This window comes from Sorangium sp. So ce426, from assembly GCF_051475585.1.
Lineage (GTDB): Bacteria > Myxococcota_A > Polyangia > Polyangiales > Polyangiaceae > Sorangium > Sorangium cellulosum_B.
Genome location: NZ_CP150341.1, coordinates 6,075,857 through 6,191,199, shown reverse-complemented (window position 1 = coordinate 6,191,199; position 115,343 = coordinate 6,075,857). Strand labels below are relative to the sequence as shown.

Genomic DNA, 115,343 nt, shown 5'->3' with positions numbered 1-115,343 from the left:
CGCCCGCGCGACGTCCTCCTCGGCCGGCGCCGCGCGGAGCTCGCGCCCGCCGAGGAGGAGGGCGCTCGCGCCGGAGCAGCGGGCTGCCCGCGCGCGGGCGCCGCGCTCGATGCCGGCGGCGAGCGCGGGCGCCCCGTACACGACGGCGTGCTCGCCGAGCAGGATGACCTTGCCGGACGCCTCGCCGAGCGCCTCGGTCATGCGCCGGTCCACCGGAGCGCGCTCGCGGCCCCGCACAGGATCTGCCGGGCCGGCGCGCTCACGGGCAGCGAGCGCGCGAGGACCTCGGCCTCGCCGCACAGGGCGGAGAGCCGCTCCTCGACCGCGCGCCGCGCGCCGCACGCCTCGAGCGCGAGCGTCGCGGCCGCCACGGCGTCGCCGCTCGCTTCCTTGCGGCCGAGCGCGCGCTCGACGGCGCTCCGGCCGGCGGCGTCGAGGCGGCCCTCGGCCGCGGCCAGCACGGCGGTGCGCTTGCCGGCGCGCAGATCGTTGCCGACCGGCTTGCCTGTCGCGGCGGCGCTCCCGAAGGTGCCGAGGAGGTCGTCGCGCAGCTGGAAGGCGACGCCCACGGGCGCCGCGAACCGCTCGAGCGCCGCCACGGTCTCGGCCGGCGCGCCGGCCAGCGTGGCGCCGAGCGCGAGCGGGCCGCGCACCGTGTAGCTGCCGGTCTTGAGCGCGTGCATCTGCTCGACGTCCTCGGCCCGGCCGACGACGTCGAGGTGCTGCCCGAGCACGACGTCCTCGTGCATCTTGCAGAACAGCACGACGGCCGCGAGCGTCGTCGCCGGCGGCGCGTCCGCGCCCGCGAGCGTGCTCAGCGCGAAGCTCCAGGTGAGGTCGCCAGCGAGGATCGCGGACGAGGCCCCGAGGTGCGGATCGCCGAGCGTCTCGGTCAGCGCGACGTGGACGGTGCGGTCTCCGCGCCGGACGGTGTCGCCGTCGATCCAGTCGTCCTGGATGAGCAGGTACGTCTGGAGCAGCTCGAGCGCGACGCCGGCGTCGATCGCGGGGCCGAGCGGCGCGTCCGGCGCGACGCCCTGGTAGGCGGCGACGAGCAGCCCCGCGCGGAACCGCTTGCCGCCGCGCAGGGTGAGGCTCCGCGCCTCGGAGACCATGGCCTCGACCTCGCGGCCGTAGCGCTGCACGGAGGCCGCCTTGTCGCGCCAGCGCTGATCGAGCGCGGCGTCGACGCGGGGGCGGATCGAGGAGAGAAAGTCGAGGAACAGGCGCGCGCCGGGATCCGCTGTCCCTTCGAGCGTCCGATCGCCGGCGCCGGGCGCGCTCTCTCCGTCCTTCGTGTGCGCTGTCATGGAATGCGCGGCAGCCTAGGAGCCGGACGCGAGGCGGTCAATCTCGGCCGAGAGCGCGGGGAGTCGCGCCGCGGAGCGGCGCGGCCGAGGTGGCTTGGGTCGTGCAATGCGTGGTGCTCGCGTCGCGGGCCGCGAGCGCCGCGCGGAGGCTCCCTGCGAGATCGCTCGTGCGGAGTTGCGCGCCGAGCCTCGCCGTGGCCGCAGGGAAAGGGGGATTTTGATGAAGAGATCACCGGATGGGGTGCTGGGCGTCTTTCTCCTCGTGACCCTCGGCGTCGCCGGGTGCGGTGGCCGCGACGCCCGCGAGGATCTCCCGGAGAGCGCCGATCGCGGCGTGGTCCGCGCGGGGTCGCCTGCCGCGGCGTCGCCTGCCGCGGCGTCGCCTGCCGCGGGGTCGCCTGGCAGGGAGGCGCGATCCCTGCCCGCATACCGCGTGATCGGCGGCGGCGCCGACGTCGCGCGGGCGTCGGCGCTCGCCGGCGCGCTCGGGCTCGCGGAGGATCCCGCGCGGGGGGGCGCCGCCGCGCTCGTGGCCGACGGCGCGATCCGCTACCTCGACGGCGCGCGATTCCAGCGCTTGCCCACGAGGAAGGCCGACGCGCCGCCCGCGCCCGGGTTCCGCGACGAGCGCGGCTTCGAGACGTCGGCGGGCGATGACGCCCTGGATTTCGAGGCGCTCGCGGCGCTGCGCGTCCTGCCGGAGCCGGACGCGGCGGTGCGGGCGTGGGCCGCGCTGGACGCCGCGGGCCTGCCGGCCGGGAGCGACATCGCCGTCGGCCACGCGCTGCTCGAGGCGGTCGACGCGGAGGGGCGTTATGTGGCGCGGGCCGAGCTCGACACGCAGGTGAGCTTTCGCGACGAGCTCGAGGGGATCCGGCTGATCGGCCCCGGGGCCAAGGTCCGGGTGACGTTCGACGGCGAGGGCGCCGTGACGCACCTGATCTACGCGCGGCGCGAGCTCGCGCGAGGGGAGGACGTCGCGATCGTCCCCGCCTCCGAGGCCCCCGCGCTGTGCGCCGGCGCGCTGGGCGTCGGCGCGGTGATCGCGGCCGAGCCGGAGCTCGTCTATTACGCGCCGCCGCTCTCCCGCGACGTACGGCGGATCCTGCCCCATTATGTGTGCAGCGCACGGCGGACGGTCGGCGGGGAGGTGGTGGACGTCCGCAGGCGGATCGTGCCGGCCGTCATAGACGCTCCGAGGGCCGAGATCTCGGTGCGTGTGGACGGCGCGACCGCGGTCGCGGAGGCGAGCGTCACCGGAGGTACTGCTCCCTACACGTACAGGTGGGTATCGTCGGCGCGCTCGCTCGACGCGGTCGGCGAAGGGCGCGACGGGCGCGAAGGGCGCGAAGGCGGCGCGCGGGTGATGGTGTCTGGCGTCTCTGGCCTTCGCGGGGAGACGGAGACGCTCTCGCTCTATGTCACGGACGCCGACGGTCTGGTCGCGACGGCGGCGCAGCGGCTCTCGTTCGTCCGCGCGTCGGCGGGGCTCGGCGCGGCGCGCCCGCCGCTCCCGCCGCCGGTCGACGACGGCCGCGCGGTGGTCGGCGCCGAGTGGGTCGGGCTCTGCGGCGGCCTGGATCACTCGGCGGCGAACGTCGACGGGCTGCTGAAGAGCTTCCGGGAGGGGGGCATCGACTCTCGTTTCAACTGGGGCGATCAGCGCGCGTGGGAGGTCGATTTCAAGGATCCGGCGCTGGGCGGCCAGGACGCGTCGTTCGCGGATTCGGTGGATCTCACGTTCTACACGGGGCACGCGAACGGCGTCGGGTTCATGTTCTGCAGCGCGATGAACGACAGGGTCCTCCATTTCAGCGACGCCCGCTGGGGCAACGCCAACCTGGAGTGGATGGTGGTGGCCGCCTGCGGCCCGCTCCAGGACGACGGCGGCGCGTGGCGTTACCGGTGGGCGGGCGCGTTCGATGGGCTGCACCTCTTGCTCGGCTATGCGACGGAGTCGTTCGACGACACGACCGAAGGATCGATGTTCGCGCGCTACCTGCTCGACGACGCGAGCCCGGCGCCGGTGCGGCAGGCGTGGGTGACGACGGCGATCGAGGTCCAGCCGGACGACGAGGTGATCTACGCGGTGATGGGGGCGTACGGGCAGGGGTGGACGGTGCCCAACTACGATGACCATTTCTGGGGGAAGGGGCCGGTCGGGCCGGATCTGGCGGGGGCCGCGAGGATCGGGTTCTGGCGGATCTCCGGGCCGACCTAGCACACTTGCGGGAGGTTGGTCGCGCAAAGAGAGGAACCGCCAAGGACGCCAAATTCAGGGGGAAAGGACCACGCGCCTGACGCCCGTACGGAGGACGGCCACGTTGAAGGTGATCACGAGGCCAAGCCGAAGTCTCGTTGCTTTGAGATATGTCAGCAACTGTGCGAGGTGGACCGGGGAGATGCACTCGGTGGCCTTGAGCTCGACGACGAGCCGACCATCCACCACGAGATCCATACGAGCCTGCCCCAGCAGATTCCCCTTGTACTCCACGTCGACGCATATTTGCCGGGCGAACGGGATGTGGCGCAAGGATAGCTCGACGCAGAGTGCTTCCTCGTAGATAGCTTCGAGGAAACCAGGGCCGAGCGTTCGGTGCACTTCGAGCGCGGCGCTGACGACGCCCTGGGCGAGGCGATCCAACTCCGCGTCGGGCTCGCACCTCGCGCCTTCCTTGACGTCTTTGGTGTATTGGCGGTTCATCTCGCATCTATCGACACGGTCCCGCCCTCGGTTGCGTCCTCCGCCGCAAAAAAGCGTTTGGTGCTTTGGATAGCATGGGATGCCTTGACGGCGACGCGGAAGGCACGGAGCGAGCCACGCGATGAGGGCGTGCGCGATGGCGAGGCGGAGAGTGGCGAAGTGGCACTCAGCTCTCGGCACGGAGCTCGTAGCCAGGTAGTGAGGTACCTTGGTTGAAGGTGGGGCTTTTAAAATCGCCAAGGCGCCATAGGACGCCATAAGACGCCAAGAGGCGCCATAAGACGCCAATTTTCATTATTTCTTGGCGTCTCATGGCGCCTCTTGGCGTCTTATGGCGTCCTCGCGGTGCCATCATTCCGGCAGGCTAAGAGCTCCCCTCAGTACCCGAGCCACTTCGCGTCGAGCTCGATCGAGCAGTGATCGACGAACCGAAACCCGACCCCGCCCCCGTCCGCGGCCCCGATCGTGTACACCGACTCGTTCGCCTGCGGCCGATGGTCTGTCGCGCTGAACGAGATCGGCCCCGCCGTCATCCCGTCGAGCACCACGTTCTGGAAGCCCTCGAGCGCGGCCTTCAGGTCCTCTCCGGTCGGGTGCGTGCGGCCAGCGTCGACGGCCCGCTCGACGGCCTTGCGCCACATGAGCGCCGCGGCGTGGCCCTGGACGTAGGGCTGGTCCTGGTACAGCTCCAGCGGGTGGCCGTCCTTCTCCCGGTAGGTCCTGTGGATCCGCAGCATCTCCGCCATCCCGCTCGAGTGCTGGGTGTCGCCATAAACGGGCACCGGGAACAGCCCATAGAAGATCCCCGCGCAGTCGGCGCCGCAGATCGCCAGGGTCCTCTCGCCGATGCCCCAGTTGTTCGCCATCACGCGCAGCTGCCAGCGGCTCTTCTCCGGCCCCGGGAACGCCTGCTGGATGAGCTTCTGCGCCGCGGCCGCGCCCTTCCCGACGAAGGACGAGGAGAGCACGCTGTTGCCGGCCCAGAACCAGCTCGCCGGCACATACGACGGGTCCGCCCGCTTCTTCTCGATCTCCCGCTTCACATAGCCGATCACCGCGTCGACGATGCGCCCCTCGTCCTCGAGGGACGACGTCTGCGGGACGATCAGATCCTCGCCGAGCAGCATCCCGGGCAGCTCCTCCACGTACGCTTTGCCCGCGGCGAGCGGATCGACGCAGTAAAGACACTTGTCTATCGTGTCGTGCACCATCGCGATGCGCCCGGGCGCGATCTTCCAGGCGGCCTTGATGCCGATGCGGATCGCTGTCGAGTAGTCCGTGGCCGGAAAGAAGATGTAGGGATATCCAGGGCTCGTCTTGTGCTCTGTCGCGGAGGCGCTCTGGCCCAGGGCGTTGAACTCGGCGTGGGACACGTCCGCCGAGATCGGCACCGGCGTGGCGAGCGAGCCGGCGTAGGAGCCGGGAATGATGAGCTTCTTCTCCTCCGTGAGCCTCGGGGCCACGCGGGTCGTCGGCCCGGTGCCGAACACGAACAGCGTGGAGACCTCGCTCCACCCGGGCTGCCGCCGCCACGACTCGATGACCTCCTCCGTCCTGGCGGGGTCGTACTGCGCGTCCTTCATGTCGACGTCGATGGGACAGCCCCGGAGCCCTCCCTGACTGTCGTTGAGGTGGCGCAGGTAGTCGTAGACCCCGTGGTTGTACGGCGGCGCGATGTCGGTGGCCGTCCCCGTGTCGTCCGTCGTGATCCGGACGCGGAGCACCCCGGTGCAGCGAGCGCCGGCGTCCGGCTCGACGAGCACGGCCGCGGCGGAGCCGGCCGCCGGCGCCTGCCCACCAGGGCGGCGCGTCGAGAACGCCGCCGCCGCGACAAGCACGGCCGCGCCGAGCGCCCCGATCCAGTAGCTGCGCTGCTGAGGCCCGGCGGCCGTGCGGAGGTTCGACCTCAGGCTCGTCGAGTCCGAGGCGGAGCGCCCGGGGCCCGGCGTCCCGGAGGCCCTCTGCCCGAGCTCGTCGTCGAGGGTGATCACGGGCTGGATGCGCCTTCCTTCCGCGCCCTCGAAATGGCTCACGCGAGAGGGGCGGGGCTCGACGGGCACGCTCGGGCGGTCCGCGCCCTGCGCGCTCTGCTCGAGGTACGCCTTGACCTGCCGCTGCATGCTCGCCCGGCGCTCCGCGAACACCCCCAGCATGCTCGCGCCGATCTCGTCGGACCCGACGTCCTCGCCCGCCGCGCGCAGGTGGTCCTCGAGCGCCGCGCGCATCTCCTGCGCGGTCGCGAACCGCTTCGCCGGATCGCGGTCGAGCGCGCGCGCCACGATGGCGTCGAGGGCCGCGGGGACGTCCGGCCGGAGGAGCGAGGGCCGCGGGATCTCGTCCACGGCCGCCAGCTTCCAGAGCGCGCTCACGGCGTCGCCCTCGAAGAGCCGCTCCCGCGTGAGGAGCTCCCAGAGCACGATCCCCGCGACGAAGATGTCGGCCCGCCGATCGGTCGACCCGCTGCCGACGGCCTGCTCCGGCGCCATGTACGAGGTCTTGCCCTTCAGCTTCCCGGTCTCGGTGAGGTCGGCGTTGATGGACGCCTTGGCGATGCCGAAATCGAGCAGCTTCACCGCGCCGTCGTACGTGACGAAGATGTTGTGCGGGGAGACGTCGCGGTGGACGATGCCGAGCGGCGCGCCGTCGTAATCGCGGAGCTCGTGCGCGTAGTGGAGGCCGCTCAGGAGGTCGGCCACGATCCTCACCAAGACGCCGCGCGTGAAGCCCGCCGCGCCAGGCTCCCCCTCGGCCACCGCCCGCATGACCGCGCTGAGCGGCTGGCCCTCCAGGTACTCCATCACGGTGAAGTAGCCGGCGTCGTCGTGATCGACCTCGTAGGTCTGGACGATGTTGGGGTGGTTGAGGCGGGCGGACAGCTTCGCCTCGTCCAAGAACATGGCGACGACCCTCTCGCCGTCCCGGCCCGCTCCGCCCACGCCGCGGTGGCGCTTGACAACGACGAGCTTGTTGAACGACCCCGGCCCGCGCGCGATCGCCAGGAACACGTCGCCCATCCCGCCCCGGCCGAGCCTCGCGATCAGCCGGTACTTGCCCATGATCGCCGCCTGGGTCGGCTCCGCGTCCGAGGTGTCTTGACCCGTGCCCACCATGTTACCGGCCGTCCTCAGGGGCGCGCGATGCTCCGAGCGGATTGGGTAGTTGAGCAAAGCCGGTTATCCTTGTCAACGCCCCTCGCGGGCTGGACCACGGCAGGCCGCCGGCGTCGTCCGCGTGTCCTCGCGTGTCCTCGCGTGTCCTCGCGTGTCCTCGCGTTTCCTCGCGTGTCTTCACCCGTGTCACCTGTGTCTTCACCCGCGTCCGGCCCGACGTATCCGCCCGAGATAGGTGCTGAGGAGGATGCTGTTCCTCTTGGAGAAGGGGCGTCTTGGAGAAGGGGCGTCGCGCCCGGGCGGCGTTCGCGCGGGAGCCGCTGTACGTCGCGTGGCCATGGTGAGCACCGGCGCGTAGCCACCGGGGGCATCGGCGGGCGGCGCGGCTGGCCGCGAGGCAGCCCTCGGGGCCAACCTCGGGACGGATCTCGGGCGGGTTTCGGGCGGATCGACGACCCAGCGCGCGGCGCAGGGCTCGCCCCCCGGGCGCACCTGGTGCATGCAGCCCTGCTGTAGCGATCGGACTCAGAAAGAATCAGGGCAGCCTTCCGGCCGCATTTCGGCCAGAATTGGCGTCGAGGGCGGGCAGGGCCTGCGCTTTGCAGAGCGCGTTCGACCCAGAGAGCCAGGAGGGTACGCAAGTGTCCGTAGCAGCCAGCCAGAACAGCCAGAGCTCGTTCCACTCGGAGCCGCCGCCGCCGGTGTCGATCCCCGGCCTGCGGGCGAAGATCGCGAACGAGAAGCTCAGGCAATGGATCGCCGAGGTCGTCGCGTTGTGCCAGCCGGACAGCGTGCACGTGTGCGACGGCTCGAAGGAGGAGTACGACGCGCTGTGCGACCAGATGGTCAAGGCGGGCACGCTCATCCGCCTGAACCCGGAGAAGCGCCCGGACAGCTACCTCGCGCGCTCGGACCCGAGCGACGTCGCGCGGGTCGAAGACCGCACGTTCATCTGTAGCCGGCGAAAGCAGGACGCCGGCCCCACGAACAACTGGGCCGAGCCGCAGGAGATGAAGGCCACGCTGCGCCGGCTCTTCGCCGGGTCGATGCGGGGCCGCACGCTCTACGTCATCCCGTTCAGCATGGGCCCGATCGGCTCGCCTTATTCGCACATCGGCGTGGAGCTCAGCGACTCGCCGTACGTCGCCGCGAGCATGCGCATCATGACGCGCATGGGGCGCAAGGTGCTCGAGGCGCTCGGAGACGGCGATTTCGTCCCCTGCCTGCATTCGGTCGGCATGCCCCTCGCCCCGGGGCAGGCCGACGTGCCGTGGCCGTGCAACGCGGAGCACAAGTACATCGTCCACTTCCCGGGAGAGCGGCTGATCTGGTCGTACGGGAGCGGCTATGGCGGCAATGCGCTGCTCGGCAAGAAGTGCTTCGCGCTGCGCATCGCCTCGGTCCTCGGCAGGGAGCAGGGGTGGCTCGCGGAGCACATGCTGATCCTCGGGGTCGAGTCGCCGAAGGGAGAGAAGACGTACGTGGCCGCGGCCTTCCCGAGCGCGTGTGGCAAGACGAACTTCGCCATGCTCATCCCGCCGAAGGCGTTCGCGGGCTGGAAGATCACGACCGTCGGCGACGACATCGCCTGGATGAAGCCCGGGCGGGACGGGCAGCTCTATGGGATCAACCCCGAGGCGGGCTATTTCGGCGTGGCCCCGGGGACGTCGGTCAAGTCGAACGCGAACGCGATGGCGACCATCCGGAAGGGGACGATCTTCACCAACGTGGGGCTCACGCCCGACGGCGACGTCTGGTGGGAAGGAATGACCGACGAGCCGCCGCCGGAGCTCATCGACTGGCAGGGGAAGCCCTGGACCCCGGACTGCGGCCGCAAGGCGGCGCACCCGAACGCGCGCTTCACGACGCCTGCGTCGCAGTGTCCCTCGATCGATCCGCGCTGGGACGACCCGAACGGGGTGCCCATCAGCGCGATCGTCTTCGGCGGGCGGCGCGCGACGACGGTTCCCCTCGTGGTCCAGTCGTTCAACTGGAGCTTCGGCGTCTACACGGCCGCGACGATCGGCTCGGAGATGACGGCGGCGGCCGCCGGCAACATCGGCCAGGTGCGCCGCGACCCGATGGCGATGCTGCCCTTCTGCGGCTACCACATGGGCGATTACTTCAACCACTGGCTGCAGATGGGGCGCCAGATCGTCAATCCGCCCCGCATCTTCTCGGTGAACTGGTTCCGCAAGGACGACCAGGGCAACTTCCTGTGGCCGGGCTTCGGGGAGAACATGCGCGTCCTCAAGTGGATCGTCGACCGCGTGCACGGCCGCGGCTTCGCGGAGGAGAGCCCGCTCGGCTGGATGCCGCGCTACGAAGACATCGAGTGGCGGGGCATGGACCGCTTCTCGAAGGAGCAGTTCTACCAGCTGATGGCGGTCGACCGCGAGGCGTGGAAGGTCGAGTTCGGCTCGCACGGGGAGCTCTTCGAGCGGCTCTACGACCGGCTGCCCAAGGAGATCCTGCTGATGCGCGAGCTGCTCCTGTCGCAGCTCTGGCGCTCGCCGGAGCGGTGGGAGCTCGCGCCCGAGCGCTACCTCGAGGAGCACGAAGACGACGACGTCGACGAGCCCGGCGCGTAGAGGCCTGCCCGGGTGAGGGCGCCCGCGCGGCCATGGCGCGGGCGCTCCCCCGCGTCGGCGCCGAACGAACGCGAGGCTGACGGCCGCTCACCCACCGAGAGGTGCGCCCTGGAAATGACCGGCCTCCCTCGTGGTAGTCTATCGATGGAGGGGGCGCGGGGTGGCACGACCGTCGGAGACGGTGACCGGGAACGCGGCGCCCGGCGGGCGCCACGCGCTCACGCCGCCGGTAAGGGTGGATCGTCTCGGCGAGGCGCGCGGCCTCGACAGCGCCCGGGTCGACGGCTGCCCCCATGTCCTGCCGGACAGCCAGACTCTGACGCTTCGTGGCGCGTCTTCCGCATGGGGCTCCCCATGGACGTGAGCGCTCCCTCGTACCTTGTCACCGAGACCCTGCACGAGGGCCAGCGGGGCAGCCTGCTGCGCGCGGTCCGGAGCGCGGACGGCCTCCCGGTGGTCCTGAAGGTCCTCGACCCGAGGCGCAGCCGCCCGCAGGACGTCGACCGCTTGAAGCACGAGTACGCGATCGGCAAGCTGCTGGGCCACGAGGCCGTCGTGGCGCCGCTCGCCCTCGAGACGCACGACGGGCTGCCGGCGCTCGTCCTGGAGGACTTCGGCGGCGAGCCGCTCGACCACCTCATCGGCGCGCCCATGAATCCTGCGCGGTTCCTCGAGCTCGCGGTCCGCATCGCGGCCTGCGTGGCGGCGATCCACGAGCGGGACATCCTGCACAAGGATCTCAAGCCGCAGAACATCCTCGTCAACACGGCCACCGGCCAGGTGAAGCTCGCCGACCTCGGCCTCGCGTCGCGCTTCTCCGGCGAGCAGCCGCCGGCAGGGCCTCCGCGGCTCATCGAGGGTTCATTGCCGTACCTGGCTCCTGAGCAGACGGGGCGAATGAACCGGGGGATCGACAGCCGCGCCGACCTCTATGCGCTCGGCGTGACGTTCTACGAGATGCTCACCGGGCGCCTGCCGTTCGAGGCGCAGGATCCGCTGGAGTGGGTGCATTGCCACGTCGCGCGCCTCCCGCCGGCGCCCTCGGCGCTGGTGCCCGAGCTGCCCGAGGTGCTCTCGGCGCTCGTCCTGAAGCTCCTGGCCAAGATGGCGGAGGATCGCTACCAGACCGCCCGCGGCCTCCAGCACGACCTCGAGCGGTGCCTCTCCCAGGTCCGGGCCACCGGCCGGATCGAGCCGTTTCCCCTGGCCGAGCGCGACGTCTCAGGCCGCTTCCAGATCCCTCGGAAGCTCTACGGCCGCGAGGGCGACGTGGCCGCGCTGCTCTGCGCGTTCGACCGCGTGGTGGCCACGGGCTCTCCCGAGCTCGTGTTGATCTCCGGCTATTCGGGCATCGGCAAGTCGTCGCTGGTGCACGAGCTCTACAGGCCGATCGTCCGGGAGCGCGCCCTGTTCCTCTCGGGGAAGTTCGACCAGTACAAGCGCGACATCCCTTATTCCACGCTGGTCCAGGCGTTCCGTGAGCTCGTGCTCGAGATCCTCGTCGAGAGCGAGGACCGGATCGCGGCCTTCCGGCAGCGGCTGCTCGGAGCGCTCGGGAGCAACGGGCAGCTCATCGTGGACGTGATCCCCCACGTCGAGCTCATCATCGGCCGGCAGCCGCCTGTCCCCGAGCTCCCGCCGATCGAGGCGCAGAGCCGGTTTCGCGTCGTGTTCCGGCGCTTCATCGGGCTGTTCGCCCGGAAAGAGCACCCCCTCGCGCTCTTCGTCGACGATCTCCAGTGGGCCGACTCGGCGAGCCTGGGCCTGCTCTGTGAGCTGGTGACGCACCCGGAGACGCGCCATCTCCTCGTCATCGGTGCATACCGCGCCAACGAGGTGACCCCCACGCACTCGCTCCTGTTGGCGCTCGACCAGGCGCGCAAGGAAGGCGCGCGCGTCTCGGACATCGTGCTCGGCCCGCTCTCCCGAGAGCACCTCGGCGCGCTCGTCAGCGGCGCGCTTCACTGCAGCCGCGAGGCCGCCGCGCCGCTCTCCGACCTCGTCCACGAGAAGACGGCCGGCAACCCCTTCTTCGCCATCCAGTTTCTCATCGCGCTTCACGAGGAGCGCCTGATCGAGTTCGACGTCCACGCGGAGGCCTGGCGGTGGGACGTCACGAAGATCCGCGAGAAGGGCTTCACCGACAACGTGGTCGACCTGATGGTCGGCAAGCTCGCGCGGCTCCCTCCGAGCACCCAGCGCGCGCTGAAGCAGCTCGCCTGCCTGGGAAACAGCGCGGAAGTCGCCCTCCTGGCGATGGTCCAGGGCGGCTTGGAGGAGGACATGCACGCGGATCTCCGGGACGCAGCGCACGAGGGGCTCGTCTTCCGCCTGGACGGTGCGTACAAGTTCCTTCACGACCGGGTCCAGGAGGCGGCCTATTCGCTCATCCCAGAAGGCGAGCGCGCGGCGGCGCACCTCGAGATAGGCAGGCTGCTCGCGTCGCGGGCGGCGCCGGAGGAGCTGGAGGAGAGGATCTTCGAGATCGTCAACCAGCTCGACCGAGGGGCCGCGCTGATCTCATCGCGCGAGGAGCGCGAGCGGGCGGCCGAGCTCAACCTCATCGCGGGCAAGCGCGCGAAGGCATCGACGGCCTATGCGTCGGCGCTGAAGTATCTCGCCGCGGGCGCGGCGTTCCTGGAACTGGAAGACGACAGCTGGGAGCGGCGGTACGAGCTCGCCTTTGCGCTCGGGTTCCACCGGGCCGGATGCGAGTTTGTGACCGGCGAGCTCGGGGCGGCGGACGAGCGGCTCTCCGAGCTCGCGGGCCGCGCCAGGAGCTTTGCCGACCTCGCCGCCGTCACGTGCGCCCGCGTGGAGCTCTACACGATGCTGGATCGAAGCGAGCGCGCCGTCGAGATCTGCCTCGAGTCGTTGCGGCGCGTCGGCGTCGCGTGGTCGCCGCACCCGACCGACGAGGAGGTCCGGCAGGAGTACGAGCGGATGTGGCGAACGCTAGGGAGCCGCCCGATCGAGGCGCTCGTCGACTTGCCACCGATGACGGATCCGGATTGCCGCACGCTCATCGACGTCCTCATGTCGGGCGAGCCGCCGGCGTCGCTCACCGACGAGAACTTGTTCTGCCTCATGGTCGGCCGCATCGCGAACCTCAGCCTCGCGCATGGCCACAGCGACGGAGCCTGCATGGCCTACGTCTGGGTCGGGACGGCCCTTGGCGCGTATTTCGGCGACTACCGCGCGGGCTACCGCTTCGGCGAGCTCGGCCTGGAGCTGGCCGAGAAGCGCGGGCCGCTCCGCTTCAAGGCCCGCGTCGACCTGGTCTTCTGGTTCATGATCAACCCCTGGAGCAGGGACATGCGCACCAGCGTCGATCCGCTGCGGCGGACCTTCCTCGCGGCGCAGGAGACCGGCGATCTCGCCTATGCGTCCTATGCCCTCAACGGCTCGATCGCGCTCCTGCTCACCGGGGGAGCGCCGCTCGACGAGGTGAATCGAGAGGCCGAGAGCTCGCTCGAGTTCGCGCGGAAGGCGAAGTTCGGTCTCATCGTCGATCTCATCACCGCACAGCTGCTGTTCATCCGGGCGCTCCGAGGCTCGACGCCGGCTCTCCCCTCCGACGATGACGATCTCGACGAGGGGCAATTCGAGCGGCACCTCGATCGCGATCGACGCCTCTCGGCGGCCACGTGCTGGTACTGGATCGGCAAGCTACAAGCGCGCCTCTTTGCGGGCGACCACGCCTCTGCCGTCGATGCCGCCGCGAGAGCGCAGCGGCTCCTCTGGACGTCGCGGTCGTTCCTCGTGGTCGCCGAGTGCCACTTCTATGGTGCGCTCGCGCGGGCGGGTCGCCATGACGCTGCGCCCGCCGATGAGCGGCCCCCGCTCCTCAGCGCGCTCGCCGCCCACCGCGAGCAACTCGAGGTCTGGGCCGACAACTGCCCCGAGAACTTCCGCGCCCGCGCCGCGCTGGTCGGCGCCGAGATCGCGCGCATCGGCGGCGAATGGGACGAGGCGGCGCAGCTGTACGAGCAGGCGATCCGCGCCGCGCGCGAGAGCGGCTTTGTCCACGTCGAGGCGCTGGCGTACGAGGTGGCGTCGAGGTTCTACCGGACACGAGGGTTCGATCTGATCGCGGACACGTATCTCCGCGAGGCCCGCGCCTGTTACGCTCGCTGGGGCGCGGACGGGAAGGTCAGGCAGATCGACCAGCAGAACCCGCGGCTCTCGGACCGGAGGCCGCTCGCGCCGAGCGCGTCGTTCGCGGCGCGCTCCGACGAGCTCGAGCTGCTCTCGGTGATCAAGGCGTCGCAGACCATCTCGAGCGAGATCGTCCTCGACCAGCTCCTGCGGACGCTGCTCACGGTCGTCCTCGAGCAGGGGGGCGCGCAGAGGGCTTGCCTGTTCCTGTGCCAGGACGAGCGCGTCACCATGGAGGCCGAGGCGACCCTCGAAGGGAAAGGCGCGGCGACGATCCTCCTCGCGCCCTCGCTGGACGACGCGTCGTGGCAGCGCGTCCCCGGCTCGCTCGTTCATTATGTCCAGCGGACGAAGGAGCGCGTCATCCTGCACGACGCGGCCGCGGACGCGGGCAAGTTCTCCGGAGACGACTACTTCACGCGGTATCGGTGCCGATCGGTCCTGTGCGTGCCCATCCTGAGGCAGGCCGGGGTCGCGGGTCTGCTCTACCTCGAGAACAACCTCCTTGCCGGCGCCTTCACGTCGGACCGGCTCACCTCGCTCTCGCTCCTCGCTTCGCAGGCGGCGATCTCGCTGGAGAACGCGCGGCTCCTCTCCCAGGAGCGGGCCGCGCGGACCTCGGCCGAGTCGGCGGAGCGGCGCGCGGCCTTCCTGGCCGAGGCGGGGGAGATCCTCGCCGCGTCTCTCGATTACGGAGAGACGGTGTCGCGCCTCGCGCGGCTGTCGGTGCTGACGCTCTGCGACTGGTGCCTCATCGACATCGTGGAAGGTGGAGGGATCCGGCGGCTGTCCTGGGCGCACAAGGACCCCGCGAAGGAGCCGTTGATGGAGGAGCTGGAGCGGCGGTATCCCTCTCGCTGGGAATCGCGCCGCCTGGCGTTCCGGGTCCTCCGGACCGGCGAGCCGCTCCTGCTCTCCGAGATCCGCGACGAGGTCATCCGGCAGTACTGCGAGGACGACGATCACGAGAGGCTCATCCGCGAGCTCGGGACGCGCAGCGTCATCGTCGTGCCGCTCGTGGCGCGCGGGCAGCCGATCGGGGTGCTGACCGTCGTCTCGTCCGCGCCAGGGCGCCGCTACGGGGACGCCGACCTGGAGCTCGTCCAGGAGGTGGCGCGCCTGGCCGCGATAGCGATCGACAATTCGCGGCTCTACAGCGCTGCGAACGAGGCGGTGCGGATGCGCGACGAGTTCCTGACGGTCGCGACGCACGAGCTCAACACGCCGATGACATCGCTCCTGCTCACGCTCGAGGCCATGGATCGGGGGGTCCGCTCGGATCGGCCCTGGGATCGGCAGGCCGTGGGACGGCAGGTCGACCGCGCGCTGCGGCAGGCGGCGCGCCTGACCCGCCTGAACAGCGAGCTGCTGGACGTCTCGCGGATCAACGCGGCTCGGTTGAGGCTCGATGTGGCGGAGGTCGACCTCGGGGAGGTCGTCCGCGACGTGCTCGCGCGGTTCAAGCTGGATCTGGCGCGCGCGGGGTGTGCGGTCTCGCTGCGGGAAAGCGGCCGGGTCGTGGGCCTCTGGGATCGCTCCCGCGTGGACCAGATCGTCTCGAACCTGCTCGCCAACGCGATCAAGTTCGGGGCGGGCAAGCCCCTCGAGATCTCCGTCGGTGAGGAGGCGGGGACGGCGCGGCTCTCGGTGCGGGATCATGGAATCGGGATCGACCCGGCGCGCCAGGGGCAGATCTTCGAGCGGTTCGAGCGCGCGGTGTCGGACAGGCACTACGGCGGGCTGGGGCTCGGCCTGTACATCAGCCGCAGGATCGCGGAGGCGCACGGCGGCTCGATCGGCGTCGAGAGCGCGCTCGGCGCCGGGGCGACGTTCGTCGTCGAGCTGCCGCGGGCCGGGCCGCCGCGCGAGGCCGAGCCGCGCGCCCAGCCGGGCTGAGCGGCGCTGCCGGGTGCCCTCACGCCGGCTCGTCGCGCTCGGGGTCGATGTGCACGAGCACCTCCGCGTCGGGCTCGATGGCGAGGATGGCGTCGCGCGCGCGGTCGCCGGTCGCGTGCGCGCGCGAGAGGGGGAGGTCGCCCGGGAGCTCGATGTGCACCTCGACGAACAGCGTGCGCCCGGCGATCCGCGTGCGCAGCCTGTGGTGGCCGAGGAGCTCGCCGCGCGCGCGCATGGCGTCGAGCGCGGCCGCGATGGCGCCGACGCGCTCCTCCGGGGCGCTCGTGTCGATGAGGTCGCGCACGCCGAGCCGGAGGAGGGTCCCCGCGGACGTGAGGATGTAGACGGCGACCGCGACCGAGAGGACGCCGTCGATGCGGGAGAAGCCCGTCGCGTACGTGAGGGCGACGCCGACGAGGACCGCGAGGTTTGCGGCGATGTCGGTGCGGTAGTGGACGGCGTCGGCCTGGATGGCGCTCGAGCCGGTGCGCGCGGCGACCCGGCCGAGGTAGGCCACGAGCGCCGCGGTGATGAGCGCGGCGGCGGCCATCGCGCCGAGCGTGACGGCGGCGAGGCGGAGCGGCTCGGGCGAGAGCAGCCGCCGGATCCCCTCGATGAGCAGGTAGACCCCCGAGCCGCCGATGAGCAGGCCCTGACCGGCGGTCGCGAGGGTCTCGATCTTGGCGTGGCCGAACGGGTGCGAGCGGTCGGGCGCGGCGTGGGCCAGCTGGATGGCGAGGGCGTTCGCGGAGGAGGCGAAGAGATCCGTGAGCGAGTCGACGGCGCTCGCGGTCACGGCCATCGACTGGCCGAGCTGGCCGGCGACGAGCTTGCCGAGGGCGAGGCCGCCGGCGGTCAGCGCCGCGATGCGCCCGGCGCGCAGGGCGGCGCGGGCGCGGTCGGCAGGGTCGTGGCGGCGCTCGGCGGAGGGCGCGGCGCCGCGGTCGACGGGGCGGGCGGCGGGCGCAACGCCGGGGTCGGGGTCGGGGCGGGCGGCGAGGCGGGCGGCAGGACGTGGTCCGCTCATCGCCGGGAGGCTACCCCGCGACACCCTTGCCCGTCATGCGCGTGGTGGTCAGGACCACCCGAGTGGGCGCACTGCCGCGTCGCACGCGCCCCGACCGCGAGATCGTCGAACGGATGGCGCCGCAGCTCTCGGCGGCCGGCTGCTCGACAGAGATCGAGATGGACGAGCGGGTGGTGGGGTACTCGGGTAAGTCCCGCCTGGAGCAGGTCCTGCTCAACCGCGTGTCGAACGCGATGAAGTACGGCATGCGTCAGCCCATTCACGCGAGCGCGCGCAAGCAGGCCGTCTCGGCATGGATCACCGTCCGAGATCAGGAAATCCCGATAGCAGAGGAAGCGTTCATCGTGGAACTCCCCTTGCGTCCCCCGGCGAACCGCAGGTCTCCGATCAACCACGGGACGGCCCTGGCCGAGATGGCGGAGTACAAGCTGCTGAACGAGCTCATCGGCTGCCTCGCTCATGCGCTGTCTCACAAAACACCGGCAGCTCGCGCGCGCCCGGGGCCTGAAGACGCTTGCGATGGCGAGGTCGCTCTCGATAGGTATCTCCAGACGCCCCCTGCGGCGCTCCGGGGGACCTGGGTGGCAGGGGGGTGGGGGAGATCCGATGACCAAGACGCTCAAGAGGCCCATCGAGACCCGGACCGGGATCCGCGTCGTGCAGGACGGCGACGTCGTGGAGACCTTCAACGTCGTTGGCGAGCGCATCCACCGCATCGAGAAGCCTGGCCGCATCCCCGGGGTCTTCGTGGCGCGCTGGTATGGCACGCCGCTCGACGAGGAGATGAAGGAGATCATCGGCGGTCATTTCTACGATGTGTTCCTGGAGTGCGGGGGCCCGCTGTGCCTCATCGACATACGCGACTGCAAGGCGAGCTGGGACGGCATCAACGACTGGCAGCGAGACGAGATCATGCCGAAGGCCTACGCGGCCGGGCTGAAGCGGGTCGCCACGCTCCTGCCCAGGGAGGCCGCGGAAGGGGCGGAGCAGGTCGTCGAGAACCACGAGTTCGCCGCCAGCCGGTTCGCGGAGGACGACGCCCACATCGCCGCGTTCTTCTCCGAGGAGGAGGCGCTGGCCTGGCTGCGCGGGGCCCACCCGCCGGGGGCGGCGTGAGCGCGGAGCCCGCGCGCGAGGCATCGGCATGACCGAGCGCGACACGCCGCGGGAGGGCGCGGCGCTCGAGGCGCTGCGGGGCGTGCTCGACGCGATCCGCGACGGCGTCCTCGTTTACAGCGGAACGGGCGATGTCGCGTTCGCGAGCGCCCGGATCCGGGAGCTGCTCGGGGACGGCCTCGCCGGGCGGGAGGCGCTGGCGATGCGCGGAGGGGCGCTGGCGAGCGGGCACCCGCTCGAGCCGCTCGGGCGGGCGTGGCCGGACGTGCTCGGCGGCGCGCGCAAGCGGTTCACCTGCCGCGCCGCGCGCGAGGACGGCCGCGCGGTCGACCTCGAGGTGCTCGCGCGCAAGGTGAGCGCCGCGGGCGAGGAGCTGATCCTCGTCGAGCTGCGCGATGTGACGCGAGAGAAGCAGGCCGAGCGGGCGCTCCTCGAGAGCAAGCGGCAGGCCGAGGGCGCGGTCCTCGTGCGCACCGAGGAGCTGCGGAGGAAGATTCGCCTCGTCGAGGAGCAGGAGCGGGCGCTGCTCGAGCTCTCCACGCCGGTGATCCAGGTCTGGGAAGGCGTGCTCGTCCTGCCGCTCGTCGGCGCCATCGACCAGCGTCGATCGTCGCTCATCCTGGAGAGCCTGCTCGGCAGCGTCGTGGAGACCTCGTCGGACCGCGTGATCCTCGACGTGACGGGCGTGTCGGTCGCGGACGAGGTCGTCTCGGGCTACCTGCTCAAGGCCGTCCGGGCGGCGCGGCTGCTCGGCGCGGCGTGCTCGTTCGTGGGCATCTCGCCGGCCATGGCGCAGGCGCTCACGCGGCTCGGGCTCGACTGGTCGGGCGTGGAGACCTTCCGGGACCTGCGGGCGGGCCTGAAGGCCGCGATCGCCGGCCGGCAGCGTGACCCGGCCGCAGCGCGACGCGCAGCGAAGCCCGCCTGATCGCCGCGGCGAGCGCTCGCGAAGGCAGCGGCCAGCATGGAGGTCCCTGCTCGTCGGGGCCCGCGACGTGCACCGCGGAACTGCCGGGCCTGACCCGTGGTACCTTTCGATCGAGGGGGTGCTGGGGTGACACGATCGTGGGAGGCCGTGACAGAGAATGCGGTCCCCGGCGGGCGTCATGTGCTCACGCCGGTCGTGTGGCTGCGTCGTCTCGGCGAGGCGCGCGGACTCGAGCGCACCGGCGCCGACGGCAGCCCCCAGGGGCCGCCAGGCCGCCGGGCGCCGGCGCTTCACGGAGTGCCTTCCCCATGGGGATGAGCACCGCCTCGCCATACACGATCATCGAGACCCTCCACGAGGGCCTGAGGACCAGCGTGCACCGCGCGGTCCGGCGCTCCGATGGCCGCTCGGTGATCTTGAAGATCATCGACCCGAAGCGCAGCCGCCCGCAGGACGTCGAGCGCCTGAAGAACGAGTACGCGATCGGCAAGATGCTGAATCACGAGGCCGTCGTGACGCCGCTCGCCCTCGAGACGTATGAGGGGCTGCCGGCGCTCGTCATGGAGGATTTCGGCGGCGAGTCGCTCGATCACTTCATCGGCGCGCCGATGCCAACCGAGCGGTTCCTCGACCTCGCGGTCCGTATCGTGGCCGGCGTGGCGGCGCTCCACGCGCAAGGCATCCTCCACAAGGATCTCAAGCCCCAGAACCTCCTCGTCAACGCGGCCACCGGCCAGGTCAAGCTCACCGACTTCGGCCTCGCGTCCCGCCTCTCCCGCGAGCAGCCGCCGGCGGGGTCTCCCGGGCTCATCGAGGGCTCGTTGCCGTACCTGTCTCCGGAGCAGACAGGCCGCATGAACCGGGCGATCGACAGCCGCGCCGACCTCTATGCGCTCGGCGTCACCTTCTATGAGATGCTCACCGGGCGCCTGCCGTTCGAGGCGCGGGACCCACCCGAGTGGGTGCACTGCCATGTCGCCCGCGAGCCGCAGCCGCCGTCCGCGTTCGTCCCGGAGTTGCCCGAGATCCTCTCCGCGATCGTCCTGAAGCTCCTCGCCAAGATGGCGGAGGATCGCTACCAGACCGCGAGCAGCCTGCAGCATGACCTCGAGCGGTGCCTGGCCGAGCTCCGGGCCACCGGCAGGCTCGACCCGTTCCCCCTGGCCGAGCGCGACGCCTCCGGTCGCTTCCAGATCCCTCAGAAGCTGTATGGCCGCGAGGACGAGGCCGCCGCGCTGCTGTCCGCGTTCGAGCGCGTGGTCGGCACCGGAGCCCCGGAGATCGTCCTGGTCTCGGGCTATTCCGGGATCGGCAAGTCTGCGCTGGTCAGCGAGCTGCACAAGCCGATCGTCCTCGAGCGAGGATTCTTCCTCTCGGGGAAGTTCGACCAGCACAAGCGCGATATCCCGTACTCGACGATCGTCCAGGCCTTCCGGGAGCTGGTGCTCGAGCTCCTCGCCGAGAGCGAGGAGCGGCTCGCGGTCGTCCGGGAGCGGCTGCTCGCCGCCCTCGGGGTCAACGGACAGCTCATCGTGGACGTGATCCCGCAGGTCGAGCTCGTCATCGGGCGGCAACCGCCGGTCGCCGCGCTGCCGCCGGTCGAGGCGCAGAGCCGGTTCCGCGTCGTGTTCCGGCGCTTCATCGGGGTATTCACCCGGAAGGAGCACCCCCTCGCGCTCTTCCTCGACGATCTCCAGTGGGCCGATCCCGCGAGCCTCCGGCTCCTCGAGGACCTGATGACGCACCCCGAGACGCGGTGTCTGCTCGTCATCGGTGCGTACCGCGACAACGAGGTGACCCGCTCCCACCCGCTGATGCTGGCGCTCGAGCAGATGCGGAAGGGGGGCGCGAGCGTCCGGGAGATCGTGCTTGGCCCGCTCTCCCGCGAGCAGCTCGCCGCGCTCGTCAGCGACACGCTCCACTGCCGCCGCGAGGACGCCGCGCCGCTCTCGGATCTCGTCCACGAGAAGACGGCCGGCAATCCCTTCTTTGCGATCCAGTTTCTCATGGCGCTCCACGAGGAGCGCCTGCTCGAGTTCGACGTCTACGCAGAGGCCTGGCGGTGGGACATCACGAAGATCCGCGCCAAGGGCTTCACCGACAACGTGGTGGCCCTGATGGTCGAGAAGCTCATGCGGCTCCCTGCCAGCACCCAGGAAGCAGTGAAGCAGCTCGCCTGTCTGGGAAACACCGCAGAGGCCGCGTTCCTGGCGATCGTCCATGGCCGCTCGGAGGGGGCGTTGCACGCGGTCCTCTGGGAGGCCGTCCGCGCAGGGCTCGTCGTCCGCACGGACGGCGCGTACAAGTTTCTCCACGACCGTGTCCAGGAGGCGGCCTATTCGCTCCTCCCCGAGGACGAGCGCGCGGCGATGCACCTCGGGATCGGCCGTCTGCTCTCGTCGCGGACGCCGCCCGAGGAGATCGAGGAGACGATCTTCGAGATCGTGAACCAGCTCAACCGCGGCGCCGCGCTGATCACGGCGCGGGAAGAGCGCGAGCGCGTGGCCGAGCTCAACCTCGTCGCGGGCGAGCGCGCCAGGAGAGCCACGGCCTACGCCTCGGCGCTGAGCTATCTCACGGTCGCCGCCGAGCTTCTCCGGGGTGAGGGCTGGGACACGCGGTACGAGCTCGCCTTCGCGATCGAGCTCCACCTGGCCGAGTGCGAGATCGTCACCGGCGCCCCGGCGGCGGAGGAGCGGCTCTCCGCGCTCTGGCGCCGCGCGCGGGACCTCGTCGAGGCGGCCGCCGTCGCGCGCAAGCGCGTCGAGCTCTTCACGACCCTGAACTGGAGCGACCGCGCTGTCGGCGCGTGCCTCGAGTACCTCCGACGCGTCGGCGTCGCGTGGTCGCCGCGCCCGACGGACGAGGAGGTCCAGCGGGAATACGAGGGGCTATGGGAGCGGCTCGGGAGCCGCTCCATCGAGGAGCTCATCGACCTGCCCCCGATGACCGATCCGGTCCCGCGGGCGACCGTGGACGTCCTCACGTCGACCATAGCGCCAGCGCTCTTCACCGATGCCAACCTGCTCGCCCTCATCCTGGGTCGCGCCGTGAACCTCAGCATCGCGCATGGCAACAGCGACGCCTCGTCCTTCGCCTACGTCTACCTCAGCACGTGCCTCGGCCCGCGCTTCGGCGACTACCAGGCGGCGTACCGCTTCGGCAAGCTGGGCTTCGATCTGGTGGAGAAGCACGGGCTGCTCCGCTTCAAGGCCCGCGTCTACGCGACCTTCGCGTTCATGGTCCTGCCCTGGACGAGGCACCTGCACGCCAGCGTCGAGCTCATGCGGCGCGCCCGCGACGTGGCGCAGGAGACCGGCGACCTCGCTTATGTGGCGTATACCGGCAGCTCCCTGGTCTCGCTGCTGCTCTCGGACGGCGATCCGCTCGACGAAGCGCAGCGCGAAGCCGAGAGAGAGCTCGAGTTCGCGCGGAGGGCGAGGTTCCATCTCATCGTCGACGTCTACACCGGAAACCGGCGGCTCATCCGGACGCTCCGGGGCCTCTCGTCGGACTTCTCCACCTTCAACGACGCGGAGTTCGACGAGGGCCGGTTCGAGCAGCACGTCATGAGCGATCCCACCCTGACGGTCGCCGCCTGCTGGTACTGGATCCGCAAGCTGCAAGCGCGCTTCTACGCGGGCGACCACGCCTCCGCCATTGAGGCGGCGTCGAGGGCAGAGCAGCTCCTCCCGTCGTCGGCGGCGTTCTTCGAGGCGGCGGAGTACCATTTCTATGGCGCGCTCGCGCGGGCGGCTCACCACGACGCGGCGACCGGCGACGAGCGGCCCCGGCACCTGGATACCATCGTCGCTCACCACCAGCAGCTCGAGCGATGGGCGACGAACTGCCCCGAGAACTTCGGGAACCGAGCGGCGCTGGTCGCCGCCGAGATCGCGCGCATCGAGGGCCGGCTCCTCGACGCCGAGCGCCTCTACGAAGAGGCTATCCGCTCGGCGCGCCATAGCGGCTTCGTCCACAACGAGGCGGTCGCCTGCGAGGTCGCGTCTCGGTTCTACCGATCACATGGGTTCGACAGGTTCGCCGACACCTACCTCGGCGACGCGCGGACCTGCTACGCCCGCTGGGGCGCCCGCGGCAAGGTGACGCAGATCGACGGGCAGAACCCGCGCCTCCGCGAGCCGGGGCCCAGCCCGTTCACGGCCACCTTCGCGGCTCGGCCCGAGCAGATCGACCTGCTCTCGGTGACCAAGGCTTCACAGGCCATCTCGGGCGAGATCATCCTCGACAGGCTCCTGCGCACGCTGCTCGAGGTCGTGCTCGAGCAGGGCGGCGCGCAGAGGGCCTGCATCCTCCTGAGTCAGGACGGAAGGCTCTCGATCGAAGCGGAGGCCGCGATCGAGGAAGGCGGGGCGGTGGTGAGCGCCCTCGAGTCGAGGCCGGTGGATCCCTCGCAGCGCCTCCCCTCGTCGCTCGTCGACTACGTGTGGCGGACCGAGGAGCGCGTCATCCTGCACGACGCGGCCGCCGATGCGGGCAGGTTCTCCGGCGACGCCTACATCGCGCGGAATCGGCCCAAATCGCTCCTCTGCGTGCCCATCCTGAGGCGGGCCGAGGTGGTGGGCCTGCTCTTCCTCGAGAACCACCTCCTCGCGGGCGCGTTCACGCCGGAACGTCTCACGGCCCTCTCGCTCCTCGCCTCCCAGGCGGCGATCTCCCTGGAGAACGCGCGGCTCCTCTCGAAGGAGCAGTCCGCGCGGACCGCGGCAGAGATGGCCGTGCGGCGCGCGGCCTTCCTGGCCGAAGCCGGGGAGATCCTCTCCGGGTCGCTCGATGATCGGGAGACGCTGTCGCGGCTCGCGCGGCTGTCGGTGCGATCGTTCTGCGACTGGTGCATCATCGACGTCGTGGAAGGTGGAGCGACCCGGCCCGCGGCCTGGGCCCACAGAGATCCCGCGAAGGAGCCTTTGCTCGCGGAGTTACGGCGGCGATACCCTCCTGGCCGGGACTCGCCCCACCCGGCGGCCAGCGTCCTCAGGAGCTGTGAGCCGCTCCTGCTCCCCGAGATCTCCGACGAAGTCATCCGGCGACACGCCGAGGACGACGGGCACGCGAGGCTCATCCGCGAGCTCGGGGCACGTAGCTCCGTCGCCGTGCCGCTCGTGGCGCGGGGACAACCGCTCGGGGTGCTGAACGTCGTCTCGTCCGCGCCGGGGCGCCGCTACGGGGACGCCGATCTCGAGTTCGTCCAGGAAGTGGCGCGCCGGGCGGCGATGGCCATCGACAATTCGCGGCTCTACCGTGCTGCCCAGGAGGCCGTCCGGATGCGGGACGAGTTCCTGACCATGGCGACGCACGAGCTCAACACGCCGATGACGTCGCTCACGCTCACGCTCGAGGCGATGGATCGGGGCATCCGGTCGGGTCGGCTCTGCGACCCGCAGGCCATGGGCAGGCAGGTCGACCGCGCGCTGCGGCAGGGAGCGCGCCTGACCCGCCTGAACAGCGAGCTCCTCGATGTCTCGCAGATCGACGCGGCTCGGCTGAGGCTCAGCGTCGCCGAGGTCGACCTCAGGGAGGTCACCCGCGACGTGCTCGCGCGATTCAGGCTGGATCTGGAGCGCGCCGGGTGCTGGGTCTCGCTCCGGGACGGCGGCCGGATCGTGGGCCGCTGGGATCGCTCCCGCGTCGATCAGATCGTGACGAACCTGCTCGCCAATGCGATCAAGTTCGGCGCGGGCAAGCCCATCGAGGTCGTCCTCGGCGAGGAGGCCGGGATAGCGTGGCTCTCGGTCAGGGATCACGGGATCGGCGTCGATCCGGCGCGCCAGGAGTGGATCTTCGAGCGCTTCGAGCGCGCGGTGTCCCACCGGCACTACGGCGGGCTGGGGCTCGGCCTGTATATCAGCCGCAGGATCGCGGAGGCGCATGGCGGCTCGATCCGCGTCCAGAGCGCGACCGGCGCCGGCGCCACGTTCATCGTGGAGCTGCCGCGCGCTGGGCCGCCGTGCACCGTCGATCCGAGCGCTCTGCCGAGCTGAGCGCCGCGTCCAGGGGGATGCGGCGCCGCCTCGAGCGCGCGGCGCCGGGCTACGCGACGGCGCGGTCCAGGCGGGCCGGCGCCCCCGCCCGCGACGGGCGGAGCTCGACCTTCACCCACCCGGCGTCTCGCCGGTCGAAGGCCTTGTAGGCGTCGATCGCCGACTCCAGGGGCGCTTTCCTCGTGAGGATCGTGGTGGGATCCACCTGGCCGGTCTGCACGAGGTCCACGAGCTTCGGGATGTACTTCCTGTGATTGCAGTTGCCCATCTGGAGGGTGAGGTTCTTGTTCATGGCCTCTCCGATGGGGAACGTGCGCGACGTCTGCGGATAGACGCCGATGAGCGCGATGGTCCCCGCCTTGGCCACGCACCGGACGGCCCACTGCAGCACCTGCGACGGCCCGTCGCCGGCGCGGAAGGCGTCGCCCGTGGTCCGCGCGTCGGGGGCGATCTGCTTGACCTCGAGGTCGAACGCCTTGGCCTGCTGCTTCGCCTCCTTGTGGGCGGGGCCCTCGTGCGGGCGCTCGGCGTCGACGCCCACGGCGTCGATCGCCCGGTCCACGCCGATGCCGCCGGTGAGGCGCAGGATGGCCTCGATCGGGTCCTCGGCGGAGAAGTCGACGGTCTCGGCGCCCTGCTCGCGCGCCATCTCGAGCCGGTCGGGCACGCGATCGACGGCGACGATGCGCCCCGCGCCCATGAGCTTGGCGCTCGCGATCGTGAACAGGCCGACGGGGCCGCAGCCGAAGATCGCGACCGTGTCGCCGGGCTTGATCTCGGCGAGCTCGGCGCCGAAGTACGCCGTCGGGAAGATGTCGGAGAGCAGGATGGCCTGGTCGTCGCTGACGCCGTTCGGCAGCTTGACGAGGCCGACGCCCGCGAAGGGGATGCGCGCGAGCTCGGCCTGCAGCCCGTCGAACGGGCCCGACATGGCGGGGCCGCCGAAGAACGCCGTGCCCGCGTGCTTGCCGTTCGGGTTCGCGTTGTCGCACTGCGCGTAGTACGCGGCGCGACAGTACGAGCAATAGCCGCACGCGATCGTCGAGGGCACGACGACGCGATCGCCCTTCTTCAGGTTCCGCACGTCGGCGCCGAGCTCCTCCACGACGCCGACCGCCTCGTGGCCGAGGACCGTGCCCGGCACCATCCCCGGCATCGTGCCGCGGACGAAGTGGAGATCGGTCCCGCAGATGGCGCTCGCCGTGATCCGGAGGATCGCGTCGGTCGGCTCCTTGATCTTCGGCTCCTTGACGTCGTCCATCCGGATGTCGCCGACGCCGTGAAACACTACCGCCTTCATGGGTTCTCGCTTTCTCCCTCGGGGGGCGGCGCGCCGGACTGTCACGGAAGGCGCAGGCCGGCGCGCGCTGCTGAGATGGCTGAGGGTTCGGACGTGGCTGGACGTGCTGATCCCGTGCCAGGGCGAGGGGGAACGGGCCGGCGCGGGGCGGAGGTGGAGGCGATTGACGGACGAGCGACGGGCGCGGCGATGGGGGGCAGGGGACGCCGGGGGTGCCGCCGAGATGGGTGAGGCGAGGTGCTCCTCTGGGGGGAGGTCGTGGCGATTTGTCCCGGCGGGGACAATGGGGCGCGGAAAGTGCAGCTGAGCTATCTCTGGAGCACCGTCGGCGGTTCGGGAGGCAAGCTGAGCTAGCCCAGGGAAACCGTCGGCGATGCCGGAGGGCAAGCTGAGCTAGCCCAGGGAAACCGTCGGCGATGCCGGAGGGCAAGCTGAGCTAGCCCAGGGAAACCGTCGGCGATGCCGGAGGGCAAGCTCAGCTACCCCGGGAAGACCGTCGGCGGTTCGGGAGGCAAGCTGAGCTGGCCCAGGGAAACCGTCGGCGATGCCGGAGGGCAAGCTGAGCTAGCCCAGGGAAACCATCGGCGGTTCGGGAGGCAAGCTGAGCTGGCCCAGGGAAACCGTCGGCGGTGCCGGAGGGCAGCTCAGCTGCCCCGGAAGACCGCTGGCGGTTGGGGTAGGGTAGCCGAAGCTGGATCTGCCTTGCGCCTCGCGCCAGCGCGCCCCGAGCGACTCCGGCTCCACTGGAGCAAGAGCAGCAATCCGAAGGCTACCCACGGGGCCTTGGATGTCGAAGTCATGCCCGGCCCCACCTTGCATCCGCTACCAGCGCTCGGATCCGTGCCTCCGCTCGCGTCGCCGCCTCCGCCCCCGTCCCCCCCTCCACCGCTCGTGTACCCGCCGCCGTCCGCGCCGCCGGCGCCGGCTCCGCTGCTGACGTCCGCGCCGCCGGCGCCGGCTCCGCTGCTGACGTCCGCGCCGCCGGCGCCGGCTCCGCTGCTGACGTCCGCGCCGCCGGCGCCGGCTCCGCCGGTACCAGCTGGACTGCACGCGCCGTTCGTGCACGTGCCGCCGGAGCAAACCGTGCCATCGGGCTTGAGCGGAGAGGTGCACATCCCGGTCGCTGGGTCGCACGTGCCCGGTTCATGACAATCGTCCAGCGCCGGGCAGCCCACCGGGTCGGCGCCCGTGCAGACGCCTGCCTGGCACGTGTCGCTCTGGGTGCAGCCGTTGCCATCGTCGCAGGAGCTCCCCGTCAACAAGGCGCAGGTGCCGTCCGAAGCGGCGCCCGCCGCCACGGAGCAGGCGTCGCAGGGGCCGGCGTCGCAGGCGGTGTCGCAGCAGACACCATCGGCGCAGAAGCCGCTCTGGCAATCGGGGCCAGAAGCGCAGGCGCTACCCTGCGGCGACGCCGGAGGAGGCGTGTACAGCTCTGCGCCTGTCAGGCTTTCAAGGGCCCGCTCGTCGCCGCCCGTCACCAGCACCTCGCCGCTCCCGAGCAGCGTCGCGGCATGCCAGGAGCGGCTCTGGCGCATGGCGCCCGCCGACGACCAGGCGTTCATCGCTGGGTTATAGAGCTCCGCGCTCAGCAGGATGCCCTCATAACCGCCGCCGCCTGCCACGAGGACCTTCCCGCTGCGAAGCAACGTCGCGGTGTGTCCGCCGCGTGGCTGGGCCATCGGGGCGGCCGGAGACCAGGTGTTGGTCGCCGGGTCGTACAGTTCCGCGCTCGCAGGAGCGCCGTCCATTGCGCCGGCTCCGCCAGCTACGAGGACCTTGCCGTTGCCGAGCAGCGTCGCGGTGTGCTCGGTGCGGGGCTGGGCCATCGGGGCGGCCGGAGACCAGGTGTTGGTCGCCGGGTCGTACAGCTCCGCGCTCGACAGTCGACCTCTGAAGTCGCCGCCTGCCACGAGGACCTTGCCGTTGCCGAGCAGCGTCGCCGTGTGGCCAACGCGCCCCTCGCTCGTCGCGCCGGCCGAGGACCAGGTGCTGGTCGCCGGGTCGTACAGCTCCGCGCTCAGGGGATCATCGGAGCTACCGCCGACGACCAGGACCATGCCGCTGCCGAGCAGCGTCGCGGTGTGCCCCTCGCGGCTTTCGCTCATCGACGCGGCCGGAGACCAGGTGTTGGTCGCCGGGTCGTACAGCTCCGCGCTCGACAGTGTACCTATGAGATAACCGCCGGCGACCAGGACCTTGCCGCTGCTGAGCAGCGTCGCGGTGTGATAGGAGCGGGACTCTTTCATCCGGCTGGCCAGGGACCATGTTCTCGTCGCCGGGTCGTACAGCTCCGCGCTGATGGCGGTGGCGCTAGAATCGTCCTCCCCGCCCGCCACCAGCACGCTGCCGCTCCCGAGCAGCGTCGCGGTGTGGTCGGCGCGACGCTCGCTCATCGCGCCGGCCGAGGACCACGTGCTTATCGCCGGGTCGTACAGCTCGACGCCTGCCGACTCGTACGCTCCGCCGCCTATCACCAAGATTTCACCGCTCCCGAGCAGCGTCGCGGTGTGATCGGCGCGGGGCTGACTCATGGCATCGACCAGCGACCACCTCCCGGTCTCCGGGTCGTACAGCTCCTGGCTCGCCGTGGCGCCCTCATCGCCTCTGCCGCCCGCCACCAGGACCTTGCCGCTGCCGAGCAGCGTCGCCGTGTGCCCGCTGCGGGGGCGCATCGAGCGGGCCGAAGACCACGTATTCGTCGCCGGGTCGTACAGCTCCGCGCTCCCCGCGTAGCCCCAGATCCCGTAGCCCCCCGCCACCAGCACCTTGCCGCTGCCGAGCAGCGTCGCGCTGGGCCAATCACGGCCCTCGCGCATCGAGCCGGTCGGAGACCAGGTGTCGGTCGCCGGGTCGTACAGCTCCGCGCTCTGCGAGTCATTGGATCCACCGCCGGCGACCAGCACCTTGCCGCTGCCGAGCAGCGTCGCGGCATGAGAGCTGCGGGCATCCAGCATGGAAGCGGCCGGAGACCAGGTGTTGGTCGCCGGGTCGTACAGCTCCGCGTTCGCCTGGATGGCCGTGGTCGTGTCGGTATTGTCCAGGCCGCCCGCCACCAGGACCTTGCCGTCGCCGAGCAGCGTCGCCGTGTGCCAGTGGTGCGCGTGGCTCATCGCGCCGGCCGGAGACCAGGTATTCGTCTCCGGGTCGTAGAGCTCCGCGCTCGCCAGATAGCGGTAACCGCCACCATCGCCGCCCGCCACCAGGACCTTGCCGCTCCCGAGCAGCGTCGCCGTGTGATCGTGGCGCCCCTGGACCATCGTGCCGGCCGGGGACCAGGTGTTGGTCGCCGGGTCGTACAGCTCCGCGCTTGCCAGAGCACCCGTGCCGTCGCTCCCGCCCGCCACGAGCACCTTGCCGTCCTGGAGCAACGTCGCGGTGTGAAGAGAGCGACCCTGGATCATCGGGGCGGCGCTCACCCACAGCGGATCGATCAGCACCGCCTCGCCGTCCGCATCGACATGAAGCTCGATCTTCACCCCGCTTCCCACGAGCCGCGCCCTCACCTCGCGGCCCCCTTCGGCGTACGCCGCAGGCGCGGTCACCGAGAGCCGGACCACCCCGCGCGCGTCGGCCACCTCGATGGCCTCGCCCCGCTGCCGCACGTCCCCCTCCTCGATCTCCCACGAGGCAACCGCCGCTCCGGCGCGCACCGCGCTCGCCTCGAGGTGCAACCACTCCTCCACGCCGCCCGGGGCCGCTGTCCAGAACGAGGTGCCCCCCACACGCGGATACGCCACCGCCCGCTCGGCCAGCGCGCCCTCGCCCTGGGCGCCGATCTCCCGCACCCGCACCTCGACGCCGCCGAACCCGCGCAGGCGGATCACCTCCCGGCCGTCGCGGGGCAAGGCGACCTCCACCCCGTGCCGGGCAGTCCGCCCCTCCGGCGCCTGCAACGCAAAGCCCGCCCCGGTGGCGACGAAGCCGTCGCCTCGCTCCAGCGCCAGGGCCGCCTGCGCCGGAAAGCGCTGCTGCAGCACGCTCGCCCGCTCCCATGCCGGCGCCTCGGGAGCGCCGCCGCAGCCGACGGCAACGCCGGGCCCCAGGGCGATGACGAGGGCAAAAATGAGGAGCAACAAGCGGCATCGCGAGCGGCTGGAGTCGCTCTTCGGGCCGGAGCCGCCGCCATCCTGCGATCCCTCAGCGCCCCTGTGGCTCCCTTGTCGCGCCATCACCACGCCTCGCGTCCCCCTGTGGGGTCGCGCTGCGCTGCTGCAGCGACCCGCGGCAAGCCATCCTTTGATCGAAACCCCGGTCAACAGCACACTGGTCTTCGCCGCCCCCACGCCCTGCCCGCTTTTGGTGTTCATCAAAGATGCCCTCGCACTCTATCCATACAGCGTTACAGCCGCTGCGGCATCGCGTTTGACGCGCTGACGTCGGATGGATTCCCCGAAGCGATCGGCCTGGAGCACGAGAAGGCACCCACCACGGAGACTGCCCAGCATACCTAGAACACATTGGAACATCCTTCGGTGCCCCACTCCTGGGCGATCCGCGGCGCGAGGATGTCGTACCCGCGGATTGGGTGTGCGCCAGCGCTCCCTCGGCGCTCAGGCGCTCCGGGAGAGCGCCGCTCCAGCGTTTGGCGTGCGCGACGGCTGCATGATCGTGGTCATCGCCCGGCCTGGTGCGGCAGCAAATTGTCCGGCCCTTGAAGAATCCGCGGGCGCTGCGCGCTTATCCCGGCGCTTCCGCTCGCACCCGGACGACCTTCCCATCGAACGCGACCGCCAGCGCATGGACCGGCGCAGCCCCGCTCGCGCGCAGCTCGGCGGCGTAGTCGCGCGCCCGGATCTGCGCCAGCGCCTCGTCGAGCGCCTGCTCGAGGCTGACCCGCGGCGCGCGGGCGACCTTGAGCTCGAGCACGACGCCAGGCCGGCCCGGCTGCGCCGGCCGGATCATCACGTCGGGCCGCCCTTGCCCGGATTCGCGGTTGGAACGCACCTGATGGCCCGGCTCGAGCGCCGCGAGCAGGCCGGCGACGAAGCCGTGATAGACCGCCTCCGGATCGACCCTCGTCGCGTCGTGGTACGAGAGCACGCCGGCGACGAACGCCTGGAGCTCCGCTTCGAACCCCGCGGCGTCGCCCGAGAGGAGCGCGGCGAGGAGCCGTTGCATGCTGCTGCCTTGCCGCCTGAGCCGCGCCTCCGCCCAGCGGCGGAACGTGCCCGTGTAGAGCAGCCGCACCTCGCGGTTCGGGATCTTCAAAGCGTGCGCTGGCTGCTCCCCGTGGCCGCGCGAGCGCTTCTCGGCGCGCAGGTATCCGGAGAAGACCAGCAGCCCGAACAGCGCATCTTCGTTCTGCGCGAGGTCGCCGATGGCCACGTTCTCCTCGAGCACGCGTTCGAGCTCGCCTCCCTCCATCAAGACCTCCAGCGCGGGCTGCAGCGTCACGGCGTGCTCCTCGATCACCTTCTGGATGAGATCGTTGGAGCTCGTGCCGAGCCAGAACGGGAGCGGATCCTGGTCTTGCCCTTCGAGGAAGCTGAGGATCGACCAGGGGTTGTAGATGACGGCGCCGCCGAAGTCGTACCCGTTGTACCAGGCGCGGATCACCTCCAGCAGGCTGCGCCGCCCCGCCTTCTCGAGCAGCGCCTCCACCTCGGCCTCCGTGAACCCGAAGCAGGTGTTGAAGTCCGATCGGAGGAGCGAATAGGCGACCACGTTGTTGAGCCCGGAGAAGATGCTCTCGCGCGCCACCCGGAGGATGCCGGTAAGGACGGCCCTGTGGAGGTGCGGATTGCCCTTGAGCCCCTCGGTGAGGAACGTGCGTACGAAGTCGAGGATCCGCGGGGCATAACCGTGCAGATACCCGGCGTGGATGGGCTCGTCGTACTCGTCGATGAGCATCACGACGCGCTCGCCATGGAGGCGATGGAGGTGGCTCGACAGATCCAGGAGCGCCCGACCATAAACGGCCTCGGACGCCGTGCCGTCCAGCACTTCCTTGTAGCGGCGCTGCTCCACCTCCCCGAGCTGACCGCTGTCGAGCACGTGGCGGTGCTGGTTGTAGAGCTCGACGATCTTCTCTCGCAGGGCCGCCCAGCAGCGCTCGAACGTCTCCTGTTTCGCTCCCTTCAGCGTCAGGTAGATGACGGGATACCGCTGGAAGTGCTCGCGATAGCGCTCTCCGGCCCGCCATACCGAGAGATCTTCGAACAGGTGGGACAGGTCCTCCTGCCGCTTCTCGAAGAACCAGCGCAGCATCGATAAATTCAGTGTCTTTCCGAACCGCCGGGGGCGGGGGAGGAGGACGACCTCGACGCCCCCCTTGTCGATGAGCTCCAGGATGAGGTGGGACTTGTCGACGTACTCCAGCCCGGACTCGCGGAGCTTTCGGAAGTCGTCGATGCCGAGCGGGACGCGGAGGGACATGGGATTGCAGCCGTATGCGGCCCGTCCGACAGGAGGTCAAGCGAGCCGCGCCGCTGGCCGCGCCCCGTGCCCGATACGGCCGCCGGGCCGGCGTCGTGCCGTCACCGCCCTTCGCGCCGCCGATCCGCCGCGCTCCCCCGCGCAGGCGCCGCGGCGTGCCGCGCGAGCGCGCGCCGGACCGGGCCGCGATCGGCGCCCCCGGCGCGCACCGGATCGGCCTCGCCGACAAGCACCGACAGCGCGCGCGCCTGCGTCGCCGCCGCGGCCGCGAGGGTGCGATCGCCTCCCCGCGCGGCGAGCGCCGAGAGCCGCCGCGCGACGCCGAGCGCCGCCGGCAGCGCGCCCGTCGCCACGTAGGCGGCCGCGAGCTCCTGGAGCAGCTCGCCGTCGTCGCCGCGGAGCGCCGCCGCCGCTTCCAGGTCGGCGATCGCCTCCTCGCGCCGCCCCTCGCGCGACCGCAGCGCCGCCCGGGCGCGGTGGCCCTCGACGAAGCCGCTCACGTGGTCCAGCCCCACGGTGTACGCGCGCTCCGCCTCGCGCGGATCGCCCGCCCGCTCGTACAGCGCGCCCAGCCCGAGGTACGCCGGGCCGTAGGTCGCGTCGAAGCGGACCGCCTCCAGGTACCGCCGCAGCGCCACGTCGGCCTCGCCGGCCGCGGCGCGGGCCTCGGCCTGGCGCGTCAGCTCGGCGGCCTGGGCCGTCGCCCAGCCGACCCCGTCCGCCCGGGCCGGCGCGGCCCCGTGCAGCAGCGCCGCGGCGAGCGAGGCGGCGGCGAGGGCGCGCGCTCGCGCGCTGTTTCGGGGGCGCGCGCCCCCCGCATCTACGCACCGCGCCGCGCACACACGGCCGAGCGTACCGGCGCCCGGCCCCCCGGGCAATCGGACGGCTGCTCCGGAAGGCAGCCGCCCGGCGCGAGTTCGCGTAGGATGCGCGCTCATGGGTGAGGATCTGCGCTTCCCGGACGGGTTCCTGTTCGGCACTGCCGCCTCCGCCACACAGGTCGAGGGGCACTGCGCGCAGAGCGACTGGGCCGCGTTCGCGCGTGAGCCGGGGCGCGTCCGCGGCGGCGACACGCCGGACGACGCGTGCGACCAGCTGCACCGCTTCCGCGAGGACGTCGCGCTCCAGGCGCGGCTCTGTATGGGGGCGCACCGGCTCTCCATCGAGTGGGCCCGCGTCGAGCGGGAGCCGGGCGAGTTCGATCCGGCCACGTGGGACCACTACCGGGACGTGCTCGGCGCGCACCGGGACGCCGGGATCACCCCGATGGTCACCGTCCATCACGTCACCTTGCCGCGCTGGGTCGCGCAGCGGGGCGGCCTGCTCTCGCAGGAGCTGCCGGCGCTCCTCTCGCGCTTCGCCGAGCGCGCCGTCGAGGCGCTCGGCGACCTGTGCCAGCTCTGGGTCACCATCAACGAGCCCAACATGCTCGCCCTGCAGGCCCACCTGCTCGGCGTCTGGCCGCCGGCGCGGAGCTCGCCCGTCGAGGCGGTGCGCGCCCACCAGAACCTCTTCCGCGCCCACGCCGCCATGTACCGCGCCATGCACGAGGCCGCGGGCCGGCGCGGGCACTCCATCTCGGTCGGCGTCGCGCACCACCTGCGCGTCATCGAGCCGGAGCGGTTCGGGCGGCTCGCCGACCGCATGTGGGCGGCCCTCTTCGAGCGGCTGTTCAACGACGCGTTCGCGCGCGCCGTCTGCGACAGCGGCCTGCACGACTTCTTCGGCGTGAACTACTACAGCCGCGATCTCGTCCGCTTCTCGGCGGCGCACGCGCGCGCGGGGTTCCTCCGGCGGCTCGTCCCCGAGGGGGCGGAGGTCAGCGATCTCGGCTGGGAGATCTACCCGGAGGGGCTCGGCTACGTGCTCGACGCCTGGTGGCCCCGCGCCCGGGTCCCGATCTACATCACGGAGAACGGCATCGCCGACGCCGACGACGACCAGCGCCCGCGGTTCCTCGTGGGACACCTCGCGGAGGTCGCGCGGGCCATCGAGCGCGGCGTCGACGTGCGCGGGTACATGCACTGGTCGCTGCTCGACGGCTTCGAGTGGGCCGAGGGGTACGCCCCGCGCTTCGGGCTCGTCGAGGTCGACCGCGTGACCCAGGAGCGCAGCCCGCGGCCGAGCGCCGAGCTCTACGCCCGGATCGCGCGCGCGCGCCGCATCGAGGCAGACGGCCCCGGCGGCGCACAGCGCGAGCGCGGCGCCGCGCCCGCGTGACGGACGGCACCGGAAAGACAGGAACGATGCGCATCGCGCTGCTCTACCCACCGCCCTGGAAGATCCCCGCGCCTGGGGAGGCGCCCGACACGAGCGGCGACGGCCCGCCGGCCGAGTACCGCGAGGGCGACCTCGACCCGGACTTCCACCAGACCCCGTACGGGCTCTTCTCGCTGGGCGCGCAGGCCCTCCGCGCGGGTCACCAGGTGAAGGTGCTGAACCTCTCGTCGTACCCGTTCTCGCAGGTCGAGCGGGTCGTGCGCGAGCTCGGCGCGGACGTGTTCGGCCTGTCGTGCTGGACCGCCAACCGGCGCGGCGTGGCGCTCACCGCGCGGTGCATCCGGCGGCTCCACCCCGGGGCGCACATCGTCGTCGGCGGGCCGCACGCGACCCCGCTCGCGGCCGAGATGCTGCGGCACCACCCCGAGATCGACACGGTGACGCTCGGCGAGAGCGAGCACTCGTTCCTCGAGCTCCTCGAGCGCCTCGAGGCCGGCCGGCCCGCGCTCGGCGTCCCCGGCACGGCGTACCGCGTCGACGGCCGGGTCGAGCTCGGCCCGCCCCGGCCCGCGATCGAGGAGCTCGACGCGCTCGCGTCGCCGCACGACCACTTCGCCACGCACATCGTGATGACCTCGCGCGGCTGCGCCTGGGCGTGCACGTTCTGCGGGGCCGAGGCGACCTGGGGCCGCGGCTTCCGGGGCCAGTCGGTGCCCTACGTGCTCGACTCCATCGAGGCCGCCGTGGCGAAGCTGCCGGTGAAGATGGTCCAGATCAAGGACGACACCTTCACGACGAACCGCAAGCGCGTCATCGAGATCTGCCGCGGCATCCGCGATCGGAAGATCTCTTTCCTGTGGAGCTGCGACACGCGCGTCGACGTGCTCGGCGAGGAGCTGCTCCGCGAGATGCGCCTCGCCGGCTGCCAGCGCCTGAGCCTCGGCGTCGAGTCGGGCTCGCCGTCCATCCTGAAGAACATCGACAAGAAGATCACGGTCAAGAAGATCATCGAGTCGACCGAGCTCGCGAAGAAGTACGGGATCCAGGTCCGCTACTACATGATGCTGGGCAACCGCGGCGAGACGGCGGAGACGTTCCGGGAGACGCTCGCGTTCCTGGAGGCGGCGAGGCCGCACCAGTACATCTTCTCGTGCCTGTCCATCTATCCCGGCACGCGCGACTTCGACGACGCCGAGGCGGCCGGCTGGCTGGAGCGCGACGTCTATTTCCGCGGCGACTTCCAGGAGCTCAAGACGCCGTTCGACGCCTCGGAGGAGGACACGGCGCTGATGAGCGCCTGGTTCGAGAAGAACAAGGGGCTGCGCGAGCTCTACCGCGAGGGGGTGGGGGAGCGCCTGGCGATCCTCGAGCGGCTCGGCGATCACCACGCGGCGCACCTGGAGCTCGGCGTCGCCTACCTCGACGCGGGGCAGCTCGACCTCGCGGAGCGGCACGCCGCGCGCGCGCTGGAGCTCGGCCATCCGCTGCCGGGGCTCGCGCTCAACGCGCTCGCGTGCGTCGCGGCGGGCCGGCGCGACTGGCAGGCGATGCAGGACCACTTCACGGCGGCCGCGAAGCGCGACCCGCAGCACGCCGTGCTCATCCGCAACGTGCAGGCGGCGCGCGCGTGGTTCGCGAAGGGCGGGCCTGGCAAGGGGCTCCCGCTCGATCTCGTCGCCCGCTGCGACTTTCAGCTCCTGGAGCGGACGGCGCAGCCGGCGCTCCCCGGGCCGCTCCCGGAGGACTTCGCCGTGTGGCCGCAGGCCGTGGCGCGGCCGGCGCCGCCGCGCGCGGCCGAGGCCGCCGCCCGCGACGCAGCGGCGCAGCGCGGGCGGCTCCGGGTGCTGCCGTCGTAGCGCCTGGCGGCGCGGCGCCGCCTCGGTTCCTCCGGCCCTCCCGGCGTGCTACCCGCCCTGCCATGTCGAGGAGCACAGACCACGGCCGCCCCGGCGCCGGCGCGGAGCCGGCGGCGGATCCACCTCTGCAGGGCGCGAAGGCGCCGAGCCACGCCGAGCGCTGCCGCACGCTGGCGCAGCGGGCCCGCGCCGCCACGCTGTGCACGCTCGCGCGGGATCCCGCCGGCTATCCGTACGGCTCGCTCGTCGCCGTCACCGTGGACGCGCACGGGCGCCCGCTGCTGCTGCTCTCGGCGCTCGCCGAGCACACGGGCAACCTCAAGGTCCGCGCCGAGGCGTCGCTGCTCCTCGCCGAGCCCGCCGAGGGCCTGGCCGACCCGCTCGCGCTCGGCCGGATGACCCTGATCGGCCCGTGCCGCCCCCTCGAAGGCGCGGAGGCGGCCGCCGCCCGGGCGAGGTTCCTCGCGACGCACCCGCGTGCGTCGTACTACGTGGATTTCACGGACTTTTCTTTCTACCGGCTCGACCCGGTGTCGATCCGCTACGTCGGCGGCTTCGGCCGCATGTCCTGGGTCGAGGCCGACGCGTACGCGGCCGCCGAGCCCGATCCGCTCGCGGCCGACGCCGCGGGCATCCTCGAGCACATGAACACCGATCACGCCGACGCGGTCCTCGCGTACGCGAAGGTCCTCGCCGGCATCAAGGACGCCACCGGCGCCACGATGACCTCCGTCGATCGTTACGGCTTCGAGCTCGACGTCATCACGCCGGCGGGGCCGAAGGCGACGCGCCTCCCGTTCGACGCGCCGGTCTCGACGACGGACGAGGTGCGGAAGGCGATGGTGGCGCTGGTGCGCGAGGCGCGCGGCCGCACCGCCTAGCGGCGCGCCGCGCGGGCGCCGTCCACCCCTGGGGGGCACAACTTGCGAGAGCCGGGCAGGATCTCCGCAGCCCGTCACCCGTCGCGGCGCCGCGGGCCGCTCGACCTCTTCCCGCCGCGGCGCGAGCGTCCCAGCGCGTGGTGGAGCCCGCTCTGGAGCGACCTCAGCGTGACGATCTCCCGGAGGTCGATGCCGATGCCCACCATCGTCTGCGCCACCTCGGGGCCGACGCCTGTGAGGATGACCTCCGCGCCGAGCAGCTTGACCGCCTGGGCCGCCCTGATCAGCGAGTCCGCGATCTCGGCGTCCACCACCGGCACGCCGGTGACGTCGAGGATGACCGTGGCCGCGCGCTGCGCCACCACCCCCTGGAGCAAGCGCTCCAGCAGCTGCTCGATGCGCACCCGGTCGAGCCGCCCGACGAGGGGCATCACCAGGATCCCCGCGTCGAGCGGGATGAGCGGCGTCGAGAGCTCCCGGATCGTCGCCTCCTGCGCGTCGATCATCTGCGCTTGAAGCGCCGCGCGCTCCGCCTCGGCCCGCCGGAGCTCGGTCACGTCGTAGCCCTCGGCGATCAGGAGGACGCTCTGGCCCAGCGTGTCGAGGATCGGCTTCATCTTGAGGTCGAGCGTCGCCACGCGCCCGCCGGGCCCGTGGATCTTCACCTCGCACGACGACGGCTCGCCCGAAGCTGCCCGGCGGACGCACTCCCTGATCCGCTCCCCTGCGCTCGCTCCGCCGACCCAGAACGGCGCCTGCCAGAGCGGCCCGCCGCGCGCTTCGCCCGGCCGCGCTCCGGTGAAATCGGCCATCGTCCGGTTGCGCTCGATCAGGTCCCCGTCCGGGGTGAGCAGGCCGATGAACATCGAGGTCTCGTCGAAGATCGCCCGGAACTTCTGCTCGCTCTCGCGCAGCGCCTGCTCGCGCTTCAGCTGCTCCGTGAGGGGGCGCGAGAAGGCCGAGAAGAACTGCTCATCACCGCTCTGGACGAGGTGAGAGCTCACCTCGACGTCGATCAGGTGGCCGTCCTTGTGGCGGTGCCTCGCGAGGAAGCGGAGCGACCCCTTGGCCTTGATCTCCTCGATGACCATGACGACCTCGTGCGGCGGCCGCGGGTCGATCTGGCCGATGTGCATCGTCAGGAGCTCGCTCCGGTCGTATCCCACGATGCCGGCGAAGGATGGATTGCAGTCGAGGATCTCGCCGTTCATCCCGACGACGTGGAACCCCTCGCCGGCCGCCTGCAGGATCAGCCGCGTCCGTTCCTCCTGGCGTTCCAGCTGCTCATGGAGCCTGTCGATCTCCTTGCGCAAGCCGGCGTTCTCCACCCGGAGCCGCTCGATGCTGTCCTGATCGGTCTCCACGTTCGCTCTTCCTTCCATGCTTCCGGCCGCCCCCTCCCACCCCGCCGAGGAGCCGCTCGCCCCTCCAGCGCGTCTCCAACGAACAAGGAAGATAGCCGATCGCGGCGTCACGCCGCGTGCTCGTCGGTCGGCTGTCCGAGCGCGCCGGGCGCGCTCGACCGGAGCGGACGAGCTCGACGCACCGCCGTGCTTGTCGCGGCGTGTCGCGGCAGCGTTGCGCCCATGACATCAGCGCGCGACGCGCCTGCGCGATACGAGCATGCGCCCTCGACCATTGGCCCTCGACCGGCGCCGGAGCGCGATCGTGCGATGACCCTCCTTGCCCGTGACGCCCACGATGAGCCGCTCCCCGGGGCGCGAGCCCGCCCCGGCGCGGGCTCCGTCGCGCTGAGGTGGCTCGGCGTCGCCGTCGCGGCGGCGGCGCTCTGGAGCACGCTGCGCGGCGCGGATCTCCCGAGCGTGGCGGCGCTCATCGCCTCGGTGGGAGCGCCGATGATGGCGCTCGCCCTGGTCCCCAACCTCGTCGCGCGGCTATTCCAGGCCGAGGCGAGCCGGCGCGTCTTCGACACGTGCCACCCCGCGTCCGGGCGGCCCGCGCCGTTCTCCCGGTATCTCGCGCTCACGCTGTCGACCGAGGCGCTCAACATGAGCGTCCCCGCAGGCGCTGCCCTCTCCGAGTCGGTCACGTTCTACCTGCTGCACCGGTGGTGCGGGATCCCCGGGCCGCAGGGCGTCGCCGGCATCGCGGCGCGCAGGGCGCTGATCGTGCTCGCGAACGCCGCGTACGTGGCGATCGCCCTCGCGCTCGGCTTCGGCCACCTGGAGCGCGCCTCGAGCCCCCTGATCGGCGGGCCGGGGCTCCCGTGGCTCGTGGTCCTCTCGGGGCTCGGCCTGCTCGCCGCGGCGCTCGCGCTCGCGGGCGCGCTCCTCTCGGGCACGGTCGCGTCGCGGGTCTTCGCGTGGCTCAAGCGGCTGCCCGGCCAGCGCGTGAGGGCCTATATCGAGGCGAGGGCGGCGGCCTTCTCCGCGACCGACCGCCACGCGGCCGCGCTCGGCGAGCGCCGCGGCGCGCTCGCGGCGGCGGCGCTGCTGCTGCTCGGGATGTGGCTCGCCGAGGGGGCGGAGACCTACTTCTTCCTCCGGCTGCTCGGGGTCGACGTCTCGCTCCCCGAGGTCCTCTCGTTCGAGGTCGTCCTCGCGCTCCTCCGCGCGGCCGCCTTCATGGTGCCTGCCGGGCTCGGCGTGCAGGACGCCGGCTACGTCGCCTTCCTGACCGCGCTCGGCGTGCCCGCCGCCGCCACGGTGGGCGCCGCCTTCGTCCTCATCAAGCGAGCCAAGGAGCTCGTGTGGATAGCGCTCGGCCTGCTCGTGTTCTTCGGCGGCCGGGCGGCCTTCCGCCCGGCGCCCGCCCCCATGACAGGGAGCGAGGCGACGAGATGATGAGACGGTGTGGTGATGAGATGACGAGATCCTAAAGTGACGAGGTGAGATGATGTCGAGAAGCAAGGCGCTGTTCATCTGTGGATCCATCAACCAGACGACGCAGATGCACCAGATCGCCCGGGAGCTCCCCGAGGTCGACGCGTACTTCACCCCGTATTACGGCGATCGCGACGTCGAGCTCTTGAGGAGGCTCGGCGCGCTCGAGGGCACGATCGGCGGCAACAAGCTGCGCGGCCGCTGCCTCGACTACCTCCGGGAGCACGGCCTCCCGGTCGACGACGGGGGCCGGCGGGGCGACTACGACCTCGTCCTCCACTGCTCCGATCTCGTGTGGCCGAGCAACATCACCGGGAAGAACGTGGTGCTCGTCCAGGAGGGGATGACCGATCCGGAGAGCATCCTCTTCCCGCTCGTCAAGCGGCTGCCGTCCCTGCCGCGGTGGCTCGCGGGCACCTCGGCCACCGGCCTCAGCGACCGGTACACGCGCTTCTGCGTGGCGAGCCCGGGCTACCGCGACCTCTTCGTCCGCCGCGGCGTCCGGCCGGAGAAGATCGTCGTCACCGGGATACCGAACTTCGACGACTGCACGCGTTACCGCGACAACAACTTCCCCTTCAGGCACTACGTGCTCGTCTGTACATCGGACATCCGCGAGGTGTTCTGGTACGAGGATCGCGAGAAGTTCATCCGCAAGGCCCGCTCGATCGCCGCCGGGCGCCCGCTCCTGTTCAAGCTCCACCCGAACGAGAAGGTGTCGCGCGCGGTGGCCGAGATCTCGCGGTTCGCGCCCGAGGCGAGCGTCTTCACGGGCGGGTGCGCCGAGCACATGGTCGCCAACTGCGATGTGCTGATCTGCCAGTATTCCTCGCTGGCCCACGTCGGCCTCGCGCTCGGCAAGGAGGTCCACTCGTTCTTCGACCTCGACGAGCTCCGCCGGCTCTTGCCCCTCCAGCACGGGCGCGCCGCCAGGAACATCGCCGACGTGTGCCGCGCCCTGCTCGCGGGCGAGGGGCGCGCCGCGCGGGGGCCCTCCGCCGCGGCCGACGCGCCGGCCGCCGCGCGGGGCCGCCGGCGCGGCATCCCGGCGCGCACAGCCGCCGGTGAGGCGGAGGAGGCGAGGGCGTGACCACGCTCGTCGTGATCCAGGCCCGCATGGGATCGAGCCGCCTGCCCGGCAAGGTGATGATGCCGCTCGCGGGCAGGCCGCTCCTCCAGCGCATGGTCGCGCAGGTCGCCGCCGCGCGCTCGCCCTTCAAGCTCACCGTGGCGACCACGGTCGAGCCGGCCGACGACCCGATCGCCGCGCTCTGCGCTGCGATCGGCGTGCGGTGCTTCCGCGGCCACCCGACCGATCTGCTCGACCGCCATTACCACGCTGCCGTGCTCGCCGGCGCCGATATCGTCGTGAAGATCCCGTCGGACTGCCCGCTCATCGATCCGGACGTCATCGATCGTGTCCTCGCGTTCTTCCGCAGCACCGAGGGCCGCTACGATTACGTGAGCAACCTCCACCCCGCGACGTACCCCGACGGAAACGACGTCGAGGTCATGACCATCGCGGCGCTCGAGCAGGCGTTCCGCGAGGCGCGGCGCCCGCTCGAGCGCGAGCACACGACGCCGTTCCTCTGGGACAACCCGGGCCGCTTCCGGCTCGGCAACGTCACCTGGGAGACCAGGCTCGACGCCTCCATGTCTCACCGGTTCACGGTCGACTATCGGGAAGATTACGATTTCGTGAAGGCCGTTTACGAAGCGCTCTCCACCCCTCAGAATCCCATCGTGAGGCTCGGCCCCATCCTTGAGCTGCTCGCGGCGCGCCCGGACATCATGGCCATCAACGCGAGGTACGCGGGCGTCAACTGGTACAGGCACCACCTGGGCGAGCTCAGGACCGTTTCCGCCAGGGAGACGAGGGTGCCCGGAGACACCGCATGAACGAACTCGGCCCGTCCTGCCGCGCGGAGCTCGCCGCGCTCGCGCTCCGCGTCCGGGAGCACATCGTCCGGATGTCGGCGGACGGCGGCTGCTTCATCGGCGCCTCGCTGTCGTGCGCCGACATCCTCGTTTACCTCTATGCGCGCGTGCTCAGGATAGCGCCGGCGACAGCCGCGGATCCAGGGCGCGATTACTTCTTCCTCTCGAAGGGGCACGACGTCCCCGCGCTCTACGGCACCCTCGCGGAGCTCGGCTTCATCCCCAGGGCGCGCCTCGAGAACCACCTCAAGCCCTCGGATCGCATCTACTGGCACCCGAACCGCGCCGTCCCGGGGGTCGAGTTCCACTCCGGCTCTCTCGGACACCTGCTCTCGGTGGCGATCGGGGTCGCGCTCGACATCAAGCTCTGCGCCGAGGACGGCCGCGTCTACGTGCTGCTCGGCGACGGGGAGCTCGACGAGGGTTCGATCTGGGAGGCGTGCCTCGTGGCGCACGCCCAGGGGCTCGACAACCTCGTGGCGATCGTCGACAGGAACGGGTTCCAGGCCAACATGGCCACGGAGGATCTCCTCCCGCTCGAGCCGCTCGACGAGAAATTCAGGGCGTTCGGCTGGTCGGCGTCGACCTGCGACGGACACGACTTCTCCTCGCTCGCGGCGGCGCTCCGGGGCCTCCCGCGCGAGCCCGAGCGGCCGACGGCGATCATCGCGCGGACCGTCCGCGGCAAGGGACTCCCCAGCATCGAGGGGCGCGCGGATCGCTGGTTCGTGAGCTTCACGCGCGCCGAGGTCGAGGCGCTGCTCGCGGAGCTCCACGGGGGCGGCCCGGCGGCGGTGACGTCCGAAGCGCGGATCGTGAGGTGATGAAGGTGCGTTACGAAGAGGCGCTCCTCGCGCTCTGTCAGGGCGACCCCCGGCTCGTGGTCATGACCGCCGAGAACCGCGCTGCGATCCGCGGCCTGCCCGGCCGCCTCGGCGGCCGGTTCATCGACGTCGGGATCTGCGAGCAGACGATGATCGGCGCCGCCGCCGGCCTCGCCCTCCGCGGGCGCGTCCCGATCGTGCACGCGCTCGCCACGTTCCTCGTGATGCGCGCCTTCGAGTTCATCCGCACCGACGTCGGGATCCCGGGACTGCCGGTGAAGCTCATCGGCGCGGTGCCGGGCTTCCTGTCGGAGGCGAACGGGCCGACGCACCAGGCGCTCGAGGACGTCGCGCTGATGCGCGGCGTGCCGGGAATGCAGGTGTTCTGCCCCGCCGACGAGGCGGAGCTCGTCGCCTGTCTCCCGCAGGTCGTCGCGAGCCCCGCGCCTTGCTACGCGCGCTTCACCGCCCTCCCGCCGCGCTCTCCGCACCCCGAGCCGCCCGCGATCGGCAGGGCGGAGGTCCTCTCGCAGGGGCGCGACGTCGCGATCCTCACGTACGGCTTGCTGGTCGGCGAGGCGCTCTCTGCAGCCGAGGCGCTCGCCGCGCGGGGGCTCTCGGCGCGCGTCGTGAACCTCCGATGGCTCAAGCCGATCGACGAGGACGCCGTGCTCGACGCGCTCGCCGGGGCGCGCCTCACCGTCCTCCTCGAGGACCACTTCACGACCGGCGGGCTCGCCTCGATCGTCGCGGAGCTCTGCCTCGCGCGCGGCGTCGCCGCGCCCGTCCTGCCGATCTCGCTCGGGGATCGCTGGTTCTCGCCCGCGCTGCTCGCCGACGTCCTCGAGGAGGAGGGCTTCACCGGCCGGCAGATCGCCGCCCGCGTGCTGGCCGAGCTCGACCGGCGATCGCCGCGCTCCGCGCCGCCTACCCGCTGAGCCGGAGAGAGAGCTCATGAGCCCTCCCACGCAAAGCCGACCCGATTCGAGCGGTCCGAGCCCGGCGGACGCGCCCCGCCCGCGGGCCGCGTCGTACCCCGACATCACCCGATCGACCGCGCTGTTCGAGCGCGCCCGCGGGCTCATCCCGGCGGGGACGCAGACGCTCGCCAAGGGCCCTGGGCAGTGGGTCCGCGGCGTCGCGCCGAAGTACCTCGTGCGCGGCCGGGGCGCGCGCGTCTGGGACGCGGACGGCAACGAGTTCATCGATCTCGTGATGGGCGTCGGGCCGATCTCGCTCGGGTACGCGTACCCTGCGGTGGATCGCGCCATCGCGGCGCAGCTCGCCGAGGGGATCACCTTCTCGCTCATGCACCCGCTCGAGGTCGAGGTGGCGGAGCTCGTGCGGGAGGTCGTCCCGGGCGCGGAGATGGTCCGGTTCAGCAAGACTGGCGCCGACGTCACGAGCGCCGCGGTGCGGCTCGCCCGCGCCTTCACCGGCCGCCGCAAGGTGCTGTGCTGCGGATACCACGGCTGGCACGACTGGTACATCGCCGTCACGGATCGGAGCGCGGGTATCCCGGGGGAGGCGAGGGATCTCACCTTCACCTTCCAGTACAACGACCTCTCGAGCGTCGAGGCGGCGCTCGACGGCGACGCCGCGTGTGTGATCCTCGAGCCTACCGTGTTCGAGGCGCCGGCTCCCGGGTTCCTCGAGGGCCTCGCCGCGCTCTGCCGGGAGCGCGGCGCGCTGCTCGTCTTCGACGAGATGTGGACGGGCTTCCGGCTCGCGCTCGGCGGCGCGCAGGAGCGCTTCGGGGTGAGGGCCGACCTCGCCTGCTTCTCCAAGGCGGTCGCGAACGGAATGCCGCTCTCGATCCTGACGGGGCGGCGCGACGTCATGCGCCTCTGCGAGAAGGACGTCTTCTTCTTCACCACCTTCGGCGGAGAGGCCCTGTCGCTCGCCGCCGCGAAGGCCACGATCGAGGAGATCCGCGACAGGGCCGTCCCCGAGCGGCTGGCCGAGCAGGGCAGGAAGCTGAAGGACGGTTACAACGACCTAGCCCGCGCGCTCGACATGCCGTACACCGCGTGCTCCGGGCCCGACTGCCGCTCGATCGTGACGTTTTCGGGCCCCGAGCCGCTCCTCATGAAGTCGCTCGTGCAGCAGGAGATGCTCGCGCGCGGCGTGCTCTGGGGCGGCTTCCACACGATGTGCTTCTCGCACACCGACGAGGACGTGGCGCGCGTGCTCGGGGCTTATGGAGAGGTCCTTCCCATGCTCAAGGACGCCGTTACCCGCGGCGACGTCGCCGCGCGCCTCAGGGGCGAGCCGGTCGAGCCGGTCTTCAGGAAGACCCACAACTTCCACCTCAAGCCGAGGCCCGTGGGCTGAGGAGATCCGATGAGCACCACCGTTGCTTTCTCCCTCGATGGCCGCGTGGCCGTCGTCACCGGCGCCCTCGGGCTGCTCGGGAGGCACCATTGCCGCGCGCTGCGGGACGCGGGCGCCCGCGTGATCGCCGCGGATCTCGACCACGCGGCGTGCGAGCGCTTCGCCGCCGAGGAGGGGCTCGCGGCGGGGCTGGGGGTCGACATCACGCGCCGGGCCGCGGTCGAGCGCCTCACCGACGCGGCGCTCGCGCGGTTCGATCGCATCGACGTGCTCGTGAACAACGCCGCGGTGAACGACAAGTTCGAGAGCCCCGCTGCCTCGGCCGAGCTCTCCCGGTTCGAGAGCTACCCGATCGAGCTCTGGCAGCGCGCGCTCGACGTCAACGTGACGGGCACGTTCCTGTGCTGCCAGGTGATCGGCGCGCACATGGCCCGGCGGCGGCGAGGGAGCATCGTGAACATCGCTTCCACCTATGGCGTCGTGGCGCCGGACCAGTCGATTTACCGGCGCCCCGACGGGACGCAGTCGTTCTACAAATCGCCCGCTTACCCTGCGACCAAGGGGGCCGTGCTCTCGCTGACGCGCTTCGCGGCGGCCTACTGGGGCGCGAACGGGGTGCGGGTCAACGCGATCTCGCCCGGCGGCGTGGAGGCCGGGCAAGAGGGGTATTTCATCGAGAACTACGCGCGCAAGACGCCGCTCGGCCGGATGGCGAAGCCGGACGACATCGCGGGGGCGCTCCTGTACCTCGCGAGCGACGCCTCGAGCTACGTGACGGGCGTGAACCTGCTCGTCGACGGCGGCTTCACGGCGTGGTGAGGCGGGCGCTCCGATGATCGAGCTCCCCGAGGCCGAGCTGCGCCTGCGGGCGCGCCGGATCCGGCTCGTCCTGACGGACTGCGATGGAGTCCTGACGGACACCGGCGTCTATTACTCGGAGCGCGGCGAGGAGCTGAAGCGCTTCTCCCTGCGCGACGGGATGGGCGTGGAGCGCCTCGCGACCGCCGGCGTCGCGTCGGCGATCGTCACGGGCGAGACGTCGCCGAGCGTGCGGCGGCGCGCGGACAAGCTCGGGATGCGGGTGTTCCTTGGCGTCCGCGACAAGGAGGGTCACCTCCCGGCGGTGCTGCGGGAGGCCGGGGTCGCGCGCGGCGAGGTCGCGTACATCGGCGACGACGTGAACGACCTGGGGATCATGCGGGCGGTCGCCGAGCAGGGCCTCACCGCCGCGCCCGCCGACGCCGTGGCCGCCGTCTTCTGCGCGGCGCACCGCCGGTGCGAGGCGCGCGGGGGACACGGGGCGTTCCGCGATTTCGCCGACTGGATACTCGAGCTCGCGTCGTGAGCCGGGCCTCGCCGCCCTCCGGGGCGGCCGGGCGCGGCGCGCGCCCCGCGCGGGCAACGGAGATGGAGGTTAGCTCATGTGGTCATCACCTGCTGTCGTCAAGATCGGCAATCGGCTCGTGGGCGACGGCGAGCCCGTGTTCGTCATCGCGGAGATCGGCATCAACCACAACGGCTCTCTCGAGATCGCGAAGAAGCTCATCGACGGCGCGTGCCTCGCGGGGTGCGACGCGGTGAAGTTCCAGAAGCGCACGCCGGAGAAGTGCGTGCCGCGGGACCAGTGGCACGTCGAGCGCGACACGCCCTGGGGCCGGATGACGTACATCGATTACCGGCACCGGGTCGAGTTTGGCGAGCGCGAGTACGCCGAGATCGATCGCTACTGCAAGGAGCGGGGCATCCTCTGGTTCGCCTCGTGCTGGGACGAGGAGTCGGTCGAGGTGATGGAGCGGTTCGATCCGCCCTGTTACAAGGCGGCTTCCGCGGCGCTGACGGATCACGCCCTCTTGCGCGCGATGAAGGCGACGGGGCGCCCGCTCATCGTGTCGACCGGCATGTCGACGATGGAGGAGATCGAGGCCGGGGTCGCGGCGGTCGGGCAGGGCAAGCTGCTCATCGCGCACGCTACGTCGGCGTACCCCTGCGCGCCGGAGCAGCTCAACCTGAGGATGATCGCGACGCTCAAGGCGAGGTACCCGCGCTGCCCGATCGGCTATTCCGGCCACGAGACGGGGCTCGCGCCGTCGGGCGCGGCGGTCGCGCTCGGCGCCACGTTCATCGAGCGGCACATCACGCTCGATCGAGCGATGTGGGGCACCGACCAGGCCGCGTCGGTCGAGATCGTCGGGCTGGTCAAGCTCGTCGCGAACCTGCGCGACATCGAGCGCTCGCTCGGCGACGGGATCAAGCGGGTCTACGAGAGCGAGCTCGCGCAGCGGAAGAAGCTCGCCCGGGTGCGCCCGTCGGACGGCGCCGCGGCGAGCGGGGCGCGCGCGGGCTGAGGCGGCGCGGGGCGGGGTGAGGGGCGATGTCGCTCGACGTGCTTGGCGACTGGAGGGTGCTCTCGCCGCTGCTCATCGCGGGCGCGGCGGGGGTGCTCATCGGCCTGGAGCGGCTGTTCCCGTACGACCCGGGCCAGCGGCTCTTCCGGAAAGGGTGGTTCAACGACTTCTTCCTGTACACGCTGGCGCAGAGCTATGTCCTCGGCCTCGTCATCGACGCGATCATCCGCGCGATCGACGGGGCGGTCGGGCCGGGGCGATTCCGGCTCGTCGAGGGCTGGCCGGTGTGGGCCCAGCTCCTGTTCTTCTTCGTCGTCCACGACTTCTACATCTACTGGTTCCACCGGCTCCAGCACTGGTCGCCGATCCTCTGGCGGACGCACGAGGCGCACCACTCGGTGGAGGACGTCGACTGGCTCGCGGGGTCGAGGTCGCACCCGATCGAGATCCTGATCAACCAGACGGTCGAGTTCGCGCCGATCGTGCTGCTCGGCGCCGCGCCCGAGGTCGCGCTGATGAAGGCGACGCTCGACGCGGTGTGGGGGATGTACATCCACTCGAACATCGATGTCCGGACAGGCCCGCTCCAGTACGTGATCAACGGGCCCGAGATGCACCGGTGGCACCACTCGGGCGTCTTCACCGGGTACGGCTTCAACTTCGGGACGAAGCTCGCCGTCTGGGACTGGCTCTTCGGGACGGCGTACCGGCCGGCGGGGGAGAAGCCGCCCTGCTACGGGCTCGTCGGGGTCGATTTCCCGGAGGGGTACCTGCGGCAGATCCTGGCAGCGTTCCGGCGGCCGGGGGGCGTGGCCCGCGACGCCACGGACGATGCTCCCCAGACGTGCTCGACCTCGAGAGAGGGGGCTCCGGAGACTTCGACGAAGGGCTCGCCTGCCGCCGTCTGACGAGCCACGCCAGAGAGGGAGCCTCGCTCCCTGCACACGATCACCACCGTCCAGGAGCCGTTGCGACGCCGCAAGACCACCACATGTGGCGCGCAGCGAGGCAATTTGCCACACGTCCGACGTCCACCCGCCGCCTGAATTCCGGGGATTTTGGCCCGGTGAAGGCGTTCGCGAGCGGCCACAGCCTGGGCACGCTTGCTGCCGTCGAGGTCGGCCATGTCGATCGAGCGCGAGGTGCGCGACGCCACAAAGACAGGAGCCCGCACAGTCCGGCCAGAGGTGGCGCCCTACGTGGTAGGGATCGGCGCTTCGGCGGGGGGGCTCGAGGCGCTCGAGCACTTCTTCGCGAACATCCCGAAGGAGAGCGGGATGGCCTTCGTCGTTGTCCAGCACCTGTCGCCGGACTTCAAGAGCCTGATGGACGAGATCCTCGGGCGCCGCACCGAGCTGCCCATTCACCTCGTCGAGAACGGCATGCTGGTCCAGCCCGACCACGTCTACCTGATCCCGCCGAAGAAGGAGATGATCATCGCCGGAGACCGCCTCCTCCTCAGCGAGAGGGATCGCGACCAGGAGCTCGCGCTGCCCATCGACGTGTTCTTTCGATCCCTCGCGCAGGACTGCGGCCCGCGGGCGATCGCCGTCGTCCTCTCCGGGGGCGGCAGCGATGGCTCACGGGGGATCCGCGCTGTTCACGAGGCGGGCGGGCTGGTCGTCGTGCAGGACGTCGACAGCGCGCAGTTCGATGGGATGCCGAAGACCGCGCGTGACGCCGGTGTGGCCGACTGCGTCCTGCCTCCCCAGGACATGCCGCGCGTCCTCCTCGATCACGTGAGGTCCAGGGGCCGCCGGCCGGAGCGGGACGCGGCCAGCGTCGATCAGGGGATGAGCGCGGTCTACAGGATGCTCGAGGAGCAGTTCGGAATCGACTTCACGCACTACAAACCGAGCACCGTCACGCGGCGCATCGAGCGGCGGATCCAGCTCGCGCATACGGACGATATCGAACAGTACGTCAAGCGCCTGAAGAGCAAGTCGAGCGAGCTCGACGTGCTCTACCGTGATCTCCTCATCGGCGTGACGCGCTTCTTCCGGAACGAGGAAGCGTTCGGCATCCTCGAGCGCTCGGTGCTCCCCGAGCTGCTGCGCGCCGGGCCGCGGGACGCCCCGTTCCGCGTGTGGGTCGCCGGCTGCGCGACGGGCGAAGAGGTCTATTCGCTCGCCATCCTCCTCCACGAGCTCACGTCCGCGGGCGGCCACCGCCCGTTCAAGGTCTTCGCGACCGACGTTCACCATGGATCGCTCGAGGTCGCGACGCGCGGGCTCTACGAGGAAGAGGCGGTGGTGAACGTCTCGCCCGAGCGGCTCGAGCGGCATTTCATCCGGCGCGGACGCAGCTACCAGATCGTCCCGGATCTCCGCCAGGCGGTGGTGTTCGCGCACCACAACGTGATCAAGGACGCGCCGTTCACGCGCGTCGACTTCATCAGCTGCCGCAACGTGCTCATCTACCTTCAGCCGGCGGTGCAGCAGAAGGTCCTGAGCCTCTTTCACTTCGCGCTCAACCGCGGGGGCGTTGTCTTCCTCGGGCCCAGCGAGACGCCGGGGCACCTCGCGCACGACTTCGAGATCGTCGACAAGCAATGGCGGATCTACCGGAAGTACAGCGACCGGCGGATGCAGGTCGAGCCCCGCTTTCAGGCGGTATCACCGAAGGCCCGGAGCGCCCCGCGCTCGGGGATCACCGCGCCCGTCGCGCGCCACCCGGCGTCGCACCTGCTCGGGACCTACGACGCGCTGCTCGACGAGTTCATGCCTCCGGGCCTCCTCGTCAATGACGCAGGGGAGCTCGTCCACGCGTTCGGCGGCGCGAGCCGGTTCCTCAAGGTCAAGGATGGCAGGCAGGGGCTCGACGCCTTCGAGATGCTGGACTGCGACCTCAAGATGGTGCTGACGGGGGGCCTCCGGCGCGTCATCAACGAGCGCACGGCGATCGTGTTCAAGGGGGTGCAAGCGGACGGCGGCACCTACAAGATCACGATGCGCCGCGTCGAGAGCCGGCGAGGCACTTTGCCCCACGTCCTCATCACCTTCGACGCGATCGACGGGGCGCCGCGGCGGGCGGCGATGCCGGAGATGGAGATCGACCTCGACGACGTATCGCGCGAGCAGCTCGGCGCGCTCGAGGCGGAGCTCGGGCACACGAAGCAGACCTTGCAGGCGATGACAGAGCAGCTCGAGGCGAGCAACGAGGAGCTGCAGGCGGCGAACGAAGAGCTCCTCGCCTCCAACGAGGAGCTCCAGAGCACGAACGAGGAGCTCCAGAGCGTCAACGAGGAGCTCTACTCGGTGAACGCGGAGTACCAGCGGAAGATCGCCGATCTCACCGAGCTCGGAAACGACATGGAGAACCTCCTGTCGAGCACGGACATTGGCACGATCTTCCTCGACAGGGAGCTCAAGATCAGGAAATTCACGCCGCAGATCGCGGAGAGCTTCAACCTGCTCTTGCAGGACGTCGGCAGGCCGATCGAGACGTTCACGTATGCTGTCGACCACCCGGAGCTCACCGCGGATCTCAAGCGCGTGCTCGCGACGGGGGAGCGCGTGGAGCGCGAGCTGCGCGACCGGCATGGCCGCTCGTTCTTTCTTCGCGTCCTCCCCTACCGTGCCAAGGGCACCATCGCGGGGGTCGTGCTCACGCTCATCGACGTGAGCGGCCTGAAGGCGGCGGAGGACGCGCTCTTCCACGAGCGCTATCTCCTGAATAGCCTGCTTCGCAGCGTTCCCGACGCGATCTACTTCAAGGACGCGCGCGGCCGGTTCATTCGCACGAACAACGCCATGGCGGAGCGCCTCGGCCTCTCCGATCCAGGCGAAGCGGCGGGCAAGACCGGCTTCGAGCTGCCCGGGTACGAGGCGGCGCTCGCCGTTCACCAGGAGGACGAGGTGGTGCTGCGGACCGGCGAGGCGCAGCACTACAAGCTGGAGAAGCGCGTGCGGCACGACGGCGTCGTGGAGTGGGACCTCGTCACGCGGCTCCCGCTCATCGATGCGGCGCGCCACATCGTCGGTATCATCGGCATCTTCCGGAGCGTCACCGCGCAGAAGCGATCGGAGGAGCAGATCAAGGACGCCGTGCGCAGGCGCGACGAGTTCCTCGCCATGCTGTCGCACGAGCTCCGCAACCCGCTCGGCGCGATCGTCCACGCCACGGCGCTGCTCAAGGAAGACTGCTCCGCGCCGGACGGCGCGTCCGGGATCGACGAGAAGGTCGTCCAGATCCTCGAGCGTCAGTCCGCGCAGATGGCGCGCCTGCTCGACGATCTGCTGGAGGCGAGCCGCGTCACGCAGAACAAGATCGAGCTCCGAAGGCGCGTGCTCGACCTCGGCACGGTGGTGAAGGACGCCGCCGACGCGGTCAAGAACCTCATGGACACGCGCGGCGTCCATTTCTCGGTCGCCGTCGATCGAGAGCCGATCTGGGTCGAGGGCGACCCTGCGCGGCTCCAGCAGGTTCACGTGAACCTGCTCAACAACGCTGCGAAGTACACCTCGCGTGGGGGTCATGTCACCCTGGAGGCCAGGCGCGTGGACGGACACGCGGTGGTCCGCGTGAAGGACGATGGCGTCGGGATCCCGAAGGAGATGCTCGACACGGTGTTCGAGCTCTTCGTGCAATCGAGCCGCACCCTGGACCGATCGGCGGGAGGGCTCGGCGTGGGGCTCACCCTCGTCCGGGGCCTCGTTGAAAAGCACGGCGGGACCGTGAGCGCGCGGAGCGAGGGAGAGGGCAAGGGGTGCGAGTTCGAGGTGCGGCTGCCGATCTCCGAGCCGTCCTCCGAGCAGGAGGCGGCGCGCGGCTCGCTCCTCGCGAACATCCCCAGGAGATGGCGGGTCGTCGTCGTGGAGGACAACGACGACGGCCGCGAGGCGCTCTGCGCGCTCCTTTCGCGCGCCGGTTTCGAGTGTCACTCGGCGTCTCACGGGATCTCGGGGATCGAGCTCATGGACGAGGTGCTCCCGCACGTGGCCATCGTGGACATCGGGCTGCCGGGGATCGACGGCCTCGAGTTCGCGCGCCGCGTCCGGGAGAAACCCCAGCACAAGGACGTCTATCTGATCGCGCTCACCGGCTACGGGCAGCAGGGCGACCGCGAGAGGGCGCGTGAAGCCGGGTTCGACGAGCACCTCGTGAAGCCCGTCGATCTCGCCACGCTCAAGCGGCTGCTCGCCGAAGGCGAGCCGGTGACGGGCGAGGGCGGCGCCGGAAGCGCTCGCCCGACGGGCCTTTCCTGAGCGCCACGCCTCCTCGCCCGGCGAGCCAGCTCGTCTCGCCTGCGCGCTTCGGTCCGCGCTGGGCGTCAGGCGGCGCCAGCGCGGCGCGACGACCGAGCTCGGCGGCGCCGGCGGGCTGTCAGAGGCATTCGACGAGGCCGTCGTAGAGCGATCGGTCCGTTCCGGGGAGCTCCGCGTCGATCGCCCGACCTGCCGCCGCCGAGAGCGCCTCGACGAGGTCGGTCACGGCCGTGTCCGGGGCGACGGGCATCTCGCAGAGGAAGACCCTCGCGTCGACCTCGACATCGCCCGTGGGAGGCGCGATCTCCTCGTTGCTCGCGGCGAGGATCCACACACAGCGGCCTATCGTCCCGGCGTGCTCCTCGACGGAGCAACGGAATCGAAGCGGCTCGTAGTTGCTGAAATCGCCTTCGCAGAACGTGTCGCCGCACACGACGTCGAAGTCGTCGTTCAGCTCGCGAAGCAGGTCGTACCAGGCGTCGATCTCGGCCGAGCTCGTGAAGTACGACGCGGCGTCGACGAAGCTCCTCGCGCTCGTCGAGCCGGCCGGCGCCGCTGCGCCGTCGTGCTGCGGTGGGGTGCTCTCCGGCGGCTCCGGGGCGGCGCCTTGCGCGGTGGAGCAGGCGAGCGCGAGGACAGGGAAACTCATGGACATGGCATGACGAACCGACATGGGTGCCTCCATCCGAGCGCGGCGCGTGGCGTCGGCTCGGGCCAGCACGCCGCTCCCGGGCCTCGCGCTGCCCCGCAACGGCGGGGACCAGCGCGGGGTCGGACCTCGCGGCGCTTCGGTGGGCACGTATTGCGAACGGTATGCCGCGGCCTTTTTGCGGGACCTTTGGGCCCTCTCCGCGCTCCGGGACCTGGCGGCCGCCACCCGCGCCGCCAGTTTCGCCAGCGCAGGGCCGTCGCGCGCGGCGCTCGGATCACGGGAAGGTCAGGATCTCCACCCAATGAGGGCCGCGGCCCACCGGGTACGACGTCGAGGAGGTGAGCCCGCGCCGGGCGGCGCGCCTGCCCACGTCGCAGCAACGCGCGCCATCAGGCAAGCCGAGCTGCAAGGGCGTGAGGCGCGGAGGCGCGAGGGGTGACGGAAGAGGTGAAACCCCATGGACGAATCGCCCGAGGACCGGCACGATACCTCGCCATGGGACGAAAGAAGGCGCATGCTGCGGCGATGAGCCGCTCCCCGCGGGCGTGATGGTCTGTCTCGGCGCATGGGCGCGGAGGTGCAAGGTCCGATGCTGAAATGGCTGCTCGTCGGGCTCGTGGTGTTCCTTGTCTACCGGTTCGCGACGAAGCGGCCGCGTTACGATCGGCTGTTCTCGCCGGACCACCTGATCGAGCTCTCGCGCGGGCTCGGCCGCGCCAAGGACACCGCGCTCAAGCGCCCCGGCGGGGGCCCGCCCGCGGACCCGTTCGCCGAGGGCAATGCCTTCATCACGTCCGCCGACATCGCCGTAGTATACACCGTCGCCGAGGCCGGCGAGGCCGGACGAGAGCACCACGTCTCGCTCTCGTTTCGCGGCGGCGCTCTCGCTCGCGCCGCCGCGGGGTTCCTTGCCGCGGCGCTCTGTCGATTGCTCGGCCTGGGGGAGACGCAGCGCGTGCTCGCGGTCTCGAGCAGCGGCGTCTACCACCTGATCTTCCAGGTCCCCGCCGCGGACGAGGCGCGATTCGCAGCGCGAGCCGTCCCGAAGCTCGACGACGCGTCTGCGCGGAGGCTCGTCGGCGCGGCGATGGAGGATCGGGGGCCGCTGCTCGCGCGCCTCGGCAAGCTCGACGTCAAGGTCCCGAAATGATGTTCTTGCCGGAGCTGAAGGGGAACGAGATCCTCTATTCGCAGTCGACGAACACGACGTCGTACGCGATGGTCGCCGAGATTCCGGAGACGCTCACGGAGTAGGTGTTGCCGGCTTCAGGGTCCCAGCCGTTCGGCACGATGCGGATGGCGTTGGTGGAGCCGTAGCGCCCCTGGAGCGGCTCCACGTCGACGGCCAGCGGGGCTCCGCCGCTCGTGATCGTGACCTCGGCGTCCTCGAGCTCGATGTCCTCGCTCTGGATCGACCATCCGGTGTCGCTGAGTGAGCTCCAGCGGTCGCCGTACGCCTGCATCGGGAACACCCCGGGCGGTGGCCAGGCCGTCCACTCCTTGCCGGCGCGCCCCGTCCCTCCGATGTTCTGCATGCAGGAGGCGCCGCTCTTGCCGGTAGAGCCGAGGCCGATCGGGCCGAGATCGTTCGCGAGGATGATGCGCCGGTGGCCGAAGGTCGTCTCGTTCCCGGGGTCGATCAAATAGCCCAGGACGCTCGCGACGCCGGGGCCACTCGAGATATTGCTCGTCCTCGCGCCGTCCGCGCCTGCTTTCGAGTAGCACTTCCAGCTCTCCGGCGGCTCGTGCGAGAGCGAATTGTTCGCGTCCATCATGAGCGCGCAGGCCTGGGCCTGCACGTCGCGGGTGGGCTCGGTCACGACCGGGGGCAGGTCCGCCAGCCAGCGGTACAGGTTGAAGAGCCGGAGCGCGTTCGCTCGACCGTCGGCAGAGATGTCTCCCGGGTCGCACTCGGGATCCAGCGAGCCGCTCCACGTGCCCTCGCTCATGTCGGCGGTGTCGGCGTTGAAGCGCGCGCAGGTGCCTTCCGGCGAGCGATCGCCCGTCTCGGGTGTCGACCCACCCGAACCCCCGGATGTCGTGCCTGCCGATCCGCCGCCCCCTGCGCCCGTGCCGACCGCGGACGAACCGCCCGTGGAGCTGCCGCCAGTTCCTCCGGCGCTCGAGGCGTCCGAGCCTGAGCCCCCGACGCCGCTGCTCGCGGCTGTTCCACCCGTCCCGCCCGACCCGGAGGCTGGCGGTGAGCCGCCCGACGAACCTGACGTGCCAGGATCGGCATCTTCGCCGCTGCAGGACGCGACGGCCGCGACGAGGAGCGCCGTCGATGCAACGAGTTTGAAGCGAGGGAAAGCCGTCTTCATGGGGGAAGGAAATCCAAACGTCTCGGAAACGTCAAGCCCCATCGCGGGACCTGCCCCGGGTTGACTGAGCATTTTTACGCGGGCCGACTTCCTCCTGAAACGTGATGCTGGATCGACGGCTCGTCCATGCATCGAAGAGGCCGCGTCGACTCCAGAGGCTGCGGGGCGGCGGTTCTCTTCACCGCGGCTCCCGCCGACCGCGGGGGAGCCCGGCAAGAGATGTCACGGGGAGGGCGTGACATGTCACGGATCGAGCGTGACATGTCACGGAGCGAGCGCGACATGTCACGCCCGGCGGCGAGCCCCTCGACCGGCGCCGTCGCGTGAACGGGCCAGAATGCCCTCTTGCGTGTCCTGGCCCGAGGGTTGCTGATCAAACGCCCGGAACGCCCGGGTGCCTCGCCGCCACCGGCGAGGCACCGCGGAGAGCCCTGGCGGGAAGCGCCGGAGCGCTCCGCAGAACGCCGCAGCGCGGAAATGCAGTCTCGATCGGTGTGTGGAGCCTGCTCTTGAAGCGCTTGCTTTCTTGAAACTAGAACAAAGAGCCATCGAGGACCTATGTCGACCTATGTGCCTGGAAGACGACGGACTTTGCGAGCGCGCGAGCGGGGTGGCCAGCGGCTTGAAGCCCTGGTCGCGCTGAAGGTCATCACATTCTCTCTCCTCGGGTGCCTCGGCGAATCGCCGCGAGAGCCCGACGTGGACGGCGGCGAGCTCGACGAGGCCGCGCAGGGCCTCCGCGCCGACGACACGCGGATCCATGCGGCGTCCGAGGAGCCCATCGTGAGCGCGGGCGACGGACACGCCTGCGCCCTGAAGCCGAACGGCACGGTCGACTGCTGGGGGAGCAACATCCACGGCCAGGCCACCGACCCCGCGACGGACGACACCTATCTCCAGGTCAGCGCGGGCGCATGGCACACGTGTGGGGTGAGGACGAACGGCACGGTCCATTGCTGGGGTTACAACGCCGATGGGCAGGCCACGGATCCGCCTGTGCCCGGGCCCGAGCACCCCTGGGAGCCGCCGCCTCCCGCGGATACCTACACGCAGGTCAGCGCTGGCCGCTTTCATACCTGCGGCGTGAGGACGAACGGCTCGGTCCACTGCTGGGGGAGCAACACGAACGGCAGGGCCACGCCTCCAGCGACCGGCAACTACGTGCAGGTCAGCGCGGGTGGATGGCACACGTGCGGGGTAACGGAGTCCGGCACGGTCCACTGCTGGGGGAGCAACGCCCAGGGCCAGGCGGCGGATCCCCCGGTCAGCGACACCTACACCCAGCTCAGCGCGGGCAGCGCGCACACCTGTGGTGTGAGAAAGAACGGCACGATCCACTGCTGGGGGCGCAACGTGGAGCTCCAGGCGGCAGATCCCCCGCAGAGCGAGACCTATATCCAGGTCAGCGCGGGCGAAGTCCACACCTGCGGGACGAGGAGGGACGGCTCGGTGAACTGCTGGGGGAGCGACGACGACGGCGGCGGGACGGATCCGACGGGGAGCTTCTCCCAGATCAGCACGAACGGCAGAATCACCTGCGGTCTGAAGGTGAGCGGCGCAGTGGACTGCTGGGGGGACGATGAGGCTGACCCTGCCGCCGGCTCGATCTTCGGGCGCAGCACGGTCACGGTGGGCCTCCACCATTCCTGCGCGCTGACCCCTTCCGGCGCGGTGATCTGCTGGGGGAGCGACAACGTTCTCCAGTCCACGGAGCCGTCCGGTACCTACAAGCAGCTCAGCGCAGGCAACAGCCACACGTGCGGGCTTCGGTACAATGGCACGGTCCACTGCTGGGGCAGCAACAGCCACGGCCAGAGCTCGGATCCCGCGGGCACCTACAACCAGATCAGCGCAGGCAGCATTCACACCTGCGGTGTCAAGACGGACGGCACGGTCCACTGCTGGGGCGACAACGGCTCGGGCAAGGCGGACGATCCCTCGACCAGCGATACCTACACCCAGGTCAGCGCGGGTGACTTTCACACGTGCGGCGTGAGGACCAACGGCACGGTGCACTGCTGGGGGCGCAACGTCGAAGGCCAGGCCACCGACCCCACGTTCCTGGTCCGCTTCACCCAGGTCAGCGCGGGCTACATGCACACCTGCGGGCTGACGACCGAGGGCGCCGCGCACTGCTGGGGGAGCGACGGATCAAACCAATCCGACAGCCCCGACGGCCGCTTCGCTCACGTCACCGCGGGGTTGAACCACAGCTGCGGGCTGAGGACCGATGGCAGGGTCCAGTGCTGGGGGAGCAACAGCCTCGGACAGACCTCGGCTCCCGACGGCACCTTCGTCCAGATCGACACGAGGAGGAATCACACCTGCGGCGTGACGGAGAACGGCCTCGTGGCCTGCTGGGGCGACAAGGATGCGGAGAAAACCGCGCCGCCGTCGGAGAGCTTCTCTCAGATCAGCACGGGCACCGAGCATGGTTGCGGCGTGAACGCGAGCGGCTCGGCGAGGTGCTGGGGGGACCGGTCGGGGGGCCGGGCCCTGGAGCCTGCCGGCACCTTCACGCAGGCCAGCGCGGGCCAGGACCACACCTGCTGGCTGAGGTCGACCGGATCCGTGGATTGCTTCGGGGACAACGGCTATGGGCAGGTTACCAAGCCCGCCGGCAATTACATCCAGATCGACTCGGGGTCGTTTCACAACTGCGGTGTGAAGGCGGACGGCACAGTGAACTGCTGGGGGGACAACACCGCCAACAAAGCCACGGATCCGGCGAGCTCCCTCCATTTCCTCCAGGTCAGCACGGGCGGCGCACACAACTGCGGCGTGAAGACGGACCACAAGCTGCACTGCTGGGGATACAATGGAGAGGGTCAGTCCACGAGCCCCGCGGGTGACTTCGTCCAGGTCAGCGCGGGCGGCTTTCACAGCTGCGGTGTGAGGGAGGGAGGTGCGGTCGACTGCTGGGGGCTCAACGACCAGGGCCAGGCGACGGATCCCCCGTCCTCCGACACCTACACCCAGGTCGCCGCGGGCCACCTTCACACCTGCGGCGTGCGGACGAACGGCACGGTGCACTGCTGGGGATACAACGTGGACGGGCAGACCGACGATCCCGAAGGCACCTTCGTCAGCCTGAGCGCCGGTTACCTCCACACCTGCGGGATGAAGACCGACGGCCGGGTGCACTGCTGGGGGAAGTCCAGCGACGGCCGGCTCTGGCTCCCGCTCGCGTTCTGAGCACGAGCCGCTGCGCCAGCGGCGCACCGGGCGGCGTGCCGCTGGCGCTCGCGGCTCTCTCGCGTCTCTTCACTCCAAGCAAACAAGGTCCAGGATCTATGTTGATGCATGTGCCCACAGGGCTAATTTTTCCGAACTTGCGCGAGGGCGGCGGCCGGAGCCTCGGCCCCTGGCTCGCGCTGACGATGGTGACGATGCCCTTGCTCGGGTGTCTCGGCGAGGCGCCGAGGGATCCGGGCGCGGAGGGGAGCGAGCTCGCCACCGTCTCGCAAGGCGTCCGCGACGACGACGCGCCGACGAACTCCCTCGCCGACGACCCCATCGTGAGCGCGGGCGGCGGGCACGCCTGCGCGCTGAGGCCGGATGGCACCGTGGATTGCTGGGGCAGCAACGGTAACGGCCAGTCGGCGGATCCCGTGGGCACGTTCCTCCAGATCAGCGCAGGCACGGATCACACCTGCGGACTGAGGACGGATGGCACGGTGGATTGCTGGGGGAAGCTCGAATACGGGAAATCTACGGATCCCGAAGGCACGTTCCTCCAGATCAGCGCAGGCGACCTTCACAATTGCGGGGTGAGGACGGACGGTACGGTCCACTGCTGGGGGTGGAACGGCGAGGGCGGGATCGACGCGCCGGGCGGCACCTTCACCCAGGTCAGCGCGGGCTTCGCGTTCACCTGCGGGGTGATGTCGCACGGCGCGATCAAGTGCTGGGGGTTCAACAGCCACGGACAGACCGATGAGCCGCTGGGCACCTTCGTCCAGGTCAGCGCCGGCACATTTCACGCATGTGGGCTGAAGCCGGACGGCACGGTGGACTGCTGGGGGAAGAACGAGCACGGCGAGGCCGCGGATCCTGCAGGTAACTTCATCCAGATCAACGCGGGCTCCGGGCACACCTGCGGGGTGAGGACGAACGGCGCGGTCGACTGCTGGGGGGCGAACGAGACCGGCGAGGCCGCGGATCCCTCGGGCACGTTCACCCAGATCAGCACGAACTGGTTGAACACGTGCGGGCTGAAGTTGGACGGCTCCGTGGACTGCTGGGGCAGCGGGTCACAGGACCCGACCCCTGGGATCTTCGGGCGCGTCGCGGTCTCTGCGGGGGGCGAGCACACCTGCGGGCTGAGGGCGAACGGCACGGTGATCTGCTGGGGGAGCGACGTCCATGGCCAGTCCGCGGAGCCGATCGGCGCCTACCGGCAGATCAGCGCCGGCAGGAATCACACCTGTGGCGTGCTTCATTACGGCCCGGTCAGGTGCTGGGGCTTCAACAGCGTTGGCCAGGCCGCGGATCCCTCGGGCGGCTTCACCCAGGTCAGCGCGGGCGGGCTGCACACCTGCGGCGTCAGGACGAACGGCTCCGTGGACTGCTGGGGGCGCAACCTCGAAGGGCAGGCCGAGGACCAGAGCGGCAGCTTCACCCAGGTCAGCGCGGGCTACTATCACTCCTGCGGGCTGAGGGCCGATGGCTACGTGAATTGCTGGGGGCACAACGTCGAAGGGCAGGCCGCGGACCAGGGGGGCAACTTCACCCAGATAGGCGTGGGCATGTACCACAGCTGCGGGCTGAAGACCGACGGCTCGGTGCGGTGCTGGGGGCGCGACGCGGACAACCAGTCCTCGCCGCCGTCCGGCACCTTCACGCAGATCGCGGTTGGTGAGTACTACGGCTGCGCGCTCAGCGTGGACGGCACCGTGGCGTGCTGGGGGCGCGGCGACCTCGGCGAGACGTCGCCGCCCGACGCCACATTCCTCCAGATCAACGCGGGCGCCACGCACGCCTGCGGCCTGACGACGGAGGGCCTCGTGGCCTGCTGGGGAGCCAACCATTCGGAGAAGGCCGCGCCGCAGACGGACACGTTCACGCAAATCAGCGTGGGCCTCGACCACGGCTGCGGGAAGAAGACGGACGGCAAGAGTTACTGCTGGGGCCGCAACGATCACGGGCAGTCAGCGCCGACCCTCGGCTACCCCAGCTTCAGCGCGGGGAGCCTCCACACCTGCGGGCTGACGTGGGACAACCTCGTGTACTGCTGGGGCGACAACAGCGAGAACCAGGCGACGGATCCGCCCGGGGCCTATTCACAGGTGGATGCGGGCTCGTTTCACAACTGCGGCGTGAGAACGGACGGCAGCGTGCACTGCTGGGGCAGCAACGCCAGCGGCAAGGCCACGGACCCGTCGGGGACCTTCACCCAGGTCAGCGCGGGCGGCTCCCATACGTGCGGGGTGAGGACGGGCGGGGCGGTGGACTGCTGGGGATACGACGCCTTCGGCCAGGCCACGGACCCGTCGGGCACCTTCACGCAGGTCAGCGCGGGCTGGAACCACTCGTGCGGGCTGAGGGTCGACGGCACGGTCGACTGCTGGGGAAACAACGGCTCTGGCCAGGCCGCGGACCCGTCAGGGACCTTCACGCAGATCGGCGCGGGCAGGGATCACACCTGCGGATTGAAGACGGACGGCACGGTCGACTGCTGGGGGAACAACTGGTACGGCCAGTCCACGGATCCCGTCGGCACCTTCACGGCGATCAGCGTGGGCGCCGGCTTCAGCTGCGGGCTGAAGACGGATGGAACGGTGTACTGCTGGGGGGAGGACGACTACAACCAGCTCTGGCTGCCGCTGGCGCCTTAGAGCAGCGGTCACCCGCTTCGGATACGGGCCCACCTCGACGTTTTCGGTGCTCAGCGCACCGGACTGCGCTTGCGCGCCGAGAACGCCGATCTGGGCCCGTCTCGTGTGCGGGGACCGCCGCTCTGCACGTAGCAGAGGTGGGCGGAAACCGCTGTAGACCGAGCTCCTTCGCCGGCGCTGCACGCTCACGCAGCAGAGCGGCGGCGGCGGACCACCGCGCCGAGCCCTGCCACGAGCAATCCGGCGAGCGCGCCGCCGGGCAGCTGACCACTGGAGGTGGCGCTGAAGCTGCACCCACCGTCTTCCGACGCGCTGTCGCCGCCTGTCGTGGTCGGATCGCTGTCTCCGGAAGCGGTGCTTCCACTCGCGTTGCTCGTCGAGCTGCCCGTGGTGGCTCCGCCGGTGCCTTGCGCCGCGCCTCCGGTGGTCGCTCCGTTACTACCCGTGCTGCCGCTCGCGTCGCCACCCGTGCCTGACGTGGCGCCGTTTGCGCTGCCCCCTTCGCCACCTGCGCCGGAGGCGCTGCTCCCTCCGCCGGAGGCGCTGCCTCCTCCGCCCGACGCGTCGCTGCCTCCGGTTCCATCACCGCCGCCCGCGCCTTCTCCCGTGGGCGGAGGGTCCATATCCAGCCCGAAGAAGCGCACGGCGTCGGCCCACAAGCCTCGCCCGGAGAGATCGTGCGGGGCGCCTTGCGCGTAGTTCGACTCGAGGACGAGCGTTCCCGCGGCATTCGTGAAGGAGGCCCGATTCCAGGTATCCTGGGAACCCCTGAAGGTGCTCGTCTTGCTGTCGGAGTGGCTCAGACCCAAGACGTCCGACCACTGGCTGACCTCGGCAGCGAAGTTCGGCTCGTAGTTGAGGGTGGTGTCAGCCGTTCCGTGCCAGAGCTGAACCCGAGGCCGTGCGCCCGTGAAGTTCGGGCTCGCCTTGCGCACGATGTCACCCCACTGGGCAGCGGTCCTGTTGGCAGGGGTCGTCCAGCCATAGGCGTTGCCTCCCGTCCAGGCGCCAGCGGGAACACCAGCCAGCACCGAACCCCCGGCGAACACGTCGGGGTAGGCCGCGAGGAGCGCATTTGTCATGCAAGCGCCGGAGGACGCCCCCGCAGCGAAGACGCGGGTCGGATCGGCGTGGTGCTGTGTGATGGCGTACTGGACCATCTTGGTGATGGCCTCTCGCTCACCGCTGCGCGCGGGCGTCGCGTCAAAGCAGTTGCCGCCTGCCTGCGGCGTGATGATGAGGAAGCCGTGCTGATCGGCCAGACCCTGGAACCAGCCGTGAGCGTTTCCTGCGTTCCCGCTGCAGTAGTGCAGCGAGACCACGACCCCCGGCGAGGCGTCGACCTTGTCCGGGACGTAGAGGTCCATGGGCGTGTTCCCGCCGTAGTTGACCCGGGTCTGCCACGAAGCCGCCAGTGACGGCGAAATCGCGAGCAACACGGTTGCGAGGGAAGCGGCGGCGGGAGCGACGAATCGAAGGGTGGTGGTCATTGGCTACCTCGCTATCGCTATATCAATATCAATCGACGAGTAGAACAGAAATCGAGGCGCGTAGTCGAGGCAAGCCCGATCGCTGGGCGAGGAGGTGTGTCGTTTCGTAACAATCGGTGGGAGCGTGTCATTTCGTAACAGTCGGTGGAAGGAATGGAAGGGCCTGTCAGCGCCGCGGCCATCGCTGAAGATTCGGTCGTCGTCGCTCTGCTCCCCGCGGGTCGCGACCCGTCGGGTAGGAGCGGTCGCGACAGGACACGAAACGCCAAGCCATGGCAGCGCTGCCCGGCTGAGGCCGGCGCGGTGGAAAATTGCATGAGCCTCTGACCGTGACGTGGCATAGTGGGTGCGCTTCTTCCGCCCTGGCCTGCCATGTCGAGCCCCGACGAGACCACGATTGCCCCTGGGGATGTCCTCCTCGGCAAGTATCGCGTGGAGAGCGTCCTCGGACGGGGCGCCATGGGGCTCGTCGTCGCCGCGCGCCACCTCGCCCTCGACGAGCGCGTCGCGATCAAGGTGCTGTTGCCGAAGTACGTGCGGGATCCGGAGATCCTCCAGCGCTTTCTGAGGGAGGGGCGCGCCGCCGTGCGCGTCCGCAGCCAGCACGTCGTGCGCGTCGCCGACGTCGGCACGCTCGAGAGCGGCGCGCCGTACATGGTGATGGATCACCTCGAGGGGAGGGACCTCGCCGCCGTGCTCGCGGAGAGCGGGCGCCTCGCGGTGCCCGTGGCGGTCGAGCTGGTGCTCCAGGTCTGCGAGGCGCTCGCGGAGGCGCACGCGCAAGGCATCGTCCACCGGGACGTGAAGCCGAGCAACCTGTTCGTCACGCGGAACGCGGACGGCTCGCCGTGCGTCAAGGTGCTCGACTTCGGGATCTCGAAGATGACGCACGCGGAGGACCACGCGTTGACGCGGGTGGGGGGAGTGCTCGGCTCGCCCCTCTACATGTCCCCCGAGCAGCTCCGCTCCTCGAGCGACGTCGACGGCCGCGCGGACATCTATTCGCTGGGCGTCGTCCTCTTCGAGCTGCTCACGGGGCGAACGCCGTTCTTCGCGCACGAGCTCGCGCAGCTGGTCTATCTGGTCACGCAGGGCGAGCCGCAGCGGCCGCGCGCGCTCCGCCCGGACCTCCCGGAGCCGCTGGAGCACGTGATCCTCGCGGCGATCGCGCGCGATCGCGATCGCCGGTTCCCGACCGTCGCGGATCTCGCGCTCGCGCTGGTGCCGTTCGCTCCGCCGCACGCGCGCGCGGCGGCCGAGCGCCTCTTCGGCGCGCTGCGCGGCGCGCTGCCGGCCGGGGCGCTGCCGCCCGGCGCTTCTCGCACCGCCACGGCGGTCACCGCGGCCGGGGCGACCCTCCCCGCGTCGACCGTGCCCCTCGGCGGGGGAGCGCTCACCATCGCGCCGCTCGGCACGACGAACCGCAAGCCAGCGTCGCGCGAGAGGCGCGCCGCCGCGATCGGGCTCGGCCTTGTGCTCGCGAGCGGCGGCCTGCTCCTCTGGCGCCTGTCGGACCGAGCCCCGCGCGACATCGAGCGCGAGACGGCGTCGCCGGCGGGCCCCGAGGGCGCGGTCCCGGAGCCGCGCCCCGCGCAGCCGAGCGCCGCGCCCGAGCCGCGCCCCGCGCAGCCGAGCGCCGCGCCGGACGCGGCCGTCGAGCCGGCCACCAGCGCCGTGCCGCCGTCCGGCGCCGCTCCCGGCGCGTCGGCCGAGGGGCCGCCGCCCGAGGCGCGCGCCGCCGCCTCGGGCGCCCCCGCCGCGCAGAAGCCAGCGAGGCCGGGCGGCTCGGCGCAGCCGGCGAAGCGCGGCGCGCCGCAGGGGAAGCGGCCCTCCAGCACGGACCCGTTCTCGCGCGATGTCTTCTGATTCCGACGCAGAGGGCTCCTGGGGCTCGCGTCCGCCATCGCACACAGTGCGGTAATCGTTGCCGTTTCCCGTCGAGCCCTCCGAGGGCCCCTCTCTCCCTCCGCCCTTTCCCGCGCCTTTTCCCCCGGGGTCGGGGGAGAGCTCAGGGATCGCCACGTCCAGCGGGGCGAGCTCCCCGAGGCCGAGCTCCGAGAACGTGCGCGCAGCACGCTTGTACCGCTGGATCATAACGGAATTCGTATGCCCCGTGCGATCCCCAATCCATGTCTCCGAACGGCCGTTGGCCAGATTCACAGTCACGAAGACACCGCGGAGATCGTGCACGCGGATCGGCTGTCGCACGTCGCTGCGTTCGAAGAGCTCCGCCCGGTCGACACCGGCGAGCTTCAGGTGAGCGCGGAACCGTTCGGCCACGTGCTCCACGTTCACGTGCGCGCCGCGATGATCCAGGAAGAGGCGCGCCTCCGCCGGCGGGTCGCCTCGCAGGGAGCGCCACGCCTTCAGCGCCCGCACCACGTCAGCCCCGAGGCTCCACGCGCGTGGCACCGCTGTCTTATTTGTGTCGAGGCGCACAGCGCCGCGATCGAGATCCACATCGGCGAAGGTGAGCCCCGCGGCCTCGCTCGCCCGCATCCCCTCGCGAGCGAGGAACCCGTAGAAGACCCTGAACGGTAGAGGAACGGTCGTGCACGCCAGCAGGCGCGCATCCTCGTCCGGATACAGGTAGGTGAGCGCCTTCCCCGTGGCCAGCTTCGGGAGGAAGCCCCGAGGGAGCGGGCTCGCGGTGATGAGCCGCGCCGGGAAGACCGCGAGGGAGAGCACGCGCACCATCAGCTGTGCCACATGTCTCCGGGTGTTCGTTGCTAGGCCGCGCGGCAGCGCGCGCATGACGCGCTCCGCGTCGTCCAGCGAGAAGGCGCCGAGTGCCACCTTCCCCGCGAGGGGGTAGACGTGGCGCTCCAAGCGGCTGACGTCGTTGTCGACGGACCGCTTCTTCTTCACGTGGTCGGGGTAGCGCTTCGCCAGCTCCCCCGAGGTCCAGAGCGTGGCGAAGGCCTGGAACGACATCGAGGGCGACGGGAAGAGCCCTGCCGGGCCCACCGCGGGGAGATCCCCGGGGTGAGCTCGGCAGACCCTGTCGACGGCCTCCACGACCGCCGTGAGCGCTTTCCCGTCGCGCTGTGCGGCACGCTCGAGGAGCCCCAGCGCGATGTCGGGGGCGACGTGCGGCGCGGCCCGCAGCTGCGAGGCGAGCCCCGCCAGCACGTCTTTGCGCGCGACGGCCTGCTCCTCGATGGTGCACGTGGGGAGCGGGATGTTCGGGCGCAGCTTCTCCCCGAGCTTCACCCTCGCGTACCACCGCCCGGCGCTGAAGTAGACATTGCCCGTCGCGCGCCTCGGCATGGGTTAGTTGCTCCTCGGGGCGGAGCGCCTCGACGTGCGCTCCCGCACGAGCGCGATCGCGGCCGAGTCTTCACCGGCCTCGAGCAGAGCATCGAGCTCCGGCCAGCAGGGCGCGCGGCGCCTCAGCGGGTGCGTGGTGACGTCCGCGCTACCCATGAGCGCCTCCTCTCCTCGCGGCGAGGTACGGCGCGATCGGGATGACCTGCGCCGGCGCCCGACCGTGGACGAGCGCGGGGGGAAACCCGCCGCCCACGTGGACGCAGCGGAGATCGCGGCCCTCCTCGTGAGCCCGGAGGAGGGCGAAGTTCGCGCGCAGGAGGGCCGACGCGATGAAATCGAGCGCGGCGGCCTCGGGTGTGCCCCGGCGGCTATTGGCGAGGAGGCACGCCCGCCGGGCGAGCGCCTTCGCCTGCTTGAGCGCGTCGCGCTGGGCCCGCGTGGGCGCTTTCTCCTTGTTGATGGCGCCATTGACCGTCGAGCGATTGAGCCGCGGCGGCGACGTGCGCGCGGGACGGGGCGCCTTACCGGGCGATGCCTGGCAAGGCTGGCCGGCGGTGCGCTTCGAGGCTGCCCGCCGGGTCTTGCTGTTCTTCGTCGTCTTCTTGGCGCCGTGGGGGCGGTTTGCTACGTGGTCCATCGGATCATCTCCTGGTCCTACAGGGGGTCGATCAAGGGCTCGGTCGGCGGTCGCACGCCTTCCGGGCCCGCTCTTCTTCGTGCGGACTACTTCTTCGCCGGCTTGCGGGCCGCGGTGGGCTTCTCCTTCGACGGCGAGGGCTTCGCGGCCTCGATCGCGTCGGGTTGGTCGTCAGGATCGGGGTGCTCCTCGGAGCCGCGCACCGCGATCCCCTGTTCACGGCAGAGCCGCGCGACAGCGATCCGCACCGCGGCGGCATCCGAACGCGCGCCGAGCTTTGGGCGTAGTTTGCGCACCGCCTCGCGGAGCTCGTCGCTCATCGGGATGTTGAACTTAGGCGCCACAATGTAGAATATGGCGCAACGTTGCGCCACGGTCAACCCAGATACGCCTCGGGCGGGGCGATCGAAGGGAGCAACGTGGGGTAGGCCCCATAACGCGCCGCATCCTTGACGCCAGCGCTGGGCGCTTGCTCTGCTATCCAGCACTCCTTACCTCCCGCTCGTGTCCCCGAGAGTGGCTAAATCCAAACGGCTACTGCACCATCAAACCATGACAACCACGAACCACGACCAGAAGAACCCGTGTCTATACTGCGGAGATGCCGAACGCCCCAAAACGGACGAACACGTGCTGCAGCGCGCGTTTGGAACAAGCCTTGTCCTAGAAGGCGATGTGTGCGGCCGCTGTAACAGCGTGGTCTTTTCTCCGCTGGATACCGAGCTGGTAGGCTTCGTCCGTGGCTTCACGCACAGTGGTCATCCGGATGTACTACAGCATCGACACTTTTTGAACATGGGTCACTCTGCGTCTTTCGATGAGTCTAGTGGAGCGTGGATCAGTGTTCGCAGGGACATGAAGAGAGGGCAAATTGTTCCGCTTAGCCAGATCGTCATGGTTACAGAGAACGCCGCAATAGTAACTCCAGAAGAGCGCGTGGTGCACCAAGTCAGGAAAGAGATGGAGCGGTCAAATGCGCTTAAGATCGAAAGGTTAATCTGGCGCCCTGGTGAAGGAAAACCACGTGCACAGGTGTCCATAATCCGAAGCGGCGCAAACAAGTACCTCGTTCGAGCATCGAGCGAATATGAGGCGGACGCCGTCATCGACGCGATCCACAGCGGACGCCTGTTTGACGGCATCTCAATCACATGCATTTATGACCCATTCAAGGACAGGGATACCAATGTTGTCCTCATTGCCGAAGGTAACGAGCAAGATGTCTCAAGGGCAGTTGTAAAATCGGCCATTAATTTTGTGTGCGCAGCTGCATCTCCTGCGTTGGCGCGCGATCCTGTCTTTTCTGACGCGAGACAATTTGCTCTAACTGGAAGCCCTTACGAATGTGCACGGCTCGTCAGGTTTGCGATGGACGATCGCGACGCCCCTGAGGAAATTCGAGCGGCACGTCTCTCGTTCTGTCGTCCTGGTTTCCATACCATGATTTTTGCCGAATCAATGGGTAATCCGTCGGTACTGATCAACCTATACGGACAGCCATTTGCTACTGTCCGCTTGGTCTGCTCGTCGCTACATAGGCAGCTTCTTGGTGGGCAAATATTCGCTTGTCTGTTCGATTACAAAGCCGGTACCCATCGGCTCCTGTCGAATCAAGATGGGAGCCTTCATCGTGAATTTGGGTAATCTTGGCGTCTTTCCCGTCGCCCTCCGAGCGAGCCTGTGCCTTCATGGTCGCCGGCATCGCCCGATCTATCGCCGCATCGGGCCGGGTTGACGTCGCGGCGCGCCAGGGGCGCTGCATCCCGAGCGCGGCGCCGGCGAGCTGCACACGGCGAGGGCGACGAGGGGAGCGCGGCACCGCTGCCCGCCTCGTGCACCTCGACGTGGAGCGAACCGAGGACGCGTAGACGCGGCCATGGCCAGAGACGAGCCTGCGAGGCATGGCTCTTACCTCTCCGCCTCATCCTGGCTTTGACGCCGAGGTCCCGAGCGTGCTGCAGCCGCTCCAACGGCGCGCCGTCGCGGTCGATGTGGACTGGACGGCCTCTCGGATGTCGGCGCGGGTCTGCTGCTCGCCGGCATGGCGGCGCCCGGCCGGGCGTCGAGGCGATGACCTCGGAGCCTCGCCCGAGCGTCGCGAGCATCGAAGCGCCGACGCTGCCCGCGCTCGATCTCTGGCTTGCCCTCGCTGTCTTCGCTCTGCGCCGGCAGGCGCGCTACCCACGCACGGATCAAACCGCGGCATCTGGCATGCAGGCGGCGCCGGTGCGCCCGTCCTCCGAGCGCAACGAGGGGCGAGGGCGGCGAGCTGCGCCTCGTGCTCGACAGCGCGGCGCCGGCGAGCTCGGCGGTGCAGGTTCGCGTGCTTGATGTCGCGGCGCTCGCGGCGAGGACGACGACGCGCGACCCGTAGAGGCCTTTCCGGGCGGCGGCGAGATGCGGCCGCATCTACGCGGCCGCGTGGTCGGCCGGCCTGGCGCGACGCGCAGGCGACCCGCCCGACACCGCTTACGGACGCCACAGATTTTTTCTCACGAAATCGAAACCCGCCGGCGAGAAGCCCTGGTAGCCTTCCGCGCGCTGCTCGGCAGGCTGCCCGCCGGCGGCGCCGTCGAGGCGATCGCGCGGCGAAGGTCGTCGCTCGGGCGCGATCTCCCGCTTGACATGTCGGCGCCACCTCGCGCGCGTGCGCGCGTGCCACAGGTCGACCCGCCGGGCCAAGAAAGCGGACGACGTCAGCGGGCGGGCGCTGGTAGCCTGCCGGCCATGCCGATCACCCCTCCCGACCCCGGATTCGTAGGCAGGTTCCTCCAGTTCCTCGCCCTCTTCGGCCTGGGGGCCGCCCTTTCTTGGCCCTCCTGGAGGCGCCGCGTACCGTCGGCGCCGTGCCTGCCGCATCGCCCGCCGAAGCCCTGACAGCGTCGCGCGCCGCGCCCTCGCGCGCGCCTGCCCTCGAGCGAGCTCTCCCTCACCCCCAAGCCCCGACGGCGCGGTGATCCCGGCGCTGTGGAGCCTCTCCGTCCTCGTGACGGTGCTCGCCTGGATCGTCGCGCGGCATCGCCCCGAGCACCGCCCGATCGCGTGGCTGCTGGCCTACGGCCTCGTGACGGACGCCGTGCGGGAGCTCATCGGCGCGCAGGTGCTCCGCCCCGCTCGCGTCGAGCTCGCCGGCGCACCGTTCACGGGGTGGGTCCGCGCCGCGTTCCACCTCGAGTCAGCCCTCTTCGTCGGCTGGATGGCCGGGGTGGCGGCGCTCGCCGTGTGGATCTTCGGCCGGCGGCGAACGTGGGGTGTGCTCATCGCGTGGGTGGTCGCCGTGGCCGTTCTCGCCATCGGGTATCCGGCGCTCCGCGGCGCGATGCTCGCGAAGGTCTACACCGCGTGTGAGCTCGCCGCGCTCTGCGTGTCGGTCGGGTGCCTCCTTCGATGGTACTTCGGACGCGAGCCCGCGCAGTCTCACCACTTCATCAGCGGCCTTATCGTCATTGCTGAGCTGACGATGCTCGCCGGCCCGTTTCGGGTGGGCATCTTCGGAGCGTGGGATCTCGCGCGCTCGATCCTCTTCGCGCTTTACCTCGCCCTCACTCCAACACAGGGAGTCCTTGCATGGCGCCGGACTTCGTAGCGCTCACGCTCTGGCACTTCGTCTTCTTCGCGATCGCGGTCGTCTACCGCAAGCAACGCGAGCTCGCGGCGAAGCGGCTCACCGCGAAGGAGCTCCTCGGGCAGGTGAGACTCGTGCACGCCGCCATCGCCAGCGGCCTTCGCGGTACCCACGCGACACGCGAGGACGTCAAGGATCTCTCGCAAGACGTGTTTCTCGCTGCATGGGAGGCCAGCGAGGCGGGGCGCTACCGCCCGGATCCGAGCATGGAGCCCGCGCGGGCGCTGGCTGTCTGGATGCGGACGCTGGCCTATCACCGCGTGCGTCATCACAGGGCGTCGGCCCGCGTGCGACTCGAGGAGAACGTTGCCGAGCCGCCGCGCGCGGCGCACGAGACGCCGAACGCTGATGAGGCGCTCGAGCGCGAGGAGATGCGCCTTGCCTTCCTCGAGGCGCTGCACCAGCTGCCCGAGCACGAGGGTGACGTGATCATCGCCCACGACATCTTCGAGACGCCGATGGAGGATGTTGCCGAGCAACAAGACGCGCCGGTCAGCACCGCCTACAAGTGGCGCGCTCGCGGGATCGCGGCGCTGACACGTGCGCTCCGCCCGCGGCGAGGGTGAAGACCGCCGCTGCGTCGTGGTAGCTTCGCCGCATGATCCTCCCGCCCCAGGACGCGGACGTCATCGACCCGCCCAACCCCGGCGTGACCGCAAGCATCGAACCGCCGGATCCCGGCGTCGCTTGGATCGTCGATCCGCCGAACCCCAACGTCGCCAGCATCGAGCCGCCGGACCCGCTCGCCCACGCGCTCGGGCTCGTCCTGGCGATCGCGGTCGCGGTCCTGCGCCGGTGACATCGGCGCTCAGCTCGTCATGTGGCGGCAGGCTTCGCACGGGCGGCCGTCGCTCCCGACCGTGAGCATCTGCACGCCGTCGGGCAACAGCGCCACGACGCGCGGAACGCGTCAGCTCGCGCGGCGACCGAGCCCGGGGGCGATGACACCGCCGATGCGAGGCAGGTAGTCGCCCATGATGTCGGTCATGCTGCGGGGAACGGGAGGGGGCTCGTCGAGCGTCTGCTGCTCTGCGGCGCGCTGCGTGCGGATGGCCTTGTTCTCTGCGGCGGCGCGATCTCGCCCGATGCGCTCGACCTCCCCGACCAGCTCTGCCCCGCTGCGCGCGCTCAAGCAGAGATCGATCACCTCGTCGTGTGAGACGCGCGCCCATCCGCTGTAGTGCCGATCCGGAAGGAGCGAGTTCCAGAGCTCCGCGGCGTGCTTCTGCGCGTCTCGCTCCGCCGGCGGCTTGGCCAGATACCGCGCGTGCAGGATGTGCACTTGCAGGGCCAGTCCATCGATCGGCTTCGCCTCGACACCAAGCTTCGAGGCCTCGACAGCGGCCGAGCGCTGCGAGGCGAGGGCGGTGGCGGCGCGGGCCCGGTGCTTGTCCGCGATCGCCTCCGCGGCGGCGATGACGGCGAGGTCGCCGGCGATCTCCTCCCGGAAGGCAGCGACCGAGACGCGCCTCGCGAGCTCGGCGCGGGCCTGCTCCTCGCGAGTGGCACGGGCGGCGGTGAGCTCGGGGGCGAGCTCGGGGGCGAGCGTCACGAGCTCGGCCTCGATGCGCCCCAGCTCCCCGGGAAGCACCTCGATCTCGGCCGTCGCCCTGGCGAGGGTGGCGCGCGCCTCCGCTTCGGTGCGCTCGAACGTCGCGACGACGTGGGAGATCGCCTCCGCGGGGTTCGATCGGGCCAGGGTGGCGCGGGCGCTGTCGACCGCCCGGCGGATCTCTGGCGCGCGCGCGTGCGCCTCCGCGCGGGCCTTCTCCAGGCGAGCGCGGGACATGTCGCGCTCCGCGGCGTCGAGGGCGGCGCGGGCTTCCTCGAGGCGCTTGGCGGCGCGATCGGCGCGGAGCGCGGCGAGGTCCCGGGCTTCTCGGGCGCGGAGGACCTTGGCGCCGTTCTCGTCCGTCGCGTCGATGTCGTACGCCTGCTCTTCGGCGGCGAGGGCGGCGGCCGCATCGTCGCGCCGGCGGGTCGCCTCGGTGTGCTCTCGCTCGGCCGCGCCGAACGCGGTGCGGAGCTGCTCGACGTGCTGGTGAGGCTCGAGCGATGCATCGCGCGAACCGGAGAGCCACGAAGCCAGGATGTCTCGGAGTCCCATGGTCACACCGTCCTTCCTCGCCGGCCCTGAGCGGCCAGCGCCTTGCGCGCGTCCTCGGCGGTCAGCACGCCGAACACGACCTTGTTCCCCTCGCGCCGGATGGCCTGCGTCGGCTTGGCGAGGCCCATGCGCTCGTCCATCGCGCGCTTCTCCTCGGGCGGGAGGAGGCTCGCGCGGACGTCGTTCTTCGCGGGGCCCTTCGGCCAGGTCTTCACGGCGTCGCGGACCGAGGCGATCGGCGCCTTCTGAAGGGTCGCCAGCACCTCGGGCGAGAAGTCTGGCCGGGTCGACAGCAGGTGCGCGCGCTCCGCGCGATCGTCGAGCGTGGTGATCTTCCTGTCGAGGCTGTCCACCTTGGTGGCGAGGGCGCGGACACGGTCGCTGACCGCAGCCTGCGGCGCGGCCGCACGGTTCCCCGTCCGGGCGGCGGGCTTCGTGGGCGCGGAGCTCCCGCGCGTGGCGACGGGGCGCGGCGAGCGCACACGGCGCGCGCTCCGCGTCGCGGATGCCGCCGGGCGTGACGTGGCTGCCTTGCGGGGCGCAAAGACTCCCTCGCCGGCGATGAACTGCCGATATGCCGTGTCGTCCGTGTGATGACCAGTGAACGTATTTTTTGACATGCTCTCACGCGCCCTCGGGCGCGCCTCCTGCATTGTTGTTCGCGCTGAAGCGCGGAGCGGACGAGATCGCGGCCACCGCCAGCTCGTTCCGCTGCTCCTGCTCCAGGACGTCGAGCCCCCTGGAGAGCGCCTCGCGGGTGACCGCGCTGAACGAGCGGATCCGCTTCCCCGCGACTCGGCGCTGGTTGACGCGATTCTCGAGCTCGTCGTCGAGGAACACCGTGACACCGCGCTTGCTCATATGTCCGGAGTGTGAGAGACACGCGAGATACGTTCAAGTGGTGTGCGCGATATGATGTGAAAAGACGTTGTCGACTCGCCCCATGAGAGCTCATGAGTGCTCATGGCGACGCGTACGCGCGGGACGCCGCTCCACGTGGCATGCTCGCCGGCGGCGTCGCCGCGCTGCTCTACCCGGTCGCCGCGCGCCTGGGAGGGTAGCCAGCCGGCGCCGGTCCCCTGCTCGCTGCCCCCTTCGCCACCGAACAGGCGGAGGGTGCAGCGGTGCCCGTCGCCCCCACGTCGCGGCCGAGCCATCGCTCGGCCCGCTGCACCAGGCGGAGGCCGTCCCGCCCTCGCCATCGCCGCCCGTGCCTCCGACGCGAACTTGGCCGCCTGACGAACTCGACGAAGTGTCCGTGGCGGCGGTCTCCAAGAACAGGTTGTAAACGAAGAGGGGCAGGCCCGTCGCCGCGCACGGTGCGACGACGATGCCGATGGCACCACGACCACGCGGCGGCTGGTGCAGGAGGCAAGACGCTACGCACGGCGCCGTGTAGGCGGCAACTTCTTAGATGCTCAGAGGAAACGGCCGGGAGCGCACTATCCAGAACGTTGGCCGGGTCTTCTGCTGTGACGGTGCGCCGCGGCTGCTGCTCGCGCCACGAAGGCGTCACGTTATCTATTTACTTACTGGCCTTGGTCGTTTGGTCCGACGGATCTGCCGTCCGTGCTCGAGCGCTCGTCTCCGGAACAGACGTCTTGATTCCGCCCTTTTTCCATTCCGGCCAGCTCGCTGCCTCCTTGGCGTTTCTCTCCACATGCTCCCAGAATTTCCTGCTCTCCTCCGTGCTGAGGTTCTTCTTTATCGACATGACCTTCCTCCATCCTTTTATTTAGCGCCGCCAAGTCGTTCTCGAGTGCGAGCGCAGCCAATTTCTCACGCTCTAGGTATGAATTCGCCAGCATAGGCACTCGAACTCGACCAGCCTCACGCTTCCAGTTGACCTTGACTCCGCCTTCGTCCTTGCGTTTAAGCTTGTAGCCAGACCCGAGGCCCATCGAGAATAGATCGATGTATCGGCGTGGGCCGATGCCGGAAAAAGCGGCGAACTTAACCCGCGTGTCCTCTCCGCTTCTGGGTATGTCCCTTTTTTCCTTCAAGTCCTCCAGTAGTATCGAGTCTCGGAAGAGCTCGTACGCCTGGCTTTTGGGGTATGGTTCTACGTAAACGACCCTAGACAAGCCGGATGCGACGATATGTTTTGCACAGTTGTGACATGGAAAAGTTGTACAGAAAAGCGTTCCAAGACGCGGACTGACAGACGAGCGCGCGCAAGCGATCAATGCATCCATCTCTGCATGAACGGCTCTGCCAAACTCGGTAATGTCAAAAATCGGGCTTCCCTCTAAGAGCCCCTTGCCTCTTTTAAGAATCTGGGCGTCGCTCTCACCGCTCTCAGGGAACAGGCGTCTCATCACATCGAGTACAAACTCGTTGCGCCTCTGCTCGTTGATGTCCTTACCCAGCTTGAAATCACGCGCATCTTCGTCGCCCGGCCAATACAGCCCGCCACCAGGAGCAGCAACATCGTTTGCGCCTGTCGCGATCATATCTCCCCTTGCGGAAACAATCGCCGCCCCGACCTGCCTTGAAAGATCCGCAGATCGCAACGACGACGCGTAAGCGATGAACATCGCGTGCTCTTCAGGAGTGGGCGTTTGGAACGGGTCACCAAATACAAGATCCAAGAATCTGCTAATATGCGCCCTGTTGCCTGAACGAACGAACACATCCGCAAGGTGAAACGTGTCCCTCGTCCGCTGTCCCCATTCGTTTGGGCGCCAGTTTGCGTCTAGCTCTTCTTCATCGAAGCGGACCAGCTCTTCCGCTTCGTCGTCCGGGATCCCCTTCTTGTCTATAAGGTAACGCAAGCGGTCTCCCCGCGAACTCGAAACCCCGATCAAGTAAAACCCGGGGCCGTAGATGCGGCGTAGTAGCCGGACCTCCTCTGGATGCTTGAGCGTCAGTAGAAGATGGGCCGTTTTGGGCAAGGGAGCACCACCTTGTGGGCGCTTCTCATTGATTAGGCTAACCGCATTAAGTGCTAATATCTCTCCTTGTCTGGATAGTGCCCTCGCGGCAGTGCCGGCGGCCATAAATGATTCCAGCCGCGCAGCCTCGGGCTCCTCTTTCAATTCGATACCAAGATCCAGCGACTTCAGTATGTCGCTAATGCGGATAGGCAGTGCTCTATAGCCAACGAGACGCAGACCCTCTTCGATTGCGAGAACAGTCTCGTGGAGATCTGTTCCCAACGGGGCAACAATACCCAAAACAAGCTCATTGGGCGTGTTCTCGGGATTGTTGGACTGAATCGACACTTCGCTCACTGGCTATCTCCGGCGCGTACTACCGTGACGAACACGCTTACCCGAACGGTCGTTCAGCTTAGCGGGATGCCTACGGGTATTCAAGGCATACCTGGCAAGTTGCGCCGCTGGACCCGAGCCCGTGCGACGACCGCCAGCGGTGTCAGCGTTTACGCATCGCGTACCGAGCGACCTTTTGCCGCGAGATCGCTCGAAGTGACTGATGACATAAATCGTCATACTTCGCGCAAAAAGTGTAGCCGGTTCGGCTACTTAGGAGCCGTCGATAATTCGTCGTTGACATGGGCCCATGCCGCGCGGCCAACTCTGCAACAGCAGAGTAGTAAGGCGAGCTCTGCGTAGAGCGTCAGGTAGGGCCGTGCCAATGCCGTCCGGATCGGGATGGACGTCGCGCTACGAGTTCCGCCGTCAGAGTTCTGCTGCCTCTACCACCGGAGCACGCAGCGACGCCTGCCAGCCGGGCTCTTCCCACCGGATATCGGTTGGGCTGGGCGGAGCTGTCTCGCTGCACACTCATGCACTCCAAGTGCATGACGCATGGGCAGGCTCGAGCGGCGGACCGCTGCGCGCTCCCAGCGCTCCTGCGCTGCGATGGCGTCGTCGGCGGCTCGGACGCCGTCGACGAAGAGCGCCGTGTCTGCTGGATCGTTCAGGTCGAGGCCGAGCCGGAGCAGCACCGCGCGGTCGCGCGGCGGGACGGAGCGAAGGATCTCAGCGGCCGAGCGGAGACGGGGCGCGGTGCCGAGCGCGGCGAGGGCCTACGCCTCGATGGCGCGCAGGAGCTGATCCACCAGCCGGGGAGGCGCTGGGTAGGTGGCGAGGGCGCGGGCGATGGCTTCACCCTCGGCGTCCACCAGGCGCCCTTGAAGGTCCGCCAGCTCGAGGGGGATCTCCCCACGGGCGAGGGCCCTCCCGAGCGCGCGGACCTCGCCGGGTAGCTCCAGGAGCCGCGCGCGGAGCTCCGCCGCCGTCGGCGCCTTCATGCCGCGCTCCCCCGCAGCGCCGCCACCACGCGGGCGCGGCAGCCCTCGCAACCGCGCACCACATCCAGCACGAGTGCCTGCATTTTTTCAACTTCGGACACTGTGGCCAGACCATCCGCCTCGACAGCGGCGATCGCGGCCGCCCGCTCATCCGTGAGGAGGCGGCGAATCGTCTCCGCGGCGCTCACCGCGACCTCGCCGCGCTCCACGCGGCCACGCAGGCGCCTGATCTCCCCAGGGATGGCGCGCGCCCTGCGCTTAAGGTCCTCGAGCGATGCCGGCGGCGGCTCGGGAGGCTCCGGTTCCACTGGCGGTGTCTCCGCAGACGACAGCGTCGCCGCGGGGGCTCCGGAGGGCGGCGAAGGGGGCGCCACGGGCGCGGCAGGGGCCTTCGCTGCCCGCTTCGGAGGCGCCGGCGGCGAGGGGGCCGCGCGCCCCTTCCTGGCCTTCACGGGCGGGGAGGGGTGCCCATCGAGCACGTCCCAGCCGGCGGCCTCCACGCCCGTGCGGGCCTCGATCCACGCTGGCCCGAGGTCTCCATCACCCCGCGGCACCTGTTTCCCCCCAAGCCATCGAGAGAGCGTCGCCGGCGCCACCCCGAGCTCACGGGCGGCTGCCCGGACGCCGCCGCGCGCCGTGGCCCACGACTCGAGCTGTACAGCACCCCGGGAACGCATGAGGCAAGTCTAGCACCTGTTCCCAATACTGGTACATCAATGATAACAGTTTCCGTTCCCTCGCGCTCCTGTCCCTGTTCCCACACCCCCAGCCCGAAGTGCCCAAATTTAAAGAGGAAGCCCCTTGGGCATCGTGGCCCCGTATCGCTGTTCCGAAGGGGGAGGCCCAGCGGCCTACGCCCCCTGTGTTTCGCTCCCAGGTTCGTCCTCGTCCTCGGGCTTCGGCTCCTCGCCGTCGAGCCCGTAGGAGGATAGGACCTCCGCTTGCACCGCACGTGCATGCTCGCGGATCTCTTCCAGCTGCGGCTTCAGCTCCTGCAGCTTCTCTCGAGCCAGCTTCTTCTTCTCTGCGATCAGATCTTTCAGATCCATGGGGCACTCCTTGGGCGGCACCAGTCCGCCGATGCGTGGGCAAGAGGCGCCCACGCTGCTCCGCTAGCTCGAGGACCTGAGACCGACAAGGACGCCGTCGGGACCCTCGCGACAGCCTGCCGAGGTTGCCGAGGTTGCCGAGATTCTTCCAGCCGTTAGCCCCTGCGCGTGCACAGAGCCTTTTCTCCTTCCGCACCCAACCGGGAAAACCCCTGAACACATCGCGCGCGAAGGCTGAAAAAAACCTCGGCGACCTCGGCAACCTCGGCATCACCTCGCAGCAGGGGCTACACGCGCTCGACGGACCAGAGCTTGAACCCCTTGCGGTCACCCCCACGCTCGACGATTCGCAGCCCCCCGACGATCCGTCCCTTCATCCGCCGCAGGAGACCGGACAGCTGCAGCGGCGTCACGGAGAGCGCCTGGAACTTCGCCAGCCCGAGGAGGCCTTCGACGGCATCGCGAAACGCGGGCGCGGTCTGCATAATCTCGATGGCCCGTCGGGTGGTCAGTCCCTCTGCGTCGCCCTCGCGCCCGACGAGCTCCGCCCACCCCGCGACGAAGGCGCGGCGGTGGTCCGCGTCCGCGTCCGCGTGCTCGGTCAGCGCGTCGCGAGCGGGACCCGGATCCGGGAGCCCGGCGAAGACGAGCGCCCCGAGGACGAGCGCTGTCCAGCTCTCGAAGCTGCCCCAGGGTCGGAGCCTGACGGGTGGACAGCCGGCGGCGGTGTACCGGCGCAGGATCGTCAGCGCCGCGACGGCGAGCGCAGCGCGGCGCTCCCGCACGTGGGGCAGGAGAGGGCTGTACCGGAAGCCTTGTCGCTGCTCGGGACGCTCTGCGTTCGCCGTGATTCGAACGTGGCAGACGCGCCGATCCATGTCTGCGCCGAGGTCCGCATTGTTCGCGGTCGCGTAGAACGTCGCCCCGATCGGCCCGCTCCAATCCTTCGAGCTCCCGAGAACGCGATCCGACCACTGCGACTCGGTCAGCGCGGTGCAGAGCGGCGCGCCCCCGAGCTTCCCCACGACGTTGTCGAGGAGCACGATCCGATCTCCGGCCATGAAATAGGACGTCAGGCGCTTCCGCATCTCGGCCTCATCCTCGGTGAACTGGCCGGCGGCTGGTTCGCGCCCCGTCGAGACGAGCCCCGCGAGCTTCGCCAGCAGGCCCTTGCCCGTGCCCGGCGTCGAAGCGTCGAAGAGGAACAGCGGTGCGGGGCCCTGGAACATGTTGCGCGACATCGGCGTCAGCACCGCGGCGAAGAAGCCGGTCCGATGCTCGGGCGTCTCGAAGGAGAAGTCGCAAACCACATCGTCGATCGCCGCTATGGCGCGCGCGACGTCTTCCGCTGTCGGCCGCTCGGGGACGGTCGGATAGACCGCGTTCGGTTCATAGAGGATCCCCGTGCGCTCGTCGTATCCCGGCGTCCCGAGGACGGTGCCGTCGGGCAGGAGCAGCGGCGTCTCGCAGACCTGCTCAAGCGGCGCGAGGACGGGCCAGTGCGTGCGCGCGAGGATGCCCTGCACGACCCACTCGGGAGGGACGACGCGGCTCCTCCTCTCCGCCCCTGTTCGCGTGGTCGTGAGTCTGATCCAGGTCGCCCCGGAGGCCATGGCCTCGCGCACGGCCGGCGCGGGCACGGCCTGGATCGTGGGCGTGTTCGGCTCACGCGTGAGGAGCGGCGGGGGCTCCGCGTCCCGGACGACGCGCACGAGGGTGCCCCCGCGGCGCCAGATGCGTCGGGCGGGCTCGTCGAGCCCGACGCGCTCGATCGCCTCGATCGCCCGGTCGGTGACCTGCTCCATGTCCGTCGAGACGACGATTTCCGGGGGCTTGTCCCCGCCGAGCCAACGCCGGACGTCACGGAAGACGATCGGGTCGAAACCCTTCGCGAGCGTCCCCCAACCGATCACGCGCTCGCCGGCCTCAATCTTGGCCATCGTCCCGCGGACGGTCGCCTCGCGCTTCGCCCGGTCTTCGTCCCCAGCGAGGCCGCACACCACGCACAGCAAGTCGGTCACCAGCTCGGGATCCCATCCGGTAAGGAGCAGCGCGCCGGCGAGCGCGAGCTGCATCTCGTGGCGTCCACCGCCGGGCCAGTAGCGCGCGAGCAGCACCCCCGCCGCGATGCGCCCGACCCGCACCCGCAGATCGCCCGCGTCGATGGCCTGCGGCAGCTCCGCGGCCTCGAAGCCGATCGGCTCGCCCGAGACGTGCGTCGAGCCTGGGAAGACGGTCTGTGCGCCGTCGCTTCGGATTTCGACAAGCATCGCCTTGTCCTGCGCCTTGTCGCGTACGCGTAGCGGGTCGCGGAACTGGGCCGTCGCTACCTCACACCGGAAGAGGCGGTGCGAACCCAGGCGACCTGCCCGGCCGAAGATGGCCGTGGACGGCAGGAGCAGATCGGCAAAGTCGATGGCCTCGCTGCAGTCGAGGTCCACGTCGACGAGCCCACCGCTCGGCGTGCCGAGCAGGACGCCGACGTTCATCGGCATGCCGAGCGGGAAGTCACGATCGAAGGATGCCCGCGCCTCATCCAGCGTCCGCGTTTGCCAGGCCTGGCCGCTCGGCGCCTTCTCCCGGAAGGGGACCGGTACGGGAACCCACCCCATGCCGATGTACGCCGCGGCGTGCTCCCTCGCCGCCATGCCCGTTTCGCCGTTCAGGTGCGGGGCGCTCAAGCGGCCCTCCGCGCCAGCTGGCGGTTGAACTCGCGCTCCGCCCGAAGCACGGCGCGCCCCTTGCGCGTGATGCGCAGCATTCCCGCGCGGGCGTTGATCAGCCCCTCGGCAAGGGCGCTGATCAGCGCGCGGGGGAATGACTCATTGCACGGGCGGAAGCGCATGCCCACCCTCTCGGCCCACTCCGCGACGAGCAGCGGCCGGTGTGCGAGTACGCCGAGGAGCTCAACAGCGTGCGCGTCCTCGGCGTGCCTCAGGGGTCGTCGGGGCATCCGACCGGAGGAGGGAGCGCCGATCGGGGACCGGACGCCGCGGGGGCGTGCTGCCCGTGCGCGGCTCATCGTCGCCCCCGCGGGGCGGGCAGGCCCATCTCGGCCAAGACGCCGGCAGCGTCCGTCGGGGGGCCTTCTGCGTCGTTCGCGGCGAGCGCCGCCGGCCGGCGCCGCTTCGCCTCGAGGTAGGCCTCGACATCCGACCGCCGGAAGCGCCAGCCGAGCCGCGGGCCAAGCTTCACCGCTGGGATCTCGCCCTTCCTGGCCATCCGGTTCGCGGTCTCCTTCGATACACCGAGGAGAGCGGCGGCGCCCGAGGCGTCGAGCACGGGATCGTCCTCGGTCCGCGTCGCCTTCTGCAGGAGCTCCTTGATGCGCTCTTCGATGTGCTCGTCCAGCAGCGCGAGCAGCGCCGCGGTGCGCTCCTCTCGGTGCGGCGGCCGCTCTGCTGCCCTGGTTGTGATGTCGCCGCCCTTGCGCGGGACGGCCGTCGTGCTCGTCTTCTGCACACACGTCTCCTCACAGCGCCGCGCCCGGCGCCCGCCAGCTTCGTTGTTGAACCACCACGCCGGGACGCCCGGCGCCGTCAGCGGCTCGGTTTCAGCCCTTCACCACCGGAGCCGGAGAGCCCTGCAGCTGCGCCAGCTGGTGCTGTGCGAGCTCGATCCGTTCCTTCACCACCGAACCGCGGACCTCCTCACCCCGGAGGAACTTCCGCACCGTGCGGGGGTCTGCGCCGGACAACCCCGCGATCACCAGAACCCGCTGTGTCGTCGTCAGTTCGTGCTGCATGACGAACACCATCAACCAGAGGCCGCACCACGACCACCGTGCTTTCCCTAGCCACGGATAGGCGGCGTTCCGGCCAGCCTACCCGGGGATGAGCCCTCGTCAGGCCAGCCTACCCGGGGATAGGGAAACAGCCCTTGACAGTCGCCGCGTTCTAGTGGGTATCGAGGAACGTGAACGCCTTCCGTAGCGCCTCGTTATCCTTCCCCGAAAGCTTGAACTCGACCTCAAGTAGAGCACGCGCGATCTCCTGCGCTGCACTCTCCGGAATCTCCACCGCCCACTTCTCTCCAAGTTTCTTTAGCTGATTCTTGATGCGCCCTTCGATCGTCTGACAACGCTTCAGCATGTCCGGCTCTCCGGAGAGGCTCACCAGTGAAGGGAAGTTGTGACCCATGCTCAGCGCAACGATCTGTGTGAACGTGTCCAAGCAACTGCCATGTTCGCGACAATACGTTATTGCGAATGTGAGTGTTTTGGTTAGGTGCCGGAAGCCTCCGGTGATGCTCTGGACTCCACCCTTCAACAGGCGCCCGTTCCTGTCTTCGATCGGTATATATCCGCCGCCGATGAAGTTGTCGTCAGGTCTAATGTATCTTCGAGCCCACGTGTGAGGGCCGCCCTCCGCATTCAGTGCCGATAGGTCGTTGCGTTCGATCGCCTGTGATACCGCCATCAGTATATGGCCGACCGCTACGGCCTCGTCGTTTGCGTGCTGGCGCGCGTGCTCAATGAGGGTGCCGGCCAGCTCTCGAAGCTGGTCCACCGCCGGATGCACCCATCGAAACGGGAGAACGGGCGCCTCGCTATCCCGCTCAACCACATGGTTCGGAAGAGCCATGATCGGGGGTCCTGATGTCTGCGCCTCGTGCTGCAGCTTCGCTTGGAGCTCGGCCGCCTCGCTGTGGTCTCTCGGCTCAGATTCGGGGCCGACCCGCGGGCGGGGCTTGGGGCTGTTGCGCGCGCTCTTGTCTGAGCTCTTGTTTGGCTTGCTGCGCTTGGGTAACTTCGGACTCACGTTGACCTCGATCGTCGACGTCCTCGGCCGGGAGGGTTGCCGCCCTCGCGGGCCGTTCTCTTGCAGCCTACCGCGGCGAGGAGCGCGGCGAGCACGACGATTGCCGCTTGACGTCGCGCATTCATTGTGCCCCCCGCTTCCCCCGTCCTCGCAGCGGGACGACCCGCGGACCGCTCGCCTCGTCAGGCGGCTGCGCCACCCCGAGCGCACGGGCGAGCGCCGCGTGGAGCGCGCGGGCGGTGGCAAGGTCGCCGTGCGCGGCCGCCGTCCGGAGCGCACCGGTGATCTGCTCCAGCAGGCTGGCCTGAGACCCGACCGGGGCGCCTGCCCGCTCGGGCGCGCTGGGCTCCAGCCTGGGCGGCGGGACGACCGCGACGGGCGTCGCCCCGCGCTCGATCGGGCTGCGCTCGCCCGTCGTGCGCGGCGAGGGTCGGGTGGGCGGCGAGGGCGGCGCGGTGACCTCGGCCACCTCTCCGGGCTCTGGCGAAAGGGCGGACGGCGGCCCCGAAGAGGCGGACGGATGCGCCGCGGCGTCTGATCGGACGGTCCGCCCATCGAGATCCACGGCCGAAACCGAGGCATCGGCCCCCATTGCATCCGTCCGGTCGGTTTCTGATACCTTCGCCGACACGATGAAGCCGCCGCAGACGAAAGGCCGACCGAAGCGCGGGCGCGCCGCGCGTCTCTGCGCGATCGGCATCGGCCTGGCCGCCGCGATCGCGGGAGGGCGCGCGGCGAGGGCCGAGGACAAGGCGGGCGCCGTGGCGCTGTTCCGGGAGGCGGGAGCGCTCGTCGACGCCGGCCAGGCGTCGCGTGCCTGCCCCAAGTACGAGGAGAGCCTGCGCCTCTACGACAGCGTCAACACCCGCTACTTCCTCGCCGATTGCTACGAGCGCATCGGCAAGATGGCCTCCGCGTGGGCGCACTTCCTCGAGGTCGCCGCGCGGGTGCACGCGAGCGGCGACCGGGAGAAGGAGGCGAAGGCGCGCGAGCGCGCGGCGGCCGTCCAGCCGAAGGTCTCGCGCCTCTCGGTGGTCGTCGAGGCCGCGAGCACGCCGGGCCTCGAGGTGAAGCGCGACGGCACCCCGGTCGGCCCCGGCCAGTGGGGCGTGCCCATGCCGGTCGACGCGGGGACCCACGTGATCCAGGCGAGCGCGCCGGGCAAGCGGGCGTGGACTGCGCAGGTCGAGGTGAAGCCGGGCGGCGCGACCTCGACCCTCGTCGTGCGCGCGCTGGAGGACGACCCCGCGTCGAGCGACGCGGGCGGCGCGGGGGATGGCCGCCGCACGATCGCGCTCGTCACGGCAGGCGCGGGGGTCGTCGCCGTCGGCGTCGGGGCGGGGCTCGGCTTCGCGGCGAAGTCGAGGTTCGACGAGTCGCGCCCGTTCTGCAACGGCGACCGCTGCGATCGGCGCGGCATGGACATCCGCGGCAGCGCCGTGGCGCGCGCGAACGTCGCGACCGTCGTCTTCGGCGTCGGCCTCGCGGCCATCGCCGGCGGCGGCGTGCTGTGGCTCACCGCGAAGAGCTCGACCCAGGGCGCGTCGCTCGGGCTTTCGCCCGCGCTGGGCGGCGCGCTCGTGCAAGGTAGCTTCTGATGCGCTTCCAGGTGCTCACGCTCGCCCTCTGCGCGTCGGTGTCGCTGAGCGGATGCGGCCTCGTCCTTGGCATCTCGCCCGGCGAATACGACCCGGATCCGTTCGGCCGCGATGGCGGCGCCGGGGGAGCCGGCGGCTCGGACGGGGGTGCGGGCGGCGCCGGCGGCTCGGGCGGCTCGGACGCGGAGCCCGAGATCCCTGCCTGCACCGCGCTCCTCGACGACCTGGAGGACGGCGACGGCGCGATCCTCCGGTGCAAGGACCGTGTCGGCAGCTGGTACACGTACAACGACGGCACGCGGGGCGGTGCGCAGACCCCTCTGCCCGGCCGCCCGTTCCTGCCGGTCTCGCCCGGGCACGACCCGAGCGAGTACGCCGCTCACGTCGCGGGGAGCGGCTTCGTCTCGAGGGGGGCCGGCATGGGGTTCGACCTGAACTTCGCCCCGGGGGGCGCGAAGCTCACCTACGACGCTTCTGCCTATTCGGGGCTGACGTTCTGGGCCAAGGCGGCGGCGCCGACGCACATCTACGTGAACTTCCCCGACCGCAACACCGATCGCGAGGGCGGCGTGTGTGAAGGCTCCGGCTGCGGCGACCACTTCGGCGAGGGGATCGACATCACGACCGAGTGGGCGCAGTACACGGTCATGTTCGATATCCTCAGCACGGACGGCTGGGGCGTGCCCGCGCCCCCGGCGTTCGACCCGGCGCACGCTTACTCGATCGAGTTTCACACGGCGAAGTCGACCGTGTTCGACATGCTGGTGGACGACATCGCGTTCGTCCCGTGACGAAGCCCGGCACCCTCGGTCACGACCACGTTCGTGAGCCATGGCGGGGGCGTGGCCACAGGCGTTGACCAAGCTTCGCGTCCTGAGCGCGACCGAACGAGCTCGGTGAACATCGATCCCGTCGAGCAGGCGGCTGCCTATTCGTAGGTGACGTGCACGACGCGGTTGCTGTTGCAGTGGACGAGGATGGCCGTGTCCGTCGCGGGATTCGCGCCGCGCCTCGCCGCGCAGCCGCTCGAGGTCGCGCTGGATGTCCAACTCCCAGTCGAGCTCCTTGTCCGCCCACCCGTGCTGCCGTTCCGGTACGTGCGGAAGGTGATGCTCGTCGGCGCGCCCCCGCAGTGGGCCGCGCTGAAGAAGACATTCTTACTTGACCCCCCGGCACGCGGCGTAGTTTGAGCCCGACGCTTGCAGTCTGGAATGGATCAGTCGCAGGTGCCGCCCGCGTAGTTGCCGGTCACCTCGATGGTGGGCGTGCCGGGGTCGAGCTGATCGGCGATGGCCTGGGCCTGGCAAGTCGGAAGCGACTCATTGTCCCTGATCGAGAGCTCTTGCGCCACGATCTCGAGTGAGCCGAGCGCAGCGATGCTCGTGAGCATCGGGTTTTGCCTGATCAAGAGCGAGGGGACCGAGGTCAGGTTGTCGAGCCCCGAGAGGGAGACGAGCCGATCGTTGTCAAGGATGAAGATGTAGCTGGTCGCGGCTTCGAGCATCTCGAGCCCGGTGAGGTCGCTCAGGCTCCGGTTCCCGGTGACCCACAGGGCCCTGAGGACGTGATTGTCGGGGTTGAGACCGGTGAGGCTCTCGAGATCGGCGTTGTCGGAGACGGAGAGCTCCTCGTCGATCTTGGCGTTCTCGAGGCCCTCGAGGTTCGTCACGCCCGTCGCATGGATCGCGATGTGATCTGCACGCGTCAAGTTGCTCAGGGCTCGGAGGGACGTGACGCCCGGCGCGCCGAGGATCAGGATGGATCGGACGCTCGTGAGGTCCTGTAGGCCATCGATATTCGTGAGCGAGGCGTTCCCCTCCAACCAGAGCTCATCGAGCTCGACGCCCGCGAGCGCGTCGATATTCTCGAGCGCGTCGTTCCAGCTCACGTGAAGTACGCTTATCTCGCTCATGTTGTGCAGGCCGGCGAGATCGCGGAGTTTGTCGTTGTCCTCGATGGCCACCGTGGCGCCGCGCGTGAGACCGTGGAGGCCAGCGATGCTCAGCAGCTCGGCATGCTGGCCGACGTAGAGCTGCTCTCGGACCTCGGTCAGCGACGACAGGGCGTCGAGGTTCGTGAGCGAGCTGTTGCCGGCGATCAAGAAGTTTGCGACTCGCTCCACCCGGAGACCGTCGAGGCTTTCGAGCGCCGGGTTGTCTTTGACGGAGAGATGTCGCGCGTCCGTGATGCCGAGGCCGTCCAAGCTCTCCAGGCTCAGATTGCCGATGATGTCGAGGTAGTTCGAGTCCTCGACGTAGAGCTCGAGGCCGTGGAGATCGAGCAGGGCGACGTTGTCGAGGATGCTGAAGTAGCGGCCCACGTGACGAAGCCCTTCGAGGCCCGAGAGGGAGCGCAAGACTCCGGTGTTCATGACGGTGAGGTCGTTCGTGACCACCTGCAGACGTTCGAGCCCGCTCAGATCCTCGAGCGCGTCGCTCGTGATTTCGACGATGTCCGCCCCGGTCAGGCACTTGAGGTGCTGGAGGTTCTCGACGCTGCCGTCGATCGCGACGTCGCCCGCGCTGTGAATGAGCGGCAGCGCGTCGAGCTGCGCCTGGGTCTTCACCTGGATCGGAGCGAGATAGGCGACGGAGTCCGCGCACTCCGGATCGGTCGGCTTTCCTGGGAGGTTCTCTCCTCCGCCTCCCGCACCACCGCCGCCGGTGGGCGGCATACCGCCGCCGCCATCGCTGGCGCCAGCTCCGCCCGCGCCCGTCGCGGTGGTGGCGCCGCCGCCCGCGCCCGTCGCGGTGGTGGCGCCGCCGCCCGCGCCCGTCGCGGTGGTGGCGCCCGGCGGGGACCCGCCCGTGCCCGTCGCGGTACCGGGACCATCACCGTCTCTGGGCTCTTCGCCGATCTGGAGCTCGATCCCGCAGCCGCCGAGGAGCGGCGAGGTCGCCGCGAGCGAAGCGAGGAGGAAGAGGTTCGCGGCGCGCCGCGGGAACGAGGCGCGCGAGGAAAAGCGATTCGACATGGGTGTTCTCCGCCGAGAGGACCGCATCGTGCGGTCACCTGGTGCGTGGAGAGAGCGGCTCAATTTTTTGGAGAGGATCCCTCGAGGCCGAGCGATTCGAGCCTGCCGCGGTACGCGGAGCCGGGGAACCGCTCGAGCAGGCTCGCGGCGCGGGCGCGCGCCTCGGCCGCACGGCCGAGGGCGAGCAGGGCGCGGATGGCGATGATCTCGCGCTCTTGAGCGAGCGCGCCGGCGGGGAAGCGCCGCGCGTGCTCGACCGTGAGCGCGAAGGACGAGCCAGCGTCGGTGGCGAGCGCGTCCTGCGCGCGATGGAGCAGCTGGACCTCGGTCTCCGCCTCCCCGGCGGCGCCGGCGGACGGAGGGCTCGCGCTCGGGGGAGCCCCGCCGCTCGGCGCGCCCGGCGCGGGGATCGCCGCCTCGTCGGCGCGCGGCGCGGCGGCGCTCGCGCGCGGGAGGAGCTCGCCGTGCGGCGCGGTCGCGCTCGAGGGCTCACGCGCCGCGCCGCCACCCGCCTCCGACACCGCGTGGCCGGCGCCGTCGAGGCCGGGCTCCGCGGGCCGCGGGGGGGCTTTCGTGGGCGCGGCGGCGCTCGGCCCAGAGGCGCTCGCGATGACGGTGAGCGCGGCGTCGCGCGGCGCCGTGGCGGCGTCGCGCCACCACACGCCGCCCACGACGCCGAGGCCGAGGAGCGCGCCGACGAGCGCGCTGGCGGCCACAGAAGGCCCCGCGGCGGCCGCGGTGAGGTGCCCGGGCGCGGGTGGAGGCGACGGGGGCGGCGAGGCGACCTCGGGCGCCCCGGCCGGCGGCGAGGCGCCCGAGGGCGGGAGCGGCCCGAGCGGGAGGCGCGCGGCGAGGCGGGCGAGGTCGGAAGGCCCGGGGAGCTCGCGCCGACCCGCGCGCAGGACGGCGCGCACGGCGTCGGTCGTGTCCGAGGACGCATCGAAGAGCCGCGGCGGATCCTTCGGTTTGCTCAAGGCATCCTCCTCTCGGCCGTGGCGCGCCGCAGGGCGGCCTCGACCACGCGGCGCGCCGCGTAGAGCCGCGCGTACGCCGTCTGGAGCGGGCAGCCCACCGCCTCGGCGACCTCCGTCATCGGCAGCTCCTCCAGCTCGAAGAGCACGAACACCGCGCGCTTGTCGTCGTCCAGCGTCTGGACGCACGCGTCGAGGAGCGCGCGCGCCTGACGGTCCTCGAGCGCCCCGTGCTGGTCCTCGAGCGCTTCCTGGTCGGGCAGCTCGGCGCGCGTGGACTCGCGGCGCCGGTGGGCGCGCTTGCGGTAGTCGGCCGCGACCCGGATGCAGATGCCGTAGATCCAGGTCTGGACCGAGGAGCGCCCCTCGAAGCCCGCGAGGCGCCGGTGGACGATCATGAAGACCTCCTGGCAGACGTCCTCCGCGTCGGCTTCATGGACGCCGAGCCGCCGCAGCGCGCGCCAGACGAACGGCGCGTGTTCGAAGAAGAGCTGCTCGAAGGAGGGGACCGGGCCTCCCGGCGCGGAGATCGCGCGCGGCCGGCCTTCGGGCGCGGTGGCGAGCAGGGACATGCGCTGGGGTGAGTGGACGCGCGGCGGGCGCGTTTTGAGAGAATCGACGCGGCCCGGTCACGGCAGCGCGAGGCCGAGGCCGAGGCCCACGATCGCCGATACCGGCGGCCCCTGGAAGGTACCGTGCCGCGCCCCTGCCGCGTCGGTGTAAAAATGGACGGTGTGTACGGTCGGCACCGTGATCCCGAGCCCGACGGCCACGCACCGCGGCGCCCGCGCCCGCCGCTCGCCGGCGAGCGCGAGCGCCCGCGCGTCAACACACGCCTCGGCCCCAGGCATCCTCAGGTCAGGATCTCGACATACCCGTCCGTTCCATGCACGCGGATGCGTTGCCCATCCCGGATCCGCCTGGTCGCGTTGTCCACGCCGACGACCGCCGGCAAGCCGTATTCACGGGCGATCACCGCGCCATGGGTCATCAGGCCCCCCACCTCGGTCACGAGGCCCTTGATGGACACGAACAAGGGCGTCCAGCTGGGATCGGTGAAGGTGGTGACCAGGATGTCCCCCGCCTCCAGCTCCGCGTCGGCCATGTCCAGGAGGACGCGGGCTCGTCCCTCGACGACGCCGGAGGAGACCGCCAGGCCGACGAGGGCTCCGGCGGGGAGATCGGCTCGTTCGCGCGCGCCTGCCACGATCTCCCCATCGGACGTGATGACGAGCGGCGGCGACAGCTTCTTGTGGAGCTCGTGTTCCGCGCTCCGTTGGCCGACGATCCGGTCGTCCAGCCGATGGGTGCGCACGACCTCGCGGAGCTCGTCGAACGTGAGATAGTAGATGTCCTCGGCGTCGTGGATCACGCCGGCCTGCACGAGCCGCTCGGCTTCTTGCAGCAAGGCCTGCTTGTAAATGAAGTAGCGATTGACGAGGCCGTACTTCGGATACTCGCGGTAGCCGATGAAGGTCCGGAGCCGGTCGATCATCCGCTGGGCCTCGCTGGCCTTCTGCTCCCCGTCCGGCAGCTGCCTCAACCGATCGAGCAGCGCTCGCGCCCGCTGCGAGGCCTCCTGCCGCCCCTGCTCGAACCTCCGCGCGCCGGCACGAGGCTCGAAGTTCTTGATGTTGCTCAGGATCAAGGGGACCAGGGTCGCCGGCTTCTCGCTCCAGCGGGCCCTCGTGATGTCGATCTCCCCCGCGCATCGCATCCCGTATTTGTCGAGGTAAGCCTGGATGGCGTCCCGGGCTTCCTTGCCACCGTCGAGCGCGGCCAGCTCCTCCAGGAAGCCATCGTGCTTCACGTTCTGCAGATGAGCGGCCACCTGCGGATAGGGACGGATCACGTCGGCGACATCCAGCAACGCGAGGCCCATCTCCGACGTGATGTTGTTCGACACGGACTGGGAGAGCGTGTCCGCGACGCTCTTCTCGCCGAGCCACGCCATCATCTTCTCGTTGATCCACGAGGAGGCGTTCATGCCCGCCATGATCGCGCCCATGCTCCGCGGACCGAACATGGACTTGCTCAGCCCCTGGATGTCCTCCCGGATGAAGTCGAACAGCGCCGTTCCGGTCCTGGTCCGGATGTCGCGCTTCAGCTCCGCGAGCGAGGCCTGGGTGCGCTCGATCAGCTCCGCGACGATCGCCGGGTCGTCCTCGACCTGCGCGTCGAATCGCCCGGGCGCCTGCTTGCCCTGGCCGGGGCGCGAGGCCGCCGGATCGTCGGGCAAGGGCTCGATGAAGTCTCCCCGCGAGAGGATCGTCGCGAGGGCGTCCCTGAGGAGCGGATGGGAGCGCCCGAGGAGTTCCAGGAGGGCGTCCCGGCTGGCCGGTGAGGCCAGCTGCTTCGTGGGATCGACGAACAACCTGCCGCCCGCCGGGAGCATGCGGCCACCCGAGGTCAGCTGGAACAACGACAGCCCGAGGGGCCTCATCGGGTCGGTCATCATCTGTTGATGGCCGACCGAGATGTAGACGTGGTTGCCTCGATCACCGGCTTCGGGGATGGGGTACAGGGTCGTGATCGGCCGGCTCTGGACGATGTGGAGCTCCTCGTCGACAAGGCACCACTCGATGTCCTGGGGATGGCCGAAATGCCCTTCGATCTGCCGGCCCAGGCGCTCGAGCTGCAGGATCTGCGCGTCGGTCAGCACCTGCCCGTCCTGCCGCTCGGGCTCGATCGCCCGCTCCTCGGTGCCGCCCTCCTCAAGGGCACGCGTGGCCAGCGTCTTTCTGGCGATCGCCTTCTCGATGACCTGGCCGTTCCGCACCTTGTAGCGATCGGCGCGCGCCAGGCCGGCGACCAGGGCCTCCCCCAGGCCGAAGCCTGCCTCGATCGACGACACCTTCCGGTTCGACGTGACGGGATCGGCCGTGAAGACGATCCCGGCGGCCTGCGGGAAGACCATCTTCTGCACCACCACCGCCATGTGGACCTTGCGGTGATCGAAGCCGTGCTGGATCCGGTAGGTCACCGCCCGCTCGGTGAAGAGCGACGCCCAGCAGCGGCGGACGTGCTGCAGGATCGCCTGCGTCCCGAGGACGTTCAGGTACGTATCCTGCTGGCCCGCGAAGGAAGCCCCCGGCAGATCCTCCGCCGTCGCGCTGGACCGTACGGCGCAGGCGTCGCCCGCGCCAAGCGTGGAAAGCGCCTGGGTGAGCGCCTCTCGTAGGTCCTCGGGGATGGCCGTCCCCTCGATGATCCGGCGCAGCTCGGCGCTGAGCTCCCGGATCCCGTCCCGGTCCTCCGCCGCGAGCAGCGACAACCGATCGAGCAACCCGCCGAGCGACGGCGCCTCTCCCATGATCCGCCGGAAGGCCTCGGTCGTGACGCAGAAGCCAGCGGGCACGCGGATCCCCTCGATCCTGGAGAGCTCACCCAGGTTCGCGCCCTTCCCACCGACCCTGTTGGCCTTCGTTCGATCGACCTCCTGGAGAGCAAGCACATAGGTCCGCATCCGTTCACCTCCATCAGGGCGTCGGCAGCTCGTTCGCGTCGACGGATCGTCACGCCCCCCTCGTCGAAGCGCGCCACTATAACGCGAACCAGGAGGGGCTCTACCGAACGAAACCCCAGGATGGCGACCTCGTCAGGTCGATGGAAGGCATCCATGCTTCCGGTGGCTCGACGCGCGCAGTAGCATCGCCGCGGAGGCAACTCCCGCGGATGCGCTGCACCCTCTGTCACCGCAGGATCGGTGTCGTCGCGGGTTGCCCGCTGCACGGCGGCACGGCCGCGAGCGCCGCGAAGGAAGAGGCCGGGGTGGTGGAGGTCGCGCCCCGCGTCCCGGGCTTCGATGGGCTCCGCCTCCTCGACGAGGGCGGCTTCGCCCGCGTGTTCGCGGCCTCGCGGCGCGAGGACGGCCTCGCGGCGGCGCTCAAGATCGCGCGCCACCGAGGCGATCGGCGGTTCTCGCGCGAGGCGGCGGCGCTCCGCCGGATCGGTCCGCCCGCGGCGCCGCGGCTGCTCGGCGAAGGCGAGATGGAAGGAGGCTTTCCTTATCTGGTCCTCGAGCTCGTCGACGGCGAGACGCTGGCGCGATGGATGGAGGCGCTCCCCGGGGCGGGCGCCGCCGCGCCGGTCGAGGCCATGCGGCTCGTCGATGCGATCGGCGCCGCGATCGACACGGTGCACGCGGCCGGCGTCGTGCATCGGGATCTGAAGCCGGAGAACGTGATGCTGCGGCGGATGAGAGGGCCGGCGCAGGAGGTCACCCTCCTCGATCTCGGGCTCGCGCGGCCGGGGGAGGGGAGCGGCGTGGCGGAGGAGGGGAGCGAGGTCACGCACACGGGGCTCCGGCTCGGCAGCGCGCTGTACATGGCCCCGGAGCAGTGCCTCGACGCGCGCGACGTCGACGGCCGCGCGGACCTGTATGCGCTCGGGGTCGTCGCCTTCGAGCTGCTCACCGGGCGGCCACCCTTCGTGGGAGAGCCCTCGGCCGTCGTCCGCGCGCACGTCTCCCGGCGCCCGCCGCGGCCGTCGGAGATCGCGCCGGTCCCCCGCGGCGCGGACGAGGTCCTGCTGCGCGCCCTGGCCAAGGCGCGAGAAGAGCGATTCGGGTCAGCGCGCGCCTTCTCCGAGGCGCTGCGGGCGGCGCTCGAGGGCGCCATGGCGAGCCCGCCAGCCCGGAGGGCCGGTGAACCGCCCAAGGGGAGCGATGAACCAGTCAAAAGTGTCAGAAAACCGCCGAAGAATCGCGATGAATTAGTCAAAACTGCCAGAAATCTATCTAATAATGGCGACGAATTAGTCAAATATGCCAGTGGTTCGCCTGATCAAGGTGAAGAACTAGTCAATTCTTTCAGAAATCCACCTGAACAGGGCGATGAACCAGTCAAATGCGTCACTGAATCCCCTGAACTGCGTGATGAGTCATCCAGGGTAGCTGGCGAACCAGCCAAGGCGGCCGGCGAACCGCCTCAGCGGGCCGGCCAGGTGCCCCCGGCCGATCCGGAGGGCAGCCGCGCCGCCCGGGCCCGGCTTGTCGACGTCGTGCGCGGGCTGGAGACGACGATCGCGGCGAGGCCGGGGCCGAGCCCCGCGGTCCAGGTCGTGCTGGTGCTGCACGCCGCGCCCGCGCGGGTCGAGGGCGCGCCGGGCCAGCAGCGGTTCGCGGGCGGCGCGCTCCTGCGCCTCGACGAGTGGACGACGGGGCATTCCTGGGGCGGCCTCGTGATCACGCCCGCGGCGCGCGCGGGGATCGACGAGGGGTAGAGCGACAAACGGGTTGAAGCCGCACGCAAACGGCGAGAAGTTGAGACGCCAAGAGACGCCAAGAGACGCCAGAAGACGCCAAGATTTATTGTTTTCTTGGCGTCTTCTGGCGTCTTCTGGCGTCTTGGCGTCTCATTTCTCGGGTTTCCAAGCTGATCGGTGTTCTGGCCGTTCAGGATCTCCGCTGCCGCTCGATCTCGGCGCGCAGGCGTTCGTCTTGCTCGCGCAGCGCCGGCGTGAACTCCTCGCCGAAGTCCTCCGCCTCGAAGATCGGTCGAATCTCGAGCTCCCATTCCCCGCCGGGCATGTAATCGGCGCAGCGCCTGGCCCACGCTACCGCGTCGTCCAGCGACTTCACCTGCCAGAGCCAGTATCCGCCGACGAGCTCCTTGGCTTCGGCGAAGGGGCCGTCGATGAGCGTCGTCTTGCCGTCCGAGATGCGCAGGCGCTTGCCTCTGCTGCTCGGGTGCAGCCCCTCTCCGCCGAGCATGACGCCGGCTTTGACGAGCTCCTCTTTGAACCTGCCCATCTCGGCGATGACCTTCTCGTCCGGCATCATCCCCGCCTCGGACTCCTTCGTGGCCTTGACAAACACCATGACTTTCACGGAGCTCTTCTCCCTGGTATCGAGCTACTTCGTCAGGACGACGTGGGTGGCGTGGTCCGTGGAGGCGTGCTCCGTGCAGCGGTAGCCGAGGCTCACCGTATCGATGCCAGCGAGGAGGTGCTCGCCCCGGCCGAGGAGCACGGGGGAGATCACGAGGTGGAGCTCGTCGATGAGCCCCGCGGTGAGGTACTGCCGAACGGTGGCGACGCCGCCGCCGAGCCGGATATCCTTGCCCTGGGCCGCCTCCTTCGCGCGCTCCAGCGCGGCGTGGATGCCGTCGGTCACGAAGTGGAAGGTCGTTCCGCCCTCCATGGTGAAGGACTCGCGAGCGTGGTGCGTGAGCACGAAGACGGGCACGTGGTAGGGCGGGTTCTTGCCCCACCATCCCTTCCAACCGTCGTCGGGCCAGGGGCCCCGCTGCGGCCCGAACATGTTGCGGCCCATGATCCACGCGCCGAGGTTCTCGAAGCCGCGCGCGGCGAAGTCGTCGTCGACGCCCGCCCGACCGACCGTGTCGCCGATCAGCGAGGCAGCGTAGTCGGCGGACATTCTCTGGAACGTCTTCGTGCCGAGGACCCACTTGTGCAGCCCCATCCCTCCGACGCCCATCGGATTGGCCAGATCCTGGCCGGGACCGGCGCCATGACCGTCGATCGAGATCCCAAACGCGTTTACCCGAAGCCTCGACATGAGCGGAACTCCTTCCGGCGCAGGTGTCGCCTGCGACCGTTCTTCTGAGTGACGACGAACGAGCCGGGGCCGGATCGACACGCCGACGAATTTTTTTTCTTCGCCGGCCGGTTGTCACATGAAAACGCTGTTAATTCAACTGTTTAGGAGGTTCCGGGCGGGCTGCTTCGATCAAGCTCGTGACAAACTTTCCCTGGCTCTCGTTCTGTTAGGTTCAACGCACATGAGACGCAGGAACAAGCTCGTCGCGATCGACGTCGTCGGTGCGGTCGCGTTCCTGGTGCCGGCGCAGGCCCTGGCGTCGTCCGTGCCCGAGGGGTCGTTCAACCCCGGCTTGCTGCTGTCCGTCGGCAGCGGCGAATACCCGGTCGGGTTCGGCACGGAGATCAGCGGCATGGTTTTCCCGAAGGGAGACCCGGGCTCGATCGGTTACGGTGGTTTCTTCCAGGCGCAGACGTATGCCGGCGACTATGCGCGCCTGGCGTTCGGGTTTCAGCTCGGAAACGTCGTCGGTGGAGAGCTCGGCATCGCGGGTCTGACCCGCAGCGATCTCCACACGTCGACGTTCGCGCTGCACACGGGCGTCTTCGCCTCGGGCGCCGTGCTGGGGACGGGGCTGCGCGTGACGATCCCGATGAGCGGCGCCGATCACGGCCTCCCGGCTCACGGCGTCGACGTGTCGTGGGTCTTGACCCTCAAGGTTCCGATCTACAGCGGCAAGATCTTCAACTCGCTCGGCCGGCCGCTGCGAGACGAACAGGGCCCCATCACCGCCGCGGCGCGCGAAGCGAGCGGCTGGGCGGACATCAGCGACCCCGCGCTGGTCGCTCACCTTTCGCCCCGGGAGCGTGAAGAGCTCGCCGCCCTGTGGCTCGAGGCCGCGCTCGCCGAGCACGCCTCGATCGCGACGTTCTCCGCGCTCGCGCTGGAGCTCCTGGCGCTCGGAGCACCCGCCGACTTGCTCGTGGCTTGTCAGCACGCGGCGCAGGACGAGACCGAACACGCACGCCTCTCGTTCGGTCTCGCGAGCACGTACGCGGGGCTGCCGCTCGGGCCGGGCAAGCTGCCGTTGCCGGCCACCGCGCTCTCGGGCGACGCCGCCGCCGTCGCGTACCTGAGCTTCACGGACGGCTGCATCGGTGAGACGTTCGCCGCTGCGCTCGCGCGACGAGCGCAGCGCCACGCGACCGATCCGGCCGTCGCGCGGGCGCTCGCGCGCATCGCGACGGACGAAGCGCGGCATGCTGCGCTCGCCTGGAGCATCGTCACGTGGTGCCTGACGCTCGACCCCGCGCGCGTCCGCGCCGCGCTCGGCGCTGCGCTGGCGGAGCCGGAGCTCGAAGCGCCCGCCGCCCCGCTCACGGATGTTATGGGGCTGCCGATCGTGCCGGCGGCTCGCCACGGAGCGGTGCCGGCCGACGAGCAGAAGCCCCTGCGGCGCCGCGCCGAGCGGACCGCGCGGGCGCGCCTGAAGCGCATGCTGGGGGCGCCGCGCGATGCGGGAGGCCTCGTGCCCTGACCGGGGCGCCCTGCGCGAGCGCTCGCGCCCGACACACAGGTGAGCCGCCGCGGAGCCGCGCCGCGCTGAGCCGCGCTCCACGCGGGCCGGCAAGGTCCGGCCGCGCGCGCAGCCCCGCGTGCCGTGGCGCTTGACCGACGTATGCACCATGGTGTATATGCATAAACATGCAACTGGACGTCTTCGAGGTCCTGGCCGATCCCACGCGCCGCCGCATCGTCGAGGCTCTCCTTTCTGGCGAGCAACAGGTGGCCGAGGTCGTGGAGAAGGCCGGCATCCACCAGTCGGGCGTGTCGCGGCACCTGCGCATCCTCTCGGAGTCAGGTTTCGTCTCGATGCGACCCGATGGGCAGCGGCGCCTCTACTCCCTTCGTCCCGAGCCTTTCCGCGAGCTCGACGACTGGCTCGGCCGCTACCGGCAGCTCTGGGAGGAGCGCCTCGATCGTTTCGGTGCCGCGCTCGAGAAGAAGCGTGCGTTAGCTCAGAACAACCCGGCCGTTCACGGCGGCCCAGCCACGAGGAAGCGATCATGAACAGCGCAGTCAAAGCCCAGGCCCGATCCAAGGTCAGAGTCGAGCGCACCTACCGCGCCACGTTGCAGGAGGTCTGGGACCTCTGGACCACGCGAGAGGGCTTCGAGTCCTGGTGGGGGCCGCGAAACTTCCGGGCCGCCGTGGCGGAGCTCGACGCGAGGCCGGGCGGCGCCCTGCGCTACGAGATGATCGCCGCGACGCCCGAGATGGTCCGCGCCATGGCGGAGATCGGCCAGCCGCCCTCGCACGCCGTCACCTCCACCTTCGCCGAGCTCAGGCCCATGACACGGCTCGTGCTCCGCAATGTGATCGACTTCTTGCCCGGTGTACCGCCCTACGAGGCCGACATCGAGGTCGAGCTCACGGAGCTCGGCGACCGCGTGAAGATGGTGGTGCTGCTCGACACCATGCATAGCCCCGAGTTCACCGAGATGCAGAAGGAAGGCTTCACCAGCCAGCTCAGCAAGCTGGACGAGAAGTTCGGGGCGGCGTGAGGCGCGGCCGCGCCTCGGCGAGCGGCGTCGCGCGTCAGTAGGCGAAGGCCTGGTAGACCTCGGTCTCCTCCGTCTCCTCGCGCGCGTCGAGCGATTCGACGATGGGATTGAAGCGGAGCATGCGCTTCGCCCGCTCGGACAGGAGGGAGAGGCTCTCGCGGGGCACCCGGATCGAGACCTCCGGGCGGAAGAGCCAGCGGCGGCTGTAGCCGATGACGACCATGGGCCGCGGCTCGCGCGAGCGGTTCGGGGTCCCGCGGTGGAGGCCGCGAACGTCGCGGACCATGACGTCGCCGAGCTCCATGGCGATCGGCTCGAGCGCGACCTCGCCCTGCGCGAGGCGCCGCATCCCCTCGGCCTTGGAGAGCATGTGTGTGCCGCGGGCGATCTCGATGGGGCCGTTCTCGGCGGTGACGTCGACCAGGGGGAAGTTGACGGCGAGCTGGAACGCGGGTGTCTCTCTCCCGGTCTCGGGGAAGAGCGGCGGCGCGTCGCGGTGGACGTCCTGGTAGTCGGACCCGAGGAGCGGGGTGTCGGTCGCGAGCTGGACCATGGTCATGTCGGCCCCGACGAGGCGCTCCACCACGCCCAGGATCGTCTCGTCCTCGTAGATGCGCGGCTCCGCGAAGGGGGCCTTGAACGGGAGCGTCACGTAATAGCGACCGGGCCCCCGGTTCTCGAGGTGCCCCTCACGCGCGATGTGGGCGTCGAGGAGCGGCGCGAAGGCCTCACGCCACGAGCGCAGCAGGCTCTTCGGAAGGAGGTTCTTTATCAGGCAGAACCCATCGCGCTGCGCTGCGCGGGCAAGCTCATCCATCTCGGCGCTGGTGTGGCGGGCGTGGCTCATGGCTCGGGCCGAGCTTGGTGGATCGAGCGGAGTCGTCAAGCTCGGCGCTCGCCCTCCGCCGGCTCATCCCCATCCCACCACCGCCGGAATCATCGTCTTCGGAGGAGAACGCGGCGCTCAAGGCGCCCGGCCCACGCGCGCGGGACGGGCGAGTGATCTCGGCCTCACGAGGCCGACGCCCGCGCGGCCCCGCTCTGCGTCAGCTCAGGCTGGTCGCCCTCATGCCTGACACAGAGCGGCTTCGACGCCCCCTTCGCGGGAGCGCGCCGGTCACAGCTTCGAGGCGGCGTGGTCCCAGTTCACCAGGTTCCACCACGCCTCGACGTACTTCGCCCGGGCATTGCGGTAGTCGATGTAATACGCGTGCTCCCACACGTCGCACGTGAGCAGCGGCGTCTTGCCCTCCGTGAGCGGGCTCCCGGCGTTGCCCGTCTGCACGATTTCCAGCTTGCCTGAGCCATTCTTCACCAGCCAGGCCCAGCCCGAGCCGAACTGACCGATGGCCGCGGCGGTGAACTTCTCCTTGAACGACGACACGCTTCCGAACGCCTCGTCGATCGCCGCACGGAGCGCGGCGGTAGGCTCACCGCCGCCCTGCGGCTTCATGCTGTGCCAGTAAAACGTGTGATTCCACACCTGAGCTGCCTGGTTGAAGACCGCGCCGGACGTCGTGCGGACGAGATCCTCGAGGCTCTTGCCCGCGAGCGCCGCGTCCGCTGCCACGAGCTCGTTCAGCTTCGTGACGTAGGCGTTGTGGTGCTTGCCGTGGTGGAAATCGAGCGTCTCGGCCGAGATGTGGGGGACCAGCGCGTCTCTGGAGTAGGGGAGCTCGGGAAGAGTGAAGGTCATGGTTCTGTTCCTCGTGTTGCGTATCGGCGGCCACGCGCTCGTCGCAGCCCGTTGTGAGTAGCTCGGCGAGGACCTTCGGGTGGCGCTCCAGCCACGGATCGAACGCCCGCGCTTCGCGGCCAGACAGCCGCTCCACGTCGCCGGGTCCGGCGGCAGCGTAGCAACCCCGGTGGGCGCGCGTGGCGCCTTGCCAATGAGTTGGCAGTTTTCCATCCATTTGGAGAGACGGCCTCCCGGCCAGCGGCTCCGCGGCTCCGCAAACCTGCCAGAGCGGACGGCGCGCGGCGCGCGGCGCGGCCGCCGCGCGTGACGGGGCTCTCACAGAGATCGAGGAAGGCCTCGATGCACGTCCGGCGTATGCGAAGATCCCGCGACGCCGCCAGGCGGCGCCCTGGAACGGCCGCGTTCGAGGAGGGGAACGTCGAGGGAGCTCGATGATCTGGCCGGTCTGTCGGCGCGGTTGCTATCATTGAGCCCGTGCACCTCGAGTTCATCGGCGCCGCCAGGACCGTCACCGGATCCATGCACCTCCTGAGGACGCGTGACGCGACCATCCTGCTCGACTGTGGCCTCTACCAGGGCCGCCGCGCCGAGTCGTTCGAGCGCAACCGCCACCTCCCTCTCCCCATCCACGCAATCGACGCCGTCGTCCTCTCCCACGCGCACATCGATCACTCCGGCGCCCTGCCGATCCTCGTGAAGAACGGCTATGAAGGCCCGATCTACGCGACCCCGGCGACGCGCGATCTCGCGGCCGTGATGCTGCGCGACGCCGCCGCGATCCAGGTCTCCGACGCGCGCTACCTCAACCGCCGCGCCGAGAAGCAGGGGAGCGACGAGCCGCGCGTCGAGCCGCTCTACGAAGACGACGACGCTGTCGAGGCGATCTCCCGCCTGGTCGCCGCGCCCTACCACCACCCGATCGAGATCGCGCCGGGCGTGCGGCTCACCTTCCTCGACGCGGGCCACGTGCTCGGCAGCGCCGTCTCGCTGCTCGACGTCGTGGAGGGCGACGCCCACAGGCGCGTCGCCTACACGGGCGATCTCGGCCGCTACGAGCGCCCGATCCTGCGCGATCCCGAGGTCGCCGAGCGCGCGGACGTGCTCGTCTGCGAGAGCACCTACGGCGATCGCCTGCACGAGGCGACCGACGAGCTCGACGAGGATCTCGCGCGCGTCGTCCGGCGGACCTCCGAGCGGGGCGGCAAGCTCTACATCCCCACGTTCGCGCTCGAGCGCGCGCAGGAGGTGATCTTCGCGCTCAAGAAGCTCCGCCGGAACGGCCGCATCCCGCGGCTGCCGGTCTACGTCGACTCGCCGCTCACGGTGAAGCTCACCGACGTCTTCCGGCTCCACCCCGAGTGCTTCGACGTCGAGACGCGCGCGCTCCTCCGCGGCTCAGGATCACCCTTCGATTTCGAGGATCTTCGCTACGTCGAGGACGTCGCGGGCTCGAAGGCGATCGACGCCGAGCCCGAGCCCTCGATCGTCATCGCGGCGAGCGGCATGTGCGAGGCGGGGAGGATCCTCCACCACCTGAAGGCCGGGATCGAGGACCCGAAGAACACGATCCTCATCGTCGGCTATCAGGCGCAGCACACGCTCGGGCGGCGGCTCGTGGAGGGACGATCGCGGGTGAGGATCTTCGGCGTGGAGCGGGACCGTCGGGCCGAGGTCGTGGTCCTGAACGGCTTCAGCGCGCACGCCGATCAGGGCGACCTGCTCCGCTACGCGGACCGCTGCCGCGAGCGCGGCCCGCTCGGCAAGATCGCGCTCGTCCACGGCGAGCCGCGGGCGCAGGAGGTCCTCGCGAGGATGCTCCGCGCGCGCGGGCACGGCGAGGTCGTGATCCCGGCGCCCGGTGAGCTCCTGGAGATCGTCTGAGCGGTCGTGGCTGGTGATCGTGGGCGTCGGCCCCCGCCCCGACCGCCTCGACGTTGCCGGTCACCTGCTCGAGCCCATGGGGCTCTCGAGGCAGGGCGTGGCCGACGAGCACCACCCGGCTCCATGCGTGTCCGAGCTCGCCGCCCCGGAGCGCCTCGGCGAGCCGATGGTGGACATCGGCTGAAGAGGTTCATGCGGCTCACGAGGAGGTGATGCGGCGCTCTCTGCGCAGCGCTCACCGGGCGCGCTCCGCGGGCCGGCTGCGTCCGCCCGAGCGCCTGCGTGGCCGTCGCTGACCAGGTCGACGCGCTCATCATGAAGATGCAGCTCGATGTGAACAGCGAGACGGCGACCTGTTCCGCGCCTCGAACGCCGCGGTTTCAGATCGCCGTCTGGTACCGCTCCGGGTCTCGCCACGTACTTCAGTAGGCCCCCTTCGGATCGAGGCCCAGCATGTGCTGGCCTACCATGGTGGACACGGCGTCCCAGTTGAGCGTGATGTGCTGGGCGATCGCATTGCCGTCTCGCCACATGCGCTGGATGGGTTGACCGAGCGCCAGGCTGCTGCCACCGACGCACGAGAACAGCGACTGAATGGCGGCGTGCGACAGCTTCGCCGCGTAGGCGTGGCCTCGCCGGTTGCGGATGCGCTTCTCGACGCTCACGGACCTCCCCTGGGCCGCGGTCAGCTCCACCTCGGTGATGTCGCGGTCGAGGACGAGCCTCGCCGCGTCCACGGCGGCGGCGGCGTCGGCCAGACGCGACTGGACGTGAGCGAACTGGCTCAGGAGCGCCCCCGCGCCTCCGATGCCGCCGCGCGTGACGCGGTTCTCACAGAGATCGATGAAGGCGTCGATGGCGCCTTGGGCGGTACCCAGGAGCGGGGCCACGAGGCAGACGGGGATCGCCGAGAGGAAGGAGATGCTGTAGATGCGGTTGGGGTTCACCGCGGCCCCGGGAGGCGCACCGGACGCGGCCTCCGCGAAGGTGAGCTTCCGATGACCCGGGACGAAGGTCGGCTTGTCGATGACCACTGTCTTGGACCCGGTGCCAGCTTGCGCCGCGACGTACCAGTCGTCCTCGATCGACCAGTCGGAGCGGGGCGCGAGCAAGAAGCCGGCGCCGGGGGCGGCGTCGCTCTCCTTCGGGAACTGGACGCCCAGCATGGCCCATTGTGAGTTGTCGATGTTCGAGGCGAAGCGCCACTTGCCCTGGATCAGGTACCCGCCATCCACCGCCTGCGCTGAGGTGATGGGCGAGTAGGAGCCGCACAGGATGGCCCGGGGACTTTCCCTCCACACGTCGTCCTGCGCCTGCGCCGGGAACAATCCGAGCAGCCACTGGTGGATGGCCCCGAGCGAGCACGCCCAGGCGGACGAGGTGCAGCCCCGCCCGATCTCGCTGATCACGTCGAGCAGCGCGGTGAAGCCGTACTCATAGCCGCCGTAGCGGGCCGGTTGCATCAGCCGGAAGAAGCCGGCGCGATGGAAGAGCTGGTTCGTCTCCTCCGAGACGCGGCGCTCGATCTCCGTCTGCTGGGCCCGCTCGCGGAGGCGAGGGACGAGCTCGCGCGCAGTGGAGACCAGGCTCTCCAACGACGGCGCGTCGGGGGCGGGGCTCATCCGACCGGGGGCCTTCATGGCAACGGTTCTGATCGAGGAGTGTTCGAGATTCATAAGTTATGCCTCGCGGGGCGAAGATTGGCCGGCTGGCGCGACCCGATCGGCGCGGCCAGGGGCACGCGCGTCGGCGCGACGAATCGGGCCGACATCGAAGCGAACACGAAGAGCGCTGACGACCTCGCCCCTGCAGCCAGCCCAGCGGCTGCAGGGACGGCCGCACGCGCGGCTGTCGTGGCAGGGCGGAGCCGACGGCGCACGCGCTGCGCCCTCCGGGGCCTCGGGGGGAACCGGCATGGCCGACGGCGGCGCGGATCGCCGCGAGGCGGGACGCCGCGCCGGCGCCGCCACGCTTAGGATCACGTCCAGAGTATGCGAGGATGCCCGCGACGGCGCCAGATGGCGCCCTGGAACGGCCGCGTTCGAGGAGTGGAACGTTGAGGGAGCCCGATGATCTGTCCGGTCTGTCGATCTTCGTGCGCATCGTCGAGGAAGGCTCGCTCAGCGCGGCCGGCCGGGCGCTCGGGCTGCCCAAGGCGACCCTCAGCCGCAACCTCGCGCTGCTGGAGAAGAGGCTCGGCGCGCCGCTGCTGATCCGCTCCACGCGCGCGCTCAGCCTGACGGATACGGGCAGGCGCTTCTTCGACAAGGTCCAGCCCATCGTCCGAGAGGCGCAGCAGGCGACCGCCGAGGTCAAGAGCCTCCATGCGGCTCCCTCCGGGCTGCTGCGCGTCACCGCGCCCGTCGCCTATGGCCAGGCGGCGATCGCGCCCCGCCTGCTCTCGTTCATGAGGCGTTATCCGGCGGTCCGCATCGACCTGCACCTCCATGACGGGCGCGTCAACCTGGTCAACGGCGGCTACGACCTGGCCATCCGGATGGGGGCGATCGAGGACAGCGAGCTGATCAGCCACAAGCTGGCCGACGTCACCATGGTCATCGTCGCCTCGCCGAGCTGGCTGGAGCAGCACGGCATGCCCCAAAGGCCCGCCGACCTCGCCCAGCACGCCGCCGTCGTCACGCGGCCGGATATCGTCCAGTGGAGGGTCGGCGGGGAGACCGTGCGCGTCTCCTGGCGCATGAGCACCGGCAACATGATCGTCACGCGGGACGCCGCGAGGGCCGGGCTGGGCATCGCCTTCGTGCCCGAATTCCTCGTGTTGCGTGACCTGGAAGGAGGAACGCTCGTACGCCTGCTCCCCGACGTCGAGCTGCCGGTGATTCAGGCGACCGCGCTGTACACCCGCGCCGCCAGCCAATCGGTGGCGCTGCGCGCCTTGCTCGACGACCTCCTCGCCAGCCGACCCATCGAGGTCGACGCCGCGCCGTCGTGACCCTGCCCGGGCGCGGGTGATATCCCCCTCTGCTGCGACATGCGATGTCGGTACACCGGCCTTGTATCAGGTGGGGTGAAGACGAACGAGCCGGCGCCGTTCAGAACCTATCTGCCAGCGTGAGCTGCGGGTGCTGCGCCGGGAAGAGCACCGGGACGAGCCGGGCGGCGTCTCCTGTGAGCCGGAGCTCCCCCGCGTCGCACACCTCCAGCGGCGCGTCCGAGCCGAGGAGGAGCCGCGCCACAGCCCAGCCGCCGCGGACCGCGCTGCGCGCCGCCGCGGCGCTCCGCCCGTCGACGACCTCGACGCGGCCGCGGTCGAGGCGGAGCGTCGCCGTCTCCTCGGGGCTCTCGAGGGTGAGCGCGCCGCGGTAGCCCGCGAGCTCCGACGCGGCGAGCCGGGCCGAGAGCTCCGGCGCCATCGCCGCGAGGCACCCCGGGAGGTCGACGACCCGGACCATCGCGGCGCCGCTTTCCGCATACCGCTGCTCGTGGCGGCTGTTCAGCCTCCGGAGCCGCGCGGCGAGCGCCGAGCGGTAGGGGAGCGTGTCGAAGCGGAGCTCGGGGAGCGCCTTCCGCCGGCAGAGGGCCCCGAGCGCCGAGAGCGCCGCGTCCGGCGCGCCGGTCGCCTCGGCGCACACGAGCCGGCTCCTGCCCGCCTGGACGACGACATGCCCTTCGGGACGCTCGCGATCCGCGCCCCAGCACCAGGCCTCGACGTCCTTGCGCATGCCGCTCCACGAGCGCAGAAAGGTCGGCCGCACCGCCGTGCCGGTGAGGCCGGCGTTCCACCGGTTGTGCAGCCGCACGAGCGCCCGCGTGGGCGCCGCCGGGATCCGGCGCAGGCCGCGCAGCCGAGGCAGCGCGGCCGGGAGATCGGCGAGCTTCACGCGCCACCGCGACTCGGGCCAGGCCGGCACATAGCCGAACCGGTGGTAGAAGTCGTCGATCCCGAACAGGATCGAGAGGTGATAGCCGCGGGCGCGCATGCGGTCGAGGCTGTGCGGAGCCGTGCGGGCCATGAGCCCTTTCCCGCGGTGGGCCGCCTCGGTGGCCACCGCACCGATGCCGCCGCAGCGCACCTCCGCCCGACCGATCCGCATCCGGTAACCCCACACGCCCCAGTGGGTGACCATCGCGTCACCGAGGAACCCGATGACCGAGGCGTCCCAGTCATAGTGGCTGTGGTTCACGTACCAGGCGGCGCAGTCGGCGCGGAAGCTCGCGTAATTGCCAAAGGTGCGCGCCGCGATCTCGATCACCGCCGTCGCGTCGGCGACCGGAGCGGGGGAGCGGACGGTGAGGGACGGAGTCTTCAGGAGCGTACCCGCCATCGGTAGGAGCGGTTCGCCCACGGCGTGCGATCGAGCATGCGTCCCTCGTATCCGGACCCCGCCGACCCTGTCCAAGTTTCTGATGCAGCGGCGCTACCAACCCTTCTCCGGGGACGTGGATCACATCGGAGAGCTCAGAACAACCCGATCGGCCCCGGCGACCACGGGAACTCCACCGCCTCGCCGACCGCGGGCGGCGCGACGCGGCGGAGCCTCCCGTCGCGCCACGCCAGGAGGACGAGCCCTGGATCCTCGAGCGGCGCGCCCAGGTCGACCTCGAGCCGCACCGGCCTCCCGTCCGCGACCTCGGCGACCCGGATCGTGGCGCCGCACTGGCCGACCTCGTAGCCCGCTGCGATCGGCGAGGACGGCGCGCGGTAGAGCGTCTCGAACGCCCCGGTCAGCATCGTCCCGTCGACGCGCCCCAGGGAGAACGAGGACGGGCCTGTGCGCGTGAGGCGGTGGGTGCCCTTGTTCATCGAGAGGATCGACCAGCAGGAGAACGAATCGGGCGACTCCAGGGCGCGGATCGCCTGAGGGTACATGGCTGCCATGGGATCCGAGGCGGCCGCGATGAAGACCCGCTTGCGGGGCGGCGCGTCGATCTCCGCGGTGCGGGCGATGTCCTCGAGCTTGCGCGCGATATCGACGCTCGACGAGGTGGCGGCGAGGAACAGGAGCGGCGCGATCCCGAGGTGCACGGCGGCGAGGAACCCGGCGCCGGCGCGGCGGGGCCATGACGCGGCCCCGGGCGAGGGGGCGCGGCGCAGCCCGCGCAGGACGACGACGGCGAGGAGCGGCGCGATCCCGAGGCCCGGCATCAGCAGCAGGCGCGACCCGGGGAAGCCCCCGAGGCTCGTGAAGAACGCGAGGAGCGCCCCGGGGACGAGCCAGCGCAAGGCGGCCCGCTCGCGCTCGGGGACCGCGGGGAGGCAAGCGCGGTAGAGGAGGGCGACGCCGGCGGCCGCCGCGAGCCCGACCGCGATGAAGGGGAGCTTGGGGAGCGGGACGGAGAGATCCGCGGGCACGGCCACGAGGGCGCCGCCGATCAGGATGGGCAGCCGCTCCGCGGCGGCGGCCACGAAGGCGAGCGGGCTCGTGAGCGGGTCGATATACCCGCCGGTGTGCGCGGCGCCGCCGCCGAACGCCTTGTACGCGGCGAAGTACACGAGGAGGCCGAGCACCGGGAGCACGCCGGCAACCCGGGCGCGAAAGCCATCTTCGCGGCCCGGCGGCACGGGACCGGCGAGCTGATAGGTGATCCAGTACGCCGCCCCGCCGAGCGCCGCCTCGCCGCCGAGGAGCCCGATCCCGAGCCCGAGCGGGCCCAGGTACAGCCCGGGCCGCCACCCTTCCTCGCGGTAGCGGAGGTACGCAAGGAGCCCGAGCGCCACCGGGAGCGCCGCGAGCAGCATGTGCTGGCACGCGATCCAGCCGACCGGGTGAACGTGATTCCCGCTGATCGCGAAGATCAGCGTGGCGAGCGCCGCGGTCGCGCCCGGGAGCACCCGCAGGAACAGCCTGCCTGCGGCCGCGACCAGGGCGACGTAGAGCCCGATCGAGACAAGGTGGTACCCGAGCGGGGCGTCGCCGAAGACAGCGCGCTCCAGCGTGAGCAGCGCGCTCGCCAGGGGGCGGACAAGGTGGATCCTGAGCCCCGGATCGGTCCACCACGGCAGCCCGGAGATGGAGACGGCAGCCCGTGTCTCCTCCGGGGCGCCGGGGAAGAAGTTGTAGAGATCGTACCAGGGAGGCGAGCCGGGGATCAGCTTCGCGAGGTAGCAGAACAGGATGTAGTCATCGGCATAGAAGGCGATCGCCACCGTGGGCAGCGCCAGGGCGAGCGCGAGGAGCAAGACAGCCGTGAAGAAGCGAGGGTGGCTGAGCCACCGCGCCAAGCGATCGGAAGGATCCTGTTTCATTCGGGCGCACAACGTAGGGTAGGTCGCGCGCGCCGTGTAGAGCCCCTGGAAACAGCGCATCCGGGCGGGTGAGGGCGAGGCCCGTGGCCGTGTCCGGACGGCGTCAGCGCGTCTCGGCGGCGGCGCCGCGGATGAGCTGCAGGAGGTCGCGCCGCATCTCGCCGCTCACCGTGTGGCCGACGCCAGGGTAGCTCACCAGCCTCGCCTTGACGCCGCGCCCATCGAGCGCCGCGATCGCGTCGCGCGTCGGGCCGATCGGGATGCGCCGGTCGTCCTCGCCGTGCAGCGCGACGAGCGCTGGAGCCGCCGCGCCTGCGCCGGGCAGCACCGCCGACGGGACCCAGCCGCCCATGGGGAAGGCGGCGCCGACCACGCGCGGGTGGTGAAGCGCGAGCGCGAACGTGAGCGCGCCGCCCTGGGAAAAGCCGGTCACGATGGCCTTTCCCCGCGTCGGCCGCTCGGCGGCCACCCGCTCGATGGTCGCCGCGAGCGCGGCGGCCGCGCGCAAGATGCCCTGTCCGACCTCATCGCTCGCGAGCGCCTGCTGGAGCGGAAACCACGAGTAGCCGCCGCCGTACGGCGTGAGCCCGCGCGGCACGATGAGGCGCGCCTTGACGTCGGCGCCCGACAGCAGACCCGCGAACGACTCGGGCCTGTCGCCGAGCCCGTGAATCGCGACGACGAGGGGGAGCGCCTCGCTCCGGTCCGCGCCGCCCGTGATCTCTTCGAGGTACTCGACCGCGGCGGCGGGGACCGCCGCGCTCGCGGCTTGCGCGGCGGGAGGCGCCTGCTGCTCGGTGCCCGCAGCGCCGCCCCCGGGCGGGGCTGCCCGTCGCTCGCACGCGGCGAGCGAGACGAGCGACGCGAGCGCCAGCGCAGACCAGGCGTAGCAGCGGCGGCGAGAGGGGCGCATCGCGCAGATGCTCGCTGAACCCGCTGCTCGGCAGCAACAGCGAAGTTCCCGCGGCGGCGACACAGCACCGCCTCGTCAGGAGTGGCCAGCCATCGAGATCTCCTGCGATGGCCGGCATGCATGGGAGATCACACACACGAGCAAGGAGAGTTTTGGGTGCCGTTGGATTTGTCTGCTCCAGGGCGATCGTCGCGCACCTGCCCATGGACCGAGATTTTTTTTGGTTGTTAGTAAAGTGTATTTCCTACATAACTGGATCTCGCTGCTTGGCTTAGAGCGAACGAAACCTCTTGTCGCCAGGCAGCCGATGGTCGGCGCGTCGCGTCGTTGCTCCGCGTCGCCCTGCTTCAGCAGGGCGCCTCGTGGCACCCGGCGCTGCGCCCACCGTCGGCTGCCTGGTGCAGTCCGGGTTCGTTCGGAGCCTTTCTTCAGGAGAGGTCGGCGACCTCACTGGCTTATCGATTGACCACCTCGTCGCGCTGGCGGCGGGGTGTGTCTCCTGCGTACACAATCGATCTGCTCATCAGGAGAGCTCGATGATCTCACTGGCTTGTCGATTGACCGCCTTCCCGCGGTGGCGGCGGCTGCTGCTGGGCGCGGGGTTGAGCGTCGCCGCGCTCCTGCTCTCGGGGTGTACGGGCGCCGTGGGTGATCCGCGGGAGGGCGACGGGGATGGCGTCGTTCCCGGCGGGCCGACCGGGCCGACTGGGCCGACCGGGCCCGAGGTCGCAGAGCGCAGCATGTTTCCGCGCCTGACCCACGCGCAGTGGGAGAACACGGTGCGCGACCTCCTGCGCCTCGACGACCGGCCTGGCCTCTCGGCGTCGTTCACGAGCGACCCGCTCGGCGGCGTGTTCGACAACAACGAGGCTGCGCTCCTCGTGACGCCGGGCCTCTGGGGCGATTACCAGCGCGCCGCCGAGGAGCTCGCGGCGATGGTGACCGCCGACCCGGGCAAGCTCGGTCGGATCGCGCCCGCGGATCTGCCGGAGGCGCCGGAGGCGCGGGCGCAGGCGTTCGTCGAGCGGTTCGGCGAGCGGGCGTTCCGGCGCCCGCTCACGGACGAGGAGCGGGACGCGCACGTCGCGCTGTTCCACCGCGGCGAGGAGCTCTTCGAGGGCGAAGACCCGTTCACCGCGGGCGCCCGCGCGGCGCTCGAGGCGTTCCTGCAGTCCCCCCATTTCCTCTACCGCGTCGAGGTCGGCGCCGGGCCGGCGGAGGGCGGGCTCATCCCGCTCGGCGGACACGAGATCGCGACCAAGCTCGCTTACACCCTGTGGAACACGATGCCCTCCGACGCGCTCCTCGAGGCGGCGAAGGCGGGCGAGCTCTCGACCCGCGAGGCCGTCCGCGCCTACGCCGAGGGGATGCTCGACGACCCGCGCGCCCGCGAGGTCGTCGGCGCGTTCCACCGGCAGCTCTACGACTACGAGCTGTACCACGACCTCAACAAGGACCAGGCGCTCTACCCCGAGTTCGTCCCCGAGATGGGCGACGACATGCAGCGCGAGGCGGAGCTCTTCGTGGATCACGTCGTCTTCGACGAGGAGGGCGGGCTGGCCGACCTGCTCACCGCGCGCACCGCGTTCGTGAACGATCACCTCGCCGCGGTCTACGGCGTCGAGGGGGACTTCTCGGACGAGTTCGAGCGGGTGGAGCTCGACGAGGCCGAGCGCTCGGGGCTGCTCACGCGCCTCGGCTTCCTCGCGGCCAAGGCGACGGCGCGGCAGCCGGACTCGATCCACCGCGGCGTCTTCGTGAACCTGAGGATCCTCTGCGCCTCGCTGCCGCCGCCGCCCGACGACGCGACCTCGCTGCCGCCGGGCGAGCTCGCGACCAACCGCGAGCGCGTCGAGGCGCACACGGGCAAGGGGACGTGCGGCGCGTCGTGCCACGGGGCGCTCATCAACCCCGCCGGGTTCGCCTTCGAGCACTACGACGCGATCGGCAAGTACCGCACGACCGACAACGGCGCGCCGGTCAACTCCGCGGACGCCTACACGCTCGGCGGCCAGCCGAGGAGCTACGCGGACGCGGTCGAGTTCAGCCAGCTGCTCGCCGAGAGCAGCGAGGCGCACGGGTGCTACGCGGAGCGCTGGCTCGAGTTCACCCACGGCCGCGGCGCGCGCGCGGAGGACCGGGCGCTCGTCGAGGAGCTCGGCGAGGCGTCGCGCGGCGGCGCCTCGACCAAGGAGCTCATCGTCCGGATCGTCTCCTCCACTCCCTTCCTCGCTCGCGTTCCCGCGGAGGCGCCATGATCACCCGACGACGTGTGCTTCGAGGCCTGTTCGGCGTCACGGTGGCGCTCCCGTTCCTGGAGACCTTCGCGCCGCGGCGCGCCTCGGCCGGGACGGGGGACGCGCCGCCCTTCGCGATCTTCATGCGCCAGGCCAACGGCGTCGCGCAGCAGGTCGGCGATGAGCCGGAGATGTTCTGGCCCAGCGCGCCGGGCCCGCTGACCGCCGAGTCGATGGCCGCGGAGGCCGATCGGGCGGTCAGCGAGCTCAAGGACTACGCGAGCCAGCTGATCCTGGTGCGCGGCGTCCGCTTCGCGTTCCCGGGCAACGGGTGCGGCCACTCCGGCGGCGGCAACCAGTGCCTGACGGCCGCGCGGGTGTCGGAGGATCCGGCGGGCAACGAGTCGCTGGCGATGGGCGAGTCGATCGACAACCGCATCGCGACCGAGCTCAACCCGGCGGGCGTCGAGCCGCTGACGCTCTACGCGGGCAGGAAGTCCGGTTACATCAACGAGGTGCTCTCGTACCGCGGGCCGAAGCAGCTGCGCGCCGCCGAGCGCGACCCGTACAAGGCGTACCAGAAGCTCTTCGGGCTCGCCGAGGTGGACGCCGCGGCCGCGAAGGCGCTGGCCGCGCGCCGCGCCAGCGTGAACGACCTGGTCCGGGAGCAGATGCAGGCGCTGATGCGCCGGAAGGACCTCAGCCAGGGCGACCGCGAGCGGCTGCAGCTCCACTTCGACAGCATCCGCGACCTCGAGGTCGGGCTCGCCTGCGCGCTCCCGCCGGAGCGGATCGCGGAGATGGAGGCGATCTCCCCGGACGTCGGCAGATCCGAGAACGTGGAGACCGTCGCCCGCATGCAGATGGACATCATCGCGCTCGCGATGGCGTGCGGCGCGACGCGCGCGGCGACCCTGCAGGTCGGCGACGGCAACGACGGGACCGAGTACACGATCCACGGCGTGCGGCAGAAGAGCTACCACAAGATCTCCCACCGCATCGACGGCGACGGCGAGGTCGGCCCGCCGATCGAGGGCGCGCAGGAGCTGCACCACCAGATCGACCGCATCCACGCGCGGATCTTCAAGCACCTGCTCGACAGGCTCTCGTCGTACGATCTCGGCTCGGGGACGCTCCTCGACCGCGGCGTGGCCGTGTGGCTCAACGACAACGCCGACAAGTACCACTCCTACTCGAGGGTCCCGTACATCCTCGCCGGCGGCGCCGCGGGCTACCTGAAGACCGGCCAGTTCATCGACCAGCGGGTCACCATCAACAAGCTGCTCAACACGATCGGCGCGGCCGTCGGCTGCACGAACGGCCAGGGCGGCCCGCTCGACGACTTCGGCGACGAGAGCCTCGAAGGCGGGCTAGTCGACACAATCGTCGCCTGAGAGAGGAGCTCGCCCGCAGCGGGCGAGCTCCGCCGGCGCCTGGATAACTCGGGGACGGGGCGGGGAAGGGCGGGTCAGCCGAGGAGCTCGACCGCGACCTCGATGGTGGCCTTCTCGCCGCTCGGGCCGCGGAGCACGTCGACCTTCACCTTGTCGCCCGGCTTCTTGCCGTCGAGCGCCTGGTACAGCCCGTCGTAGTCCGTGACGGGCGTGCCGTCGATCCCGACGATGACGTCGCCCAGGACGAGCCCGCGGTCGCCCTCGGAGAGGCCGCGCATGCCCGCCTTGTCGGCGGGGCCGCCCGGGACGACGGTCATGATGATGAGGCCGCGGATGCCGTTGCGCCGCTCGAGGCGGCGGGACTGATCGAGCTGGATGCCGAGGCCGACCTGCTCGGCCTTCCCGGTCCGGATGATCTGCGGGACGATCCGCGCGATCGTCGTCGACGGCACGGCGAAGCCGATGCCGGCGGAGCTGCCGCTCTTCGAGAAGATCATCGTGTTCATCCCGATGAGGTGCCCGCTCGAGTCGAGCAGCGGGCCGCCGGAGTTGCCGGGGTTGATCGCGGCGTCCGTCTGGATCATGTCGCGGATGGTGACCTCGCCCACGCCCTGGACCTGGCGGCCGAGCGCGCTGATGATGCCGGTCGTCAGCGTGTGATCGAGGCCGAACGGGTTGCCGATCGCGATCGCCTTCTGCCCGACCTCGAGCGGCTCGCGCAGGGGCGCGACCTGGATCGGCTTCAGCATGTCCTTGGGGGCGTCGATCCTGATGACCGCGATGTCCTTGCGCGGCTCGACGCCGACGAGCTTCGCCGGGAACGTCTTCTCCCCCTGGAGCCGGACGACGAGCGACTGCGCTCCGGCCACGACGTGGTAGTTCGTGACGATGTGCCCGTCGGCGTCCCAGACGAAGCCCGAGCCCGAGCCCGCGGGCACCTCGACGGCCGTCCCCCAGAAGCGGTCCACCACGAGCCGCTGCTGCGTCACGAACACCGTCGAGGGCGCGACGTCGCGGAACACGGCGATCGAGTTGCGCTCGTCCTCGATGAGCGCGCCCTTCGAGGGCGGGACGGGCGGCGGCGTCGTGTCGATCGTCGCCGACGCCGCCGGCGCGTCGGGGACCTTCGTCGCGTCGGGCGACGGGCCGCTGGGGCCGGGCTTCCCCTTGCATCCAGCGGAGGCGGCGAGCGCGGCGACGACGAGGACGGCAGGGAGTCGAGCGTGGCTGCGGTGGCGCATGCGGCGCAATCTAGCTTGCTATCGGCAAGGCGTCTCCCCCGCGGCGCGCCGTCGGCCTGCGCGGTGGCGCGGCAGTCTGCCGCGCGCAACGAATGCGCGCGAACTGCCGCGCGCAACGAATGCGCGCGAACCGACGCGTGAACCGACGCGCAGGACGGCCGCGCTCCGGCGTCGGCGCACGTCGGCGTCGGAGCCGATCCTGGGATGCAAAAGGGCGAAGTTGCGGTAGAGGTGGCCTTGACGGATGAAGCCCATGACGCCCTCAGCAACGAAATTCCAGACGACCCCCCCTGTCGCGAAGGAGCCCGTCAAGGTGCTCCTGCTCGAGAACATCCATCAGAGCGCGCACGAGCTGTTCCGGTCGCGATCGTTCGAGATCGAGACGCGGAGCTCCGCGCTGAAGGAAGACGAGCTCATCGCCGCGCTCGCTGGCGTGGACATGCTCGGCATCCGGAGCAAGACGCACGTCACCGCGCGCGTGCTGGAGAAGGCGGACAAGCTGCTCTCCATCGGGTGCTTCTGCATCGGCACGAACCAGGTCGACCTCGACGCGGCGAACCGGCGCGGGGTGCCGGTGTTCAACGCGCCGTTCAGCAACACGCGCAGCGTCGCCGAGATGATCATCGCCGAGTCCATCATGCTGGCCCGGCAGCTCGGGGACAGGTCGCGCGAGGTGCACGCGGGCACCTGGAAGAAGGTCTCGAAGGCCTGCTACGAGATCCGCGGCAAGACCATCGGCCTCATCGGCTACGGCCACATCGGCCAGCAGCTCGGCGTGCTCGCCGAGGCGATGGGGATGCGCGTGGTCTACTTCGACATCGCCCAGAAGCTCCCGATGGGCAACAACCGCGCGCTGCCGACGCTGGAGGCGCTGCTCGCCGAGTCGGATTTCGTCTCGCTCCACGTGCCGGCCACGCCGGAGACGCGGAACATGATCGGCGCCGCCGAGCTCGCGCACATGCGCAAGGGCGCGTACCTGCTCAACGCGAGCCGCGGCTCGGTCGTCGTGATCCCGGCGCTGGCCGAGGCGCTGAAGAGCGGCCACCTCGCGGGCGCGGCGATCGACGTCTACCCGGAGGAGCCGGAGTCGAACTCTGACGGCTTCCTGACCGAGCTGCAGAAGCTCCCGAACGTGATCCTGACGCCGCACATCGGCGGCTCGACCGAGGAGGCGCAGGAGGCGATCGGCCGCGAGGTGTCGCGCGCGCTGACGCAGCTCGTGACCACCGGGGCGACGACGGGCGCGGTGAACTTCCCGAACGTCGAGCTCCCGCCGCTCAAGGCCACGCACCGCATCCTCAACGTCCACCGCAACGTGCCCGGCGTGCTCCGCGACGTGAACCGCATCGTGTCGGACGTGAACGCCAACATCGACAGCCAGGTCCTGTCGACCGACGCCAACATCGGTTACCTCATCATGGACCTGTCGCAGGACGTGTCCGCCGAGGTGAGCCGGCGTATCGGGGCGCTGGAGACGAGCATCCGCACCCGCGTGCTCTACTGAAGCCGCGCCGGGCCGGGGCGCCGCCGCGCCCCGGCCGGAGTCCCCGGCCCCGAGAGGTGCCCCGCCTTGTCGCCACCGTTCACGATCCAGCCGGGGCCGCGGCCGCAGATCCGGATCGAGGAGGTCGCCAAGCGCGCTCGCGTCTCGCCCGCGACCGTCAGCCGCGTGGTGAACGGCAGGGGCAAGTACAGCGCGGAGACCCGGGAGCGCGTGCTGGCCGCGATCGACGAGCTCGGCTACGTGCCGAACACCGCCGCCAGGAGCCTCGCGCAGGGGAAGACGGGCGTCCTCGGCCTGCTCCTGCCGAACGCCAGCACCGAGTTCATCTCCAGCCTCGTGCGGGCCATCGCCGCCTCGGCGGCCGAGGCGGGTTATGACGTGCTGCTCTCCGTGAGGCCGGAGGCGCCGGCGCGGCGCCTCGTCGGGCGGCACAACACGGACGGGGTGCTGATCTTCGGCCACTACGTCCACGAGGCCGATCTCCAGCAGCTGGTCCACCAGAAGTGCCCGGCGGTGCTCATGTACCAGTCGTCGCCCGCGGACGCCCCGCTGCCCAGCGTGATCATCAAGAACGCCTCCGGCGCGCGCGCCATCGTGGGGCACCTGATCGAGGCGCACGCCCGGCGCCGGATCGCCTTCCTCCACGGCGTCCCCGAGAGCGAGGACTCGACGACGCGCGCGGAGGGGTACCGGGAGGCGCTGGCCGAGCACGGCATCGCCGTGGATCC

85 protein-coding genes and 1 pseudogene (2 of these 86 running past the window's edge) are annotated in these 115,343 nt (G+C 70.4%); 43 read left to right on the top strand and 43 right to left on the bottom strand.

Annotated elements, in window-relative coordinates:
• Window positions 1-201, bottom strand: partial view of a mevalonate kinase gene (gene mvk, locus WMF44_RS22945; protein WP_437301245.1) — the 5' end (the start) only. 828 nt of this gene lie to the left of the window's left edge; 201 of the gene's 1,029 nt are visible here — the first part of the coding sequence; its start codon is at window positions 199-201; its stop codon lies off the left edge, out of view.
• Window positions 198-1,310 carry a polyprenyl synthetase family protein gene (locus WMF44_RS22940; RefSeq protein ID WP_437301244.1) on the bottom strand — a complete coding sequence of 371 codons (1,113 nt, stop codon included), beginning with the start codon at window positions 1,308-1,310 and terminating at the stop codon, window positions 198-200. Before WMF44_RS22940 ends, mvk begins: the two co-directional genes overlap by 4 nt.
• 220 nt (window positions 1,311-1,530) lie before the next feature.
• On the opposite strand from WMF44_RS22940, the gene WMF44_RS22935 reads away from it, so the two are divergent.
• Window positions 1,531-3,531 carry a DUF6345 domain-containing protein gene (locus tag WMF44_RS22935; protein WP_437301243.1) on the top strand — a complete coding sequence of 667 codons (2,001 nt, stop codon included), beginning with the start codon at window positions 1,531-1,533 and terminating at the stop codon, window positions 3,529-3,531.
• A gap of 54 nt (window positions 3,532-3,585) precedes the next feature.
• Here WMF44_RS22935 and WMF44_RS22930 read toward each other — a convergent pair whose 3' ends face one another.
• Window positions 3,586-4,014: a GxxExxY protein gene (locus WMF44_RS22930; protein ID WP_437301242.1), complete on the bottom strand. Its 429-nt coding sequence runs from the start codon at window positions 4,012-4,014 to the stop codon at window positions 3,586-3,588.
• Window positions 4,015-4,391: 377 nt separating this feature from the next.
• The gene (locus tag WMF44_RS22925; RefSeq protein ID WP_437301241.1) at window positions 4,392-7,124 is read right to left on the bottom strand and encodes a protein kinase domain-containing protein; all 2,733 of its coding nucleotides are present in this window, start codon (window positions 7,122-7,124) and stop codon (window positions 4,392-4,394) included.
• 701 nt (window positions 7,125-7,825) lie between these two features.
• On the opposite strand from WMF44_RS22925, the gene WMF44_RS22920 reads away from it, so the two are divergent.
• Entirely contained in the window at window positions 7,826-9,715 is a 1,890-nt protein-coding gene (locus WMF44_RS22920; RefSeq protein ID WP_437301594.1) for a phosphoenolpyruvate carboxykinase (GTP), read from the top strand.
• A gap of 354 nt (window positions 9,716-10,069) precedes the next feature.
• Window positions 10,070-15,769 (top strand): sensor histidine kinase, encoded by a 5,700-nt coding sequence (locus tag WMF44_RS22915; protein WP_437301240.1) that lies wholly within the window; start codon window positions 10,070-10,072, stop codon window positions 15,767-15,769.
• Between the two features lie 19 nt (window positions 15,770-15,788).
• On the opposite strand, the gene WMF44_RS22910 is transcribed toward WMF44_RS22915, so the two are convergent.
• Window positions 15,789-16,796 (bottom strand): cation diffusion facilitator family transporter, encoded by a 1,008-nt coding sequence (locus WMF44_RS22910; RefSeq protein ID WP_437301239.1) that lies wholly within the window; start codon window positions 16,794-16,796, stop codon window positions 15,789-15,791.
• Between the two features lie 606 nt (window positions 16,797-17,402).
• On the opposite strand from WMF44_RS22910, the gene WMF44_RS22905 reads away from it, so the two are divergent.
• The 3 genes from WMF44_RS22905 to WMF44_RS22895 all read left to right on the top strand — a co-directional run bounded on the left by WMF44_RS22905 (window position 17,403) and on the right by WMF44_RS22895 (window position 24,842).
• Entirely contained in the window at window positions 17,403-17,912 is a 510-nt protein-coding gene (locus WMF44_RS22905) for a hypothetical protein (protein ID WP_437301238.1), read from the top strand.
• Window positions 17,913-17,940: 28 nt separating this feature from the next.
• Window positions 17,941-18,840, top strand: a complete 900-nt coding sequence (locus WMF44_RS22900; protein ID WP_437301237.1) for an STAS domain-containing protein — start codon at window positions 17,941-17,943, stop codon at window positions 18,838-18,840.
• Window positions 18,841-19,148: 308 nt separating this feature from the next.
• Window positions 19,149-24,842, top strand: a complete 5,694-nt coding sequence (locus WMF44_RS22895; protein WP_437301236.1) for a sensor histidine kinase — start codon at window positions 19,149-19,151, stop codon at window positions 24,840-24,842.
• A gap of 49 nt (window positions 24,843-24,891) precedes the next feature.
• Here the strand turns inward: WMF44_RS22895 and WMF44_RS22890 are convergent, their stop codons facing one another.
• From WMF44_RS22890 to WMF44_RS22875, 4 genes are all read right to left on the bottom strand, one after another.
• Window positions 24,892-26,142: a zinc-dependent alcohol dehydrogenase gene (locus WMF44_RS22890; protein ID WP_437301235.1), complete on the bottom strand. Its 1,251-nt coding sequence runs from the start codon at window positions 26,140-26,142 to the stop codon at window positions 24,892-24,894.
• 644 nt (window positions 26,143-26,786) lie between these two features.
• On the bottom strand, window positions 26,787-30,218 hold the full coding sequence (locus WMF44_RS22885) for a kelch repeat-containing protein (RefSeq protein WP_437301234.1): 3,432 nt from the start codon (window positions 30,216-30,218) through the stop codon (window positions 26,787-26,789).
• Between the two features lie 601 nt (window positions 30,219-30,819).
• On the bottom strand, window positions 30,820-32,517 hold the full coding sequence (locus tag WMF44_RS22880; protein ID WP_437301233.1) for an AAA family ATPase: 1,698 nt from the start codon (window positions 32,515-32,517) through the stop codon (window positions 30,820-30,822).
• Window positions 32,518-32,618: 101 nt separating this feature from the next.
• Entirely contained in the window at window positions 32,619-33,359 is a 741-nt protein-coding gene (locus tag WMF44_RS22875) for a tetratricopeptide repeat protein (RefSeq protein WP_437301232.1), read from the bottom strand.
• Between the two features lie 94 nt (window positions 33,360-33,453).
• Between WMF44_RS22875 and WMF44_RS22870 the strand changes: the two genes are divergently transcribed.
• From WMF44_RS22870 to WMF44_RS22860, 3 genes are all read left to right on the top strand, one after another.
• Window positions 33,454-34,737, top strand: a complete 1,284-nt coding sequence (locus tag WMF44_RS22870) for a glycoside hydrolase family 1 protein (RefSeq protein ID WP_437301231.1) — start codon at window positions 33,454-33,456, stop codon at window positions 34,735-34,737.
• Between the two features lie 26 nt (window positions 34,738-34,763).
• Complete coding sequence (locus WMF44_RS22865) at window positions 34,764-36,593, top strand: radical SAM protein (RefSeq protein WP_437301230.1); 1,830 nt, start codon at window positions 34,764-34,766, stop codon at window positions 36,591-36,593.
• Window positions 36,594-36,655: 62 nt separating this feature from the next.
• A complete protein-coding gene (locus WMF44_RS22860) occupies window positions 36,656-37,474 on the top strand; it encodes a HugZ family protein (RefSeq protein WP_437301229.1) in 819 nt (272 codons plus the stop codon).
• Window positions 37,475-37,548: 74 nt separating this feature from the next.
• On the opposite strand, the gene WMF44_RS22855 is transcribed toward WMF44_RS22860, so the two are convergent.
• Entirely contained in the window at window positions 37,549-38,838 is a 1,290-nt protein-coding gene (locus tag WMF44_RS22855) for a PAS domain S-box protein (RefSeq protein WP_437301228.1), read from the bottom strand.
• Between the two features lie 309 nt (window positions 38,839-39,147).
• Here WMF44_RS22855 and WMF44_RS22850 point away from each other — a divergent pair, with 309 nt between their 5' ends.
• The 11 genes from WMF44_RS22850 (at window position 39,148) to WMF44_RS22800 (ending at window position 52,965) form a co-directional block, all read left to right on the top strand.
• On the top strand, window positions 39,148-40,278 hold the full coding sequence (locus WMF44_RS22850) for a lysylphosphatidylglycerol synthase domain-containing protein (protein WP_437301227.1): 1,131 nt from the start codon (window positions 39,148-39,150) through the stop codon (window positions 40,276-40,278).
• A 49-nt stretch (window positions 40,279-40,327) separates the two neighbouring features.
• Window positions 40,328-41,407, top strand: coding sequence for a hypothetical protein (locus WMF44_RS22845; RefSeq protein WP_437301226.1), 1,080 nt, complete (start codon window positions 40,328-40,330; stop codon window positions 41,405-41,407).
• Entirely contained in the window at window positions 41,404-42,216 is an 813-nt protein-coding gene (locus WMF44_RS22840) for a cytidylyltransferase domain-containing protein (protein ID WP_437301225.1), read from the top strand. The genes WMF44_RS22845 and WMF44_RS22840 overlap by 4 nt, the downstream gene beginning before the upstream one ends.
• Entirely contained in the window at window positions 42,213-43,079 is an 867-nt protein-coding gene (locus WMF44_RS22835; RefSeq protein ID WP_437301224.1) for a transketolase, read from the top strand. The genes WMF44_RS22840 and WMF44_RS22835 overlap by 4 nt, the downstream gene beginning before the upstream one ends.
• Complete coding sequence (locus WMF44_RS22830) at window positions 43,079-44,017, top strand: transketolase family protein (RefSeq protein WP_437301223.1); 939 nt, start codon at window positions 43,079-43,081, stop codon at window positions 44,015-44,017. The genes WMF44_RS22835 and WMF44_RS22830 overlap by 1 nt, the downstream gene beginning before the upstream one ends.
• 16 nt (window positions 44,018-44,033) lie before the next feature.
• Window positions 44,034-45,413: an aminotransferase class III-fold pyridoxal phosphate-dependent enzyme gene (locus WMF44_RS22825; RefSeq protein ID WP_437301222.1), complete on the top strand. Its 1,380-nt coding sequence runs from the start codon at window positions 44,034-44,036 to the stop codon at window positions 45,411-45,413.
• Between the two features lie 9 nt (window positions 45,414-45,422).
• Complete coding sequence (locus WMF44_RS22820) at window positions 45,423-46,232, top strand: SDR family oxidoreductase (RefSeq protein ID WP_437301221.1); 810 nt, start codon at window positions 45,423-45,425, stop codon at window positions 46,230-46,232.
• A 13-nt stretch (window positions 46,233-46,245) separates the two neighbouring features.
• Window positions 46,246-46,758 (top strand): KdsC family phosphatase, encoded by a 513-nt coding sequence (locus WMF44_RS22815; RefSeq protein ID WP_437301220.1) that lies wholly within the window; start codon window positions 46,246-46,248, stop codon window positions 46,756-46,758.
• Between the two features lie 76 nt (window positions 46,759-46,834).
• Window positions 46,835-47,758, top strand: a complete 924-nt coding sequence (locus WMF44_RS22810; protein WP_437301219.1) for an N-acetylneuraminate synthase family protein — start codon at window positions 46,835-46,837, stop codon at window positions 47,756-47,758.
• 26 nt (window positions 47,759-47,784) lie between these two features.
• Window positions 47,785-48,666: a sterol desaturase family protein gene (locus WMF44_RS22805; RefSeq protein WP_437301218.1), complete on the top strand. Its 882-nt coding sequence runs from the start codon at window positions 47,785-47,787 to the stop codon at window positions 48,664-48,666.
• Between the two features lie 216 nt (window positions 48,667-48,882).
• Window positions 48,883-52,965 (top strand): chemotaxis protein CheB, encoded by a 4,083-nt coding sequence (locus tag WMF44_RS22800; protein WP_437301217.1) that lies wholly within the window; start codon window positions 48,883-48,885, stop codon window positions 52,963-52,965.
• Between the two features lie 118 nt (window positions 52,966-53,083).
• Here the strand turns inward: WMF44_RS22800 and WMF44_RS22795 are convergent, their stop codons facing one another.
• On the bottom strand, window positions 53,084-53,614 hold the full coding sequence (locus WMF44_RS22795; protein ID WP_437301216.1) for a hypothetical protein: 531 nt from the start codon (window positions 53,612-53,614) through the stop codon (window positions 53,084-53,086).
• A 592-nt stretch (window positions 53,615-54,206) separates the two neighbouring features.
• Between WMF44_RS22795 and WMF44_RS22790 the strand changes: the two genes are divergently transcribed.
• The gene (locus WMF44_RS22790) at window positions 54,207-54,767 is read left to right on the top strand and encodes a hypothetical protein (protein ID WP_437301215.1); all 561 of its coding nucleotides are present in this window, start codon (window positions 54,207-54,209) and stop codon (window positions 54,765-54,767) included.
• 34 nt (window positions 54,768-54,801) lie between these two features.
• Here WMF44_RS22790 and WMF44_RS22785 read toward each other — a convergent pair whose 3' ends face one another.
• Window positions 54,802-55,938, bottom strand: a complete 1,137-nt coding sequence (locus WMF44_RS22785) for a CAP domain-containing protein (RefSeq protein ID WP_437301214.1) — start codon at window positions 55,936-55,938, stop codon at window positions 54,802-54,804.
• Window positions 55,939-56,529: 591 nt separating this feature from the next.
• On the opposite strand from WMF44_RS22785, the gene WMF44_RS22780 reads away from it, so the two are divergent.
• On the top strand, window positions 56,530-59,133 hold the full coding sequence (locus tag WMF44_RS22780; RefSeq protein WP_437301213.1) for an RTX toxin: 2,604 nt from the start codon (window positions 56,530-56,532) through the stop codon (window positions 59,131-59,133).
• Between the two features lie 104 nt (window positions 59,134-59,237).
• Window positions 59,238-61,775, top strand: coding sequence for an RCC1 domain-containing protein (locus WMF44_RS22775; RefSeq protein ID WP_437301212.1), 2,538 nt, complete (start codon window positions 59,238-59,240; stop codon window positions 61,773-61,775).
• A 185-nt stretch (window positions 61,776-61,960) separates the two neighbouring features.
• Here the strand turns inward: WMF44_RS22775 and WMF44_RS22770 are convergent, their stop codons facing one another.
• Window positions 61,961-63,214, bottom strand: a complete 1,254-nt coding sequence (locus WMF44_RS22770; protein WP_437301211.1) for an extracellular catalytic domain type 1 short-chain-length polyhydroxyalkanoate depolymerase — start codon at window positions 63,212-63,214, stop codon at window positions 61,961-61,963.
• A gap of 423 nt (window positions 63,215-63,637) precedes the next feature.
• On the opposite strand from WMF44_RS22770, the gene WMF44_RS22765 reads away from it, so the two are divergent.
• A complete protein-coding gene (locus tag WMF44_RS22765) occupies window positions 63,638-65,131 on the top strand; it encodes a protein kinase domain-containing protein (RefSeq protein WP_437301210.1) in 1,494 nt (497 codons plus the stop codon).
• A 261-nt stretch (window positions 65,132-65,392) separates the two neighbouring features.
• On the opposite strand, the pseudogene WMF44_RS22760 reads toward WMF44_RS22765, so the two are convergent.
• Window positions 65,393-65,962: pseudogene (locus tag WMF44_RS22760) on the bottom strand (tyrosine-type recombinase/integrase); the annotation flags it as partial.
• A gap of 379 nt (window positions 65,963-66,341) precedes the next feature.
• On the opposite strand from WMF44_RS22760, the gene WMF44_RS22755 reads away from it, so the two are divergent.
• Window positions 66,342-66,509, top strand: a complete 168-nt coding sequence (locus tag WMF44_RS22755; RefSeq protein ID WP_437301209.1) for a hypothetical protein — start codon at window positions 66,342-66,344, stop codon at window positions 66,507-66,509.
• Between the two features lie 29 nt (window positions 66,510-66,538).
• Here WMF44_RS22755 and WMF44_RS22750 read toward each other — a convergent pair whose 3' ends face one another.
• The 3 genes from WMF44_RS22750 to WMF44_RS22740 form a co-directional block, all read right to left on the bottom strand.
• Window positions 66,539-66,691 carry a hypothetical protein gene (locus WMF44_RS22750; protein WP_437301208.1) on the bottom strand — a complete coding sequence of 51 codons (153 nt, stop codon included), beginning with the start codon at window positions 66,689-66,691 and terminating at the stop codon, window positions 66,539-66,541.
• Window positions 66,684-67,172 carry a hypothetical protein gene (locus WMF44_RS22745; protein ID WP_437301207.1) on the bottom strand — a complete coding sequence of 163 codons (489 nt, stop codon included), beginning with the start codon at window positions 67,170-67,172 and terminating at the stop codon, window positions 66,684-66,686. Before WMF44_RS22745 ends, WMF44_RS22750 begins: the two co-directional genes overlap by 8 nt.
• 86 nt (window positions 67,173-67,258) lie before the next feature.
• Entirely contained in the window at window positions 67,259-67,492 is a 234-nt protein-coding gene (locus WMF44_RS22740) for a hypothetical protein (protein WP_437301206.1), read from the bottom strand.
• Window positions 67,493-67,724: 232 nt separating this feature from the next.
• Here WMF44_RS22740 and WMF44_RS22735 point away from each other — a divergent pair, with 232 nt between their 5' ends.
• From WMF44_RS22735 to WMF44_RS22720, 4 genes are all read left to right on the top strand, one after another.
• Complete coding sequence (locus tag WMF44_RS22735) at window positions 67,725-68,816, top strand: hypothetical protein (RefSeq protein WP_437301205.1); 1,092 nt, start codon at window positions 67,725-67,727, stop codon at window positions 68,814-68,816.
• A 1,309-nt stretch (window positions 68,817-70,125) separates the two neighbouring features.
• Entirely contained in the window at window positions 70,126-70,758 is a 633-nt protein-coding gene (locus tag WMF44_RS22730) for a hypothetical protein (RefSeq protein WP_437301204.1), read from the top strand.
• Window positions 70,740-71,363 carry an RNA polymerase sigma factor gene (locus WMF44_RS22725; protein WP_437301203.1) on the top strand — a complete coding sequence of 208 codons (624 nt, stop codon included), beginning with the start codon at window positions 70,740-70,742 and terminating at the stop codon, window positions 71,361-71,363. The genes WMF44_RS22730 and WMF44_RS22725 overlap by 19 nt, the downstream gene beginning before the upstream one ends.
• Before the next feature lie 32 nt (window positions 71,364-71,395).
• Window positions 71,396-71,596, top strand: a complete 201-nt coding sequence (locus tag WMF44_RS22720) for a hypothetical protein (RefSeq protein WP_437301202.1) — start codon at window positions 71,396-71,398, stop codon at window positions 71,594-71,596.
• Between the two features lie 111 nt (window positions 71,597-71,707).
• On the opposite strand, the gene WMF44_RS22715 is transcribed toward WMF44_RS22720, so the two are convergent.
• The 4 genes from WMF44_RS22715 to WMF44_RS22700 all read right to left on the bottom strand — a co-directional run bounded on the left by WMF44_RS22715 (window position 71,708) and on the right by WMF44_RS22700 (window position 76,137).
• A complete protein-coding gene (locus tag WMF44_RS22715; protein ID WP_437301201.1) occupies window positions 71,708-72,904 on the bottom strand; it encodes a hypothetical protein in 1,197 nt (398 codons plus the stop codon).
• Between the two features lie 2 nt (window positions 72,905-72,906).
• The gene (locus WMF44_RS22710; protein WP_437301200.1) at window positions 72,907-73,386 is read right to left on the bottom strand and encodes a hypothetical protein; all 480 of its coding nucleotides are present in this window, start codon (window positions 73,384-73,386) and stop codon (window positions 72,907-72,909) included.
• Window positions 73,387-73,528: 142 nt separating this feature from the next.
• Window positions 73,529-73,765, bottom strand: a complete 237-nt coding sequence (locus tag WMF44_RS22705; RefSeq protein WP_437301199.1) for a hypothetical protein — start codon at window positions 73,763-73,765, stop codon at window positions 73,529-73,531.
• Window positions 73,766-74,433: 668 nt separating this feature from the next.
• Complete coding sequence (locus WMF44_RS22700) at window positions 74,434-76,137, bottom strand: anti-phage dCTP deaminase (protein ID WP_437301198.1); 1,704 nt, start codon at window positions 76,135-76,137, stop codon at window positions 74,434-74,436.
• Between the two features lie 530 nt (window positions 76,138-76,667).
• On the opposite strand from WMF44_RS22700, the gene WMF44_RS22695 reads away from it, so the two are divergent.
• Window positions 76,668-77,075, top strand: coding sequence for a hypothetical protein (locus WMF44_RS22695; RefSeq protein ID WP_437301197.1), 408 nt, complete (start codon window positions 76,668-76,670; stop codon window positions 77,073-77,075).
• Between the two features lie 41 nt (window positions 77,076-77,116).
• On the opposite strand, the gene WMF44_RS22690 is transcribed toward WMF44_RS22695, so the two are convergent.
• The 8 genes from WMF44_RS22690 to WMF44_RS22655 form a co-directional block, all read right to left on the bottom strand.
• The gene (locus tag WMF44_RS22690) at window positions 77,117-77,428 is read right to left on the bottom strand and encodes a hypothetical protein (protein ID WP_437301196.1); all 312 of its coding nucleotides are present in this window, start codon (window positions 77,426-77,428) and stop codon (window positions 77,117-77,119) included.
• 543 nt (window positions 77,429-77,971) lie between these two features.
• Window positions 77,972-78,169: a hypothetical protein gene (locus tag WMF44_RS22685; protein WP_437301195.1), complete on the bottom strand. Its 198-nt coding sequence runs from the start codon at window positions 78,167-78,169 to the stop codon at window positions 77,972-77,974.
• 287 nt (window positions 78,170-78,456) lie between these two features.
• Window positions 78,457-80,850, bottom strand: a complete 2,394-nt coding sequence (locus tag WMF44_RS22680; RefSeq protein ID WP_437301194.1) for a bifunctional DNA primase/polymerase — start codon at window positions 80,848-80,850, stop codon at window positions 78,457-78,459.
• Entirely contained in the window at window positions 80,847-81,014 is a 168-nt protein-coding gene (locus WMF44_RS22675; RefSeq protein ID WP_437301193.1) for a hypothetical protein, read from the bottom strand. The genes WMF44_RS22680 and WMF44_RS22675 overlap by 4 nt, the downstream gene beginning before the upstream one ends.
• A 173-nt stretch (window positions 81,015-81,187) precedes the next feature.
• Window positions 81,188-81,631 carry a helix-turn-helix domain-containing protein gene (locus WMF44_RS22670; protein WP_437301192.1) on the bottom strand — a complete coding sequence of 148 codons (444 nt, stop codon included), beginning with the start codon at window positions 81,629-81,631 and terminating at the stop codon, window positions 81,188-81,190.
• A 91-nt stretch (window positions 81,632-81,722) separates the two neighbouring features.
• Window positions 81,723-81,914, bottom strand: a complete 192-nt coding sequence (locus tag WMF44_RS22665) for a hypothetical protein (RefSeq protein ID WP_437301191.1) — start codon at window positions 81,912-81,914, stop codon at window positions 81,723-81,725.
• A 151-nt stretch (window positions 81,915-82,065) separates the two neighbouring features.
• A complete protein-coding gene (locus WMF44_RS22660) occupies window positions 82,066-82,752 on the bottom strand; it encodes a hypothetical protein (RefSeq protein ID WP_437301190.1) in 687 nt (228 codons plus the stop codon).
• A 298-nt stretch (window positions 82,753-83,050) separates the two neighbouring features.
• On the bottom strand, window positions 83,051-83,398 hold the full coding sequence (locus WMF44_RS22655) for a hypothetical protein (protein ID WP_437301189.1): 348 nt from the start codon (window positions 83,396-83,398) through the stop codon (window positions 83,051-83,053).
• A 163-nt stretch (window positions 83,399-83,561) separates the two neighbouring features.
• Here WMF44_RS22655 and WMF44_RS22650 point away from each other — a divergent pair, with 163 nt between their 5' ends.
• Both WMF44_RS22650 and WMF44_RS22645 read left to right on the top strand, forming a co-directional pair.
• The gene (locus WMF44_RS22650) at window positions 83,562-84,527 is read left to right on the top strand and encodes a hypothetical protein (protein ID WP_437301188.1); all 966 of its coding nucleotides are present in this window, start codon (window positions 83,562-83,564) and stop codon (window positions 84,525-84,527) included.
• Window positions 84,527-85,318 (top strand): hypothetical protein, encoded by a 792-nt coding sequence (locus WMF44_RS22645; RefSeq protein ID WP_437301187.1) that lies wholly within the window; start codon window positions 84,527-84,529, stop codon window positions 85,316-85,318. Before WMF44_RS22650 ends, WMF44_RS22645 begins: the two co-directional genes overlap by 1 nt.
• Window positions 85,319-85,743: 425 nt before the next feature.
• On the opposite strand, the gene WMF44_RS22640 is transcribed toward WMF44_RS22645, so the two are convergent.
• The 5 genes from WMF44_RS22640 to rph are packed head-to-tail and all read right to left on the bottom strand — an operon-like array spanning window position 85,744 to window position 91,938.
• On the bottom strand, window positions 85,744-87,501 hold the full coding sequence (locus WMF44_RS22640; protein ID WP_437301186.1) for a hypothetical protein: 1,758 nt from the start codon (window positions 87,499-87,501) through the stop codon (window positions 85,744-85,746).
• Between the two features lie 59 nt (window positions 87,502-87,560).
• Window positions 87,561-88,475 carry a hypothetical protein gene (locus WMF44_RS22635; RefSeq protein ID WP_437301185.1) on the bottom strand — a complete coding sequence of 305 codons (915 nt, stop codon included), beginning with the start codon at window positions 88,473-88,475 and terminating at the stop codon, window positions 87,561-87,563.
• Window positions 88,472-89,044: an RNA polymerase sigma factor gene (locus WMF44_RS22630; RefSeq protein ID WP_437301184.1), complete on the bottom strand. Its 573-nt coding sequence runs from the start codon at window positions 89,042-89,044 to the stop codon at window positions 88,472-88,474. The genes WMF44_RS22635 and WMF44_RS22630 overlap by 4 nt, the downstream gene beginning before the upstream one ends.
• A gap of 57 nt (window positions 89,045-89,101) precedes the next feature.
• Window positions 89,102-89,323 (bottom strand): hypothetical protein, encoded by a 222-nt coding sequence (locus WMF44_RS22625; protein ID WP_437301183.1) that lies wholly within the window; start codon window positions 89,321-89,323, stop codon window positions 89,102-89,104.
• 2 nt (window positions 89,324-89,325) lie between these two features.
• Entirely contained in the window at window positions 89,326-91,938 is a 2,613-nt protein-coding gene (gene rph, locus WMF44_RS22620; protein ID WP_437301182.1) for a rifamycin-inactivating phosphotransferase, read from the bottom strand.
• 209 nt (window positions 91,939-92,147) lie between these two features.
• On the opposite strand from rph, the gene WMF44_RS22615 reads away from it, so the two are divergent.
• Window positions 92,148-93,695 (top strand): serine/threonine-protein kinase, encoded by a 1,548-nt coding sequence (locus WMF44_RS22615; protein ID WP_437301181.1) that lies wholly within the window; start codon window positions 92,148-92,150, stop codon window positions 93,693-93,695.
• A gap of 172 nt (window positions 93,696-93,867) precedes the next feature.
• Here WMF44_RS22615 and WMF44_RS22610 read toward each other — a convergent pair whose 3' ends face one another.
• Window positions 93,868-94,302, bottom strand: coding sequence for a YciI family protein (locus WMF44_RS22610; protein ID WP_437301180.1), 435 nt, complete (start codon window positions 94,300-94,302; stop codon window positions 93,868-93,870).
• A 24-nt stretch (window positions 94,303-94,326) separates the two neighbouring features.
• The gene (locus WMF44_RS22605) at window positions 94,327-94,992 is read right to left on the bottom strand and encodes a dihydrofolate reductase family protein (RefSeq protein WP_437301179.1); all 666 of its coding nucleotides are present in this window, start codon (window positions 94,990-94,992) and stop codon (window positions 94,327-94,329) included.
• Between the two features lie 223 nt (window positions 94,993-95,215).
• Here WMF44_RS22605 and WMF44_RS22600 point away from each other — a divergent pair, with 223 nt between their 5' ends.
• From WMF44_RS22600 to WMF44_RS22590, 3 genes are all read left to right on the top strand, one after another.
• Window positions 95,216-96,511: a ferritin-like domain-containing protein gene (locus WMF44_RS22600; RefSeq protein ID WP_437301178.1), complete on the top strand. Its 1,296-nt coding sequence runs from the start codon at window positions 95,216-95,218 to the stop codon at window positions 96,509-96,511.
• Between the two features lie 167 nt (window positions 96,512-96,678).
• The gene (locus WMF44_RS22595; RefSeq protein WP_437301177.1) at window positions 96,679-97,044 is read left to right on the top strand and encodes an ArsR/SmtB family transcription factor; all 366 of its coding nucleotides are present in this window, start codon (window positions 96,679-96,681) and stop codon (window positions 97,042-97,044) included.
• Window positions 97,041-97,538, top strand: a complete 498-nt coding sequence (locus WMF44_RS22590; RefSeq protein WP_437301176.1) for an SRPBCC family protein — start codon at window positions 97,041-97,043, stop codon at window positions 97,536-97,538. Before WMF44_RS22595 ends, WMF44_RS22590 begins: the two co-directional genes overlap by 4 nt.
• 34 nt (window positions 97,539-97,572) lie before the next feature.
• Here the strand turns inward: WMF44_RS22590 and WMF44_RS22585 are convergent, their stop codons facing one another.
• The gene (locus tag WMF44_RS22585; protein WP_437301175.1) at window positions 97,573-98,385 is read right to left on the bottom strand and encodes a phytanoyl-CoA dioxygenase family protein; all 813 of its coding nucleotides are present in this window, start codon (window positions 98,383-98,385) and stop codon (window positions 97,573-97,575) included.
• A gap of 270 nt (window positions 98,386-98,655) precedes the next feature.
• On the bottom strand, window positions 98,656-99,234 hold the full coding sequence (locus WMF44_RS22580; RefSeq protein WP_437301174.1) for a superoxide dismutase: 579 nt from the start codon (window positions 99,232-99,234) through the stop codon (window positions 98,656-98,658).
• A gap of 477 nt (window positions 99,235-99,711) precedes the next feature.
• Here WMF44_RS22580 and WMF44_RS22575 point away from each other — a divergent pair, with 477 nt between their 5' ends.
• Both WMF44_RS22575 and WMF44_RS22570 read left to right on the top strand, forming a co-directional pair.
• Window positions 99,712-101,118 (top strand): MBL fold metallo-hydrolase RNA specificity domain-containing protein, encoded by a 1,407-nt coding sequence (locus tag WMF44_RS22575; protein WP_437301173.1) that lies wholly within the window; start codon window positions 99,712-99,714, stop codon window positions 101,116-101,118.
• 19 nt (window positions 101,119-101,137) lie between these two features.
• Complete coding sequence (locus WMF44_RS22570) at window positions 101,138-101,302, top strand: hypothetical protein (protein ID WP_437301172.1); 165 nt, start codon at window positions 101,138-101,140, stop codon at window positions 101,300-101,302.
• Between the two features lie 238 nt (window positions 101,303-101,540).
• On the opposite strand, the gene WMF44_RS22565 is transcribed toward WMF44_RS22570, so the two are convergent.
• Window positions 101,541-102,794, bottom strand: coding sequence for an acyl-CoA dehydrogenase family protein (locus WMF44_RS22565; protein ID WP_437301171.1), 1,254 nt, complete (start codon window positions 102,792-102,794; stop codon window positions 101,541-101,543).
• A 380-nt stretch (window positions 102,795-103,174) separates the two neighbouring features.
• Here WMF44_RS22565 and WMF44_RS22560 point away from each other — a divergent pair, with 380 nt between their 5' ends.
• Window positions 103,175-104,071, top strand: a complete 897-nt coding sequence (locus WMF44_RS22560) for a LysR family transcriptional regulator (RefSeq protein WP_437301170.1) — start codon at window positions 103,175-103,177, stop codon at window positions 104,069-104,071.
• Window positions 104,072-104,171: 100 nt separating this feature from the next.
• Here WMF44_RS22560 and WMF44_RS22555 read toward each other — a convergent pair whose 3' ends face one another.
• The 3 genes from WMF44_RS22555 to WMF44_RS22545 form a co-directional block, all read right to left on the bottom strand.
• Window positions 104,172-105,404, bottom strand: coding sequence for a GNAT family N-acetyltransferase (locus WMF44_RS22555; RefSeq protein WP_437301169.1), 1,233 nt, complete (start codon window positions 105,402-105,404; stop codon window positions 104,172-104,174).
• A gap of 134 nt (window positions 105,405-105,538) precedes the next feature.
• The gene (locus tag WMF44_RS22550) at window positions 105,539-107,326 is read right to left on the bottom strand and encodes a hypothetical protein (protein ID WP_437301168.1); all 1,788 of its coding nucleotides are present in this window, start codon (window positions 107,324-107,326) and stop codon (window positions 105,539-105,541) included.
• A 103-nt stretch (window positions 107,327-107,429) separates the two neighbouring features.
• The gene (locus WMF44_RS22545; RefSeq protein WP_437301167.1) at window positions 107,430-108,239 is read right to left on the bottom strand and encodes an alpha/beta hydrolase; all 810 of its coding nucleotides are present in this window, start codon (window positions 108,237-108,239) and stop codon (window positions 107,430-107,432) included.
• Window positions 108,240-108,775: 536 nt separating this feature from the next.
• Between WMF44_RS22545 and WMF44_RS22540 the strand changes: the two genes are divergently transcribed.
• Both WMF44_RS22540 and WMF44_RS22535 read left to right on the top strand, forming a co-directional pair.
• Complete coding sequence (locus tag WMF44_RS22540; protein WP_437301166.1) at window positions 108,776-110,497, top strand: DUF1592 domain-containing protein; 1,722 nt, start codon at window positions 108,776-108,778, stop codon at window positions 110,495-110,497.
• Window positions 110,494-111,870: a DUF1552 domain-containing protein gene (locus WMF44_RS22535; RefSeq protein WP_437301165.1), complete on the top strand. Its 1,377-nt coding sequence runs from the start codon at window positions 110,494-110,496 to the stop codon at window positions 111,868-111,870. The genes WMF44_RS22540 and WMF44_RS22535 overlap by 4 nt, the downstream gene beginning before the upstream one ends.
• 74 nt (window positions 111,871-111,944) lie before the next feature.
• Here WMF44_RS22535 and WMF44_RS22530 read toward each other — a convergent pair whose 3' ends face one another.
• The gene (locus WMF44_RS22530; RefSeq protein ID WP_437301164.1) at window positions 111,945-113,111 is read right to left on the bottom strand and encodes a S1C family serine protease; all 1,167 of its coding nucleotides are present in this window, start codon (window positions 113,109-113,111) and stop codon (window positions 111,945-111,947) included.
• Between the two features lie 244 nt (window positions 113,112-113,355).
• Here WMF44_RS22530 and serA point away from each other — a divergent pair, with 244 nt between their 5' ends.
• A complete protein-coding gene (gene serA / locus WMF44_RS22525; protein WP_437301163.1) occupies window positions 113,356-114,615 on the top strand; it encodes a phosphoglycerate dehydrogenase in 1,260 nt (419 codons plus the stop codon).
• Between the two features lie 66 nt (window positions 114,616-114,681).
• Window positions 114,682-115,343 carry the 5' portion of a LacI family DNA-binding transcriptional regulator gene (locus tag WMF44_RS22520; RefSeq protein ID WP_437301162.1) on the top strand. The gene runs 364 nt beyond the window's last position, so the window shows 662 of its 1,026 coding nt (coding positions 1-662); the start codon lies at window positions 114,682-114,684; its stop codon lies beyond the right edge, outside the window.

Excerpts from the sequence above, each read along its gene's own strand:
- WMF44_RS22745 (WP_437301207.1), bottom strand. The coding sequence starts at position 67,172 with ATGGACCACGTAGCAAACCGCCCCCACGGCGCCAAGAAGACGACGAAG.
- WMF44_RS22775 (WP_437301212.1), top strand. The coding sequence starts at position 59,238 with ATGCATGTGCCCACAGGGCTAATTTTTCCGAACTTGCGCGAGGGCGGC.
- WMF44_RS22735 (WP_437301205.1), top strand. The coding sequence starts at position 67,725 with ATGACAACCACGAACCACGACCAGAAGAACCCGTGTCTATACTGCGGA.
- WMF44_RS22715 (WP_437301201.1), bottom strand. The coding sequence starts at position 72,904 with ATGGGACTCCGAGACATCCTGGCTTCGTGGCTCTCCGGTTCGCGCGAT.
- WMF44_RS22585 (WP_437301175.1), bottom strand. The coding sequence starts at position 98,385 with ATGAGCCACGCCCGCCACACCAGCGCCGAGATGGATGAGCTTGCCCGC.
- WMF44_RS22740 (WP_437301206.1), bottom strand. The coding sequence starts at position 67,492 with ATGAGCGACGAGCTCCGCGAGGCGGTGCGCAAACTACGCCCAAAGCTC.
- WMF44_RS22605 (WP_437301179.1), bottom strand. The coding sequence starts at position 94,992 with ATGTCGAGGCTTCGGGTAAACGCGTTTGGGATCTCGATCGACGGTCAT.
- WMF44_RS22930 (WP_437301242.1), bottom strand. The coding sequence starts at position 4,014 with ATGAACCGCCAATACACCAAAGACGTCAAGGAAGGCGCGAGGTGCGAG.
- WMF44_RS22845 (WP_437301226.1), top strand. The coding sequence starts at position 40,328 with ATGATGTCGAGAAGCAAGGCGCTGTTCATCTGTGGATCCATCAACCAG.
- WMF44_RS22615 (WP_437301181.1), top strand. The coding sequence starts at position 92,148 with ATGCGCTGCACCCTCTGTCACCGCAGGATCGGTGTCGTCGCGGGTTGC.
- WMF44_RS22895 (WP_437301236.1), top strand. The coding sequence starts at position 19,149 with ATGGGGATGAGCACCGCCTCGCCATACACGATCATCGAGACCCTCCAC.
- WMF44_RS22720 (WP_437301202.1), top strand. The coding sequence starts at position 71,396 with ATGATCCTCCCGCCCCAGGACGCGGACGTCATCGACCCGCCCAACCCC.
- WMF44_RS22555 (WP_437301169.1), bottom strand. The coding sequence starts at position 105,404 with ATGGCGGGTACGCTCCTGAAGACTCCGTCCCTCACCGTCCGCTCCCCC.
- WMF44_RS22630 (WP_437301184.1), bottom strand. The coding sequence starts at position 89,044 with ATGTCCCTGCTCGCCACCGCGCCCGAAGGCCGGCCGCGCGCGATCTCC.
- WMF44_RS22705 (WP_437301199.1), bottom strand. The coding sequence starts at position 73,765 with ATGAGCAAGCGCGGTGTCACGGTGTTCCTCGACGACGAGCTCGAGAAT.
- WMF44_RS22915 (WP_437301240.1), top strand. The coding sequence starts at position 10,070 with ATGGACGTGAGCGCTCCCTCGTACCTTGTCACCGAGACCCTGCACGAG.
- WMF44_RS22940 (WP_437301244.1), bottom strand. The coding sequence starts at position 1,310 with ATGACAGCGCACACGAAGGACGGAGAGAGCGCGCCCGGCGCCGGCGAT.
- WMF44_RS22880 (WP_437301233.1), bottom strand. The coding sequence starts at position 32,517 with ATGTCCCTCCGCGTCCCGCTCGGCATCGACGACTTCCGAAAGCTCCGC.
- WMF44_RS22660 (WP_437301190.1), bottom strand. The coding sequence starts at position 82,752 with ATGGCTCTTCCGAACCATGTGGTTGAGCGGGATAGCGAGGCGCCCGTT.
- WMF44_RS22640 (WP_437301186.1), bottom strand. The coding sequence starts at position 87,501 with ATGTCGAATCGCTTTTCCTCGCGCGCCTCGTTCCCGCGGCGCGCCGCG.
- WMF44_RS22535 (WP_437301165.1), top strand. The coding sequence starts at position 110,494 with ATGATCACCCGACGACGTGTGCTTCGAGGCCTGTTCGGCGTCACGGTG.
- WMF44_RS22820 (WP_437301221.1), top strand. The coding sequence starts at position 45,423 with ATGAGCACCACCGTTGCTTTCTCCCTCGATGGCCGCGTGGCCGTCGTC.
- WMF44_RS22675 (WP_437301193.1), bottom strand. The coding sequence starts at position 81,014 with ATGCGCTTCCGCCCGTGCAATGAGTCATTCCCCCGCGCGCTGATCAGC.
- WMF44_RS22565 (WP_437301171.1), bottom strand. The coding sequence starts at position 102,794 with ATGAATCTCGAACACTCCTCGATCAGAACCGTTGCCATGAAGGCCCCC.
- WMF44_RS22800 (WP_437301217.1), top strand. The coding sequence starts at position 48,883 with ATGTCGATCGAGCGCGAGGTGCGCGACGCCACAAAGACAGGAGCCCGC.
- WMF44_RS22580 (WP_437301174.1), bottom strand. The coding sequence starts at position 99,234 with ATGACCTTCACTCTTCCCGAGCTCCCCTACTCCAGAGACGCGCTGGTC.
- WMF44_RS22755 (WP_437301209.1), top strand. The coding sequence starts at position 66,342 with ATGTCGGGGGCGACGTGCGGCGCGGCCCGCAGCTGCGAGGCGAGCCCC.
- WMF44_RS22925 (WP_437301241.1), bottom strand. The coding sequence starts at position 7,124 with ATGGTGGGCACGGGTCAAGACACCTCGGACGCGGAGCCGACCCAGGCG.
- WMF44_RS22600 (WP_437301178.1), top strand. The coding sequence starts at position 95,216 with ATGAGACGCAGGAACAAGCTCGTCGCGATCGACGTCGTCGGTGCGGTC.
- WMF44_RS22900 (WP_437301237.1), top strand. The coding sequence starts at position 17,941 with ATGACCGAGCGCGACACGCCGCGGGAGGGCGCGGCGCTCGAGGCGCTG.
- WMF44_RS22625 (WP_437301183.1), bottom strand. The coding sequence starts at position 89,323 with ATGCCTGGGGCCGAGGCGTGTGTTGACGCGCGGGCGCTCGCGCTCGCC.
- WMF44_RS22815 (WP_437301220.1), top strand. The coding sequence starts at position 46,246 with ATGATCGAGCTCCCCGAGGCCGAGCTGCGCCTGCGGGCGCGCCGGATC.
- WMF44_RS22650 (WP_437301188.1), top strand. The coding sequence starts at position 83,562 with ATGAAGCCGCCGCAGACGAAAGGCCGACCGAAGCGCGGGCGCGCCGCG.
- WMF44_RS22830 (WP_437301223.1), top strand. The coding sequence starts at position 43,079 with ATGAAGGTGCGTTACGAAGAGGCGCTCCTCGCGCTCTGTCAGGGCGAC.
- WMF44_RS22785 (WP_437301214.1), bottom strand. The coding sequence starts at position 55,938 with ATGAAGACGGCTTTCCCTCGCTTCAAACTCGTTGCATCGACGGCGCTC.
- WMF44_RS22685 (WP_437301195.1), bottom strand. The coding sequence starts at position 78,169 with ATGGATCTGAAAGATCTGATCGCAGAGAAGAAGAAGCTGGCTCGAGAG.
- WMF44_RS22540 (WP_437301166.1), top strand. The coding sequence starts at position 108,776 with ATGATCTCACTGGCTTGTCGATTGACCGCCTTCCCGCGGTGGCGGCGG.
- WMF44_RS22850 (WP_437301227.1), top strand. The coding sequence starts at position 39,148 with ATGACCCTCCTTGCCCGTGACGCCCACGATGAGCCGCTCCCCGGGGCG.
- WMF44_RS22825 (WP_437301222.1), top strand. The coding sequence starts at position 44,034 with ATGAGCCCTCCCACGCAAAGCCGACCCGATTCGAGCGGTCCGAGCCCG.
- WMF44_RS22750 (WP_437301208.1), bottom strand. The coding sequence starts at position 66,691 with ATGGGTAGCGCGGACGTCACCACGCACCCGCTGAGGCGCCGCGCGCCC.
- WMF44_RS22765 (WP_437301210.1), top strand. The coding sequence starts at position 63,638 with ATGTCGAGCCCCGACGAGACCACGATTGCCCCTGGGGATGTCCTCCTC.
- WMF44_RS22805 (WP_437301218.1), top strand. The coding sequence starts at position 47,785 with ATGTCGCTCGACGTGCTTGGCGACTGGAGGGTGCTCTCGCCGCTGCTC.
- WMF44_RS22645 (WP_437301187.1), top strand. The coding sequence starts at position 84,527 with ATGCGCTTCCAGGTGCTCACGCTCGCCCTCTGCGCGTCGGTGTCGCTG.
- WMF44_RS22865 (WP_437301230.1), top strand. The coding sequence starts at position 34,764 with ATGCGCATCGCGCTGCTCTACCCACCGCCCTGGAAGATCCCCGCGCCT.
- WMF44_RS22810 (WP_437301219.1), top strand. The coding sequence starts at position 46,835 with ATGTGGTCATCACCTGCTGTCGTCAAGATCGGCAATCGGCTCGTGGGC.
- WMF44_RS22595 (WP_437301177.1), top strand. The coding sequence starts at position 96,679 with ATGCAACTGGACGTCTTCGAGGTCCTGGCCGATCCCACGCGCCGCCGC.
- WMF44_RS22550 (WP_437301168.1), bottom strand. The coding sequence starts at position 107,326 with ATGAAACAGGATCCTTCCGATCGCTTGGCGCGGTGGCTCAGCCACCCT.
- serA (WP_437301163.1), top strand. The coding sequence starts at position 113,356 with ATGAAGCCCATGACGCCCTCAGCAACGAAATTCCAGACGACCCCCCCT.
- WMF44_RS22795 (WP_437301216.1), bottom strand. The coding sequence starts at position 53,614 with ATGAGTTTCCCTGTCCTCGCGCTCGCCTGCTCCACCGCGCAAGGCGCC.
- WMF44_RS22870 (WP_437301231.1), top strand. The coding sequence starts at position 33,454 with ATGGGTGAGGATCTGCGCTTCCCGGACGGGTTCCTGTTCGGCACTGCC.
- WMF44_RS22890 (WP_437301235.1), bottom strand. The coding sequence starts at position 26,142 with ATGAAGGCGGTAGTGTTTCACGGCGTCGGCGACATCCGGATGGACGAC.
- WMF44_RS22725 (WP_437301203.1), top strand. The coding sequence starts at position 70,740 with ATGGCGCCGGACTTCGTAGCGCTCACGCTCTGGCACTTCGTCTTCTTC.
- WMF44_RS22935 (WP_437301243.1), top strand. The coding sequence starts at position 1,531 with ATGAAGAGATCACCGGATGGGGTGCTGGGCGTCTTTCTCCTCGTGACC.
- WMF44_RS22590 (WP_437301176.1), top strand. The coding sequence starts at position 97,041 with ATGAACAGCGCAGTCAAAGCCCAGGCCCGATCCAAGGTCAGAGTCGAG.
- WMF44_RS22695 (WP_437301197.1), top strand. The coding sequence starts at position 76,668 with ATGACGCATGGGCAGGCTCGAGCGGCGGACCGCTGCGCGCTCCCAGCG.
- WMF44_RS22530 (WP_437301164.1), bottom strand. The coding sequence starts at position 113,111 with ATGCGCCACCGCAGCCACGCTCGACTCCCTGCCGTCCTCGTCGTCGCC.
- WMF44_RS22665 (WP_437301191.1), bottom strand. The coding sequence starts at position 81,914 with ATGCAGCACGAACTGACGACGACACAGCGGGTTCTGGTGATCGCGGGG.
- rph (WP_437301182.1), bottom strand. The coding sequence starts at position 91,938 with ATGCGGACCTATGTGCTTGCTCTCCAGGAGGTCGATCGAACGAAGGCC.
- WMF44_RS22910 (WP_437301239.1), bottom strand. The coding sequence starts at position 16,796 with ATGAGCGGACCACGTCCTGCCGCCCGCCTCGCCGCCCGCCCCGACCCC.
- WMF44_RS22860 (WP_437301229.1), top strand. The coding sequence starts at position 36,656 with ATGTCGAGGAGCACAGACCACGGCCGCCCCGGCGCCGGCGCGGAGCCG.
- WMF44_RS22905 (WP_437301238.1), top strand. The coding sequence starts at position 17,403 with ATGACCAAGACGCTCAAGAGGCCCATCGAGACCCGGACCGGGATCCGC.
- WMF44_RS22835 (WP_437301224.1), top strand. The coding sequence starts at position 42,213 with ATGAACGAACTCGGCCCGTCCTGCCGCGCGGAGCTCGCCGCGCTCGCG.
- WMF44_RS22790 (WP_437301215.1), top strand. The coding sequence starts at position 54,207 with ATGCTGAAATGGCTGCTCGTCGGGCTCGTGGTGTTCCTTGTCTACCGG.
- WMF44_RS22545 (WP_437301167.1), bottom strand. The coding sequence starts at position 108,239 with ATGCGCCCCTCTCGCCGCCGCTGCTACGCCTGGTCTGCGCTGGCGCTC.